Source organism: Saccharopolyspora sp. NPDC049357, assembly GCF_040677225.1.
Lineage (GTDB): Bacteria > Actinomycetota > Actinomycetes > Mycobacteriales > Pseudonocardiaceae > Saccharopolyspora.
Map to the genome: position 1 here is coordinate 229,021 of NZ_JBFAQJ010000002.1, position 103,338 is coordinate 332,358.

88 protein-coding genes and 3 tRNA genes (1 of these 91 only partly in view) are annotated in these 103,338 nt (G+C 69.9%); 34 read left to right on the forward strand and 57 right to left on the reverse strand.

Annotated features, from left to right (window positions below; genetic code table 11):
- The 5 genes from AB0J91_RS02755 to AB0J91_RS02775 all read right to left on the reverse strand — a co-directional run.
- Positions 1-1,858: the 5' portion of a translation initiation factor IF-2 N-terminal domain-containing protein gene (locus tag AB0J91_RS02755; RefSeq protein ID WP_363863436.1), read on the reverse strand. It extends 1,133 nt beyond the left edge of the window; only the first 1,858 of its 2,991 coding nucleotides appear in the window; it begins with the start codon at positions 1,856-1,858; its stop codon lies beyond the left edge, outside the window.
- A 167-nt stretch (positions 1,859-2,025) separates the two neighbouring features.
- On the reverse strand, positions 2,026-2,820 hold the full coding sequence (locus AB0J91_RS02760; RefSeq protein ID WP_363863439.1) for a TIGR03936 family radical SAM-associated protein: 795 nt from the start codon (positions 2,818-2,820) through the stop codon (positions 2,026-2,028).
- A 219-nt stretch (positions 2,821-3,039) separates the two neighbouring features.
- Positions 3,040-5,004 carry a TIGR03960 family B12-binding radical SAM protein gene (locus AB0J91_RS02765; protein WP_363863442.1) on the reverse strand — a complete coding sequence of 655 codons (1,965 nt, stop codon included), beginning with the start codon at positions 5,002-5,004 and terminating at the stop codon, positions 3,040-3,042.
- Positions 5,005-5,298: 294 nt separating this feature from the next.
- Entirely contained in the window at positions 5,299-5,709 is a 411-nt protein-coding gene (ndk, locus tag AB0J91_RS02770; protein WP_363794472.1) for a nucleoside-diphosphate kinase, read from the reverse strand.
- 198 nt (positions 5,710-5,907) lie between these two features.
- The gene (locus AB0J91_RS02775) at positions 5,908-7,440 is read right to left on the reverse strand and encodes an alkaline phosphatase D family protein (protein WP_363863445.1); all 1,533 of its coding nucleotides are present in this window, start codon (positions 7,438-7,440) and stop codon (positions 5,908-5,910) included.
- 165 nt (positions 7,441-7,605) lie between these two features.
- On the opposite strand from AB0J91_RS02775, the gene AB0J91_RS02780 reads away from it, so the two are divergent.
- Positions 7,606-8,706, forward strand: a complete 1,101-nt coding sequence (locus AB0J91_RS02780) for a zinc-binding dehydrogenase (protein WP_363863448.1) — start codon at positions 7,606-7,608, stop codon at positions 8,704-8,706.
- 100 nt (positions 8,707-8,806) lie between these two features.
- Here the strand turns inward: AB0J91_RS02780 and AB0J91_RS02785 are convergent, their stop codons facing one another.
- The 4 genes from AB0J91_RS02785 to AB0J91_RS02800 form a co-directional block, all read right to left on the reverse strand.
- Positions 8,807-9,271, reverse strand: a complete 465-nt coding sequence (locus AB0J91_RS02785; protein ID WP_363863451.1) for a DUF4233 domain-containing protein — start codon at positions 9,269-9,271, stop codon at positions 8,807-8,809.
- A complete protein-coding gene (locus AB0J91_RS02790; RefSeq protein ID WP_363863673.1) occupies positions 9,268-10,626 on the reverse strand; it encodes a folylpolyglutamate synthase/dihydrofolate synthase family protein in 1,359 nt (452 codons plus the stop codon). Before AB0J91_RS02790 ends, AB0J91_RS02785 begins: the two co-directional genes overlap by 4 nt.
- Positions 10,627-10,762: 136 nt before the next feature.
- Positions 10,763-13,411, reverse strand: coding sequence for a valine--tRNA ligase (locus AB0J91_RS02795; protein ID WP_363863454.1), 2,649 nt, complete (start codon positions 13,409-13,411; stop codon positions 10,763-10,765).
- A gap of 255 nt (positions 13,412-13,666) precedes the next feature.
- On the reverse strand, positions 13,667-15,004 hold the full coding sequence (locus AB0J91_RS02800) for an OFA family MFS transporter (protein WP_363863456.1): 1,338 nt from the start codon (positions 15,002-15,004) through the stop codon (positions 13,667-13,669).
- Positions 15,005-15,111: 107 nt separating this feature from the next.
- Between AB0J91_RS02800 and fdhD the strand changes: the two genes are divergently transcribed.
- Both fdhD and AB0J91_RS02810 read left to right on the forward strand, forming a co-directional pair.
- Positions 15,112-15,948 carry a formate dehydrogenase accessory sulfurtransferase FdhD gene (gene fdhD / locus AB0J91_RS02805; RefSeq protein WP_363794484.1) on the forward strand — a complete coding sequence of 279 codons (837 nt, stop codon included), beginning with the start codon at positions 15,112-15,114 and terminating at the stop codon, positions 15,946-15,948.
- Positions 15,949-16,001: 53 nt separating this feature from the next.
- Positions 16,002-16,856 (forward strand): alpha/beta hydrolase-fold protein, encoded by an 855-nt coding sequence (locus tag AB0J91_RS02810; RefSeq protein WP_363863459.1) that lies wholly within the window; start codon positions 16,002-16,004, stop codon positions 16,854-16,856.
- A gap of 90 nt (positions 16,857-16,946) precedes the next feature.
- Here AB0J91_RS02810 and AB0J91_RS02815 read toward each other — a convergent pair whose 3' ends face one another.
- The 7 genes from AB0J91_RS02815 to AB0J91_RS02845 form a co-directional block, all read right to left on the reverse strand.
- Positions 16,947-17,585 carry an alpha/beta hydrolase gene (locus AB0J91_RS02815; RefSeq protein ID WP_363863461.1) on the reverse strand — a complete coding sequence of 213 codons (639 nt, stop codon included), beginning with the start codon at positions 17,583-17,585 and terminating at the stop codon, positions 16,947-16,949.
- Between the two features lie 173 nt (positions 17,586-17,758).
- Positions 17,759-19,039, reverse strand: a complete 1,281-nt coding sequence (gene clpX, locus AB0J91_RS02820; RefSeq protein WP_363794490.1) for an ATP-dependent Clp protease ATP-binding subunit ClpX — start codon at positions 19,037-19,039, stop codon at positions 17,759-17,761.
- Between the two features lie 322 nt (positions 19,040-19,361).
- A complete protein-coding gene (locus AB0J91_RS02825; protein ID WP_363863464.1) occupies positions 19,362-19,994 on the reverse strand; it encodes an ATP-dependent Clp protease proteolytic subunit in 633 nt (210 codons plus the stop codon).
- A gap of 44 nt (positions 19,995-20,038) precedes the next feature.
- Positions 20,039-20,665, reverse strand: coding sequence for an ATP-dependent Clp protease proteolytic subunit (locus AB0J91_RS02830; RefSeq protein WP_363794493.1), 627 nt, complete (start codon positions 20,663-20,665; stop codon positions 20,039-20,041).
- 252 nt (positions 20,666-20,917) lie between these two features.
- Positions 20,918-22,324: a trigger factor gene (tig, locus tag AB0J91_RS02835; protein WP_363863467.1), complete on the reverse strand. Its 1,407-nt coding sequence runs from the start codon at positions 22,322-22,324 to the stop codon at positions 20,918-20,920.
- A gap of 160 nt (positions 22,325-22,484) precedes the next feature.
- Positions 22,485-22,685, reverse strand: coding sequence for a hypothetical protein (locus AB0J91_RS02840; protein ID WP_363863470.1), 201 nt, complete (start codon positions 22,683-22,685; stop codon positions 22,485-22,487).
- A gap of 135 nt (positions 22,686-22,820) precedes the next feature.
- A tRNA-Pro gene (locus AB0J91_RS02845) sits at positions 22,821-22,894 on the reverse strand.
- A gap of 127 nt (positions 22,895-23,021) precedes the next feature.
- On the opposite strand from AB0J91_RS02845, the gene AB0J91_RS02850 reads away from it, so the two are divergent.
- The 5 genes from AB0J91_RS02850 (at position 23,022) to AB0J91_RS02870 (ending at position 27,424) form a co-directional block, all read left to right on the forward strand.
- Positions 23,022-23,092: transfer RNA gene (locus AB0J91_RS02850), tRNA-Gly, on the forward strand.
- A gap of 182 nt (positions 23,093-23,274) precedes the next feature.
- Positions 23,275-24,738: a DHA2 family efflux MFS transporter permease subunit gene (locus AB0J91_RS02855; RefSeq protein ID WP_363863473.1), complete on the forward strand. Its 1,464-nt coding sequence runs from the start codon at positions 23,275-23,277 to the stop codon at positions 24,736-24,738.
- Between the two features lie 60 nt (positions 24,739-24,798).
- Entirely contained in the window at positions 24,799-25,425 is a 627-nt protein-coding gene (locus AB0J91_RS02860) for a 2'-5' RNA ligase family protein (protein WP_363794497.1), read from the forward strand.
- 41 nt (positions 25,426-25,466) lie between these two features.
- Positions 25,467-26,645 (forward strand): GNAT family N-acetyltransferase, encoded by a 1,179-nt coding sequence (locus tag AB0J91_RS02865; protein WP_363863476.1) that lies wholly within the window; start codon positions 25,467-25,469, stop codon positions 26,643-26,645.
- A gap of 53 nt (positions 26,646-26,698) precedes the next feature.
- Positions 26,699-27,424: a hypothetical protein gene (locus tag AB0J91_RS02870; protein WP_363863479.1), complete on the forward strand. Its 726-nt coding sequence runs from the start codon at positions 26,699-26,701 to the stop codon at positions 27,422-27,424.
- Positions 27,425-27,430: 6 nt separating this feature from the next.
- On the opposite strand, the gene AB0J91_RS02875 is transcribed toward AB0J91_RS02870, so the two are convergent.
- From AB0J91_RS02875 to AB0J91_RS02885, 3 genes are all read right to left on the reverse strand, one after another.
- Positions 27,431-28,552, reverse strand: coding sequence for a helix-turn-helix transcriptional regulator (locus tag AB0J91_RS02875; RefSeq protein ID WP_363863482.1), 1,122 nt, complete (start codon positions 28,550-28,552; stop codon positions 27,431-27,433).
- 96 nt (positions 28,553-28,648) lie between these two features.
- Complete coding sequence (locus tag AB0J91_RS02880; protein WP_363863485.1) at positions 28,649-29,458, reverse strand: DNA-formamidopyrimidine glycosylase family protein; 810 nt, start codon at positions 29,456-29,458, stop codon at positions 28,649-28,651.
- Between the two features lie 76 nt (positions 29,459-29,534).
- Positions 29,535-29,840 (reverse strand): hypothetical protein, encoded by a 306-nt coding sequence (locus tag AB0J91_RS02885; RefSeq protein WP_363863488.1) that lies wholly within the window; start codon positions 29,838-29,840, stop codon positions 29,535-29,537.
- A gap of 48 nt (positions 29,841-29,888) precedes the next feature.
- On the opposite strand from AB0J91_RS02885, the gene AB0J91_RS02890 reads away from it, so the two are divergent.
- The 5 genes from AB0J91_RS02890 (at position 29,889) to AB0J91_RS02910 (ending at position 36,595) form a co-directional block, all read left to right on the forward strand.
- On the forward strand, positions 29,889-30,665 hold the full coding sequence (locus AB0J91_RS02890; RefSeq protein ID WP_363863491.1) for an MBL fold metallo-hydrolase: 777 nt from the start codon (positions 29,889-29,891) through the stop codon (positions 30,663-30,665).
- Positions 30,666-30,784: 119 nt separating this feature from the next.
- A complete protein-coding gene (locus AB0J91_RS02895) occupies positions 30,785-31,345 on the forward strand; it encodes a YbaB/EbfC family nucleoid-associated protein (protein ID WP_363863494.1) in 561 nt (186 codons plus the stop codon).
- Complete coding sequence (locus AB0J91_RS02900; protein WP_246537598.1) at positions 31,342-31,671, forward strand: WXG100 family type VII secretion target; 330 nt, start codon at positions 31,342-31,344, stop codon at positions 31,669-31,671. Before AB0J91_RS02895 ends, AB0J91_RS02900 begins: the two co-directional genes overlap by 4 nt.
- Positions 31,672-31,685: 14 nt before the next feature.
- Positions 31,686-35,750, forward strand: coding sequence for a hypothetical protein (locus AB0J91_RS02905; RefSeq protein WP_363863498.1), 4,065 nt, complete (start codon positions 31,686-31,688; stop codon positions 35,748-35,750).
- Positions 35,747-36,595: an immunity 49 family protein gene (locus AB0J91_RS02910; protein WP_363863501.1), complete on the forward strand. Its 849-nt coding sequence runs from the start codon at positions 35,747-35,749 to the stop codon at positions 36,593-36,595. Before AB0J91_RS02905 ends, AB0J91_RS02910 begins: the two co-directional genes overlap by 4 nt.
- Before the next feature lie 315 nt (positions 36,596-36,910).
- On the opposite strand, the gene AB0J91_RS02915 is transcribed toward AB0J91_RS02910, so the two are convergent.
- Genes AB0J91_RS02915 through AB0J91_RS02940 form a run of 6 tightly spaced genes read right to left on the reverse strand, consistent with a single transcriptional unit; the run spans position 36,911 to position 43,798 of the window.
- Positions 36,911-37,573: an endonuclease V gene (locus AB0J91_RS02915; RefSeq protein WP_363863676.1), complete on the reverse strand. Its 663-nt coding sequence runs from the start codon at positions 37,571-37,573 to the stop codon at positions 36,911-36,913.
- The gene (locus AB0J91_RS02920; protein ID WP_363863504.1) at positions 37,573-38,226 is read right to left on the reverse strand and encodes an aspartate/glutamate racemase family protein; all 654 of its coding nucleotides are present in this window, start codon (positions 38,224-38,226) and stop codon (positions 37,573-37,575) included. Before AB0J91_RS02920 ends, AB0J91_RS02915 begins: the two co-directional genes overlap by 1 nt.
- Before the next feature lie 11 nt (positions 38,227-38,237).
- Positions 38,238-39,599 (reverse strand): MmgE/PrpD family protein, encoded by a 1,362-nt coding sequence (locus AB0J91_RS02925; RefSeq protein WP_363863507.1) that lies wholly within the window; start codon positions 39,597-39,599, stop codon positions 38,238-38,240.
- 3 nt (positions 39,600-39,602) lie between these two features.
- Complete coding sequence (locus AB0J91_RS02930; RefSeq protein WP_363863510.1) at positions 39,603-40,883, reverse strand: MFS transporter; 1,281 nt, start codon at positions 40,881-40,883, stop codon at positions 39,603-39,605.
- Positions 40,884-40,943: 60 nt separating this feature from the next.
- Entirely contained in the window at positions 40,944-42,410 is a 1,467-nt protein-coding gene (locus AB0J91_RS02935; RefSeq protein WP_363863513.1) for a dihydroorotase family protein, read from the reverse strand.
- The gene (locus tag AB0J91_RS02940) at positions 42,407-43,798 is read right to left on the reverse strand and encodes an FAD-binding protein (protein WP_363863515.1); all 1,392 of its coding nucleotides are present in this window, start codon (positions 43,796-43,798) and stop codon (positions 42,407-42,409) included. Before AB0J91_RS02940 ends, AB0J91_RS02935 begins: the two co-directional genes overlap by 4 nt.
- Before the next feature lie 193 nt (positions 43,799-43,991).
- Here AB0J91_RS02940 and AB0J91_RS02945 point away from each other — a divergent pair, with 193 nt between their 5' ends.
- From AB0J91_RS02945 to AB0J91_RS02965, 5 genes are read left to right on the forward strand one after another with little or no spacing between them, the layout of a single operon-like run.
- Complete coding sequence (locus AB0J91_RS02945) at positions 43,992-44,795, forward strand: IclR family transcriptional regulator (protein WP_363863518.1); 804 nt, start codon at positions 43,992-43,994, stop codon at positions 44,793-44,795.
- Positions 44,792-45,988 carry a CoA transferase gene (locus AB0J91_RS02950; RefSeq protein ID WP_363863521.1) on the forward strand — a complete coding sequence of 399 codons (1,197 nt, stop codon included), beginning with the start codon at positions 44,792-44,794 and terminating at the stop codon, positions 45,986-45,988. The genes AB0J91_RS02945 and AB0J91_RS02950 overlap by 4 nt, the downstream gene beginning before the upstream one ends.
- On the forward strand, positions 45,985-46,863 hold the full coding sequence (locus AB0J91_RS02955; RefSeq protein WP_363863524.1) for a CoA ester lyase: 879 nt from the start codon (positions 45,985-45,987) through the stop codon (positions 46,861-46,863). Before AB0J91_RS02950 ends, AB0J91_RS02955 begins: the two co-directional genes overlap by 4 nt.
- On the forward strand, positions 46,860-47,687 hold the full coding sequence (locus AB0J91_RS02960) for a cyclase family protein (RefSeq protein ID WP_363863527.1): 828 nt from the start codon (positions 46,860-46,862) through the stop codon (positions 47,685-47,687). Before AB0J91_RS02955 ends, AB0J91_RS02960 begins: the two co-directional genes overlap by 4 nt.
- Entirely contained in the window at positions 47,684-49,087 is a 1,404-nt protein-coding gene (locus AB0J91_RS02965) for an MmgE/PrpD family protein (RefSeq protein ID WP_363863530.1), read from the forward strand. Before AB0J91_RS02960 ends, AB0J91_RS02965 begins: the two co-directional genes overlap by 4 nt.
- A 160-nt stretch (positions 49,088-49,247) precedes the next feature.
- Here the strand turns inward: AB0J91_RS02965 and AB0J91_RS02970 are convergent, their stop codons facing one another.
- Positions 49,248-49,865: a disulfide bond formation protein DsbA gene (locus AB0J91_RS02970; RefSeq protein ID WP_363794537.1), complete on the reverse strand. Its 618-nt coding sequence runs from the start codon at positions 49,863-49,865 to the stop codon at positions 49,248-49,250.
- Between the two features lie 218 nt (positions 49,866-50,083).
- Between AB0J91_RS02970 and pepN the strand changes: the two genes are divergently transcribed.
- Positions 50,084-52,657 carry an aminopeptidase N gene (gene pepN / locus AB0J91_RS02975; RefSeq protein ID WP_363863533.1) on the forward strand — a complete coding sequence of 858 codons (2,574 nt, stop codon included), beginning with the start codon at positions 50,084-50,086 and terminating at the stop codon, positions 52,655-52,657.
- A 142-nt stretch (positions 52,658-52,799) separates the two neighbouring features.
- Here the strand turns inward: pepN and AB0J91_RS02980 are convergent, their stop codons facing one another.
- Both AB0J91_RS02980 and AB0J91_RS02985 read right to left on the reverse strand, forming a co-directional pair.
- A complete protein-coding gene (locus tag AB0J91_RS02980) occupies positions 52,800-53,294 on the reverse strand; it encodes a DUF5130 family protein (protein ID WP_363863536.1) in 495 nt (164 codons plus the stop codon).
- Positions 53,281-53,538 (reverse strand): hypothetical protein, encoded by a 258-nt coding sequence (locus AB0J91_RS02985; protein ID WP_363863539.1) that lies wholly within the window; start codon positions 53,536-53,538, stop codon positions 53,281-53,283. Before AB0J91_RS02985 ends, AB0J91_RS02980 begins: the two co-directional genes overlap by 14 nt.
- A 398-nt stretch (positions 53,539-53,936) precedes the next feature.
- On the opposite strand from AB0J91_RS02985, the gene AB0J91_RS02990 reads away from it, so the two are divergent.
- Positions 53,937-54,410 (forward strand): hypothetical protein, encoded by a 474-nt coding sequence (locus AB0J91_RS02990; RefSeq protein WP_363863542.1) that lies wholly within the window; start codon positions 53,937-53,939, stop codon positions 54,408-54,410.
- A 33-nt stretch (positions 54,411-54,443) separates the two neighbouring features.
- Here the strand turns inward: AB0J91_RS02990 and AB0J91_RS02995 are convergent, their stop codons facing one another.
- Positions 54,444-55,091, reverse strand: a complete 648-nt coding sequence (locus AB0J91_RS02995) for an HNH endonuclease (protein WP_235877590.1) — start codon at positions 55,089-55,091, stop codon at positions 54,444-54,446.
- Between the two features lie 278 nt (positions 55,092-55,369).
- On the opposite strand from AB0J91_RS02995, the gene AB0J91_RS03000 reads away from it, so the two are divergent.
- The 5 genes from AB0J91_RS03000 to AB0J91_RS03020 all read left to right on the forward strand — a co-directional run bounded on the left by AB0J91_RS03000 (position 55,370) and on the right by AB0J91_RS03020 (position 61,612).
- The gene (locus AB0J91_RS03000) at positions 55,370-57,478 is read left to right on the forward strand and encodes a prolyl oligopeptidase family serine peptidase (protein ID WP_363863546.1); all 2,109 of its coding nucleotides are present in this window, start codon (positions 55,370-55,372) and stop codon (positions 57,476-57,478) included.
- Between the two features lie 137 nt (positions 57,479-57,615).
- The gene (locus tag AB0J91_RS03005; protein ID WP_363863549.1) at positions 57,616-58,599 is read left to right on the forward strand and encodes a mechanosensitive ion channel family protein; all 984 of its coding nucleotides are present in this window, start codon (positions 57,616-57,618) and stop codon (positions 58,597-58,599) included.
- A 141-nt stretch (positions 58,600-58,740) separates the two neighbouring features.
- Positions 58,741-59,124, forward strand: coding sequence for a globin (locus AB0J91_RS03010; RefSeq protein WP_145743535.1), 384 nt, complete (start codon positions 58,741-58,743; stop codon positions 59,122-59,124).
- A 35-nt stretch (positions 59,125-59,159) separates the two neighbouring features.
- Positions 59,160-60,221, forward strand: coding sequence for a DUF3459 domain-containing protein (locus AB0J91_RS03015; protein ID WP_363863552.1), 1,062 nt, complete (start codon positions 59,160-59,162; stop codon positions 60,219-60,221).
- An 89-nt stretch (positions 60,222-60,310) separates the two neighbouring features.
- The gene (locus AB0J91_RS03020) at positions 60,311-61,612 is read left to right on the forward strand and encodes a heparan-alpha-glucosaminide N-acetyltransferase domain-containing protein (RefSeq protein ID WP_363863555.1); all 1,302 of its coding nucleotides are present in this window, start codon (positions 60,311-60,313) and stop codon (positions 61,610-61,612) included.
- An 81-nt stretch (positions 61,613-61,693) separates the two neighbouring features.
- Here AB0J91_RS03020 and AB0J91_RS03025 read toward each other — a convergent pair whose 3' ends face one another.
- The 6 genes from AB0J91_RS03025 to AB0J91_RS03050 form a co-directional block, all read right to left on the reverse strand.
- Positions 61,694-62,335, reverse strand: coding sequence for a hypothetical protein (locus tag AB0J91_RS03025; RefSeq protein ID WP_363863557.1), 642 nt, complete (start codon positions 62,333-62,335; stop codon positions 61,694-61,696).
- A complete protein-coding gene (locus AB0J91_RS03030; RefSeq protein ID WP_363794562.1) occupies positions 62,328-62,753 on the reverse strand; it encodes a thioesterase family protein in 426 nt (141 codons plus the stop codon). Before AB0J91_RS03030 ends, AB0J91_RS03025 begins: the two co-directional genes overlap by 8 nt.
- A 62-nt stretch (positions 62,754-62,815) precedes the next feature.
- A complete protein-coding gene (locus tag AB0J91_RS03035) occupies positions 62,816-67,750 on the reverse strand; it encodes an NAD-glutamate dehydrogenase (protein WP_363863679.1) in 4,935 nt (1,644 codons plus the stop codon).
- A 141-nt stretch (positions 67,751-67,891) separates the two neighbouring features.
- Positions 67,892-70,378 carry a hypothetical protein gene (locus AB0J91_RS03040; protein WP_363863560.1) on the reverse strand — a complete coding sequence of 829 codons (2,487 nt, stop codon included), beginning with the start codon at positions 70,376-70,378 and terminating at the stop codon, positions 67,892-67,894.
- Positions 70,379-70,407: 29 nt separating this feature from the next.
- Entirely contained in the window at positions 70,408-72,081 is a 1,674-nt protein-coding gene (gene ettA, locus AB0J91_RS03045; RefSeq protein WP_363863563.1) for an energy-dependent translational throttle protein EttA, read from the reverse strand.
- 77 nt (positions 72,082-72,158) lie between these two features.
- Complete coding sequence (locus tag AB0J91_RS03050) at positions 72,159-74,114, reverse strand: cytochrome c oxidase assembly protein (protein ID WP_363863681.1); 1,956 nt, start codon at positions 74,112-74,114, stop codon at positions 72,159-72,161.
- Positions 74,115-74,267: 153 nt separating this feature from the next.
- Between AB0J91_RS03050 and AB0J91_RS03055 the strand changes: the two genes are divergently transcribed.
- Positions 74,268-74,852 (forward strand): DUF3558 domain-containing protein, encoded by a 585-nt coding sequence (locus tag AB0J91_RS03055; protein ID WP_363863566.1) that lies wholly within the window; start codon positions 74,268-74,270, stop codon positions 74,850-74,852.
- A gap of 132 nt (positions 74,853-74,984) precedes the next feature.
- Positions 74,985-75,058, forward strand: a tRNA-Arg gene (locus tag AB0J91_RS03060).
- 69 nt (positions 75,059-75,127) lie between these two features.
- On the opposite strand, the gene AB0J91_RS03065 is transcribed toward AB0J91_RS03060, so the two are convergent.
- On the reverse strand, positions 75,128-75,334 hold the full coding sequence (locus tag AB0J91_RS03065; protein WP_363863568.1) for a hypothetical protein: 207 nt from the start codon (positions 75,332-75,334) through the stop codon (positions 75,128-75,130).
- 231 nt (positions 75,335-75,565) lie between these two features.
- Between AB0J91_RS03065 and AB0J91_RS03070 the strand changes: the two genes are divergently transcribed.
- On the forward strand, positions 75,566-76,189 hold the full coding sequence (locus AB0J91_RS03070) for a LysE family translocator (RefSeq protein WP_363863571.1): 624 nt from the start codon (positions 75,566-75,568) through the stop codon (positions 76,187-76,189).
- Positions 76,190-76,260: 71 nt separating this feature from the next.
- Here the strand turns inward: AB0J91_RS03070 and AB0J91_RS03075 are convergent, their stop codons facing one another.
- From AB0J91_RS03075 to AB0J91_RS03095, 5 genes are all read right to left on the reverse strand, one after another.
- A complete protein-coding gene (locus tag AB0J91_RS03075) occupies positions 76,261-76,887 on the reverse strand; it encodes an SMI1/KNR4 family protein (protein WP_363863574.1) in 627 nt (208 codons plus the stop codon).
- 14 nt (positions 76,888-76,901) lie between these two features.
- Positions 76,902-77,378 carry a NucA/NucB deoxyribonuclease domain-containing protein gene (locus tag AB0J91_RS03080; RefSeq protein ID WP_363863576.1) on the reverse strand — a complete coding sequence of 159 codons (477 nt, stop codon included), beginning with the start codon at positions 77,376-77,378 and terminating at the stop codon, positions 76,902-76,904.
- Positions 77,371-77,871, reverse strand: coding sequence for a hypothetical protein (locus AB0J91_RS03085; RefSeq protein WP_363863579.1), 501 nt, complete (start codon positions 77,869-77,871; stop codon positions 77,371-77,373). The genes AB0J91_RS03080 and AB0J91_RS03085 overlap by 8 nt, the downstream gene beginning before the upstream one ends.
- Positions 77,868-78,077 (reverse strand): hypothetical protein, encoded by a 210-nt coding sequence (locus AB0J91_RS03090; RefSeq protein ID WP_363863582.1) that lies wholly within the window; start codon positions 78,075-78,077, stop codon positions 77,868-77,870. The genes AB0J91_RS03085 and AB0J91_RS03090 overlap by 4 nt, the downstream gene beginning before the upstream one ends.
- Positions 78,078-78,209: 132 nt before the next feature.
- Entirely contained in the window at positions 78,210-79,034 is an 825-nt protein-coding gene (locus AB0J91_RS03095; protein WP_363863585.1) for a YbaB/EbfC family nucleoid-associated protein, read from the reverse strand.
- A 208-nt stretch (positions 79,035-79,242) separates the two neighbouring features.
- On the opposite strand from AB0J91_RS03095, the gene AB0J91_RS03100 reads away from it, so the two are divergent.
- Complete coding sequence (locus AB0J91_RS03100) at positions 79,243-79,752, forward strand: hypothetical protein (protein WP_363863588.1); 510 nt, start codon at positions 79,243-79,245, stop codon at positions 79,750-79,752.
- 95 nt (positions 79,753-79,847) lie between these two features.
- Here AB0J91_RS03100 and AB0J91_RS03105 read toward each other — a convergent pair whose 3' ends face one another.
- The 9 genes from AB0J91_RS03105 to AB0J91_RS03145 form a co-directional block, all read right to left on the reverse strand.
- A complete protein-coding gene (locus AB0J91_RS03105; protein ID WP_363863591.1) occupies positions 79,848-85,022 on the reverse strand; it encodes an RHS repeat-associated core domain-containing protein in 5,175 nt (1,724 codons plus the stop codon).
- A gap of 36 nt (positions 85,023-85,058) precedes the next feature.
- Positions 85,059-85,646, reverse strand: a complete 588-nt coding sequence (locus tag AB0J91_RS03110; protein WP_363863594.1) for a YbaB/EbfC family nucleoid-associated protein — start codon at positions 85,644-85,646, stop codon at positions 85,059-85,061.
- A 78-nt stretch (positions 85,647-85,724) separates the two neighbouring features.
- On the reverse strand, positions 85,725-86,345 hold the full coding sequence (locus AB0J91_RS03115; RefSeq protein WP_363863597.1) for a type VII secretion target: 621 nt from the start codon (positions 86,343-86,345) through the stop codon (positions 85,725-85,727).
- Positions 86,346-86,368: 23 nt separating this feature from the next.
- Entirely contained in the window at positions 86,369-87,121 is a 753-nt protein-coding gene (locus AB0J91_RS03120) for an ESX secretion-associated protein EspG (RefSeq protein WP_363863600.1), read from the reverse strand.
- Positions 87,118-88,662, reverse strand: coding sequence for a PPE domain-containing protein (locus AB0J91_RS03125; RefSeq protein WP_363863603.1), 1,545 nt, complete (start codon positions 88,660-88,662; stop codon positions 87,118-87,120). Before AB0J91_RS03125 ends, AB0J91_RS03120 begins: the two co-directional genes overlap by 4 nt.
- A 33-nt stretch (positions 88,663-88,695) precedes the next feature.
- Positions 88,696-89,094: a hypothetical protein gene (locus AB0J91_RS03130; RefSeq protein WP_363863606.1), complete on the reverse strand. Its 399-nt coding sequence runs from the start codon at positions 89,092-89,094 to the stop codon at positions 88,696-88,698.
- A 238-nt stretch (positions 89,095-89,332) separates the two neighbouring features.
- The gene (locus AB0J91_RS03135) at positions 89,333-89,917 is read right to left on the reverse strand and encodes a hypothetical protein (RefSeq protein WP_363863609.1); all 585 of its coding nucleotides are present in this window, start codon (positions 89,915-89,917) and stop codon (positions 89,333-89,335) included.
- Between the two features lie 134 nt (positions 89,918-90,051).
- Entirely contained in the window at positions 90,052-90,252 is a 201-nt protein-coding gene (locus AB0J91_RS03140) for a DUF397 domain-containing protein (protein WP_363863612.1), read from the reverse strand.
- Positions 90,253-90,279: 27 nt separating this feature from the next.
- Positions 90,280-91,152 carry a helix-turn-helix transcriptional regulator gene (locus tag AB0J91_RS03145; RefSeq protein ID WP_363863615.1) on the reverse strand — a complete coding sequence of 291 codons (873 nt, stop codon included), beginning with the start codon at positions 91,150-91,152 and terminating at the stop codon, positions 90,280-90,282.
- Positions 91,153-91,334: 182 nt separating this feature from the next.
- On the opposite strand from AB0J91_RS03145, the gene AB0J91_RS03150 reads away from it, so the two are divergent.
- The 3 genes from AB0J91_RS03150 to AB0J91_RS03160 all read left to right on the forward strand — a co-directional run bounded on the left by AB0J91_RS03150 (position 91,335) and on the right by AB0J91_RS03160 (position 93,646).
- Positions 91,335-91,583, forward strand: coding sequence for a zinc finger protein (locus AB0J91_RS03150; RefSeq protein WP_363794593.1), 249 nt, complete (start codon positions 91,335-91,337; stop codon positions 91,581-91,583).
- Positions 91,584-91,759: 176 nt separating this feature from the next.
- A complete protein-coding gene (locus AB0J91_RS03155) occupies positions 91,760-92,506 on the forward strand; it encodes a hypothetical protein (protein WP_363863618.1) in 747 nt (248 codons plus the stop codon).
- Between the two features lie 117 nt (positions 92,507-92,623).
- The gene (locus tag AB0J91_RS03160; RefSeq protein WP_363794597.1) at positions 92,624-93,646 is read left to right on the forward strand and encodes an acyl-CoA dehydrogenase family protein; all 1,023 of its coding nucleotides are present in this window, start codon (positions 92,624-92,626) and stop codon (positions 93,644-93,646) included.
- Here the strand turns inward: AB0J91_RS03160 and AB0J91_RS03165 are convergent.
- The gene (locus tag AB0J91_RS03165; RefSeq protein ID WP_363863623.1) at positions 93,621-95,219 is read right to left on the reverse strand and encodes a FadD3 family acyl-CoA ligase; all 1,599 of its coding nucleotides are present in this window, start codon (positions 95,217-95,219) and stop codon (positions 93,621-93,623) included. The genes AB0J91_RS03160 and AB0J91_RS03165 overlap by 26 nt on opposite strands.
- A 422-nt stretch (positions 95,220-95,641) precedes the next feature.
- Here AB0J91_RS03165 and AB0J91_RS03170 point away from each other — a divergent pair, with 422 nt between their 5' ends.
- On the forward strand, positions 95,642-96,973 hold the full coding sequence (locus tag AB0J91_RS03170) for an MFS transporter (RefSeq protein ID WP_363863626.1): 1,332 nt from the start codon (positions 95,642-95,644) through the stop codon (positions 96,971-96,973).
- A gap of 4 nt (positions 96,974-96,977) precedes the next feature.
- Here the strand turns inward: AB0J91_RS03170 and AB0J91_RS03175 are convergent, their stop codons facing one another.
- The 3 genes from AB0J91_RS03175 to AB0J91_RS03185 form a co-directional block, all read right to left on the reverse strand.
- Positions 96,978-97,148, reverse strand: coding sequence for a hypothetical protein (locus AB0J91_RS03175; protein ID WP_363794603.1), 171 nt, complete (start codon positions 97,146-97,148; stop codon positions 96,978-96,980).
- Between the two features lie 293 nt (positions 97,149-97,441).
- On the reverse strand, positions 97,442-98,050 hold the full coding sequence (locus AB0J91_RS03180) for a hypothetical protein (RefSeq protein WP_363863629.1): 609 nt from the start codon (positions 98,048-98,050) through the stop codon (positions 97,442-97,444).
- A gap of 229 nt (positions 98,051-98,279) precedes the next feature.
- Positions 98,280-99,890: a GTPase-associated protein 1-related protein gene (locus AB0J91_RS03185; protein ID WP_363863632.1), complete on the reverse strand. Its 1,611-nt coding sequence runs from the start codon at positions 99,888-99,890 to the stop codon at positions 98,280-98,282.
- A 131-nt stretch (positions 99,891-100,021) separates the two neighbouring features.
- Between AB0J91_RS03185 and AB0J91_RS03190 the strand changes: the two genes are divergently transcribed.
- Positions 100,022-100,645, forward strand: a complete 624-nt coding sequence (locus AB0J91_RS03190) for a maleylpyruvate isomerase N-terminal domain-containing protein (RefSeq protein WP_363863635.1) — start codon at positions 100,022-100,024, stop codon at positions 100,643-100,645.
- Position 100,646: 1 nt separating this feature from the next.
- On the opposite strand, the gene AB0J91_RS03195 is transcribed toward AB0J91_RS03190, so the two are convergent.
- The 3 genes from AB0J91_RS03195 to AB0J91_RS03205 all read right to left on the reverse strand — a co-directional run bounded on the left by AB0J91_RS03195 (position 100,647) and on the right by AB0J91_RS03205 (position 103,190).
- Positions 100,647-101,588: a heme o synthase gene (locus tag AB0J91_RS03195; protein WP_363863638.1), complete on the reverse strand. Its 942-nt coding sequence runs from the start codon at positions 101,586-101,588 to the stop codon at positions 100,647-100,649.
- On the reverse strand, positions 101,585-101,974 hold the full coding sequence (locus AB0J91_RS03200; protein ID WP_132674917.1) for a DUF3817 domain-containing protein: 390 nt from the start codon (positions 101,972-101,974) through the stop codon (positions 101,585-101,587). Before AB0J91_RS03200 ends, AB0J91_RS03195 begins: the two co-directional genes overlap by 4 nt.
- Before the next feature lie 166 nt (positions 101,975-102,140).
- Positions 102,141-103,190 carry an LLM class flavin-dependent oxidoreductase gene (locus tag AB0J91_RS03205; RefSeq protein WP_363794613.1) on the reverse strand — a complete coding sequence of 350 codons (1,050 nt, stop codon included), beginning with the start codon at positions 103,188-103,190 and terminating at the stop codon, positions 102,141-102,143.
- Positions 103,191-103,338 lie beyond the last annotated feature (148 nt).

Sequence of the window (103,338 nt, forward strand, 5' to 3'; positions counted from 1 at the left end):
GGAACACGTCGTTCTTGCCGACGTGCTTGTCCAGCCGGGAAGCCAGGTCGGGCGCCACGTGCTGGACGTAGGCCTCGATGGTCTCCCACGCGTCGTTGCCCTGGACCGTCATCGACGAGAAGTCCTCGGTGAACAGGTCGCGGACGACCTTGATCAGCAGGTCGGGCTCCTCGTAGAGCAGCTGCGGGGCGTTCGCGCCGGGGGTCTCGGCCTTCTCCTTGATGACCTCCCACTGCGCCTGCAGCCGCCGCACGTCGCGGTCCAGCGCTTCTTCGCTGGTGCCCTCGGAGGCGGTGCGGATGATCACGCCGGCGTTGTCCGGCACGATCCGCTTGAGGATCTCCTTGAGCCGCTTGCGCTCGTTGTCGGGCAGCTTGCGGCTGATGCCGGTGGCGCCGCCGCCCGGCACGTAGACCAGGAACCGGCCCGGCAGGCTGATCTGGGTGGTCAGCCGCGCGCCCTTGTGACCGACCGGGTCCTTGGTGACCTGCACCAGGACGCTGTCACCGGTCTGCAGGGCCTGCTCGATGCGGCGGGCCTTGCCCGCCAGCCCGGCGGCGTCCCAGTCGACCTCACCGGCGTAGAGGACCGCGTTGCGGCCCCGGCCGATGTCGACGAAGGCGGCTTCCATGCTGGGCAGCACGTTCTGCACGCGGCCGAGGTAGACGTTGCCGACCAGCGAGCCGGTGCCCGAGGAGGTCACGAAGTTCTCGACGAGGACGTTGTCCTCCAGAACCGCGATCTGGGTCTGGTCGCCGTTCTGGCGGACCACCATCTTGCGGTCGACCGACTCGCGGCGGGCCAGGAACTCCGACTCCGACAGCACGGGCGCGCGACGCCGTCCGGCTTCGCGGCCGTCCCGGCGGCGCTGGCGCTTGGCCTCCAGGCGGGTCGAGCCCTTGACCGCGCGGACCTCGTCGTCGCTGGAGTCCTGCCGCGAGGATTCGGGGGCGGGCTCGCGCACGTGCACGACGGTGTTCGGCGGGTCGTCCTCGCGATTACCGCTCTCGTCGTCCGACGAGCCCTTGCGGCGACGACGGCGACGACGGCGGCGGGATCCCTCGGACTGGCCCTCGGAGTCACCGGACTGCTCGTCGGAGGACTCCTCGGCGCTCTCACCGGAGGTCTCGGCCTGGGCTGCCTCGGACTGGCTGTCCTCGGAACCGTCCTCGCCACCGGACTCGTTGTCGGAGTCGGCGCCGCGACCCCGGCCGCGACCCCGGCGACCCCGACGGCGACGGCGACGGCTGCCGGAGTCACCCGAGTCGTCATCGCCGTCCGAGGCGGAGTCGGATTCGGACTCCCCCTCGTCGGAGGTCGTCTCGGCGGCGGGCTCAGCGGCCGGCGCGGCGGGTGCGGCCTCGGCGGGCTCCGGCTCGGCGGCGGCCGGGCGCTGCGCCGGCGGCTGCGGGGCCAGGAACATGGCCTCCGGAGCCGCGAACAGCGGCGTCAGGCCGACCGAGGACTCCTCAGACTCCGACGGCGGAGACGCGAAGTCCGCAGCGGGCACCGAAGCGCTCTGCTCGCTCTCATCGGCCTCGCTCGACGCGGCGGCAGGCTCCTCGGAAGCCGGGGCGGCCTCGGCCGCGTCCTCGCCTTCCTCGGCGACCAGCTCCGGGTTGAGCGTCTGCACGACGCGCAGGGCCAGATCCCGGTTGATGTTCGACTGGGCGCTGCGGACGGGCTCGCCGAGCTCGTCCAGCGCCTTGATGATCTCCCGGCTGCTGGCTCCCAGCAGCTTGGCGAGCGCGTGCACCCTGAGCTTCGCCGGCAACTCGATGGTGCCCTGCGCATCCTGGGTGGGTGTGGGCGATTGCCCGCTGGCGTTGTTCCCAGCGGGCGTATCCATGTTCAACATCCAGCTCCTCCGCCCCCGGGCGCGTCCGGGTGGACGCGGCCGCACAGAGGCATGTGCGATCTTTTAGTTTCCGCCGCCCGCGGGCGACGGCAATTCTTCGTGGTCCCTCCGCCCCGGACCTGCAGGCCGGGAAGCCGTACGGCGGGTCGACGACGTCACGCCGTCCGTCACCCGGCCGCGGGCTCTCCCGCCGGAGTCCGGTCGCCGTCTGAGTCCTGGGCCAACGGGTCGGCAATGCCTCCCCCGTCATCGAGCCGACCCTGTTCCAGCCGGGTCGCGCTCGCGGCGGCCGACGGTTCCAGACCGGCGACGACACGCAGGGCGCTCAGTACGTCGTCGGGCCGTACGACGGGTGTTGTCTGCCGCACGACCGTTACGAGTATCCCATACGGTGCGGACGCCTCGGGCCAATCGTCCACCTGGGCGGTCGCGTGGCGTTTTTGATCACGCTGCGCAATCGGCCGAGGACCTTCCCAGACCTCCGCGCTGAGCAGCGCGGCGCGCGCGTCGATGGTGCGACGACCGTCCTTGGTCATCCGCTCGACCAGCGCGCTGTCGGCGGCCATCAGCTGCTCGGCCGCCTGGCGCAGCTCGGCCACTGCGGTGCCGGGCATGTCGATGCGCCACTTGCTGACCACCAGTCGGTCCGCGAGCGGCCCCGGACGCGCCTCCACCGCCGTGAGCAGGTCGATCCCGTCCGGCAGGGCGGCGTCCAGCTCGGCGCGCAGCGACTCGGGCTCGACGCGTTCGACTAACTGCAGCTCGAGGTACTCGGCCTCGCTGGACACACCGGTGGGCACGGCTCCCGCCCACGACACCTTGGGGTGCGGGCTGAAGCCCTGGGAGTAGGCCATCGGTACGCCGGCCCGGCGCAGCGCGCGCTCGAAGGTGCGCGCCACGTCGCGGTGCGAGGTGAACCGCAGCCTGCCCCTCTTGGCATAGCGCAGGCGCAGCTTCTGCACCGGCGGCGCCGAAGGATTGGGGTGATCTCGCCGACTCAGAATGCCTCCCCGACCATGATCGTCACCGCCGGTCCCCCCGGACCGCTGTCGACGACGATGCTTGCTTGCTCAACCGCGGGGTGACAACACCCAGCGGGAAGTTTTCGATCCAGACCGTACCTGGCCGACGGCTGCACGCACGTCCGTGCGCGATCGCACGAACGTGCGAGAACATGCAGGTCAGCCGTTCGTGAACGCCGGATTCCGCACCGGAGAGCCCTGTCCGACCGGCGAGATCGGGAGCAGTTTTCGCCCGGTCGGGCCGACCTCGATGTCGGTGCCCATGGTCGGGCACACACCGCAGTCGAAGCACGGGGTCCACCGGCAGTCGTCCTGCTCGCGGGCCTCCAGGGCGTCCTGCCAGTCCGCCCAGAGCCACTCCTTGTCCAGCCCGGAGTCCAGGTGGTCCCACGGCAGGATCTCGTTCTCGGTACGCTCGCGGGTGGTGAACCAGGCCAGGTCCACGCCCAGCTCGGCGAGCTCGGCCTCGGCGCAGTCCACCCAGCGCTCGTAGGAGAAGTACTCGTTCCAGCCGTCGAACCGACCGCCCTCGCGCCACACCCGCTCGATGACCCGGCCGAGCCTGCGGTCACCGCGCGAGAGGAGTCCTTCGATCAGCGAGGGCTTGCCGTCGTGGTAGCGCATGCCGATGTTGCGGCCCAGCGAGCGGTCGGTGTTGATCGCCTCGCGGAGCTTGCGCAGCCGGTCGTCGACGGTCTCCGGATCGGTCTGGGAGGCCCACTGGAACGGGGTGTGCGGCTTGGGCACGAACCCGCCGATGGAGATCGTGCACCGGATGTCCTTGCGCCCGGACGCCGCGCGACCTGCGCGGATGACCTCCTTGGCCATCTCGGCGATCTGCAGGACGTCGGAGTCCTCCTCGGTGGGAAGACCGCACATGAAGTACAGCTTGACCTGCCGCCAGCCGTTGGCGAAGGCCGCCGAGACGGTGCGGATGAGGTCTTCCTCGGAGACCATCTTGTTGATCACCCGGCGGATCCGCTCGCTGCCGCCTTCAGGCGCGAACGTGAGCCCGGAGCGGCGTCCGTTGCGGGACAGCTCGTTGGCCAGGTCGATGTTGAACGCGTCGACCCGGGTCGACGGCAGCGACAGACCGGTGTTGGTGCCCTCGTAGCGGTCGGCCAGGCCCTTGGTGACCTCGGCGATCTCGGAGTGGTCGGCCGAGGACAGCGACAGCAGGCCGACCTCCTCGAACCCGGTGTTCTCCAGGCCGCGCTGCACCATCTCGCCGATGCCCTCGATCGAGCGCTCGCGCACCGGGCGGGTGATCATCCCGGCCTGGCAGAAGCGGCAGCCCCGGGTGCAGCCGCGAAAGATCTCCACGCTCATCCGCTCGTGCACGCTCTCCGCGAGCGGGACCAGCGGCTGCTTCGGGTACGGCCAGTCGTCGAGCTCCATCGTGGTGCGCTTGAACACCCGGTAGGGGGCGCGCTCCTGGTTGGGCACGACCTCGGCGATCGCGCCGTCCTCGCCGTAGGAGACGTCGTAGAACTTGGGGACGTAGACGCCGCCGGACTCGGCCAGCCGCAGCAGCAGCTCGTCGCGGCCACCCGGACGGCCCTCGCCCTTCCAGCGCCGGACGGCCTCGGTGATCTCCAGGACGGCTTCCTCGCCGTCACCCAGCACCGCCGCGTCGACGAAGTCGGCGATCGGCTCCGGGTTGAACGCGGCGTGACCGCCGGCCAGCACGATCGGGTGGTCATCGGTGCGGTCCACCGCGTGCAGCGGGATTCCGGACAGGTCCAGCGCGCCGAGGAGGTTCGTGTAGCCGAGCTCGGTGGCGAAGCTGACGCCGAAGACGTCGAACTCGCCCACCGGGCGGTGCGCGTCGACGGTGAACTGCGGGATCTCGTGCTCGCGCATGAGCTCTTCGAGGTCCGGCCACACCGCGTAGGTGCGCTCGGCGAGCACGTCCGGCTGCTCGTTGAGGACCTCGTAGAGGATCTGAACACCCTGGTTGGGCAACCCGACCTCGTAGGCGTCGGGATACATCAGGCACCACCGAACGGTGGCGTCCTCCCACGCCTTCACGGTCGAGTTGAGCTCGCCGCCCACGTACTGCACGGGCTTGGAAACCCGCGGCAGCAAGGGTTCCAACCTGTCGAAAACGGACTCCACAGCCACGCGACCAGGGTAGAGGTCCCTCGACCGAGCGCCGAGCGGGGGCGTTTCAGCCGGGCAGGACCCGGCTGAAACCCACCTCACAGTCATCTCAAGTCGTCGGTCGAAGCGCGTGCGAACGGCGAGACCGCGAGGCTGAAAGCACCCTCGCAGCCCGCACCGCCGCGGGTTCTGACACGTCGTCTGGCGAGTACGCCGCGACGCCGTGCATTGGCATGCATCAGGAGTGGCGCACGGAGTCCAGACGGCGTGTCAGGTTCCGCTCCCCGCACCGCAACGCACAACGACCACCGGCGATCAAAGGTCCGGGAACCAGAGCTTGAGCTCGCGGGCCGCGGACTCCGTGGAGTCCGAGCCGTGGACCAGGTTGTACTGGACCTCCAGGCCGAAGTCCCCGCGGATCGAGCCCGGGGCGGCCTTGTCGACCGGGTCGGTGCCACCGGCCAGCTGGCGGAACGCCGCGATGGCCTTCGGGCCCTCGACGCAGGCCGCCACGACCGGGCCACCGGTGATGAACTCGATCAGACTCTCGAAGAACGGCTTGCCGTCGTGCTCGGCGTAGTGCTGCTCGGCGAGCTGGCGGTCGACGTTCTTGAGCTCCAGCGCGACCAGCTTCAGGCCCTTGCGCTCGATCCGGCTGATCACCTCGCCGACGAGGCCCCGCTCGACGCCGTCGGGCTTGACCAGCACCAGAGTGCGCTCGCTCACGTTCTCTCTCCTCACTTCACGGTTGCGCCAGGCGCGAAGACCCAGCGCCCGAATTGATTGCAAGCGTATCGACGCAGGTGAACCCACCTCTCCCGGGGCCCGAATCGATCACGCCCACGCGGCGACCGGCGGATTTCAGTGGAAGTCAGGGTTCCGATTTCCACTGAAACCGGGTTCCCGATTTCCACTGAAATCCGGTCACCCGCGGGAGTCGAGGGTGGTGCTCCAGAGAGCGTTGCCCTGCTGGTCGCGGATGTCGACGGTGAACTGTTCCGTTTCGCCGTCGATGTTGACCTCGCCGAAGTGCTGGAAGCCCTCCATCGGGGACGCGCCCTGGCGGGTGGGGGCGCTGACGAAGGCGACCTCCGGGCCGAAGGTGGGGTCCATCTTGCTGGGGCCGAAGGCGCCCGCGTGCAGCGGTCCCGAGACGAACTCCCAGAACTCGTCGAAGCCGGTGAACGCCGCGCGCTGCGGCGAGTAGTTGATCGCCGCCGAGTAGTGCACGTCGGCGGTCAGCCAGACGACGTTGCGCACCTCGCGGCGGCTGATCTCCTGCAGCACCCGCGCCAGCTCGGACTCGCGGCCGTTGGGAGCTCCCGGCAGTCCGTTGGCGACGCCCTCGATCTTGTCGCCGTCGGGGACGATGATGCCGATCGGCATGTCCGAGGCGATGACCTTCCAGGTCGCGCGGGACTTCGTCAGCTCGCTGACCAGCCAGCGGGCCTGCTCCTCGCCGAGGATGCTCTCCGGCTCGGTTCCCGTGGAATTCGCGTCCCGGTAGGAGCGCATGTCCAGCACGAACACGTCCAGCAGCGGGCCGTGCGAGACCTTCCGGTACACCCGGCCGTCGACCGCGTCCTGCCGGCGGACCGGCTGCCACTCGTGGAACGCCTGGAACGCGCGCTGGGCCAGCACGTCCACGCGCTTCTCGGTGTAGGCGTCGTTCTCCAGGATCTCGCCGGGGTACCAGTTGTTGGTGACCTCGTGGTCGTCCCACTGGATCAGCTGCGGGACGTCGGCGGCGAACGCGCGCACGTTCTCGTCGAGCAGGTTGTAGGCGAACTGGCCGCGGTACTCGGCGAGGGTTTCGGCGACCTTCGACTTCTCCGGGGTGACGACGTTGCGCCAGACCCGGCCGTCGGGCAGCGTCACCGACTCCTTCACCGGCCCGTCCGCGTAGACCGTGTCGCCGCTGTGCAGGAAGAAGTCGGGACGGCGGTCAGCCATCGCGCGGTAGATCGTCATGCCGCCGATGTCGGGGTTGATGCCCCAGCCCTGGCCCACCACGTCACCCGACCACAGGAACCGCACATCGCTGCGGTCCTGCGGCACCGTGCGGAAGGTGCCGGTCAGGCCCTCGCTGGCCACCCGGCCGTCGAGGTCCTCGGCGGTGACCCGGTAGTGCACCTCGCCGCCCGCCGGGATACCGGTGAGCCGCAGCTCACCGGTGCCGTCGGTGTCGGGCGTCAGGTCCGGGCCGGGGATGCGCAGCGCGTCGCGGAAGTCCTCGCGCGCGGAGATCTCGACGAACATGCGGGACGGGCGGTCGGCCCGGGTCCACACCACGGCGCCGTCCGGGCGCGGGTCGCCGAGCTGCACGCCGTGGGTCAGCACGGGGCGGCCGGATCGCGCGAAGGCGGTGCCCGGGAGCAGCGCGCCGGCCGCGAGCAGACCGGCGCCGGTGGCACTGCGGCGCAGGAGCTCGCGGCGAGTCAGGTTCTCGGGGGTCATGTCCCCGGTTCTAATCGGGTCAGGCCGCGCCGCGCTCACCACAAGTGAACGGGCAGGTGAAACTTCGGTGTTCAATCGCCGCACCGCGCGGACCCTGGTGTGAGACCGGTCGGACCGCTAGCTTCACGGCCGAACCGACTGGCCGCTGGAGACGAGGAGGTCCCGATGCGCGCCGCCGTGCACACCGCCGCCAACGAGCCGCTGCGGATCGAGCAGCTGGACGATCCGACGCCGAGGGCCGGTGAGGTCGCCATCGACGTGCGCTCCTGCGGCGCCTGCCACAGCGACCTGCACGTGATCAAGGGCGAGCTGCCGTTCCCCACGCCCGCCGTGCTCGGCCACGAGGTGGCCGGTGTGGTCTCCGAACTCGGTCCCGGCGTCAGCGGGCTGTCGGTGGGCGACCCGGTCGTGACCAGCTTCATCATGCCGTGCGGGCAGTGCGGGCAGTGCTCGCGCGGCAACGAGGAGATCTGCGAGCGGTTCTTCCGCTTCAACCGGGGCCAGGGCAAGCTCTACGACGACGACACCCGACTGCACCGGCCCGGCGGCGAGCCGGTCTGGATGTACTCGCAGGGCGGGATGGCCGAGCGCTGCGTGACCCCGGTGACCTCGGTGTACCGGGTTCCGGACGGGGTCGAGCTGTCGGACGTCGCCTCGGTCGGGTGCTCGACGATGACGGCCTACGGCGCGCTGCGGCACGCGGCGAACGTGCAGGTCGGCGACACCGTGGCGGTGGTCGCGGCGGGCGGGGTCGGCTCGGCGCTGATCCAGCTGGCGTCGATCTTCGGCGCGTCGACGATCATCGCGGTCGACATCAACGAGGACAAGCTCGAAGGCGCCCGCCGGCTGGGCGCCACGCACACGGTGAACTCGTCCGAAGTGGACGCTCCCGCGGTGATCCGCGAGCTGACCGGCGGGCGCGGCGTGGACGTCGCCTTCGAGGCGCTGGGCGCGGTCCCGACGTTCAACGTCGCCCGGGACTCGGTCGTCGAAGGCGGCCAGGTCGTGATCGTCGGCATCGCCGCCCGGGGCACCACCGGCGAGTTCGACCTCGCCACGATCGCCCGGCGCAAGCTCCAGATCAAGGGCTCCTACGGAGCCAAGCCCCGCCGGGACATGCCGGTCCTTCTCGACCTGGTGGCCCGGGGCCAGCTCCGCCCGCAGGACGCCATCAGCCGCCGCTACCCGTTCGAGGAGGTCCAGGAGGCCTTCGACGCCCTCAACCGCGGCGAGATCCTGGGCCGAGCCGTCGTCGACCTCACCTGACCGAGGGAAGAATTCGAATTTCGCGCGAAATTGGAGTGCGAAAGTCCCGACTCGAATTTCGCGCGAAATTCGAATACCCCCGGGTTATCGCAGGTGGGGGCTAGTCGGTGCCCTCGGGGTGGCCCGGCGGGTGGCCGAGCTGGTCGTAGAGCTGGCCCTCGCGCATGCGCTTGGCGATGTCCTTGCGCAGGTGCAGCACGTAGGCCCAGATCAGCGCGAAGATCGCACCCATGATGCCGATCGACGGGTGGATGAAGACGCACAGGATCATCGCGGCCTGAAGCCCCAGCGCGAATCCCAGGCCCCACGGGCGGCGCTGCACGAAGGCCGCCACGAGCATCAGCACCGACAGCACGATGACGATCACGAAGCCGGCGCTGGAGACCCCACCGCCGAACTTCCACACCACCGGCAGCGCCAGCAGGAACGTGATGAACTCCAGCGCCAGCGTGGCCGCCATGATGCCGCGCAGACCCTTCCACGGGTCGCGCACGCCCTCCGGCGGCTCCGGCAGGCCCTTCTCGGGCTGGGACTCCTCGGCCACGACCGCTCCCGTCTCGCTCACGCGGGCTCCTTGCCGAACAGCGCGCGGGCCTCTCCCGCGGTCACCACGGACCCGGTGATCACCACACCGCCGCCGGACACCGACTCACCCGGATCATCGGTCTCCTCGGCCAGCTGGATCGCCTGCTCGACCGCGTTGTCCAGCCGGGGCTCGACCATGATCCGGTCCTGCCCGAAGATGTCCAGCGCGATCCCGGCGAGCTCGTCCGGGTCCAGCGAGCGCGGCGAGGAGTTGCGGGTCAGCACCAGCTCCTCCACCACCGGCTCCAGCTCGGCGAGGATGCCGCGCGCGTCCTTGTCGCCCAGCACGCCCACCACCGCGACCAGCTTGCGGAAGGAGAACTCCGAGCTCAACGCGTCGGCCAGGGCGCGGGTGCCGTGCGGGTTGTGGGCGGCGTCGACCAGCACCGTCGGTGCCGCGCGCACGCGCTCCAGCCTGCCGGGCACGATGACGGAGGCGAACGCCGAGCGGATCCGCTCCACGTCCAGCTGACGTTCCGCGCCCGCGCCGAAGAACGCCTCGACGGCCGCCAGCGCCAGTGCCGCGTTGCGGGCCTGGTGCTCGCCGTGCAGCGGCAGGAAGATCTCGTCGTAGACGCCGCCGAGGCCCTGCAGCTTCAGCAGCTGGCCGCCGACCGCGACGGTCCGCTCCAGCACGCCGAACTCCTGGCCTTCGCGCGCCACGGTCGCGTCCACCTCGGCGATCCGGTTCATGATCTCCGGCTGCACCTCCGAGGGCTGCGCGGCCATGACCACGATGGACTCGGGCTTGATGATCCCGGCCTTCTCGCGGGCGATTCCGGCGAGGTCGGTGCCGAGGTACTCGGCGTGGTCCAGCGCGACGGGGCAGATCACCGCGACCTTGGCGTCGGCGACGTTGGTGGCGTCCCAGCTGCCACCGAGCCCGACCTCGATGACCCCGGCGTCGACCGGGGCGTCGGCGAACGCGGCGAACGCCATGCCGGTGAGCACCTCGAACTTGCTCATCCTGACGTCGCTCTGGGAGTCCACGATGGACACGTACGGCGCCACGTCGCGGTACGCCTCGACGTAGCCGGCCGGGCTGATCGGAGCGCCGTCGACGCCGATGCGCTCGGTGGCCAGCTGCAGGTGCGGGCTGGTGTAGCGGCCGGTGCGCAGTTCGAGCCCGGTCAGCAGGGCGTCGATGATGCGCGTCGTGGACGACTTCCCGTTGGTGCCCGCGATGTGCACGACCGGATAGCTGCGCTGCGGTTCGGCGAGCAGGTCGGTGAGCGCGCGGATGCGGTCCAGCGACGGCTCGATCTTGGTCTCCGGCCAGCGTTCGTTGAGCTCGGCCTCCACCACGCGCAGCTCGTGCAACGCGGCGGGATCCATGCCGGTCAAGTGCCCACTCCCCTACCAACGACGAAAATGCCGAGGTTGAAGTCTACGTCGCCCCTGGTGGACGGCCGCCCAGGCCCGCTCGACGCGAGAAGGGGCCCTCGCCGGGAGGGCCCCTTCTCGATGCGCGTCAGCCCTGCGGGAGGGATTCCAGGCGGGCCGTGATGCGGGCGATGTCGCCTTCGGCGACCTCACGGCGGGCCTTGATCTTGTCGACGACCTCGGCCGGGGCCTTGTCCAGGAACGCCTGGTTGCCGAGCTTCTTGTCGGCTCCGGACAGCTCCTTCTCGGCGGCGGCGAGGTCCTTGGCCAGGCGCTTGCGCTCGGCCTCGACGTCGATCGCACCTGAGAGGTCCAGCTCGACGTCGACGTTGCCGCCGGCCAGGCCGACCTCGATGGACGCCGAGGAGGTGAAGTCCTCGCCCGGCTCGGTCACCTTCGCCAGCGACCGGACCGCGGCCACGTGCTCTGCCAGCCCCAGCTCCTCGACCCCGCTGAGCCGCGCCGCGACCTTCTGACCGGGCTTGAGGCCCTGGTCGGAGCGGAACCGGCGGATCTCGGTGATCAGCTTCTGGGTCGCCGCGATCCGGTCGGCCGCACCGCTGTCGGCCTCGGCGCCGGTGGCCTTCGGCCAGTCGGCGATCACCACGGACTCGCGGCCGGTCAGCGCCGTCCACAGGGTCTCGGTGAGGAACGGGATCGTCGGGTGCAGCAGGCGCAGCAGCACGTCGAGGACGTGGCCGAGGACCTCGCGGGTCCGCTCGGCGCGCTCCTCCGAGCCGTCCATCTGGACCTTGGACAGCTCCAGGTACCAGTCGCAGAACTCGTCCCACGTGAAGTGGTAGAGCGCCTCGGTGGCCTTGGCGAACTGGAAGTCCTCCATCATGTCGTCCACGTAGGACACGAGCGCGTCGGCGCGGTCGAGGATCCAGCGGTCCGCGTCGGTCAGCGACTCCCGCCGCAGCGGCGACTCCGGCACGCGGGCGCCGTTCATCAGCGCGAACTTGGTGGCGTTGAACAGCTTCGTGCCGAAGCTGCGCGACGCCGAGACCCACTCCTCGCTGATCGGCGAGTCGGTGCCCGGGTTCGCGCCGCGCGCCAGGGTGAACCGCAGCGCGTCGGTGCCGTAGGTGTCCATCCACTCCAGCGGATCGACGGTGTTGCCCGCGGACTTCGACATCTTCTTGCCGTGCGCGTCGCGGACCATGCCGTGCAGCGCGATGGTCTTGAAGGGGACGGCCTCGGCCGGGTCCCGGTCCTTCATCGCGTACAGGCCCATCATCATCATCCGGACGACCCAGAAGAAGAGGATGTCGTAGCCGGTGACCAGCACGGACGTCGGGTAGAACTTCTCCAGCTCCGGCGTGGAGTCCGGCCAGCCCATGGTCGAGAACGGCCAGAGGCCGGAGGAGAACCAGGTGTCGAGGACGTCCTCGTCCTGGTGCCAGCCGTCGCCCGACGGCGGCTCCTCGTCCGGTCCGACGCACACGACCTCGCCGTTGGGGCCGTACCAGATCGGGATCCGGTGGCCCCACCACAGCTGCCGCGAGATGGCCCAGTCGTGCAGGTTGTCGACCCAGTCGAAGTAGCGCTTGGCCATCTCCGGCGGGTGCACGGCGACCCGGCCGTCGCGGACGGCGTCGCCCGCGGCCTGCGCCAGCGGACCCACCTTGACGAACCACTGCAGGGACAGCCGGGGCTCGATCGGCTCCTTGGAGCGCGAGCTGTGCCCGACGCTGTGCGCGTACGGGCGCTTCTCGGCGACGATGCGGTCCTGCTCGCGCAGCGCCTCGCGCACCGCCACCCGGGCCTCGAAGCGGTCCATGCCGTCGAAGCGGGTTCCGGTGTGGGCGATGCGGCCCTGCTCGTCCATGATCGTGAGCATCGGCAGGTCGTGCCGCTTGCCGATCTCGAAGTCGTTCGGGTCGTGCGCCGGGGTCACCTTGACCGCACCGGTGCCGAACTCGGGATCGACGTGCTCGTCCGGGACGATCGGGATCTTGCGGCCGGTCAGGGGCAGTTCGACCTCGGTGCCGACCATGTGCTGGTAGCGCTGGTCGTTCGGGTGCACCGCGATGGCGGTGTCGCCGAGCATCGTCTCGACCCGCGTGGTGGCCACCACGATCGCGTCGTCACCGTCGCCGTAGCGCATGGAGACGAGCTCGCCCTCGACCTCCTTGTGCTCCACCTCGATGTCGGAGATCGCGGTGCGCATCTCCGGCGACCAGTTGACCAGCCGCTCGGCGCGGTAGATCAGGCCGTCGTCGTAGAGGTTCTTGAAGATCGTCTGGACGGCGCGCGACAGGCCGTCGTCCATGGTGAAGCGCTCGCGGGACCAGTCAACGCTGTCGCCGAGGCGACGCATCTGCGACAGGATCGCCCCGCCGTGCTTCTCCTTCCAGCCCCAGACGCGCTCCAGGAACTTCTCGCGCCCGAGCTCGCGGTGGTCGATGCCCTCCTCGCGCAGCTGCTTCTCGACCAGCGCCTGCACCGCGATGCTGGCGTGGTCCATGCCCGGCAGCCACAGCGCCTCGTAGCCCTGCATCCGGCGGCGCCGGGTGAGGATGTCCATCAGCGTGTGCTCGAAGGCGTGGCCGATGTGCAGGCTGCCGGTGACGTTCGGCGGCGGGATGACGATCGAGAACGGCGGCTTGTCGCTGCTCGGATCGGCGGTGAAGTACTCGGCGGCTACCCAGCGCTCGTACAGCTCGGCCTCTACGTCGGCCGGATTCCAGGTCGACGGGAGTTCACGGGTTGCGGCTGCATGGGTCTGTGTCACACGTCGAATTCTACGAGTGCCCGAACGGCGGTTTCCCCGGGCATACCACCGGCCACGACCAGCAGGAGCGTGACGCGCGGCACGCGCACGCGAGAGGGGCGCGACTCGTCGAGCCGCGCCCCTCTCGCGATGGCCAACCAGGTCAGCCGGTGAAGAGCTTGGTGACCTTGGTGATGAGTTCGTAGAGGCCGTAGAGGAACGGGACGCCTACCCAGAGCCAGGCGATGACCAGGAGGACTCGGCGGTTCGCGGTCGTCACTTGTCTCCTCCCTTCGCCGGTTCGTGGAACTTCGGGGCGACCGGGCGGATCAGCTCGTTGGCGATGAAGCCGACGACCAGCAGCCCGATCATGATGTAGAGCGAGACCGCGTACAGGTCAGGGCCCTTCGCGCCGCTCGCTTCCTGCGCGTCGGCGACGGCGTTGACGATCAGCGGTCCGAGCACGCCGGCCACCGACCACGCGGTGAGCAACCGGCCGTGGATCGCGCCGACCTGCAGGTTGCCGAAGAGGTCCTTCAAGTACGCGGGCGCGGTGGCGAAACCGCCGCCGTAGAACGACAGGATCAGGATCGCGCACAGCACGAACACCGGGACACCGGTCGCGCCGAACAGCAGGATTCCCAGGTACAGCAGCGTTCCGCCGCCCAGGTAGAGGCGGTAGATGTTCTTGCGCCCCACCACGTCCGATGCCGACGACCACACGAACCGGCCGGCCATGTTGGTCAGCGACAGCAGCGCCACGAAACCGGCCGCCGCTCCGGTGGCCACCGGTGTCGCGCTGCCGGAGAAGAAGCCCACGATCATCGGCGACGCCTTCTCCAGGATCCCGATGCCCGCGGTGACGTTGCAGCACAGGATCACCCACAGCAGCCAGAACTGCGGAGTGCGCAAGGCGTTGTTGGCCGTCACCTCTGCCGTGGTGATCATCGGCTTGACGACCTGCTTCGGCATCGACTTGGGACGCCAGCCCGGCGCGGGAACCCGCACCAGCAGCGCGCCCAGCGACATGAACACCGCGTAGACCACGCCGTGCACCAGGAACGTCTGCGCGATGCCGGAGCGGTCCTCGCCGAAGGTGTCCAGCATCTGCGTCGACCACGGCGAGGCGATCAGCGCACCGCCGCCGAAACCCATGATGGCGATGCCGGTCGCCATGCCCGGCCGGTCCGGGAACCACTTCATCAGCGTCGACACCGGCGAGATGTAGCCGATGCCCAGACCGATGCCGCCCACGAAGCCGTAACCGAGCACCACCAGCCAGTACTGGCCGAGCGCGACGCCCAGCGACGAGATCAGGAATCCGAGCGAGAAGCAGACCGCGGAGACGGTCATGGCCCAGCGCGGACCGCGCTTCTCCACCAGCGTGCCGCCCACCGCGGCCGACAGCCCGAGCATGACGATGCCCAGCTGGAACGGCAGCGCGCTCAAGGTGCCCGACAGCCCCAGGGCCTCCTCCAGCGGCGGCTTGAACACGCTCCACGCGTAGACCTGCCCGATCGACAGGTGCACCGCCAGCGCCGCCGGTGGGATCAGCCAGCGGCTCCAGTCCGGTGGAGCGGCGATTCGACTGGGTGACAGCAGCCCTGAAACCATTGGGCCTCCCGGCTTCGCGACGTTGATCAGCGCGCCGAGCATACTGTTGCCAACGGCCGGAAAGAGTCGTCCAATTTCAAAATGAAACAAAGTTCCGAGGAGGCGCAATGGGACGGGTCACGGTGCGGCGGCCGGTGCTCCGGATCGCCGAGAACGGCAACCGGACCAGGCCGGACACCCTCGCCGCCGAGGAGCCGCTGGAAATCCGGGTCAACGGCAAGCCCCTGTCGGTGACGATGCGCACACCCGGTCACGACGTGGAGCTGGCGCACGGATTCCTCCTGACGGAAGGCGTCATCGCCGACCGCGACGAGCTCGCCACCGCCCGCTACTGCGACAGCCCCGGACCCGACGGGCGCAACACATACAACGTGCTCGACATCGCGCTGGCGCCCGGCGTCCCGATGCCGGACGCCTCCGTGGAGCGCAACTTCTACACCACCTCCTCGTGCGGGGTGTGCGGGAAGGCGGCGCTGGACGCGGTGAAGCTGCGGACCCGCCACTCCCCCGCCACCGACCCGCTGAGCATCGCTCCCGAAACCCTCATCGGACTGCCCGACGCGCTGCGCTCGGCCCAGCGCGTCTTCGACTCCACCGGCGGCCTGCACGCGGCAGGCCTGTTCGACGAGCGGGGCGAGCTGCTCGTGGTGCGCGAAGACGTCGGCAGGCACAACGCGGTCGACAAGGTGATGGGCTGGGCCCTGATGGAACGTCGCGTGCCGCTCACCAGCTGCGTGCTGATGGTGTCGGGCCGAGCGTCGTTCGAGCTGGTGCAGAAGGCGGCGATGGCGGGCGTGCCGATGCTCTCAGCGGTCTCGGCACCGTCCTCGCTGGCCGTGGACCTGGCAGAGGAGCAGGGCATGACGCTGGTCGGCTTCCTCCGCGGGTCTTCGATGAACGTCTACACCGGAGCGGAGCGCGTGGAGATCACCGAATCCGCGTGACGAACACCTGATGCGGTTGGGATGATGTCCGGAGGTGTTCGAGGAGGACTGGTTTGCCCCACCGACGATCGATCGGCGCCCCGCTGGCCCGGCGCACGCTGCTGACCTCGGGCGTCGCCGGTTTGGCGGCAGTCGGGCTCGGGCTGAGCACCGACAGCGCCGGCCATCCGGTCGAGCAGCGCGTGTCGCTCGCCAAGAACGTCTCCGTGGAGCGGCTCTACTCCCACGCCCGCAAGGAGAACGTGAACGTGGTGGCGATCCGCCCCAGGGACGTTCCGGCCGAAGGGCTTCCGGTCTGCCTCATGCTGCACGGGCGGTTCGGCGACGCGATGGACTCGGTCAGCGGTCTGCCGGTGTACCTGTCGAACTCCGTTGCGGCCGGGCGGATTCCGCCTTTCATGCTGCTCGCGGTGGACGGTGGTCCGAACAACTACTGGCACCGCCGTCCCGATGACGACGCGATGAGCATGCTGCTCGACGAGGTCCCGCAGTGGCTGAACGAGCGCGGGCTCAGCGCCCCGGTCGCGGCCGCGGGCATCTCGATGGGCGGGTTCGGCGCGCTGGTGTACGCGCGGCGACGCCGCGAGCTCGGCGACCCGCTGCAGGCGGCGGGCGCGGTCGCCCCGGCGCTGCACACCAACTGGCGCGAGATGCGCAAGCGACGCGCGTTCACCAACGAGGCGGAGTGGAAGGCGATCGACCCGCTGCGCCACATCGACAGCCTCGGTGACCTGCCGGTCGGCGTCTGGTGCGGCAACGGCGACCGCTTCATCGAGGGCACCCGCCGCTTCATCCGCCTCGCCAGGCCCACCTACGCCTCCACGACTCCGGGCCGCCACAACAAGGGCTACTTCCGCAAGGCCCTCCCCGAACTGGTCGACTTCATCGGCGGCCACCTCCGCCCCTGAACCGCACCCCGCCCCGGCGGCGATCAACACCCGGCCAACGCCAACCCGACAACCGCAGTGATCGGGATCGGTGCTGGTGGGGTGGGTGGCTCAGACGAGGCGGAGTTGTTCTTGGGAGCGGCCTGCGGTGTAGGCGTCGGTGTCGAAGCGGTCGTGGAGGGGCGCCGTGCCGTAGAGGGTCCAGCGCAGGATCGCGGGCCAGGGGCCGTAGCCGGCGTCGGTGTTGAGGTGACCGCCGTCGAGGATGACGTCCATCTCGACCTGCAGGTCCTCGGCCAGGGCGTGGGCGCGGTGCATCGGCAGGTAGGTGTCCCCGGTGCCGACCACCAGGCGGGTCATGCCCGCCGCGCGGCGCAGCGACGTCGCATCGGCCGGGTACGGGGTGATGTCGTGGGAGTCCGGGTGGTCCCACTCGGCGTCCGGCGGGGCCACCAGCAGGACCCGGTCCGCGCTGCGCTGCTCGGGGCCCACGCCGGCGGCGTGGTGCAGCCACAGCGCCGCTCCGCACGAGTGCGCGGCCACCACCAGCTCCGCCTCCGGCGGCACCGCCGCGAGCTCGTCCCGAAGCGCGGGCAGCCAACTCCGCAGATCGGGGCGGTCGGGGTCCGGCAGCAGCGGCGCGTGGACCTCGACGTCGTGGTCCCGGAGCTGCCCGGCCAGCCACTGCTGCCAGTGCCACGGACCTGCACCGGTCATCCCGTGGACCAGCAGAACGTGCATCTCGCTCATGGCAGGCACTCCCGGACTCGTCGTCGCCACCCCGTCCAATATCAACTATTCACCGCGCCACCGCAGAACGTGGCACCGGGTGCCCACGACGTGACCGAAATGACCGCGTTGGGTGAAGGCCGCGAAAACGCCCCGTGCCGAGGGCCGACACGGGGCGTTCGCGAAATGACTGCTCAGGCGGACTTGTCGCGGCGCTCCCGGCGCGATGCCTGACGGGCCACGATCGTCGGGTTGACGTTCTCCCGCACGGTCTGCTCGGTGATCACGACCTTCGCCACGTCCGAGCGGCTCGGGATGTCGTACATGACCGGCAGCAGGACCTCCTCCAGGATCGCGCGCAGACCGCGCGCCCCGGTGCCCCGCAGGATCGCCTGGTCGGCGATGGCCTCCAGCGCGGTCTTGGTGAACTCCAGCTCCACGTTGTCCATCTCGAACAACCGCTTGTACTGCTTCACCAGCGCGTTGCGCGGCTCGGTGAGGATCTGCACCAGCGACGGCTTGTCGAGGTTCGTCACGCTGGCCACCGTGGGCAGCCGGCCGATGAACTCCGGGATCAGGCCGTACTTGATCAGGTCCTCGGGCATCACGTCGGAGAAGTGGTCCGCGGTGTCGATCTCGGACTTCGAGCGCAGCTCCGCGCCGAACCCGACGCTGTGCTTGCCGACCCGCTCCTCGACGATCTTCTCCAGCCCGGCGAAGGCACCGGCCACGACGAACAGCACGTTCGTCGTGTCGATCTGGATGAACTCCTGGTGCGGGTGCTTGCGACCGCCCTGCGGCGGCACGCTCGCCGTGGTGCCCTCCAGGATCTTCAGCAGCGCCTGCTGCACGCCCTCACCGGAGACGTCGCGGGTGATCGACGGGTTCTCGCTCTTGCGAGCGATCTTGTCGACCTCGTCGATGTAGATGATGCCGGTCTCGGCGCGCTTGACGTCGTAGTCGGCGGCCTGGATCAGCTTGAGCAGGATGTTCTCGACATCCTCGCCCACGTACCCGGCTTCGGTCAGCGCCGTGGCGTCGGCGATCGCGAAGGGCACGTTGAGCATCTTGGCCAGCGTCTGCGCCAGGTAGGTCTTGCCGCAGCCGGTCGGACCGAGCATCAGAATGTTGGACTTGGCCAGCTCGACGGCCTCTTCACCACGCGCCTCACGCCGCTCACCGGCCTGGATGCGCTTGTAGTGGTTGTAGACCGCGACCGAGAGGTTGCGCTTCGCCGGGTCCTGCCCGATGACGTACTGGTCGAGGAACTCGTGGATCTCCGCCGGCTTGGGCAGCTCGTCGAGCTTGACCTCACCGGCCTCGGCCAGCTCCTCTTCGATGATCTCGTTGCAGAGATCGATGCACTCATCGCAGATGTACACGCCGGGGCCGGCGATGAGCTTCTTCACCTGCTTTTGGCTCTTCCCGCAGAAGGAGCACTTCAGCAGGTCGCCGCCGTCACCGATACGTGCCATGACCGCTGACCCCGTCCCCTCCGGCGCGCCCTCCGAGTAGCGCGCCTGACCGTATGTGCCTCCGACGGTACCTGTCGTTCCCCGAGTTCGGGGAGACTCACAGTGTCCGCCATCGCCGAGCGTGCTGTGACCAGCCTCGCGTTCGGCGTGTCGCGGTCCCGGTGGCCGGGCGTGGCGCCCCGTCCACCTCAGGACCACCGACCGGAACTCACCCAGCCGGAACGTTTCCCGGGGACCCGCGAGCCCCCGGGAAACACTCGAGCTCCTGCTCCTGAAACCGCGCGCGAGCGGCGCAGTCGCGAGGTGTGAGAACCACGAAGCCTCAGGACTGCTGAGCCGAGAGCTTCCGGTACGGCACGACCTCGTCGATGATGCCGTACTCCTTGGCCTGCGCGGCTGTGAGGATCTTGTCGCGGTCGACGTCCTCGTGCACCTGCTCCTGGGAGCGCTTGGTGTGCTTGGCCAGCGAGGACTCCATCAGGTCGCGCATCCGCTGGACCTCGTTGGCCTGGATCTCCAGGTCGGAGACCTGACCGTAGATGCCCTCCACGGACGGCTGGTGGATCAGCACGCGGGAGTTGGGCAGCGCCTGGCGCTTGCCCTCGGTGCCCGCGGCCAGCAGCACCGCGGCCGCCGAGGCGGCCTGGCCCAGGCAGATGGTGCGCACGTCCGGACGCACGTACTGGATGGTGTCGTAGATGGCCATCATCGCGGTGAACGAGCCACCGGGAGAGTTGATGTACATCTGGATCTCGCGGTCCGGGTCGTCGGACTCCAGGAAGAGCAGCTGCGCCATCACGTCGTTGGCCGACGCGTCGTCGACCTGGACGCCGAGGAACACGATGCGCTCCTCGAACAGCTTGTTGTACGGGTTCGACTCCTTGACCCCGTACGCGGTGCGCTCGACGAACGACGGCAGCACGTACCGGGACTGAAGAGACTGGTAAGGGTTCACTACTGGTGACTCCTCGTAACTAGGTCCGGGTGCGGGAGGGGTGATCAGCTGGTCGGCAGGTTCGCCGCGCTCGCCACGTAGTCCACGAGCCCGTAGTCGCGAGCCTCCTCGGCGGTGAACCACCGGTCCCGGTCGAAGTCGGTCATGATCGTCTCGACGGACTTGCCCGTCTGCCCGGCGATCAGGCCCGCCATCTCTTCCTTGTGCTTGGTGAACATCTTCGCCTGAATGGCGATGTCCGCCGCGGTACCACCGAGGCCCGCCGAGGGCTGGTGCATCATGATCCGCGCGTGCGGCAGCGCGAAGCGCTTGCCCTTGGCACCTGCGGACAGCAGGAACTGCCCCATCGAGGCCGCCATGCCCATCGCGACCGTGGCCACGTCCGGCTTGACCAGTTCCATCGTGTCGTAGATCGCCATGCCGGCGGTGACCGAACCGCCCGGCGAGTTGATGTACAGCGAAATGTCGCGGTCCGGGTCCTCGGCCGCCAGCAGCAGCAGCTGCGAGCAGATCTGGTTCGAGATGTTCTCCTCGACCTGGGAGCCGAGGACGATGATCCGCTCCCGCAGCAGCCGCTCGTAAACCGAGTCGTTGAGCGAGAGTCCGTTCGTGCCCGTCCGCATGGACGGCGCCTGCGCGTCGGACGCCGGAACAGTCAGGTGCTGCGTCACGTCTCCCCTGCCTTCTCCCACAATGGGCCCTTGTCCACCCTGGTCAGTCGGGTCTTGCCGGAGCTCGTCGCAGTCCTTCCAAAGTGGACCCGACGAACCACCGGGTGTCCTCGGTGACCGCAGGTGATGTCCTGCTTCCCTACTCGGGTGATCCGCTACAACCGACCCTAACGAACGTGGACGGCACCAGCTTCCCAGTACCGCCCACGTTCGCTTAGAGCATGCGTATCAAGTTGTTCGGCGAGAGCCGGGTCACTCCTTGGCGGACTCCGCCTTCGCGTCGGGGGCCTCGGCCTCAGCGGCCTCGCCCTCGACGACCTCGGGGGTCTCCTCGCCCTCCTGCGGACCGAACAGCTCGTCCATGTCCAGCTCGTTGCCGGCCGAGTCGGTCACGGTGGCCTGGCGGACCACCGAGAACAGCGCCTTGCTGCGGCGGACGTCGGCGAACAGCGCGCCGATCTGGCCGGACTCCTGGGCCTGCTGGACGAACTGGTCCGGGCTCATGCCGAAGCGCTGCGCCTGGTAGATGATCCGCTGGGTCAGCTCCTCGTCGGAAACCGACACGCCCTCTTCATCGGCGATGGTGTCCAGCACCAGCTGGGTGCGGACGGCCTTCTCAGCCTCTTCGCGGGTCTCGGTGTCGAACTGCTCGCGGTTCTTGTCCTGCGTCTCGAGCCAAGCCTCGAAGGCCTTCTCGTCGTGGTCGAACGGGTGCACCGCGTCGTGCTGGCGCACCTCGATCTCCTGCTCGACGACCTTCTCCGGCAGCGGGACCTCGATGGTCTCCAGCAGCACGTCCAGGACCTTGTCCCGGGCCTGCATGCCCTGCTCCATCTTCTTGACCCGACCCAGGCGCTCGCGCAGGTCGGCGATCAGCTCGTCGATCGTGTCGAACTCGCTGGCCATCTGCGCGAACTCGTCGTCGGCCTCCGGCAGCTGGCGCTCCTTGATGGAGTTCACCTTCACCGAGACATCGGCGTCCTTGCCCGCGTACTCGCCCGCCACCAGCTTCGTGGTGAAGGTCTTGGTCTCGCCCTCGGTCGCGCCGATCACCGCGTCGTCGATGCCCTCGACGAGCTGACCCGAGCCGATCTCGTAGGACAAGCCGGAGGTCTGAGCGTCCTCGACCTCTTCACCGTCGACGGTCGCCGACAGGTCGATGCTGAGGAAGTCGCCCTCCTGCGCCGGGCGCTCGACGCCGGCCAGGGTGCCGAAACGAGCGCGCAGGGAGTCCAGCTGCTCGTTGACGTCCTCTTCCGCGACCTCGACGTCGTCAACGCTCACCGACAGCTCGCCGAAAGCGGGCACGGTGATCTCGGGGCGGACGTCGACCTCGGCGGTGAACGCGATCTCCGCGCCGTCCTCGATCTTGGTCACCTCGATGTCCGGGCGACCGAGGGTGCGCAGCTCGTCGCTGTTGACAGCCTCCAGGTACTTGGCCGGAACCGCCTCGTTGACGACCTCGTCGAGCACGGGCCCACGACCGATGCGGCTCTCCAGCACCCGCGCCGGGACCTTGCCCGGCCGGAAGCCGGGGATGCGGACCTGCTGGGCGAGTGCCTTGTACGCGCGGTCGAAGTTCGGCTTGAGCTCGTCGAACGGCACCTCGACGTTGATCCGGACGCGCGTCGGGCTCAGGTGCTCGACGGTGCTCTTCACGTGGTCTCCTAGTGCGAACGTGCTTGATTCCCCGGCGCTGGCTTCAGGGCGCGGCCAAACACCACGTCCAATGCCGGGCTGACCACCGAGTCTATTGCTTCCCACCCGGGGACACGGTCCGGGGTTGCGAGAAAGGGGTCGGCATGGGTCGCCGAGCCGCTCAGCGAACCGGCGGACCACCGAGATCCGACGGCGTCGACGCCGTCACTATGCCCGCCGCCGGAGACGACGCGGGAGCGGAGGGCGGGCCGGGGACCCACAGGGAGATGGCGATCAGCGCCACCACGGCGGCGCACAGCACCGCGCACACCACGGCTGCCGACCGCTGAACGCCGGGACCGGCCAGAATCGCATCACGCACGCAGGGGAAATCGGCCCGGTTCACCAGGTCGTTACCGAACCCGGTCATCCGTTGCGGTGCGCATCACTCCCGCGCGGGCTCTGCTGAGAAGCGAAACCGGCCACTCGCGAAACCTGCGAGCGGCCGGCCGACACGTCGGGGTGGCGGGATTTGAACCCACGACCCCTCGCACCCAAAGCGAGTGCGCTACCAACCTGCGCCACACCCCGTCCGACGTGCGACGCACCCGGGACGACCGGGTGCGTTGCGAAGAGCCTATCGCGACCGGTTAAGCTAGGGCACGCAAGGTCACCAACGGATCGCGGCAACCCCGCGAGGACCAGGTGAAACCGGCACGCGGGCGTAGCTCAATGGTAGAGCCCCAGTCTTCCAAACTGGCTACGCGGGTTCGATTCCCGTCGCCCGCTCCGAGCAGGGCGGAGATCCCGGTGGGCCCACCGGGATCTCCGCCCTTCGTCTTGTCCGGGCCCGGACGCCTGAGGCGGTTGTGGGCCCCGAGACCCCTGTGACCAGGAGGAGAATCCCTTTGGGGGTTGGCCGCCGGGTGGGGGATGCTGGAAGCGATTCCGGATTTCGAACAGGGGGCTACGTGCGGCGGCTTGAGTACAAGTGGCTGGTCGGCATCACGTTCGTGCTGGCGCTGATCATGCAGATCCTGGACGTCACGATCCTCAACGTGGCGCTGGCCACGCTGGGGCGCGAGTTCCAGGCCGAGCCCGCCCAGCTCCAGTGGGTGCTGACCGGTTACATGATCAGCCTCGCGGTCTTCATCCCCTCGTCCGGCTGGATCGCCGACCGCTTCGGCAGCAAGAAGACCTTCCAGGCCGCGGTGATCATCTTCACCCTCGCCTCGATGCTGTGCGGGATGGCGATGTCGATGGAGATGCTGGTGGGCTCCCGCATCCTCCAGGGCGTCGGCGGCGGCATGCTCGTCCCGGTCGGGCAGGCGATGATGTTCCGAGCCTTCCCGGCCAACGAGCGCGCGAAGGCCGGAGCGGTGCTGGCCATCCCGATCACCGTCGCGCCGATGCTCGGGCCGCTGCTCGGCGGCGTTCTCGTCGAGTACGCGAGCTGGCGGTGGATCTTCTTCATCAACCTGCCGGTCGGGGCGCTCGCACTGCTGTTCACGATCCTGTTCCTCAAGGAGGAGTCGACCCGCGATCCGGGCCGCTTCGACGTTCCCGGTTTCGTGCTCGCCGGCGCGGGCCTGGCCACCCTGCTCGTCGGGCTGGACCAGGGTGCGCAGATCGGCTGGACCTCGCCTGCGGTGTGGCTGAGCCTCGTCGCGTCGGTGCTGCTCATCGGCGGTCTCGTGTGGCGCGAGCTCACCGTCCGGTCGCCGATGCTGGACCTGCGGCTGCTCGCCGACCGCCTGTTCGGCACCGGCAACCTGCTGCTGCTGTGCATGACCGGCGCGATGTTCGGCGTGCTGTTCCTCGTCCCGCTCTACCTGCAGACGCTGCGCGGCGTGTCGCCGATGTTCACGGGGTTGACGATGATGCCCCAGGCCATCGCGATGCTGGCCACGACGCAGGTGGTCAGCCGGGCTTACGGGCGCATCGGCCCGAAGCGGCTGGTCATCGCCGGATTCGTCGTCCAGCTGATCATCGGCGGCCTGCTGCAGCTGCAGAACCTGAGCACCCCGCTGTGGGTCCTCGCCTTGATGCTGGCCACCCAGGGCGTGGCGATGGGCCTGCTGATGACGCCGGTGCAGACGGCCACGTTCGCCGCCATCTCCGGCCCGGCGATGGGCATGGCCAGCTCGATGTTCAACGTCACCCGTCAGGTCGCCACGGCGCTGGGCACCGCGGTCGTGGCGACCGTGCTCACCGTGCTCATGCAGCACGGCGAATCCACTGTGGACCCCACCTTGCCTGCAATGGTGGCCGACGCTCAGATGAGCGCCTTCCACGGCGCGTTCCTGGTCTCGGTGGTCTTCGCGGTGCTGGGTATTGTGCTGGCATTGCGGGTGCGCGACGCCGATGCCGCGGCCACTCTCGACCGCCCGAAAGCCGCAGCACGGCAGGGTGAACCCGAGCCGTCGGAACCGTGAGATAGGTCAAGCGCGCCCCACTTCCGGACACGTCCGGGCACTATGTGAGGGGTGACCGACATGCCACATGCCGATCAGGTTCGCAATCACACGCGCTGGCGCACCGACTGGCACGCGGGCCGCACCGGATACGCCTGGGTGCTGCCGCTGGCCGACCAAGCCGGCCTGCGCAAACTGGTCAACGACTACCAGTACGCGCTGCGCGATCTGCCCGGTTTCGACCTGGTCCCGCTGGAATGGATGCACATCCTCGTGCAGGAGATCGGCTTCACCGACGAGGTGGACCCCTCCCGCATCGAACCGCTGCTGGAGGCCACTCGCCCGAAGCTCGCCGGGGTGCTGCCGCTGACGCTGGCGTTCCACCACGCCGTCGTGCTGCCCGAGTCGCTGTCGCTGCCCGCCGAGCCGCAGTCCAGCGTGCTCGACCTGCGCGCGGCCGTCCGCGAGGCCACCTCCGAGGTGCTGGGCGCGGACGCGGTCCCGTCGGAGCCCGAGGACATCGACAAGCACGTGAGCCTCGCCCACTCCACCACCGACGGCCCGGCGATCTTCGCCATCGCGACCCTGCAGGCCACGATCGTCGAGTCGGCCACCGCGAAGGTCTCGGCGTTGTCGCTGGTCAAGATGAGCCGCGACCACTCCAGCACCGAGTGGGAGACGATCGCCGAGGTCCCGCTCGGCGGCTGAAACCGGTCGCTTCCCGATCACCCGCGCTGTACCAATGCTTCATGGGGAATCTTGAAGCGAGGAAGCCGGAGGTCGGCGAGCTGGACGAGTTCGTGGCGGTGTTCGCGTCCGCGTTCCTGGAGGACGCGGAGGAGGACCTGGCCAGGTTCCGGCCGGCGATCCCGTTCGTCACGGCTCTGGGAGCCTTCGACGGCGCGGAGATGATCGGTTCCGCCGGTCACTACAGCACCGCGATCACGCTTCCCGGCGGGCGCACGTCGCCGCTGGCCGGGGTCACGCTCGTCGGCGTCAAGCCGGGGCACCGCCGCCGCGGCGTGCTGACCTCGCTGATGCGCGAGCAGCTCGACGGCCTGCGCGAATCGGGTGTCGCGCTGGCCGCGCTGTACGCCTCCGAGGGCGGCATCTACGGCCGCTACGGCTACGGCACGGCGACCTTCGAGAACCACCTCACCCTGCCCTCCCACGCCCGGTTCCGCCCCGGCGTCGAGGTCGACGAGCGGCCGGTGCGCGAGGTCGACCGGGACAGCGCGCTGCCGGTCATCCACGATCAGCACGCGCGCCTCGCCGCGGGCAGGCCCGGGTGGATCGAGCGCGGCGACGGGGCCTGGGAGGCGCTGGAGCTGATGCGCCAGTCCCGCAACGGAGGCACCCCGTCCCGCTACGCGCTGCACCCCGACGGTCACGTCATCTACCGGCCGACGCGGAAGTGGACCGAGCGCGGCCCGGACTTCCAGCTGGAGATCACCCACCTGATGGCCGAGACCCCGCAGTCCTACGCCGCGCTGTGGCGGTACCTGATGGAGTTCGCCCTGGTCCGCGAGGTGCGGTGGCGCAAGGCCGCCCTGGACGAGCCGATCGTCGACCTGCTGGCCGATCCGCGCGCCGCCGAGCAGAGCATCGTCGACGGGCTGTGGCTCCGGCTGGTCGACGTGCCCGCGGCGCTGGCCGCCCGCGAAACGGGCTCCGACGTCGTCGTGGAGGTCAACGACGCGTTCTGCGAGTGGAACAACGGCCGCTGGCGGCTCGACGGCGGATCCACCACGGCCCCGGCGCAGCTGGCGCTGGACGTCGCCGACCTGGCCGCCGCGTACCTGGGCGGCAGCACGCTGCGCCGGCTCGCCGCCGCCGGGCGGGTCCGCGAGCTGGAGCCGGGTGCGCTGAGCGCCGCGTCGCGGGCTCTGGCGACCGACCAGGCGCCGAGCTGCCCGGACGCCTTCTAGCGTTCCCCTCACGCGGGTACCGTCGGAGGTATCGGTGCCCCGGGGAGGCAGGGATGACCAGTGCACTCGTAGTCCTGCTGATCGTGCTCGTCGTGCTGGGCACCGCCGTGTGGTGGTCCCGGCAGAAGATCCTGTCCCACCAGCGCAAGCAGCTGGAGGACGACAAGGCCGAGGCCCGGCGCTGGGTGGAGCGGCTGGGCGGTCAGGTCCTCAACCTGATCGGCACCAACGAGGCCGCCAAGCAGGCCATCGCCGACGCGTCCGAGCGGCACGGCGCCGCGCTCTCCCAGCTCGACCAGGCCACGACCTCCACGCAGGCCCGGCTGACCTCGGAGTCGGCGATGGAAGGGCTGTACTACGTGCGCGCCGCGCGCGTGGCGATGGACATGGACCCGGGGCCCGAGCTGCCCGCGCTGTCCGGTCAGCGCTACGCGGGCCGCGTCAGCGAGAACCGCGAGGTCGAGGTCGACGGCCAGCTGCAGATGGCTTCACCGGAGCCGAGCGAACGCACCCCGCACTACTACCCGGGCGGCAGGGTGGCCGGGAAACCCGTCCCGCAGGGCTGGTACAGCGACCCGTGGTGGAAGCCGGCGATGGCCGCGGGCATGTGGACCGCGGGCTCGTACGTGATGATGTCCGCGATGTTCGTGGGCATGACCAGCGTCCCGGCCGAGGCCGCCTACGCGGACGGTTTCGCCGACGGATCCGCAGGCGACGCCCCAGGGGCGGGCGACAGCGGAGGCATGGACGGGTTCGACTTCGGCGGCTTCGGCTTCTGAGTCAGCTCAGCGGGCGGCGAGCGTGGTGAGCAGGCCTTCGAGGCTGTGGGGCGCGCGGAGCCTTCTCGCCGTGGTGGCGGCGGCGCTCAATCGCTTGCTCGCTCGGGCTGAGGTGACTTCCGCTGCCAGCTTCGCGACCTGTTCCGCGGCGCGTTCCGCTTCCGACCACGAGCGGACCTCGACCAGCGCGGAGACCAGACTCGCCGCGCCCAGGTAGGACGCCCACCGGTACTCCGCGGGAATCCCTTCGAGCGCAGCGGCATAGCGGTCCACGGCCCGTTCCGGGAGGCCGATCGCGCGCCACATGCCGCCCTCGTGAACGGTGAGTTCGCGCAGGTCCACCCACCAAGCCCATTCCGGGTCCGTGCTCTGGGCGCTGGAATCGACCTCCGCTTGAGCCCGGTGGATGAGCGTGATCGCGCGGTCGTCGCCCAGATCCGCGGCGGCGCGGGCTCGGCGGAGCGCCGTCATGACTCGCACCCGCGGGCTGAGCGGGAACCGTTCCATGAGCTCGACCGTGCGCAGGGCTTCCCGCGCTTGCCCGGTCTCCTGCGCCAGCAAGGCCATGTTGCCCAGCAAGAACAGTTCCATGCCGGTGTCCCCGGCGAGCCTGGCCAGGTGGAGCGCCTCCAGGTTGAGCGTTCGGGCCTTTTCGTGCTGCATGGCGTCGAAGGCGAGCCATCCGGCGACTTCCCCGAGTTCCGCGACGGTGGCGGTGAAGTCGGTTTCGAGCGCGGCCGGGTACTTCCCGGCTGCCAGCCGCGCGGAAGCGGTTCGGAACATGCGGGTCGCCATCGGGACGAGTTCCGCACCCCCGTACCGCCCGTCGAGCTGCACCAGGTGCACGATGCTCGCACGCAGTTGATCAACGTAATCACTGGTCACAAGCTCGTCACTGGGCGGAAGCAGCGCGGGTCCAGCGGGGAAGGCACTGCGGACGAGATCTCCGCCGACGTCCAACATCTCATCCAGTCGCTCGACCAGATCCCGAGCAGGGACTGCGCGGTCGTTCTCCCAACGGGACACGGCCGATTGGTCGACGTGGACGCGCTCGGCCAGTTGCGGCTGCGTCAGCCCCGACGCCAGGCGGTGCCGCCGCAGAATCCGCCCGAACGACTCGTCGGTCATGGGGACCGCACCTCCCGCCGGAGAGAACTCGCCCGGTGCGGGCGCGTGATCCAGATTACCGACCGCGTGGGGCCGACGTTTCGGTCGAGCCGCTGGTCACTCGGGTTGGCAGGTGGGGCACCAGTAGAGCTTGCGGGCGGCGAGGTCGGTGGTGAGGACTCCGTCTCCGCAGATCAGGCAGGGCATTCCCGCGCGGCGGTAGACGTAGACCTCGCCGCCGTGGCGGTCCTGGCGCGGGGCCCGACCGGTGGCTTCGGGGAGGTGCTCCGGGCGGACGGTGTCGATGCGGCCGACCTTGACGCCGTCGGCCATCAGCTCCACCAGGTCGGCCCAGATGAGGTCCCAGCGCTGCCTGCCGAGGTCGCGACCGGGGGTCATCGGCGGGATGCCGTGCCGGAACAGGACTTCGGCGCGGTAGACGTTGCCGACGCCGGCGAGGATCTTCTGATCCATCAGCAGGGCGGCGATGCTGGTGCGCGACTTCGAGATCCGCGCCCACGCCCGCTCGGGTTCCGCGTCGGTGCGCAGCGGGTCGGGTCCCAGCCGGTCGCGCACGGCGGCGACCTCGTCGGGGGTGAGCAGTTCGCACTTGGTGGGTCCGCGCAGATCGGTGAAGTGCGTGTGACCGACGATGCGCATCCGCACCTGGCCGCGCGGTTCGGCGACCGGCAGCTCGGTCTCGGTGAACGTCCCGTAGAGCCCGAGGTGGACGTGCACGACGAGGTCGCCGTCGTAGGAGTGGAACAGGTGCTTGCCGTGCGCCTCGGCCCGCTCGAACACGGCCCCGTCCAGCACCGACGCGCTGGAGGCGAAACGTCCCTGGGGACTGCTGACCCGAACCGCGGCGCCCGCGAACAGCTCGTGGTGCACCCCGGCGAGCCGGTGCAGCGTGTGGCCTTCCGGCAAAACCCGTCCTCCCGAACTCGTCGTGCGCGGGAGAAAAGTCAAGCACACGTCGCCGGAAGACCCTGCCAGGGGAGCCTCAGATCAGCACCCAGACCACGATCGATTCCAGCAGGTAGATCACCGTGCACCACAGGGCGATCCACAGGCCCCGCCGGATCGGGCGCTCGACGTGCCGGAGGAATCCGGCGAGGAACGCGACCAGGACCACCGCGACCGCGCCCGCGATGAGCCACAGCCCTGCGCCCAGCCCGCAGTCCGGCTCGGGACAGGTCGAACCCGGACCGCCGATCAGCACCGGGGACAGGACGCTGTTGGCGAAGAACAGCACGCCGACTCCGACGGCGGTCGCGAGCAGTGCGGTGAGGGCGACGTAGAGACGCATCGCCGAAGTCTCCCAGAGCTCATCCGGTGGCCGCACTACGATCCACCCGTGAGCAACGGGTGGATCGAGGTGGCCGAACGGGTTTTCGCCCGCCGCCACGCCGAACTCGACCTGACCACGGGTCTCGTCGTCGGTGACGAAGCCGCGCTGCTGATCGACACCCGGGGCGATCACCGCCAGGGCGCCGAACTGGCCGAGGCGGTCCGCCAGATCACTCGCGCGCCTCTGCGAGTCGTCCTCACCCACGGGCACTTCGACCACTGCTTCGGCACCTCGGCGTTCCTGCCCGCACCGGTCTGGGCCCACCACCGATGCCCGGGATTCCTCGACCGAACCGCCTCCGCCCAGCGCGAACGCTGGGTCGAGCACTACCGGGAGCAGGGCGACCGCGACACGGCCGACGCCCTCGCCGCCTCCAGCGCGGCACCCCCGGACCACCTCGTGACGGACGCGGCGGAGCTGGATCTGGGCGGACGCGCGGTGCGCCTGCACCACCCCGGCCTCGGGCACACCGATCACGACCTGGTCATCGAGGTCCCCGACGCCGCGGTCGTCTTCGCCGGAGACCTCGTCGAGCAGGGCGCTCCCCCGGACTTCGAAGACGCCCACCCCCAGCACTGGCCCGCCGCGGTGGAAGCCTTGCTCGCCCTGAACCCCACCGCCGTCGTCCCGGGCCACGGCACCCCGGTCACCCCGGACTTCGTGCGGGGCCAGCAGGCCGACCTGGCCCTCCTCGCCGAGGTGTGCCGAGGGCGGCTTCCGGCCGCGAGATCGCCCTTCCCGGACGACACCACTCGCATCGCGCTGGGCCGTTCGGTCGAGTGAAATGCATCGTTCGGCCGCATTGTGCTGCACGGTGGCACCGAGGCGGCGAGGCACACGTCAAACTGACCGGAGCCATAAGATCCGCAATGCACGTGCTGTGAGCCGGGGGAAGGCTGGACATGTCTGGACGGGACTTCGACGCGTCGAGCGAGGAGAAGGCCGCGCGGAACTCCGCGTTGCGCAACCAGATCGACGACATGCTCGCCGACCTGCGCAAGCGCACCGCCGATCTCCAGGAGAAGCAGGCCGCTGCCGCTCAGCAGACCTTCGAGGCTTCGTCCGACGACGGCATGGTCAACGTCCGGGTGGATGCGACCGGGACCGTGCAGGAAGTTCGCCTGTCGGACAAGGCCTTCGAGCGCACCAACCCGGAGAAGCTGGCGCGCAGCATCACCAGCGTGATCCGCGAGGCCTCCGGGACGGCGCAGCGGCAGCTGCAGAGCACCTTCGCGGCGGAAGCCGACGTGTCGAACGTGCCGGAGGTTCCCGGGGTTCCGTCGTTGCAGGGCCTGCTCAAAACCGGGCCGCTGGTCGAACCGCCGGATCCCGAGACCGAACGGGCCCGGCGCCGCAGCGAGGAGTCCCAGCCCGGCCGTGCCGCGGCCGCGCCGCAGGTGCAGGCCGCACCCGATGACTGGGACGACGACTGGGAGAGCAACCGCAGAGGGGGCCGCCGATGAGCGGGAAGATGCGGATGCAGCCCGAGGAGATCCGCTCGGGCGGCAAGAAGATCGGCGACTCCGGTGACGACCTGGATCAGGTCCTGAGCACCCTGAAGTCCTCTTTGGACGGTGAGGGTGAGTGCTGGGGCAACGATGAGGCCGGCCAGAAGTTCGGCGGGGACTACACCAAGGGCCGCGACAGCGTGCTGGACAGCCTGAAGAAGGTCGTCAAAGCGCTCGGCGACATCGACGACAACCTCAAAGCCACCGCCGACGACACCGAGTCCGGCGACGCCCAGTCCGCAGGCGGCATCGGCAAAGCCGGCTCGGACATGCCCCGGTAGGGAGTTGACTTCACTTGAGCATCGAGATGCCCGACGAGGTCAAATGGCTGCTGCCGATCGTCGTCGGACAATCCTGGCCCGAAGGTGACGAGGACGCCATGCGACGGATGGCCGACGCGTGGCGCACCGCCGCCGACGGCATCGACGGGGTCAAGAACTCCGCCAACGGTGGCGCGCAGCAGGTCAAGTCCGCGATGGAGGGCAAGACCGGCGAGGCGTTCACCAAGCTGTGGAAGGACATCGGCGACGGCGGCGAATCAGCGCTGCCGAAGCTCAAGGAGGCGTGCGAGAAGCTCGCCAAGTCGTGCGATGACGCGGCGCTGGACGTCGAGCACACCAAGCTGACCATCATCGCCTCGCTGATCGCGCTGGCGATCCAGATCGCCGCGATGCTCGCCGCCGCGCCTGCCACCTTCGGCGCCTCCACGGCCGGCATCGCCGCAGCTCAGGGCATCACCCGCGCGGTGGTGCTGCAGATCTTCAAGCAGCTGGTCTTCAGCATCCTGAAGAACGTCGCCATCGAGGTCGCCACCTCGGTCGCCATCGAGTTCGCGGTGCAGGGCACGCAGGTCGCCATGGGCAACCGCGACGGGCTCGACGGAGGCAAGTTCAAGGAAGCCGCCATCAGCGGCGCCATCGGCGGTGCCGTGGGCGGCGTCTTCGAGGGCGTCGGCAAGTCCGTCGGCAGGGGTGCCGGAGACGCCGTCGGCGACGCGGCCGGTGACGCTGCGGGCAACGCGGGCACTGCCGCCGGACGCGCGGCGGGCGACGCCGCAGGGGACGCGGCCGGCGAGGCCGCCGAGAGCGCCGCTAAGTCCATCGGCAAGGAAGCCGTGAAGGAAGGCGCCCTCGGCGCCGCCCAAGGAGCCGTGAGCAGCGTCGCCGAGCAGGCGATCATGGAAGGCAAGATCGACTGGGGCGACGTCGGCACCGGTGCGATGTCCGGCGGCGCCACCGGCGCGGGCATGGGCGGCCTCGGCGCGGGCAAGGAGCACTTCGGCGGCGACGTCAACGTGCCCGACACCGACGGGGGTTCGTCGGGCACGGGTTCCTCGTCGGACTCCGGAGGCTCGTCTTCTTCCGACTCCAGCAGCTCCGGCTCGGACTCGGGGGATTCGTCCTCGGACTCCGGCGGGTCTTCGTCCGATTCCAGCAGCTCTTCCTCCTCGGATTCGGGGAGCTCGTCCTCGGACTCCGGCACGTCCGCGTCGTCCTCGGACAGCGGATCGTCGGGTTCGGGCGGTTCCTCTTCCGACTCCGGCGGCTCGTCGGAGTCGGGTTCGCGCAGTTCGTCGTCGGATTCGGGTTCTGACGGCACGTCGGACTCCGGCGGGTCGTCCTCGGGTTCCGGCGCCTCGACCGCGGGCACGTCGGATTCCTCGGACGGATCCGGTGGCTCCGGCTCCTCGGACCGCTCGTCCGGTGGCGCCGACTCGTCGTCCAGCGGTTCCAGCGCGGCGGACAGCAGTTCGTCGTCCGGTGGCTCTTCAGCGCCCGAGGCGCGTTCCGCTTCGTCCGATTCGCCCTCGCCCACGTCCGACAGCGGTTCTTCGAGCTCCGATGCCCGTTCCACGTCGAGCGCGGACTCCCCGTCGTCCGGCGGCGATTCAAGCCGCCCCTCCACTTCGGATTCGAGCGGCTCGCCATCCGGTGGCGACGGCGGCGGTCCCAGCCGTGGTGATTCGACGTCCTCGGCCGGGAGCAGCGACTCGGGTTCGCGCGAATCCTCCAGCAGCGGGGGCACTTCCGGCGCGGGCATGGCGCATTCCGGTGGCGGTGGGTCGTCGCCGAGCTCGCCTTCAGGTGGTTCCGGCGGCGGTTCTTTCAGCGGCACGCTGAACGGTGATTCGGACCGCTCGCCGAGCAGCCCGGCGAGCACGACCGCATCGTCCAACGTGGACGCTCCCCCGGCGCCGGCGGCCTCGGGCGCCCCGGCCGCGGCAGGTCCCGCACCTCGCGCCGACCAGCCTTCGTCGGGTGGCCCGATGGGCGGCATGGCCGGTGGCGCTCCCGGCGCCACCGGTGGCGGCCCCACGCCTTCCGGCGGCGGTGGTCGTCCCGGTGGTAGCGGTGGCTGGACCGGCACCGCGGGCTCGCCGGGAGCCGCAGCACGACCGGCGGGCGGCGACGCGGGTCCGCGCCCGGACACCTCCCGCCCGGGCCCCGCGTCCCGGGGCCCGGCAACCCCGGACGCCCCGTCGCGCCCGAACACCAGGCCGGACGGCGGTGTCCCGCAGCAGCGCACCCAGCAGGGCCCGAGCACGACGCCTCCACGCCCGGACGCACCGAGCCAGCGTCCCGACGGAACGGCACCACGACCGGAAGGACCAGGTCAGCGGCCCAACGGGTCAACCCCGCAAGAGGCCGGCCGCCCCGACGGGACGAGCCCGGAGACCCAGCGCACCGACGGCTCGGACCCGAACAGCCCCCGACCCGACGACTCCCACGGCAATCAGGACGGCCCGGACCGCCACGACGACTCCGACCAGCCGCAGGACGCCGAACCGGGCACGCCGGAGCGCCAGGAGCAGATCGACGCCGCCGAGGCCAACCGGCAGGAAACCCCGGCAGGCTCGTCGTTCCACGACGACCCGAACATGCGGGACCTGGCCAGCCGAGTCCCGGACGACGGCGTCCACCACACCGTCGACGTCCACGCCTTACCCGACGGCCGCGTCCGCATCGGCGACAACACCTTCTCCGCGAAGGAGTTCGCCGACATGCTCCGCCGCGACCCCAACTTCGACGGCAGCAAACCGGTCCGCCTCCTCTCCTGCGACGCGGGAACCAGCGGCCTGGCCCGAGACCTCGCCAACGAACTCGGCACCCCGGTCACCGCTCCCCGCGGCCTCGCCTGGACCGACGGCAACGGCCGGGTCTTCGCCTCCGACATGGGCCCCGACGGCCGCCCAGGCTGGCCCCCGAACGGAGGCTGGGACACCCACAACCCCGACGGCACCACCACGCCGGCCAGCAACGACGGCTTCCACCCGACCAGGGACGGCGAAGACCCAGGCCAACGCCCGGAGGATGCCGAGTCGCGGGGGAAGCGGTCCAGGGAAGACGACGGGGATGGCGAGTCCCGCAACCCTCGACATCGCCCACGCGGCGAACCCGTCGATTCAGAGACACCGGGTACTGAGGCCAACAAGCGGTGGCCAACGGCCCGGGAACGCGCGGACAACGACCCCGACTACCGCCATCGCTACTACGACCGGCCCGGTCCCGATGGTGTCTGCCACCTGCGGCAGACAGGTGTCACCGACAACGCTGGCGAACCGGTACCCGCGCTGTACCAGCATTCGGATGGTCACTACTCCGCGCCGCCGACCGGTATCGACAACTACGCGACGTGGGACAACCTGTCTTCACCCACCCCCTCTCGAGACCAGTTGGCCACGTACGACCAGCTCGTCGAAGAGCGACGTACAAAGCTGGATCAGCTCGCCAACGCGAAACGAGACGACGCCCAGTACGCGGAACAGAAGGATCAGAACGGCACCGTCACCAAACCGCGCGACGACTCGGATGCCGCAAATGCAAGCGCGGAACGACTGAGCGCAGCTCATGCCGCAGTCGGCGAGGTGGGTGAACGCTTCGGCGAGACCGCCGCACGCGACTCCTTGATCAATGATTACGGCGTAAGCCCGGACAAGATCACCGTGTTGCACCATTCAGGTGTCTTCGACCTGATCGGTGAACTGCCGGACGGGCGCTTCGTGGTGGTCGAGGCCAAGGGGCCGAATGCCGGCCTCGGCAGTCGAATGGACCTCAACGGTGAACGGTCCCAGCAAGGGACCAAGCCGTACTTCGATTCCATCGCCCAAAACATGGCGCAGAGCCCGGATCCACAGCAGAAGCTTCTCGCGGCACGGCTGAAGATCGCGATGGCCGACGACATCAGCACTCAGAACGACACTCCACTTCCTCCGCGAAAGATCCGGTACGACGAAGTCAAGCCCGTCGTCGAAACAACGCGCGACGACAACGGCACCAGCGAGAGGTCTGGCGGATACACTCGGAAGCGCTTCAACCTGGGAACCGGCCACGATGCGGATTTGAGGGCGGATCAGTCATGAGCTCGACAGGTAGGCATGCGGCCGCGGACGCGCAAACGCAGCTGATGGCCGACACCTTCGGCACGATGATCGATGAATACCGATCGAATGTTGAGAAGCTGTCCACCCTCGCCATCGACATCACGAAGGAATCGATCTCCCGCACCGGGCACCTGTTGCTCCTCGACCCCGCAGCTGAGCAGGAAGCTACGTTCCAAAACGTCCTCATCGCCGCACAGGCGGGCACGGCCTACTTCAAAGCGGCAGACACCGATGAGGACACGATCGATGCCACGGTGGGCACGCCGGTCGCGATGGCCCGGTTCGCTCCCCAAGCAGCAGGCGTCAAGATCGCCGACTGGCTCGACTCCCTGTGGGCAGCAGTGATCTGTCGTGGGCTGACGTTGGTCAGCGACCTCATCCGCGTGCCCAACGAGACGATCCGCGCAGGTGGCGCGACCTTCGATGATTACATGTACGCCTGGGCAGATGCGCTGCGTGCGTTCTTCTACCGCGACGATGATGTCTTCGAGCGGATCAACAGGAGCATCGAACTCACCGACCCCGACACATTGCAGAACGCCTCGCCCGAAATCGCACTTCAACGGCATTACCCTGCGATGAAACTGCTGTTCAACATCGCGGCCAACCGTCCAGAACAGTTCAATTCCGACTTGCAGGAAGCGGTGGATCTTCACCGCGTGTTCTGGACGGCTAATGCTGAACGGGCGTCCGACCCGACCGGGTTCTTCGCGCTGGCCCCAACCGCACTCGCGGCACTGGCGCACGACCGCGGCTTCCCGATCGAAGTCCAGTCGGACTACCTGCCGCGAAACTTCATCGAGCCGACCTGGCTCTCCCGCTAGCCAGCCGAAGTGGCCCCGAACCCGCGCTGGGTTCGGGGCCACTGTTGTCGGCGTCAGTTGGTGAACCGGTTGGACTACCGCGTGAGGAAGGTCCGACTGGTGCGCTCCCCTCCCGCACGACAAGCGCCGTCCCACCTTGACCCCATTTCACCTGAGGAAACGTCGTGGTCACCGGATTTCAGTGGAAATCGGGTACCCGGTTTCAGTGGAAATCGGGACCCTGAATTCCATTGAAATCCGGTCACCGCGTGCGCGGGGACAGGGCCGTGCAGGGGCTTTGGGGGTTGGCTTTCTCGGCCGGAGGTGGGGCTCGGGTCAGCCGGATTGGCGGCCGAGGTGGTCTGCGGTTCGGGTGGTTTCGGGGAGGCGGTGGTTCGGGGTCAGGCGGAGCACGAGGTCGCAGGCCGACTGGAGCGTGTAGCGGTTGCCGACTGAGACGAAGACCGGCTTCACTCCTGTTCGGGTTCGGAGGGCTCTGCCGACCTCGTCGTCGTCCATGGTCACCGGTGACCAGGAGCCTCGCTGCTCTCCCGGTGGGTCGTAGTGGCCCATGGAGGTCTTGCCGACGCCGATCGCGGGCAGGTCGGTGAGGACGCCGAGGTGGCAGGCGAGGCCGAACCGGCGAGGGTGGGCCAGGCCTTGGCCGTCGCAGACCAGGACGTCCGGGACGACCGTGAGCTCCTGCAGCGCCCGGATCAGCGCGGGGGCCTCGCGGAAGGCGAACAAGCCTGGCACGTAGGGGAAATCGGCGCGGCCCCGGACCACCGCGCTGTCCACAACGGACGCTGTGGACACGTCCAGGACCGTGACCGCGGCGACGAGTTCGTCCGAGGACTCGCGGTAGTCCACGTCCAGTCCTGCGGCGGTGCGCACCTCGGCGGGCTCGCCGTCCGTGCGGACCAGCGGCCGCAGTCGTTCCTGGATGGCCACGGCTTCGGCCTCGGTCGTCGGCCAGTCGTGGAGGTCGCGCACCTCGATCACAGCCGCGATCGTAGTCCTGAGCCGAGGGCGGCGAGGACTCCGAGGCCGGTGCGGATCGGGTCGAGGACCAGCGGGAGGTCGGGGTCCTGGTCGGCGGTCTCGACCGCTGAGCAGCCGTTGACCACTGCGGTGACCCCGGCGTCGCGGGCCGCGATCAGGGCGGGGCGCATCGCGGCGGCCCAGCGGTCCGGGTCGGTGATGTCCTCCACGCCGAGGTCCAGGACGCTGACCTCGTGGAACGAGGAGTCCCAGCCGTAGGCGGTGACGCGGTCGCGGAGTTCGGCCGCGATCGCCTCGTTGCGGGTGATCGCGCCGATCCGATGCCCGGCGGCGACCGCCGCGCCGATGGTCAGCCGCAGCAGGCCGAGGGCGGGCCTGCCGCCGATCGTGCCGCCGTCAGCCGGAACCGCGGGATCGAGCACGCAGTCCGGGAGCACGGCGTCGCAGTCCGGTGCTTCGGAAAGGGCCGCGGCGACCAGGGCTTCCGAGCGGCGCACGTCGTCGGCGGTGTTGAGGGCGCGAGGGCCGTCGGGGTGCAGGTCGGTCAGCACGACCTCGATCCCCGCCGGGGAGAGCGCGTCGTACCTGGCCTGGCGGCGGGCCACCTCGGTCGGTCCGACGGTGATCGGGGTGACGGCGTGGACGAGCATGCGGTTCCTCCTCATCGGAAGCGGATCGCCGAACCGAGCGAGCGCAGCAGTTCCCCCGCGTCGGCCGCGCCCGGCAGTTCTGCGACGTGGTCCCGGATGGCCGCGACCACCTTGGGGGCGCCGAGCAGGTCGCCCAGGACGCGGACCCTGTCGTCGGCGGTGAAGGGATGGAAATCCGCGTCGCCGACCGGGTTCGGGCGTTCCTCCACGAACCGGCCACGAGCCGAGTCCACGGTGACCCGGACGGGGCGCTCAGCCGGCATCCGGGCGTCCAGGTCGGGCGCCGAGCGCACCACGACGCGCCGGGCGAGCTCCGCCGTGACCGGATCGGCCAGCGCCTCCTGGGACAGGTCCGCCGGGCCGACGCGCCCTCGGCGCAGCGCGGTCGCGACCACGAACGGCAGCGAGAACATCGCGGCCAGCGGCGTCGGCCACCTCGTGCGATCCAGTTGCGCGCCGAGCGAGTGGATCTCGACCAGGACCTCCGCCGGGTCCTCGTCGACGTGGTCGCGCAGCGACAGCGCCGCGTCGATGGCGGCGTGGGTGAACGAGCACGACGAGTGCTGCTTGAAGTAGCCGCCGACGACCTCCCAGCGCTCCCCCAGGCCGTCGTCGAGCGCGGCCGGGGCGAGGACGCCGAGCAGGTCCCCGAGCGAATCCGCCGCGATGCCCGTCAGGTGCCCGGTCCTGGACGCGGCCAGTCGTGCCGCGGCCAGACCGGACTGGTTGGCCGCGCCGACCCAGGCGTCGCGCACCGGATTCCCGTCCAGCGCGGCCGAGAACGGCCCGGCGACGGGCAGACCGCCGGCGGCGTCGATCGCCACCGCCGCGTCTTCAGGACGCAGTCCCAGGACTCGGGCGCAGCCCGCTCCGGCACCGGCGACGCCCCAGTTCCCGTGCGGGTGCGTGCCGGGCCGGAGCCGCGTCGCGCGGCCGAACCTGGCGGCGACCTCGTAGGCGGCGAGCAGCGAGCTGCACAGGTCCGCGCCCGTCGTCGTCGCGCGCGACGCCAGCGCCAGCACCGCGGGGAATCCGTGCGCCGCCGGATGACCGCCCGCGAGCCGGTGCCCGTCGTCGAGTTCGAGCCGCACCGATGCGGTGGCGTTCAACCACGCGGCGGCGTCCACCGCCACAGCGCGGCCCGTCCCGAACAGCGGTGCCGTGCCGTCCGGCGCGTCCCACTGCTCGACCAGCGCCCGCTGCGCGGGTTCGCGCGAGCCGAGCGCGGTGACCGCGACCGCGTCGACGAGCACCGTCAGCACCCGTTCCCGGACCACGTCTGGGACGTCGGACCAGCGCAGCTCGGCCACCCACTCGCCCAGCCGGCCGACCGCGTCCCGGACCGCGTCCTGCCGGGCTTCCCGCTCCGCCATTCCTCAAGCGCCCGCGACGGCGGTCGTGGCCTCCGGCGCGACCGCGCGTTCGCGCGGCACCAGCAGCATGAGCAGCGCACCGAGCACGGCCAGCCCTGCCATGACGACGAAACCGCTGGTGAAGCTGCCCGTGCTGGACACGATGAAGCCCATCACCGAAGGCGCCACGATCCCGGACGCCGCGAAGGCCGCGTCGGCGAAACCCGCCGCGCTGCCCGGCTGGTCCGGAGCCGCGTCGATGGACGCGACCCACCAGATGCCGCCGGTGATGAACCCGAAGCCCACGCCGAGCGAGATCGAGATCAGGGCGACGGTCAGGGTCGGCGCGATCGCCAGCGGCACCAGCGAGCACCCGGCCAGCAGCAGCGCCACGCCCATCACCGCGAACCGGCTGCGGATCTTCGGGCTGCGCCGGTAGACGCGGTCGACGACGACACCACCGACCAGCGCTCCGACGATGCCGCACGCCCACGGGGCGATCGAGAACGCGCCCGCCTGCTTGACGCTGAGCCCGTACGCGCCGGACAGGAACGACGGCAGCCAGTACATGAAGCCCCAGAACATGAAGCCCCACGCGAAGTAGCCGCCCGCGACCACCCACAGGTTCCGGTTGGTCAGCAGCGGACGCCACCGCACCGACGCCCGGCCCGAACCGGCCTCCGCCTCCTGGTCCGAGGCGATCAGCGCCCGCTCGGCGTCGTTGACCCGCGGCGACTCCTCCGGCAGGTCGCGCAGCAGCGCCATCGCCACGACCGCCCACACCACACCGAGGATCGCCAGCGTCCAGAACATGCCCTGCCAGCCGACGAGGTCCATCAGCCGGGTCAGCAGCGGCCCGGAGATCAGCAGGCTGCCCGAGACCGCAACACCACCGCACAGAGCCAGGGCGACACCGCGTTCGCGGATCGGCAGCCAGCGGCTGACCGTCCTGGTCGCGGCCGGGAACGCCGGAGATTCACCGACACCCAGCAGCAGGCGGATCACCAGCAGACCCGCGAACGATCCGGCGACCGGGATCAGCGCCGTGGTCACCGAGAACAGCGCGACCGCGACCAGCAGCACCCGCTGGCAGCCGAAGCGGTCCACCAGAGGCCCCGACAGGAACGCCGCGACCATGTAGCCGACGGAGAAGACAGAACTGATGATCCCGTACTGCGCGGTGGTGATCCCGAAGGCTTCCTCCAGCGGTTCGACCGCGTAGGACACCGCGCTCCGGTCGATGTAGTTGATGACGATGAGGCTGACGATCAGCCCCAGCGTCACGAAGCGGAACCGTGTTCTCATGTTGGTTTCCCTTGAATCGGCACTGCTTTCACGCGGGAGTTGGTCGTGGCGACGGGCACGTCAGCGGCCCGTCGGGCGGTGCAGGTAGCTGCCCCGCGGCTCGCCGAGGACCTCGCCGCCGTCGAAGATCCGCTGTCCCCGCAGGAACGTGGTCTCGACGGTCGAGCCGATCTCCAGTCCGCGGAAGGGCGTGTACTCCTGGGTGGATTCGGAGTCCGCCGGGTCCACCACGAAGGAGCGGTCCGGGTTCACCAGCGCGATGTCGGCGTCGAAGCCCGGGGCGATGTCGCCCTTGGTGGGCAGGCCGAGCCGCCGGGCGGGGTTGGTCGACACGAGCTCGGCGACGGTCGACATCGACAGCCCGCGCTTGCGGCCCTCGCCGACGAGACCGGGCAGCAGGTACTCGGTTCCGCCGAAGCCGGACTTCGCCGCGAACACGTCGTCGTGGTCCTCGCCGAACTTCTTCTCCTCGCGGCAGCAGGCGTGGTCGGACACGACCCAGCTGACGTCACCGGCGAGGAGGTGCTCCCACAGCTTCTCGACGTCGGCCCTCGGGCGCAGCGGCGGGTTGACCTTGCCGCCGACCCCGTCGGCAGTGGTCACGTCGGCGAGCAGGTGCCCGATGGTGACCTCGCGCCGGAAGTCGACGTGGGGGAAGGTCTTGGCCATCAGCATCGCGGCTTCCATCGCCTTGCCCGACGACAGGTGCAGCAGGTTGATGGTCGGCAGACCCGTCTCGTGCGCGAGGTAGGAGGCGATGGTCACCGCCAGGCCCTCCGAGTGCGGCGGGCGCGAGGCGCTGTAGGCCTCCAGCCCGGACAGCTCCCCCTCCTCCTCGACCAGCCGCGTGTAGGCGGTCATGATCTCGGCGGTCTCGCAGTGCAGGGACAGCGAGATCTGGTCGGCGATGTCCGGGTTCGCCTCGCGAGCGGCCTGGATGCCGCGCATGACGAACTCGAAGTGGGCGATGTCGTAGCGCTCGCCCTCGGGGATCATCAGGAAGTCGCTCTGGTCGGTGGAGCGGCCGTGCAGCCCGTGGCTCCCGTAGAACATGAAGATCTTGAACGAGGTCACGCCGTGGTCGCGGACCAGCGCGGGGATCTCGTCGATGTGCGAGGCCTGCATGGGCGCGAGGTGGAAGGCGTAGTCCACGTAGGACCGTCCCTCGGCGGCGGCGAGCACCTCGGGGAACACCTCCGAGTACGGGCCGCCGCGGTTGAGGTAGTACTGCCCGGTGCGCATGTAGGTCAGCGAGGTCGTCACACCGCCCTGCGCGCACGCGCGGCTCTCGGTGGCCGTGTCGTCGGACAGCGGGTTGTAGATGCCCCAGTGCTGGTGGGCGTCCACGACGCCGGGGAACGCGAGCCGGCCGCGCCCCTCGTGCACCTCGGTGCCTTCCGGAACGGCCAGCCCGGGGCCGACCTCGGAGACGACGCCGCCGGTGATCGCGATGTCGGCGGCGACGGGCTCCCCGCCGCCGGGACGGACGACGCGCACGTCGCGGATGATCAGGTCGGGCTGGGTCATCTGGCACCTTCCGCAGTGAGGGATCGAGTGGTGGAGACCGACCGGGCGAGGTGCCCGGCGGCGAGGTAGGCGAGGCCCAGCGCGGGCAGCAGGCCGTTGCCGGCCAGGTAGCCGGCCGCGCCGTGGCCGGAGATGCCGGCGGCGGCACCGCCGGATGCGTAGAGCCCGGGGATTGGCTCCCCGGCGGTGTCGAGAACGCGCGCGTGCTCGTCGACGAGCACACCGCCCTGCGTGTGGAACAGGGCCGGGATGATCTCCACGGCTCGCAGCGGCGCTCGCAGCGGCGTGGCGGTGGTGCGGCCGAACCGGTCGGCCTGCTCCCCCGCCGCGACCCGGGCCAGGGCGTCGAGCTCGGATTCCAGCGGCTCCGCCGGGACCCCGATCAGCGCCGCCAGCTCGGGCACCGAGTCCGCGCTGCGCACCGCGCCCGCGGCGAGGACGTCCTGGTAGTCGCCGAAGGACCGGCACAGCCCGTCGATGCGCTCGTCGAACACCAGCCACCCGCGCCCGCCAGGACGGGCTGCGAGCGCGGCGGCGTATTCCGAGTATCCGGTGGTCTCGTCGCCGAAGCGCCGTCCGCCGGTGTCGACGACGGCACCGCCGTGCATCACCGCGGTCCAGGTCACGAGGGTCTGCGCGGACGCCGAAAGAGCGGCGTGACCCTGGTAGGCGTCCAGGAATCCGGTGGCCGCGCCGAGCTCACCGCCGATCCGCAGCGCGTCACCGCGCGAGTGCTCGCCGCCGTGGTAGTGCGCACCGGCGATCTCGGGCAGGTGCGTCGCGACGAGCGCGGAGTCGGCGCCGTAGCCGTTGGTGGCCAGCAGCACCGCGCGGGTGCTGATCTCCTCGCGCCCGCCGTCCGGGGTTTCGACGACGGCGATCCTGCCGCCGTCGCCTCCCTCGACCGCGGTCAGCCGGGCGGGAACCATCAGGTCGATCCGCTCGCTGCGGTCGACGGCATCCAGCAGGTGGCGCAGCAGGGACGAGCCGTGCCTGCCGGGCAGGCTGTGCACCCTGCGCGCGGAGTGCCCGGGGTAAGCGAAGTCGGTGGGCAGCTCGATCGGCATCCCGACGTGGTCGGCGAGCCATTCGACGAGTTCGGCGCCGACGTGGGCCAGCGCCGAGGCGATCCGCGCGTCGGCGGTCCCGCCGGTCTTGCGCTCGACGTCGGCGACGAAGCGCTCCGGCGAGTCGTCGATCCCCGCCGCGGCCTGGAAGCGCGATCCGGGCCCGGGAATCATCGCGGTGGACATCGACGTGTTGTTGCCGCGCCGGAAGTTCGGGTCGGAGTCCACCACGAGCACGTCGAGACCGAGTTCGGCGGCCCGGATCGCGGCGGTCAGTCCGCCACCTGCACCCGCGACCACCAGGTCCACGTCGAACGTCATCGTTCCTCCTCATCCCAGCCGGACAGGCTTGTTTCGCTAAGCGGAACACCGTGCCCGACCGTTCGGTGAGGTCGATAACACCAGGTGGCCTGGATAAGTGCAATACTTGCGATGTAAATTCCTTGACACTCGCAGCAGCGACCCACAATCTTGTTCCGTCTAGCGGTACATGCATCAGCACGAGGAGGATCGCGTGTCGGAGTCGAGCGGCGGGACCGGAGCCACCGAGCGGGTGGCGGACGTCCTGCTGTTGTTCACCTACGGGCCTCCCACCCTCGGCGTGAGCCGGGTGTCCCGGGAGCTGGGCCTGTCCAAGGCGGTCGTGCACCGCATCCTGCAGTCCCTGACCAGCCGGAACCTCATCGCCTACGACCCCGAGAGCCGCGAGTACCGGCTCGGGCCCGCGGCGGCGGCGCTGGGCAGCCGGGCGCTGCGCGACTCCGACCTGCGAGCGGCGGCCCTGCCGTTCCTGGCCGAGCTGCGCGACCGCCTGCACGAGACCGTCACGATCAGCGCGAAGGTGCACGGGGGCCGCGTCTACCTCGACCAGGTCGTGGGCAACCACGAGATCACCATGTCGGTGGAGCTCGGCAGGCGATTCCCGCTGCACGCGGGCTCGTCCGGCAAGTGCATGCTCGCCCACTCCGACCCCGACGAGGTCGACCGGCTGCTGGCCGGCGAGCTCACCGCGCTCACCCCCGCCACCCCGACCGACCCGGACGCGCTGCGGGCCGAGCTCGACCGGATCCGCGAGCGCGGCTACGCGGCTTCCGCCGGTGAGCGCCAGGGCGACGCCGGTTCGGTCGCCGTGCCCGTGTTCGGGCCCGGTGGGCTGGTCGGCGCGGTCTCGGTGTGCGGACCGCGATTCCGGGTCACCGAGGAGTTCGTCGCCGCCACCGCGCCCGAACTGATCGAGACCGCCGACCGGATCACCGCTCGCCTCGGCGGCACCGCACCCGCGCGCGCCGTCCCCACCCCCACCGGAAGGACACGATGAGCCACGACCACCCGGCTGCGCTGGGGGGCCTGAAGGTCCTCGACGCCTCCACCCTGTTCGCGGGCCCGCTGGCCGCCACCCTGCTCGGCGACCACGGCGCCGAGGTGATCAAGATCGAGCACCCGCGCGGCGACCCGGCCCGCACCCACGGCGCGCAGAAGGACGGCGTCGGGCTCTGGTGGAAGATGCTGGCCCGCAACAAGCGAGCGATCACGCTGGTGCTGTCCACCCCGCGCGGGCGGGAGCTGTTCCTCGACCTCGCCGCCGACGCCGACGTGGTGATCGAGAACTTCCGGCCCGGAACGCTGGAGCGCTGGGGGCTCGGCTGGGAGGAGCTGTCCGCCCGCAACCCGCGGCTGGTGCTGGCGCGGGTGACCGGCTTCGGGCAGACCGGGCCGTACTCGAGCCGCCCCGGCTTCGGGACGCTCGCCGAGGCGATGAGCGGGTTCGCCGCCATGACCGGCGATCCCGACGGCCCGCCCACCCTGCCGCCGTTCGGGCTCGCCGACGGCGTCGCCGCGTTGACCACGGCGTTCGGCATCATGACCGCGCTGCACGCCCGCGAGACCACCGGCCGCGGGCAGGTCCTCGACACCGCGATCATCGAACCGCTGCTGCACCTGCTCGGACCGGGGCTGATCGCCTACGACCAGCTCGGGATCCTGCAGCCGCGCACCGGCAACCGCTCCACCAACAACGCCCCGCGCAACACCTACCAGTGCGCCGACGGCCAGTGGGTGGCCGTGTCCACCAGCGCCCACTCCATCGCCGAACGCGTGATGCGGCTGGTCGGAGCTCCCGAGCTGATCGACGAACCGTGGTTCGCCAGCGGCGCGAGCCGGGCGGAGCACGTCGAAGAGCTCGACGCGGCCGTCGGGTCCTGGATCGCCGCCCGGAACCGGGACGAGGTCGTCGAGGCCTTCGAGAAGGCCGAAGCGGCGGTGGCGCCGATCTACACCGCCGCCGACGTGCTCGCCGACCCGCACTTCAACGCCCTGGGCAGCATCGTGACCATCGACGACGACGAGCTCGGCCCGGTCCGCTTCCAGAACACCCCGTTCCGGCTGTCGGACACCCCCGGGTCGGTCCGCACCACGGGCCCGAAGCTGGGTGCGCACACCGCCGAGGTCCTGGCCGGGCTCGGCGTCGACGCCGAGGAACTGGAACAGCTGCGCGCCCAGGGGGTGCTGTGACCACCATCGGCTTGGCAAGGAGCTGGCTCTACGTCCCCGGGCACCGCCCGGAGCTCGTCGCCAAGGCGCTCGCGGGACCGGCCGACGCGGTCGTCGTGGACCTGGAGGACTCGGTCCCACCCGCGCAGAAGCAGCGGGCGAGGGACACGGCCGTGGAGACCTGCGGTGCACGGCCGGAGGCGGTCTGGGTCCGCGTCAACGGCGCGGGCACCGACTGGTCCGACGACGACGCCTCGGCGCTGACCGGCAGCGGCGTCGCGGGTCTGCGGGTTCCCAAGGCCGAGGACCCCGCGGCCGTCGCGGCGCTGGCCGAGCGGACCGGCCTCCCGCTGCACCTGCTGATCGAGAGCGCGCGGGGGCTGCGCGAGGCGTTCGACCTCGCCGAATGCCACCCGCTGGTCGCCGGTGTCTCCCCCGGTGAGACGGATCTGGCCGCCGACCTGCGGATCCGCGACCGCCGCGAGCTGTCGTGGGCCCGCGCTCGCATCGTCGCCGCGAACCGCGCGGTCGGGCTGCCCAGCCCGATCGCCAGCGTCTGGACCGACCTGTCCGACCGCACCGGGCTCGCCGAGGACAGCACCGCGATGCGCGACGCGGGGTTCTTCGGCCGCTCGGTGATCCACCCGGGGCAGATCGACCCGGTGCACCACGCCTTCACCCCGGACCGCGACGAGGTCGAGCGGGCCCGCGCTCTGCTCGACGCGCTCGACGTCGCGGGCGACTCCGCGGCGTGGGTCGACGACCGCGGTCGCTTCGTCGACCCGGCTGTCGTCGCCGGTGCCCGCTGGGTGACCGAGCTCGCCGACGCGCTCGACGACTCCCCGCACGATCACGACGAACCGGCCGGTGCACGGCCGGGAAGGAGCAACTCGTGACCACCACCTCCGCAGGCCCCGACCTGCTCGACGCCGTCCGCGCCGGGACCCGGGTGATCGAGCTCGGACACCCCCTCTACACCGGGATGGCGGGCTCGCCGAACCACCCCGGGTTCCGGATGACGCTGGAACGGCGCCACGGCGACGCGGTCCGCCCGGACGGCGGCTCGGCATCCAACGAGGTCATCGTCACCGGCGGGCACACCGGCACCCACGTCGACGCGCTGGCCCACGTCAGCCACGACGGGCTGCTGCACGGCGGGGTTGACGCCGCCGAGGCCCAGCGCGGGGGCAAGCACACCGCGCACGGCGCGGAGACCATCCCGCCGATGGTCACCCGGGGCGTGTTCCTCGACGTCGCCGCCGCGCACGGGGTGGACGTGCTCGAACCCGGTTACGGCGTGACCGCCGACGACCTGGAGCGGGCCGCGGAACGAGCCGGAGCGGAGCCCGGTCCCGGCGACATCGCCGTGGTGCGCACCGGGTGGGGCCGCCTGTTCGGCGACCCGCAGGCCTACGTCGGCAAGGAGACCGGCGTTCCCGGCATGACCGTGGACGGCGCGAACTGGCTGGCCGAGCGGCGGATCGTCGCGACCGGCTCGGACACCACCGCCTACGAGCAGATCCCGGCCGGCGCCGGGCACCGGGTGCTCCCGGTGCACCGCGTGCTGCTGGTCGACAGCGGCATCCACATCGTCGAGCACATGGCGTGCGAAGACGCCTCCGAAGCCGGTCTCGGCGAGTTCCTCGCCGTGTTCGCGCCGCTGCGGATCGTCGGCGCCACCGGAGCCCCGGTCCGCCCGCTGGCGGTGGTTCCGGCATGAGCACCCCCGCGCAGCGGATCGGCGAGGTCGGCGCGAAGTTGGTCGCCGACGGCGTCGACGACCGGCTGGCCGACGACCTGGTCCGCCGGATCGTGGACGTCGTCGGCAACTCCCTCGCCGCCACTCGCGAGGAACCGGCTCGCATCGCGGGCGCGGTCGCCACCGAGTGGGGCGGCGCGCCGCAGGCGACCGGGATCGGCCTGGCGCAACGACTTCCAGCACCCTCGGCGGCACTGGTCAACGGCACGCTGGCGCACAGCCTGGACTTCGACGACACGCACCTGCCCTCGGTGCTGCACCCCTCGGCGGCCGTCGTCCCGGCGGCGCTGGCCACCGCCGAACGCACCGGCGCAGGCGGGAAGGCACTGCTGGCAGCGGCGGCGATGGGCATCGAGGTGACCTGCCGGCTGGGCATGGCCGGCTACGACGAGGAGCTGGGCAACTCGGTGTTCTTCGAGCACGGCCAGCACGCGACCGCGATCTGCGGCGCCGTGGGCGCGGCCGTCGCCTCGGGGATGCTGCAGGGACTCGACGCCGACCAGCTGACCTCGGTCATCGGCATCGCCGCGAGCATGGGCGCCGGGGTCATCGAGGCCAACCGCACCGGCGGCACGATCAAGCGGGTGCACTGCGGCTGGGCCGCGCACGCGGGCGTGGCCGCCGCCGACCTGGCGCGGCACGGCCTGACCGGGCCACCGACGGTCGTGGAGGGCCGCTTCGGCTTCCTGCGCGCGTTCTGCGGTGAGCGGACGCACCCCGAGCGGGTCACCAACGGTCTCGGCGAGCGGTGGGAGACGCCCGGTGTGTTCTTCAAGCCCTACCCGTGCAACCACTTCACGCACGCGGGCGTGGACGCGGCGCTGCGGCTGCGCGAGCGCGGGGTGACCGCCGACAAGGTCCGCGAGCTGGTGCTCGGAGTGCCCGCCCCCGTGCTGCGCACGATCGCCGAGCCCGCCGAGGAGAAGCGGCGGCCCCGTTCCGGGTACCACGCGGCGTTCTCCGGGCCCTACACCGTGGCGGCGGCGCTGCTCGGTGGCGGCGGACTGGGGGTGTTCCACGAGGACTTCACCGACGCCGCCGCAGCCGATCCCGCGCGGCTGGACCTCGCCGGGCGGGTGCGGGTCGTCGCCGACGAGGAGGCGACCGCCGGCTTCCCGCGCCAGTTCCCGGCGGTGCTCACCGCCGAGCTCACCGACGGCACCGAGGTGACCGAGCGCGTCCGGGAGAACCGGGGCGGGCCGCAACGACCGCTGTCGGCCGACGAGCTCGCCGCCAAGTTCACCCGCAACGCCGAGCGGGCGGTGGGAGCGGACCGCGCCGCCGAGATCGTCGCGTCGTTGTGGGACCTGCGCGACGACCGCCCGGTCGCCGAGGTCATGTCCGGCTTGCAGCGGACCTGAGCCGACCCGGGGCCGAAGCCGTCTCCCGGCGGCTTCGGCCTCTGTGGACGGTCATGAACCGTGATGATCGGGAAAAACTGACCGCGAGGCATCACCGCAGGTCAAGGCACCCTTTCGGGAAAATTCTGGGAACAGTCGGAATTTTCCCGAAAGTGGAGGATCAGTAGTCGAACTGCGGGTTTTCGGTGCGGCTGCGCTTGAGCTCGAAGAAGTACGGGTAGCTGGCCATCGCGACCGCGCCGTCGAAGATCTTCGCGGCTTCCTCGCCCTTGGGAACGCGGGTGATCACCGGCCCGAAGAAGGCGACGCCGTCGACGTGCAGGGTGGGCGTGCCCACCTCGTCACCGACCGGGTCCATGCCCGCGTGGTGGCTGGCGCGCAGCTCGTCGTCGTACTCGGTGCTGGTGGCGGCCTCGGCGAGCTCGGCGGGCAGGCCGACCTCGGCCAGGGCGCCCTCGATGGCCTCGGTGAAGTCCTTGATCCCCTGGTCGTGGATCCGGGTGCCCAGGGCCGTGTACAGCGGCGCGAGGACCTCGTCGCCGTGGTGCTTGGCCGCGGCGATGCAGACGCGCACCGGTCCCCAGCCCCGCTCCATCAGGTCGAGGTACTGCTCGGGCAGGTCACGCCCCTCGTTGAGCACCGACAGGCTCATGACCCGGAAGTTCAGGTCGATGTCGCGAACCTTGTCGACCTCCAGGATCCAGCGCGAGGAAACCCAGGCGAACGGGCACAGCGGGTCGAAGTAGAAGTCCACCCGTGGGCGGGCAGCGGTGGTCATCCGTGCCTCCATCAGTCGAAATCGTCCAGGTGCCTGCGCGCGGCACCACGTCTAGGAGTAGTAACCCCGGTACGGCCGTTTGTCTTCCCGATCAGGCCGACACGCCGATGATCGCGGAGGTGCCTGCCCGGCAGCGCGCGTCCGCCCGGACGTGATTTGATGCCTGCGCCGGGCATCAACCGGCCATGATCCATCCCCTACGAACTACGAGGTGATCCGTGGCACCGCCGAACCTCACCCGCGAACAGGCCGAGCAGCGCGCCGCGCTGCTGGAGGTCCAGTCCTATGTGATCGAACTGGACCTCTCCGCCGGCGCGGGCGGTGTGGAAGTGGAGACCTTCGGCTCCACGACCACGGTTCGCTTCCGCAGCAACCAGACCGGCGCCGACACCTGGATCGACCTGGTGGCCGACAAGGTGCACGGCGCGGTGCTCAACGGTGTCGAGCTCGACGTCTCCGACTACGACGAGTCCACCGGAATCCGCCTGCCCGGCCTGGCCGCCGAGAACGAACTCGTGGTGCGCGCCGACTGCGCCTACACCAACACCGGCGAAGGTCTGCACCGCTTCATCGACCCGGTCGACGGCGCGGTCTACCTCTACAGCCAGTTCGAAACCGCCGACGCGAAGCGGATGTTCACCTGCTTCGACCAGCCCGACCTGAAGGCGACCTACCAGATCACGGTGGACGCCCCGGGCGACTGGAAGGTCATCTCCAACGCCGCCGGCCAGGTCACCGAGACCGGTGCGGGCAAGCGCCACACCTTCGACACCACCCGGCCGATGTCCACCTACCTGGTGGCGCTGGTGGCCGGTCCCTACGCCGAGTGGCGCGACACCTTCCCCGGCGAGGACGGGCAGGAGGCGATCCCGCTGGGGATCTACTGCCGCGCCTCGCTGGCCGAGCACCTCGACGCCGAGCGCCTGTTCACCGAGACCAAGCAGGGATTCGGCTTCTACCACAAGGCTTTCGGAGTTCCCTACCCGTTCGGCAAGTACGACCAGTGCTTCGTGCCGGAGTTCAACGCGGGCGCGATGGAGAACGCCGGCTGCGTGACCTTCCTCGAGGACTACGTGTTCCGGTCGAAGGTCACCGGCTACCTCTACGAGCGCCGCGCCGAGACCGTGCTGCACGAGATGGCGCACATGTGGTTCGGCGACCTGGTCACCATGCGCTGGTGGAACGACCTGTGGCTCAACGAGTCCTTCGCTACCTGGGCCAGCGTCCTCGCGCAGGTCGGCGCGACCGAGTACGACGCCGCCTGGACGACCTTCGCCAGCGTCGAGAAGTCCTGGGCCTACCGCCAGGACCAGCTTCCCTCCACCCACCCGGTGGCCGCCGACATCCCGGACCTGCAGGCCGTGGAGGTCAACTTCGACGGCATCACCTACGCCAAGGGCGCCTCGGTGCTCAAGCAGCTGGTGGCCTACGTCGGTCTGGACAACTTCCTGGCCGGGCTGCGGGTCTACTTCGACCGGCACGCCTGGGGCAACGCCACCCTCGACGACCTGCTCAAGGCGCTGGAAGGGGCGTCCGGCCGGGACCTGTCCTGGTGGAGCGCGCAGTGGCTGGAGACCACCGGCCTGAACATGCTGCGCCCGCGCTTCAGCACCGACGACGAGGGCCGGTTCACCCAGTTCTCGGTGGTGCAGAACGGCGCCCGCCCCGGTGCCGGTGAGATGCGCACGCACCGCCTGGCGATCGGCGTCTACGACGACGAGGGCGGCAAGCTGGTGCGCAAGCACCGCGTCGAGCTCGACGTCACCGGCGAGGTCACCGAGGTCCCGGACCTGGTCGGCGTGCACCGCGGGAAGCTCGTGCTGGTCAACGACGACGACCTGACCTACTGCTCGCTGCGCTTCGACCCCGAGTCGCTGGCCACCCTGGTGGACCGGATCGGCGACATCGACGAGTCGCTGCCGCGCGCGCTGTGCTGGTCGACGGCGTGGGAGATGACCCGCGAGGCCGAGCTGAAGGCCCGCGACTTCGTGACCCTGGTGCTGGGCGCCTCGGCGGAGGGCGGCATCGGCGCGGAGAGCCAGATCGGCGTGGTCCAGCGGGTCCTGCTGCAGACGCAGACCGCGCTGAACTCCTACGTCGACCCGTCGTGGCAGGCCGAGGGATGGCGGCGGTTCAGCTCGCGGCTGTTCGAGCTGGCCCGCGCGGCCGAGCCGGGCTCGGACCACCAGCTGGCGTTCGTCAACTCGCTGGCCGGTTCGGTGCTGTCCGACGAGCAGGTCGCCGAGCTGCGCGGCTGGCTCGACGGTTCCGCTCCGCTGCAGGGCCTGACGGTCGACACCGACCTGCGCTGGGGCCTGCTGCAGGCCCTGGTCGCGCACGGCGCGGCCGGCGAGGCGGAGATCGACGCGGAGCTGGAGTCCGACCAGACCGCGACCGGCCGCCGCCGCGCCGAGCGGGCCCGCGCCTTGATCCCCACCGCGGGTTCGAAGGAGAAGGCGTGGCAGCGCGCGGTGCACGACGACCAGCTGCCGAACGCGGTCAGCGACTCGATCATCGCCGGCTTCCAGCACCCCGCCCAGCGCGAGCTGCTGGCGCCGTACGTGCAGCGGTACTTCGAGTCGATCGACGAGGTCTGGCAGCGCCGCTCCAGCGAGCGGGCTCAGCCGACTGTGATCGGGCTGTTCCCGTCCTGGGCGGTCACCGACGAGACCGTCACCGCCGCCGACCAGTGGTTGGCCGGTGAGCGCCCGGCCGCGCTGCGCCGGCTGGTCTCCGAGGGTCGCGCGGGCATCGTCCGCGCCCTCGCGGCCCGGGAGTTCGACCGCTCGTAACTCCTGATCTCACGACGAAGCCGCCCCGGTCGAGATGGACCGGGGCGGCTTCGTCGTGAGATCCGCGAGGAGGCGTGGCCACGAGCTGTGCGGCCACCCTCGCAACCCGCACCGCCAGGCGGAGCGGGCGCAGGAGCTGTGATCAGTGGTCGGGCTTCTTGAAGGAGGTGCCCGCCGCGTCGGAGAGCATGCGGACGGCGCTGACGAGTCCGTCGATGAGCTCGTCCTCCTTGAAGGAGGCGACCATGCTCATCGCTGCCAGCTGGCAGGTGCGGTCCGGGATGCGGCGGTGGGCCTCTTCCCCGGTCACGATCTCGAACTTGCGCTGCCCCGGCGACACCGCGATCAGCACGCCCTCGGACGCCTGCGCGCCGAGGTTGGCGTGCAGCTCCTCGGCCTGCTTGCGGGTGTCCTCACCGAGGTCACCGAGGTAGACGGCGAACTCCAGCCCGGTGCTGCGACTGGCCACCGCCATCGCCTCGTCGAGCCGGGCGAGCTCACCGGCGCTGAAGGGAAGTCGAGGACGCTCGGGCTCGACGCGTCGCGCCACGGACACGCGGCCGGTCGACATGCGCGCCTCACCTGTGCCGAGTTCGTCGGCATCCGCGGTTCGACCCGCGATCTCACCAGTTGCCACGTGCGCCTCCCCGAGCCGTGACGGGCCGTGCGTCGTCCGGCACGACCTCTCCTTCGCCGTCCGCCGACACCGCGGTGTTCACGCCCTGCGGGTTGGCGGACCAGAACACCGGGGCGAAGTCCCAGTCCTGCCCGGCGCCGTAGCGCGCGCGGGACAGCTTGGGCCACATCGCGATGAGCACGATCACGCCATAGATGGCCGCTGGGACCACCGCCAGGTACAGCACACTCTCCACGACAGTCACGCCCAGTACGGTAGCCGATGACCAAGGTTTCGTGCGCGCGTCCTCGCGGGCGCCTCGGCCTTGAGCCGCGCCCGGCGCGGTGATCACTAGGCATTTCGCCCGAAGCGGCGGGCTCGCTCGCGTCGCCCGCGAAGCCGGTTTTCACGATCATCGAGGCGCTCAGCGCCCCGGATTTTCACCTGGTGCCCGATATCGGGGCTATCCTGTGACCCAAATCACCCCCTATAACTCGTTCGGGGCAATATTTGCGGCCGAACGGAGTCGGACCGGAAGGGGGCAATGCGGGGCAGGTTGGCGGCTTGTTCTGAGCGGTTTCTGATCATAGCTTTTCACCTGTATGGGTCTTGCATATTTGATCACATGCGCTCAAACCACCCTATGTATGCGGGAGGCACACAATGTCGATCATCGAAGCCGCCACTCAGACCAACGAACTCACCCTTCCGATGAGCGGCCGGCCACTCGCTGATCACGGAGTGCGCATCAGCAACAACCGCCGCGACGGAGTCCGCATCAGCGGCAAGCGCGACGGCGTCCGCATCAGCGGGCTCAACGACGGCGTCCGCATCAGCGGCCGCAGGGACGGTGTCCGCATCAGCGGCAAGCGCGACGGCGTCCGCATCAGCGGGCTCGACGACGGTGTGCGGATCAGCGGCAAGCGCGACGGAGTCCGCATCAGCGGCCTCGACGACGGTGTCCGCATCAGCGGCCGCAGGGACGGCGTGCGCATCAGCGGGCAGCGTGACGGCGTGCGCATCAGTGGGCGGCGCGATGGTGTCCGCATCAGCGGGCTCGACGACGGTGTGCGGATCAGCGGGCGGCGCGACGGAGTGCGCATCAGCGGTCGCGCCCGCGGAGTTCGGATCAGCTGATCCTCGTCGCCGCGGACGCGCCCGGTGCGAGGATCACGCCGCCGACTCACCCAGGTACGGCAACCACAGCGGGTCGGTCTCGGACAGGCCCGCCAGCAACCGCCAGTGGCGGCCTCGCGGAGCCTGCGGGGCCACTGGCAGCCGCCAGCCCAGCTCGCTCAGCGTCTTGTCGGCCTTGCGGTGGTTGCACTTGGTGCAGCAGGCGACGCAGTTCTCCCACGTGTGCGGCCCCCCGCGACTGCGCGGGAGAACATGATCTATCGTTTCGGCTCGTGCGCCGCAGTAGACGCACCGGTGGCTGTCCCGGAGCATCAACGCGGCACGGGTCAGCGGAACCCGGCCGCGGTACGGCACGCGCACGAAGTTGCTCAACCTGATCACGGACGGGATCTCGACCTCGGCGCTCGCCGAGTGCAGGGTCATCCCGGCCGAGTCGCCGTGGACCACCTCGGCCTTGCCGCAGACGACCATCACGATGGCTCGGCGCAGCGGGAGCGCGGTGAGTGGTTCGAAGGTCGTGTTGAGCAGCAGGACCCGACGCTTGCGCCACGAGGTGGCGTGACCAGGGGGTCGATCCGCCTGCGGCGGCCCGGAGCCTCGGCTCATCGGGCACAACGGGGCCCGCGACGCGAGGCCGGTTGCCTTCAGCGCCGGTTGTCGGATCGGTTGTCGGTCTGGCACGCGACCACCTCCACCGGTGTCGGGCAAAGTTCAGCACAGAACCCGGCCCGAACGCACGTGTGATTCGACACGCCACGCCGGTGAGCAAGATCCGCCGACCGTTTTCGCAGGTGAACGCCCCGTGGAGCGATCACCGTCGGCTCGTCCTCCGTCTCCGGCGCTTCGTCCACCATTGTCGATCAGCCGAGCGGAAAACGGTTGATCATCTCGGGTGAATCGGCTCCGCACCGCCGCCGGACCCCCTTCCACGCCCCTCCGCGGCACGTATTGTCGCGATCGTGACCGACGTTCGAACCCCCTTGAGCTATCCCGCCACCGCTCGCGAGGACATCGCGGAAACACTGCACGGCCGTGAGGTCGCCGACCCGTACCGGTGGCTGGAGGACGCCTCCTCACCGAGCACCGAGGCGTGGTCGGCGGCTCAGAACGAGCTCGCCCGCACCTGGCTGGACGCGCTGCCCGGCCGGGAGTCGGTCGCCGAGCGGATGCGGTCGCTGCTGGCGGCGGGCGCGGTGGGCGCTCCGCTGTGGCGCGCGGGACGTGCGTTCTTCACCCGCCGCGAGCCGGGCCAGGAGTTCGGCGTGCTGCACGTGCGCGAGCCCGACGGCACCGAGCGGGTGCTGCTGGACGTCACCGAGCTCGACCCGTCGGGGCTGACGACGCTGGACAGCTGGGTGCCGAGCCTGGAGGGCGACCGGCTGGCCTACCAGATCTCGGTGGGTGGCGATGAGGAGTCGTTGCTGCACGTCATGGACGTGGCCACCGGCGAGCTGGTCGAGGGTCCGATCGACCGCTGCCGCTACTCGACGATCTCCTGGATGCCCGGCGGCGAGGAGTTCTTCTACGTCCGCCGGCTGTCGCCGGAGCTGGTGCCCGAGGGCGAGGAGCAGTTCCACCGCCGCGTGTGGCGGCACCGCGTGGGGGCCGATCCCGAGCAGGACGTGCTGGTGCACGGCACGGGCCTGGACCACACCTTCTACTACAGCACGCACGTCTCCCGCGACGGCCGCTGGCTGATCATCGAGGGCAGCATGGGCACCGCCCGCCGCGACTCGGTGTGGATCGCGGACCTCTCCGACGAGGCCGAGGCCCCGAGCCTGCGCCAGATCGTGGACACCACCGACGGCTACCGGGTCGGCGCCTGGGTGGAGCGCGACGGCCGGCTGTACGTGATGACCACGAAGGACGCCCCGCGCTGGCGGCTGTGCGTGGCCGACCCCGCAGCCCCGGAGCCGGAGAACTGGACCGAGCTGATCGGCGAGGAGCCCGATTCGGTGCTCGACGCGGTCCGCTACTTCGACGGCGACCAGCCGCGCCTGGTCGTGCTGCGCACCCGGCACGCGGTCTCCGAGCTGACCTTGCACGACCCGGCCACGGGTGAGCGCACCGGTGAGATCGCGCTGCCCGGAACGGGCCAGGTCACCGCCCTGACCACGGTCGACTCGGCCACCGAGCAGCACCGCGACCGGTTGTGGATCGGCTGGACCGACTTCGCGACCCCGCCGTGCGTGCACGCCTACGACCGCAGCACCGGCGACGTGGCCCTGGAGACGAGCGCTCCCGGAGCGGTCGAGCTGCCCGAGGTGCACACCCGGCAGGTCACCTACCGGTCGGCCGACGGCACCGAGGTGCGGATGTTCGTGCTGGCCCCGGTCGCCGAGCCGGACCGCCCGCGCCCGGTGTTCCTGACCGGCTACGGCGGGTTCTCGCTGTCCCGCGAGCCCGGCTACATGCCCTCGGCGCTGACCTGGGTGGCGGCCGGTGGCGTGTGGGCGCTGCCGTCGCTGCGCGGTGGCGGCGAGGAGGGCGAGGAGTGGCACGTCGCCGGGATGCGCGAGCAGAAGCAGCACACCTTCGACGACTTCCACGCCGCCGCCGAGCACCTCATCGACGAGGGCTGGACGACCTCGGACCAGGTGGCGATCTCGGGCGGTTCCAACGGCGGCCTGCTGGTCGGCGCGGCGCTGACGCAGCGGCCGGAGCTGTACCGGGCCGTGGTGTGCTCGGCTCCGCTGCTGGACATGGTGCGCTACGAGCGGTTCCTGCTCGGCCGGACCTGGAACGACGAGTACGGCACGGCCGATGATCCGGAGGAGCTGGGCTGGCTGCTGTCCTACTCGCCGTACCACAACGTGACCGAGCACACGGCCTACCCGTCGGTGCTGTTCACGGTCTTCGAGTCCGACTCGCGCGTGGACCCCAACCACGCCCGCAAGATGTGCGCGGCGCTGCAGCGCGCGACCAGCTCGGATCCGGGCAAAAGGCCCATTCTGATCCGCCGGGAGACCGAGGTGGGGCACGCCGCCCGTTCGGTGTCACGTACCGTGGGGCTGACGACCGACCAGCTCACCTTCCTCGCGGAGGCAACCGGTCTCGTGTTGGACTGAGCCCCGAACTCGGTTCTGCCCGACCGGTTTTCGATCATCGTGCGCGGCGGGGCGTGCACGACGCTCGGGCCGGTCGGTACCCGACGCCTCACGGCGCGACCCCATGAACGACAGCCCATGGAGAAACCCCCGTACCCATGAATCTGCCGCTTTTATCCCAGCCGCCGACGTGCGACCCGAATGAACGCTGGTGCCAGGCGGTCTTCGACTGGACCCAGAACGCGTGGCTGGCGTCCTACGCAGACCTGCTCATCGCCAAGCCCCTGCAGATCGTGCTGGTGCTGCTCATAGCCTTCGTCGCGCGTTGGCTGCTGCACCGGACGATCAACCGCCTCACCCGCGGCAACGGCAAGCCCCCGAAGCTGCTCTCGCCGCTGCGCGAGCGCCGCGGTGACAGCCTCACCTACGAGCTGCTCTCGGAGCGGCGCAGGCAGCGCGCCAAGACCATCGGATCGGTGCTGAAGTCGCTGACCTCGTTCCTGATCTTCGGCCTGGCCATCATCTACGTCCTGCAGGTGCTGGGCGTGCAGATCGCCCCGGTGCTGGCCTCGGCCGGTGTGCTGGGCGTGGCCGTCGCCTTCGGCGCGCAGAACCTCGTGCGGGACTTCCTGTCCGGCATGTTCATGATGGTCGAGGACCAGTACGGCGTCGGCGACGTCGTCGACCTGGGCGAGGCCAGCGGTTCGGTCGAGGCGGTGGGCCTGCGGGTCACCACGCTGCGCGACATCAACGGCACCGTCTGGTACGTCCGCAACGGCGAGGTCCTCCGCGTGGGCAACTCGTCGCAGGGCTTCGCGGTCGCGGTCGTGGACTTCCCGATCTCGCACAACTCCGACGTGCAGAAGGCCATCGAGGTCGCGGGCAAGGTCGCCACGGAGGCGACGTCCAAGGAGCCGCTGTCCAGCGACGTCCTGGAGCCGCCGGAGATGCTGGGCGTCGACCAGATCACCTCGGACACCGTCACCTTGCGGCTGACGGTGAAGGTCCGCCCCGGCCGCCAGTGGGCGGTCCAGCGCAGGCTCCGGGTGGAGGTCAAGCGGGCCTACGACGACTCGGCCATCGAGCCGCCGTACCCCAACGGCCGTCCGCTGCCCCCCGACACCATCTCCACGACGAGCTGACCAGCAGGATCCCCCGCGCCGAACCGATCGGCCGGGGGATCCGCATCTGTTCGAGGCCAGCGGTTCCCGCCGCGCAGCAGCGACGGATCGCGTCCGACCGACCACTGAAACCGGCGAAACACCACCTGAGAGGATGGAAGTGTGACTTCCGTGGAGAGTTTCTACGAGCAGGTCGGCGGCGAAGCCACCTTCCACCAGATCGTCGCCCGCTTCTACGAAGAGGTGGCCAAGGACGAGCTGCTGCGCCCGCTCTACCCCGAGGAAGACCTCGGGCCCGCCGAGGAGCGGCTGCGACTGTTCCTGATGCAGTACTGGGGCGGCCCCCACACCTACTCCGACCAGCGCGGACACCCCCGCCTGCGGATGAGGCACGCACCGTTCAAGATCGGTCCGGCCGAGCGCGACGCCTGGCTGCGCTGCATGCGCATCGCCGTGGACGAGGCCAAGTTGAAGCCCGAACACCGCGACCAGCTCTGGCAGTACCTGGAGATGGCCGCCAACAGCATGATCAACTCGTGGTTCTGACCGGCGGACCCGATCGAGGAGCGAAGGACCTGGTGATGCAGCAGGTGGGCACGCAGGATTACCTCGGTGAGCGACCGTGGTGGTTCGACGCGGTGTGCTACCAGATCGACGTCGGCGCGTTCGCCGACGCCGACGGTGACGGGGTCGGCGACCTCGACGGGCTTCGCGGCAGGCTCGGTTACCTGGAGCTGCTGGGCGTGGACGCGATCGTGCTGGCGGGCATGGCCGGTTCGGATCCGGCCTCCCCCGCCCTGGCCCGCTTGCTGGGCGAGGCGCGCGGCAACGGGCTGCGGGTGCTGCTGGCGATCGACGTCGACCCCTCGCGCACCGACCCCGGTCCGGTGCTGCGCCCGTGGCTGGACAACGGGATCGACGGCTTCCACCTGGCGCCGCGCAACGACCCGGCGGACGCGGTCGGCGCGGTGCTCGCCGACTACCCGGACCGGATCGTGATCGGCAGCGGCACCGGCAACTGGCAGCTGCTGTTCGGCCTGGGCCTGGCGGTGGCGGGGTTCTCCGCGGCTCCGGTGCGCGAGGCGATCACGTCGGTGCTGGACTCCCGCGGCCCGCGTCCCGCGTGGGCGATGGCCAGCCGGGACAGCACGCGCATCCGCGACCACGCGGCGTTGACGCCGGTGCGCGCGATGGCGCTGGTGCAGCTGGCGCTGCCGGGAGCGGTGTGCCTGCGGCACGGCGAGGAGCTGGGTCTGCCGGGAACCGAGCGGATCCGGATGCCTTGGGAGGGCCTGATGCGGCCCTTCGGGTTCTCGGAGGCGCGGGCCGACTGGTCGTCCATCCCGCACGACTGGGTCCACTTCACCGTCGAGGCGCAGTTGGAGGACGAGGAGTCCACGCTGTCGCTGTACCGGCACGCCTTGGAGATGCGGGCGACGCACCCGGCGTTCACCGGGGACGACGTGGAGTGGTTCGGCGCCCCGGAGGACTGCTTCGCGTTCCGCCGCGTCGGCAGCAGCCTGATCTGCGCGCTGAACACCTCGGCCGAACCCGTACCGCTGCCGCCCGGGGAGGTGCTGCTGAGCTCTCGGCCGTTGGTCGCGGGCGAGTTGCCGCCGGGCAGCGCGGCCTGGCTGGTGTGAGCGGGACCTCGCCAACGCGGGCAGGTTCCAGGGGACGTCGAAGCGGTCGGTAGATTTCCGCTCAACGTCCCCGACCTCACCCGGATGTCATGACTGCTGTTGCGCCCGAACGGACTTCACCTCGGGCGCCGCGAGCTACCGGAAAACCGGGACGCCTCGTCGGCTTGGACGTCGCCCGCTTCGTGGCGGTGTTCGGCATGTTCTGCATCCACTTCGGCGTGCCGTTCGCGGGCGGCTGGCCCGAGGTGTGGCTGGCGCAGTTCTTCTCCGGCCGGTCGACCGCGCTGTTCACGTTCCTGGCCGGGGTTTCGCTGGCTCTGATGACCGGGCGGTCGACGCCGCCGACGGGCCGGGCACTGCACGACGCGAGCCGGCGGGTGGCGGTGCGCGCGGGCGTGCTGCTGGTGCTCGGCCTGGCGCTGGCCAAGGCGACCGAGGCGACCGGTTTCCTGCTGACCGTGATCATCCCGTTCTACGGCTTGTACTTCCTGCTGGCCGTGCCGTTCCTGCGGCTGCGGGCGCGCGGGTTGATCATCGCGGCGTCGGTGAGCGCGGCGCTGGGGCCGCAGCTGTCGTTCGTGCTGCGCGGCTGGAACGCCGCCGACACGCCCATGTCGGGTCTGGTGGCGCTGGTCAACAGCGTCGATCCCGGGCACCTGATCGCCGAAGAGGGCATCTTCGACCTGCTGCTGTTCGGGTTCTACCCCGCCGCGTCCTACCTGCCGCTGGTGCTGGCGGGACTGGCTGTCGGGCGGATGGACCTGACCTCGGCGAGGATCCGGCTGCGGGTCGGCCTGATCGGACTCGTGATGTCGCTGATCGGCTACCAGGTGTCGTTCCAGCTGGTGCCGGTCGGCCCGCCGAGCCCGGTGGAGGGCACGATCCCGGTCGGGCACCCGGAGTGGCTGCTGGCCGCCAACGCGCACAGCGGAACGACTTTCGAGCTGCTGGGGTCGGGCGGGATCGCGCTGGTCATCCTGGCCGTCTGCCTGGAGCTGGCGGACCGGACCGGGCGAGCGCTGACGCCACTGGCCAAGGCCGGTTCGATGGCGCTGACGCTGTACGCGGCGCACGCGCTGGCGCTGGCCTGGCAGATCGTCACCGGTGGCTGGCCGCTGAGCGGCGTCCCGGAGAACCTGGCTCACCTGGCCAGCATGGGTCCGGCGCTGCCGCTGGACGACCCGAACATGCCGTGGTTCCCGCGCGACGGTCAGCAGCCGACGGGGCTCGTGGCGTTCGTGAACACCTTCATGCCGGAGGTGTTCCTGGTATTCACGTTCACCTTCACCTACACCTGGCGCCACTTCTTCCGCCGAGGCCCGCTGGAAGCCCTGGTCAGCGACATCGTCCGCTGGTTCACCACACCCCACCCCACCCGAAAACCGCAGTAACCAGACCCCCGGAACCGGCGGTGGTCGCTGCATCCCCCGGAATACCGCAGTTTTCGGGGTGACGGACGTCGTGGGGTGGGGTCAGAGGAGGAGGGGCAGGAGGGCGTGGCGGCGGCGGACTACCGCGCCGAAGCGGGAGTCGAGGCGGAGCCAGGAGTCGGTGGCGCTGACGCGGACGATCTCCTCCTCCGCCGGGGCGTTGACGAGGAACCCCATGCCGGAGAGGACGAACAGGCAGCGCAGCGGGACCTTCACGTCGAGGCCGGAGCCCTGCACGGAGAAGACCTCCTGGTCCAGCAGCGACGCCGGGGGCGTGCCCTTCGGGCCCACGTTCTCCTTGGCGACGTCGATGCCGCGCTCCGCGACCTCGCCGACCAGGCGGGCCGGGAGGTCGTCGACCAGCTTCCAGCCGGTGGCCGGGGGCAGCTCCGAGCGCCACAGGAGGTCCTTGGGCGCACCGGGATCCATCACGTCGCCGCCGGCGACGGTCAGCGTGGCCAGCAGCTCGTTCCCGGAGATCGTCAGGTCGGCCGGGTCGACCGAGCCCTCCACCGAGCGGGTGGACAGCGCGTCGAACGGGGTGGCCGCCCAGACGTCCATGCGGTCGGTTCCGGGGCGGTTGCGCATCCGGACCATGGACTGGCTGTCCAGCCGGACGGCGCGGGCGACGAAAGCACCCAGGTCGTCGCGCTCGACGCGGTCGGGCATGCGGAGCTCAGGCACGGCCTGCCTCCAACTGCTCGGCCCGCCACTCGGACAGGAAACCCCGCTCGGCGGTGGTCAGCCGGCGCGGCCGTCCGGCGCGGAGGTCGTAGGGCACCATCAGGGTCTCGGCGGTGCACACGGCTTCCTGCGCGACCGCGGTGTAGTCGATGACGAACGAGGCCGCCTTGAGCTCCCGCACCGACATCCGGACCTGCAACGACTTGGCCGCGTACATCAGCGGCGCGTGGTAGTCGATGACGACGCGGGCGACCACCATGCCCTCCGCCATGCCCAGCAGGCCCTGCTTCTCCGCTTCGGTGAACAGCAGATCGGCTCGTGCCTCCTCCAGCAACGTGATCGTCCTGGCGTGGTTGACGTGGCCGAACGCGTCCATGTCGGACCAGCGCAGGGCTACCTCGGCTACGTACGCGCCCACTGGGCCTTTCCTCTCTGCCGTGTTCGTGGTGGGTGGAGTGCGACCTCCACCCACCACGATGGTCACCGGACCATGCTGCGGAGCTGACGCGCCGCCACCGACAGCGTGGCCAGGTCAAGCCGCCCGGAGCTCACGATCTGCTCCAGCGACGAGTTGGCCCGCGCCAGTCGTGCGGCGTTCGTCGACTCCCACCTGGCGATCTTCTCCTCCGAGCTCTCCTCCGGCTCCGAGGTCCGCAGGACGTCCACGGTGATCGCCCGCAGCGATGCGTAGAAATCATCCCGCAGCGCCAGCCTAGCCAGCGCGTGCCACCTGTTGCCGCGTTCCAGCTCGTTGACCGCGATCAGCATGCGCTCGACGTCCAGGTGCGCCCACAGCGCGTAGTACAGCTCGGCGCTCTCACCCGGGCTGCGCTCCGCGGAGATCCCGGCGTCGCGTTCGGCGAGCTCGGCGACCTCCCGGATGTCCAGCAGCGCGTAGGCGTCGAGCAGCACCGCGACCCGCTCGGCCAGCGCGTCCGGCACACCGGCGGCCACCCAGCGCTCGATCTGCGCGGTCACTCCTTCGGCCGCGCGGCCGCGCAGCAGTGCCCGCACGCTCGGCGTCAGCTCGGCGACGACCGGCCGGAACCGGGCGATCTCGGCGCCGATGGCCAGCGGCTGCGGTCGGTTGGTGAGGATCCACCGCGCCGCCCGATCGAGCAGTCGCCGGCTCTCCAGCACCATCTCGTCGGCGATCGCGCTGGGCACCGAACCGCCCAGGGCGTCGATGTCGACCCACAGCTGCCGCAGGTCGTAGACGTTGGTGACGACCGCGAACGCCCGCACCACGTCGGTGGTCGACGCGCTGAGCTCCTCGGTGAGCCGGTAGGCGTAGGAGATGCCCGCACCGTCGACCATCTCGTTGACCAGCAAGGTCGTGATGATCTCGCGGCGCAGCGGGTGCGCGGAGATCGCGTCGCCGTAGCGCTCCCGCAGCGGCCGGGGGAAGTACTCCGGCAGCCGCTCGGCGAACGACTCGGTGTCGGGCAGACCGCTGGCGAGCACGTCCCGCTTGAGCTGGAGCTTGACGTGCGCCATCAACGTCGCCAGCTCCGGCGAGGTCAGGCCCTCGCCCACCTTCTCCATGTCGCGGAACGCCTTCTTGGTCGGCAGCGCCTCCAGCTCGCGGTCCAGGCCCGCGGACTGCTCCAGCGCGGTGACCTGCCGGGCGTGCACCGGCAGCATCGAGCCCGCGTGGGCGCGGGAGATGCCCAGCACCGCGTTCTGCCGGTGGTTGTCGGTGAGCACCAGCTCGCCGACCTCGTCGGTCATCTCGCCGAGCAGCTCGTTGCGCTGCTGACCGGTGAGCCTGCCTTCGGTGACCAGCTGGTCCAGCAGGATCTTGATGTTGACCTCGTGGTCGGAGCAGTCCACACCGGCGGAGTTGTCCAGCGCGTCGGTGTTGACCTTGCCGTCGTTGCGGGCGAACTCGATGCGCCCCAGCGAGGTCAGACCGAGGTTGCCGCCCTCGCCGACGACCTTGACCCGCAGGTCGCCGCCGTTGACGCGCACGGCGTCGTTGGCCTTGTCGCCGACCTCGGCGTGCGTCTCGGTTGCCGACTTGACGTAGGTGCCGATGCCGCCGTTCCACAGCAGGTCGGCCGGTGCCAGCAGGATTCGCTTGATCAGCTCGGCCGGTGCCAGCTTGCTCACCGACTCGTCGATTCCCAGCGCCGCCCGGATCTGCGGGTTCAGCGGGATCGACTTCAGCGACCGCGACCACACGCCGCCGCCCTCGCTGATCTTGCCGCGGTCGTAGTCGTCCCAGGTCGAGCGCGGCAGTTCGAACAGCCTGCGCCGCTCGGCGAAGGAAACGGCGGCGTCGGGCTCCGGGTCGATGAAGACGTGCATGTGGTTGAACGCGGCCACCAGCCGGATGTGCTCGGACAGCAGCATCCCGTTGCCGAACACGTCCCCGGCCATGTCGCCGACGCCGACGACTGTGAACTCCTCGCGCTGGGTGTCGAGGTCGAGCTCGCGGAAGTGCCGCTTCACGCTCTCCCACGCGCCCTTGGCGGTGATGCCCATGGCCTTGTGGTCGTAGCCGACCGAGCCGCCGGAGGCGAAGGCGTCGCCGAGCCAGAAGCCGTAGGACTGGGCCACGTCGTTGGCGATGTCGGAGAACGTCGCCGTTCCCTTGTCGGCCGCGACGACCAGGTAGGTGTCGTCGGCGTCGTGGCGCACCACGCCCCGCGCCGGGGCCACTTCCCCGCCGACCAGGTTGTCGGTGAGGTCGAGCAGGCCGGAGATGAACATCCGGTAGCAGGCCACGCCCTCGTCCAGCGATGCCTTGCGGTCCACCGCCGGGTCGCCGGTGGCCAGCGGGGGGCGCTTGACGACGAAACCGCCCTTGGCGCCGACTGGCACGATCACCGCGTTCTTCACCGCCTGCGCCTTGACCAGGCCCAGGATCTCGGTGCGGAAGTCCTGCGGGCGGTCCGACCAGCGCAGACCACCGCGCGCCACGGAACCGAACCGCAGGTGCACGCCTTCGACCCACGGCGAGTACACGAAGATCTCGAACTGCGGCCGGGGCTCGGGCAGGCCGGGGATCTCGCGCGGTTCCAGCTTGAACGCCAGGAACGGGCGCTCCCGCTCGCTGGCGTCGACGAAGTAGTTGGTGCGCAGGGTGGCCCGGATCAGGCTCAGGTAGTTGCGCAGGATCCGGTCCACGTCGAGGCTGGTGACCTCGTCGATCAGCGCGGTGACCGACTCGGTGAGCTCGGTCTCGCGCGCCTTGCGGTCGGCTTCGCCGAGCTCGGGGTCGAAGCGGGCCTCGAACAACCGCACCAGCGCGGTCGTGGTGGTGCGGTGCGCGAGGATCGAGTCCTCGATGTAGTCCTGCGTGTAGGCGATGCCGACCTGGCGGAGGTACTTGGCGTAGGCGCGCAGGACGGCGGCCTGCCGCCAGTTCAGCCCGGCCCGCAGCACCAGCGCGTTGAACCGGTCGACCTCGGCGTCGCCGAGCCAGACCGCGCGGAAGGCGTCCTCGAAGCGCTGCCGCAGCGAGTCCAGCAGCTGCGGATCGGCGCTGTCGAGCAGGCCGGGGTCCAGCCGCAGCCCGAAGTCGTAGATGTAGAACCGGTCGCCGGAGTTCTCCCGCGTCAGCTCGTAGGGGCGCTCGTCGACGACCTCCACGCCCATGCTCTGCAGCACCGGCAGCACCCGGGACAGCGTGACCCGGCCGCCGACGTAGAGCTTGAAGCGGCGTTGACCGGCGCTGGCGTCGCGCGGCACGTAGAACGACATGCGCAGGTCGTCGGGGCCGCTCAGCGACTCCAGGCGGCGCAGGTCCTGCAAGCCCTCGGCGGCGCTGAAGTCCTCCTTGTAGGCCTCCGGGAACCCGGACGCGTAGTCCTGACCGGCCTGGCTGATGGCCTCCGACAGCGCGCGGGCCGGCCCACCGCCCGCTCCTCGTCCGGAGCGCTCGGCGTCGACCTCGGCGACCATCTGGTCGTCCCAGGTGTGGATGGCCTCGTCGAGCCGCTGCTGGATGCGCGCGAGGTTCGGCTCGACCTGGTCCTCGGGGTCGGTGTGGACCACGAAGTGCACTCGCGCCAGCGTGGATTCGCCCACGCGCGTGCTGTACTCCAGCCCGGTGCCGCTGAGCTCGTCGAGCAGCACTTCCTGCATGGCCAGCCGCGAGCTGGTGGTGTAGCGGTCCCGCGGCAGGTAGACCAGGCAGGAGAAGAACCGGCCGTAGGGGTCGCGCCGCAGGAACGGCTTGAGCTTGCGGCGCTCGGCGAGCGCCAGCACACCGGTGAGGGTCTCCTGCAGCGTCTCGAAGTCCGTGGAGAACAGCTCGGTGCGCGGGTAGCTCTGGATCTCCTCCAGCATGCGCTGGCCCGAGTAGGACTCCAGCGGGAAACCGGCGCGGTGGATCACTTCGCGCACGCGGCGTTCCACGAACGGAATGTCGAGGACGTCCTCGTGCAGCGCGGTCGTGGTGAACAGCCCGAGGAAGCGGTGCTCGCCGTTGACCCGGCCGGAGTCGTCGAAGGTCTTGACGCCCACGTAGAACGGGTGGACCGGACGGTGCACTGTGGACGGTGCGCCGGCCTGGGTGAGCACCAGCAGCTCCTTGGACAGCGCCTTGGAGTCCGGACCGGTGGTCAGGCTTCGCGAGGCGATGCTGTCGCTGCGCAGCACGCCCAGCCCGGAGGCCAGCACTGCCTGCAGCGCCTCGCCGTCGTCCTCGACCAGCTCGTAGTGCCGGTACCCGAGGAACGTGAAGTGCCCGTCGGCGAGCCACCGCAGCAGGCCGGCGCCGTCGGCGACCTCCTCGGTCGGCAGCGGCGGCGGGTTCTTCTCCAGCTCGTCGGCCAGCGCGCGGACGCAGGAGTGCATCCGCTCGGTGTCCTCGACGACCTCGCGCACGTCGTTGAGGACGCCGTCGAGGTTCTGCTTGAGCGCCGCGAGGCGTTCGCTGTCGACGACCTGCCCGACCTCGACGAACATCCAGCTCTCCGCCATGGCACCGGCGGGCGGATCGGACGGGTCGGCCTCCGGGAGCACCTCCAGGAGCTCACCGGCGAGGTCGCGCCTGACCACGACGATGGGGTGGATGACGCGCAGCACGTCGGCGTTGTCGCGGCCGAGCTCGGCGATCAGCGAGTCCACCAGGTACGGCATGTCGTCGGTGACCGTCTGCACGACAGTGGCCTGGCTCTGCCAGCCGTGATCGGCGAGGGTCGGGTTGAAGATCTGCACCAGGGGACGCCCGGCGGCGCGGTTCGCAGCCAGCCGGTGGTGCGATCTGAGCGCTCCGACCAGGTCGTTCGGGTCGTCGTCGACGAGCTCTTCGGCCGGGACGTGGCGGTAGTAGGTGCGCAGCAGCTCGCCGAGTTCGGGAGCGAACTCGACGGCTCGGTCCAGCAACCGCCGCTTGGCCATTTCGGGGTTCTCGGACTGCTCGCCGGTCGTTCCGGTCTGCACGTGTCCGGGATTCGAGGTCATGTCAGGCAGCTCCACGCTTAACGGCACCTCGTTGTGCCAACAGGTTCCACTCTAAGACTGCCAGTTCCCGCTCACGGGGCCGGGATCTGACTGCGGACCGCGAGTGAAAACAGACGCAACGATCGATGTCCACGAGGTTTCTCAGAGCAACGGATCCGCTGCCGCACTACCGAATCCGGGTGCGCGGTGGCGGGCTCCGAAGCCCGTTCGTTGATCATCCTCTGTGGACTGATGACGCTTGCGCCCGGCTTCACCGCCGATGTCGTGATCGGTGTGTTTCGAATCGCTGTCGCTGTAGCTGTCGCCGTAGCCCGGCTCACCGTAACCGGAATTGTGATCGCTGCCATATCCTACGGCAGCGATGCCCTCGCTGACCTGCTGCTTCGCTTCGTCGGTGCGGCCGGCGTTGTAGGCCATGAGCGCGTCGGCGAGCAGGTCCGCCAGGCTCGCGTCCGCGCTCGGCTCCGGCGGCACGGGGCCGGGCTCCGGGGCGCTGAACCGGAAGCCGGGGTCGGTGTCCTCCGCCGTCGTCGTCGCCGACGGCGGAGGAGCCGGAGGCTCGGGCTCCGGAACCGCCTGCTCCGGCTGGAACGCGGCGAGCGGATCGGGATCGGCGTGCCGGGCGCGGCGCCGGGAGGGCTGGTGATCGGCGGGCAGCTGGAGCTCGGCGCGGATCTCGGCCAGCGACTTGCCCCGGGACCGCCGACCGCCCTGCGGCTCCTCGTGAGCGGCCTGCTCCGGGACCTCCTCGGGCGGCTCCTGGACCGGGAAGCCGTGCGGCGGGGTCGCGGGCTCCGGCTCGGGCTCCGGCTCGGGCCCGCGGCGGCCGTGGGCCTCGGTGATGCGCCGCAGGCTGTCGGCCGCCGCCGCCAACGGATCGCCGTTCCACCGCTGCGCCGGGTCGTCGTCGCCGTAGTCGTCCTCGTAGCCACCGGACTCGTGGTCGGCACCGAACTCGGGGTCCTCGGCGGCGGGACGGGTCTGCTCGGACTCGCTGGAAGGCCACCAGGCGCCGGTGGAGCGCTGCGGCTCCTCCGCGGCCGGTTCCTCCGGGCCGGAGCCGAACATCTCGCTCGGCGACACCGCGCCGAACGCCACCCGCGGCTCGGGCATCGACCGCTGCTCGGCGGCGGTCTCGTCCTCGGCGGGGGCGGCGGTCTCGGTCTCCTCCGCCGCGCGGCTGGTCAGCGCCTCCATCAGCAGCCGAGCCGCGTCGTGGGCCTCGGCGTAACCGCCGCGCCTGGGCGCAGCCGGCTCGGGAACGACGGGCTCGGGCTGGGCCGGCTCGGGCGCGGCCATCTCGGGCCGGACCGGTTCGGGCGCGGCCGGTTCAGGCTGGATCGGTGCGTGCTGGACCGGCTCGTACGCGGCCGGTTCGGGCGCAGCCGGTTCGGCAGCCGCGACCTCGTCATGGCCGGTCACGACGGGTTCAGCAGGAGCAGGTTCGGGCTCAGGGACGACGGGCTCGACGGGCTCGGGAGCGACGGGGTCGACCGGTGCGGCCTCGACGGGCTCAGCGGCCACGGGCGCGGCAGCGACGGGCTCGGGCACCGCCGCCACGGCGGCCGCCCGCCGACCGCGCGGCGCGTCGGTCTCCGCCGGGTACGCGCTGAGCAGGCTGACCCGCGCGTTGTGCACGGCCGCCCGCCACCGCCGGTCGGCGGAGTAGGCACCGCGCAGCGCCTGCAACGCGTCGGAGATCTCCTCCACGCGCTCGTGCGCGCGGGAGAGCGCGTTGAGCGCCTCGGCGAGCAGCCCGTCCAGCTTGTGCCGCTCGGAGATCGCAGCGGTCTCGGCCAGCACCCGCAGGGCGGCCCCGTGGTCCCCGGCCGGCAGGTGCACGCGGGTGGCCAGAGCCAGCCCGAGCCACCCGGTGGGTCCGGCGGCGGCCGCGCGCACGGGTTCGGCGAGCACGGCCTGGCTGGTCTCGACGGCTTCGACGCGATGCCCCTGGTCGAGCAGGGCGTGCACGCGTTCCAGCAGCAACCGGGTCTGGATCTCGCCGGCTTCGGCCTCCGGGTCGCTGAGCCGCCGCAGCAGCTCCAGCCCCGCGTCGGTGGCGGCGACGGCCTCGCCGAACTCGCCGAGCCTGCGGCAGTGCGCGGCCCGGACCACCCACACGCGAGCCTTGAGCACGCGGGCGAGGTCCTGGTCGGCGTCGCAGTCGGCGTAGAGGCGCTCGGCCTCGTCGAGGGCCTGGCTGCGCTCGTCGACGTCCTGATGGGCGGGCAGCGCCGAGGCCAGCGCCAGCAGGGCGTGCGCGCGGACGGTGGGTTCGACCCGCTCCTGCGCCAGTTCGCGGCGCAGGATGCGGACGGCCACCTCGTGGCTGCCCGCGCTGACCGCGCACCAGCCGAGCTCGATGCGCAGCAGGGTCAGGACGTCACCGCCCGACGCCTCGGCCTCGCGGACGGCGGCGAGCGCCCGGCCGGTGGCCGAGACGCCGCGTCCCAGCCGGTTGGCGGCGAACAGGGCCAGCGCCTCGGCGCGCAACCGCGCGCCTCGGTCGCCGGTGCGCCTGGCGAACGCGACCGCTCTGTCGCTGAGCACCAATGCCAGTTCCGGGACTCTCCACCGCATCTGCCACGCGGTGTCGAGCAACCCGTCCACCGAGCTGGGCTCTGCCACAGCGGCCACGCTCGCCAAGGCGCCTCCGTTCAGCCGCGGGTCAACTTGCGATGGGTAACCCGGTGCGGGCGGGCTGCGTCGGCGCCCAACCGCTCGATCTTGTTCTGCTCGTACCCCTCGAAGTTACCTTCGAACCAGAACCACTTGGCCGGGTTCTCGTCATCTCCCTCCCACGCGAGGATGTGCGTGGCGACGCGGTCCAGGAACCAGCGGTCGTGGGAGATGACCACAGCGCAGCCGGGGAACTGCTCGAGCGCGTTCTCCAGCGAGCCCAGGGTCTCGACGTCCAGGTCGTTCGTCGGCTCGTCCAGCAGGATCAGGTTGCCGCCGGACTTGAGCGTCAGGGCCAGGTTCAGCCGGTTGCGCTCACCACCGGAGAGCACGCCCGCGGGCTTCTGCTGGTCCGGGCCCTTGAAGCCGAACGCGCTGACGTAGGCGCGCGAGGGCATCTCGACCTGGCCGACCTGGATGAAGTCCAGCCCGTCGGACACGACCTCCCACACGTTCTTGTCGGGGTCGATGTTCGCGCGGTTCTGGTCCACGTAGGACAGCTTGACGGTGTCGCCGACCTTGACCGTGCCGCTGTCGGGCTCTTCGAGTCCGACGATGGTCTTGAACAGCGTGGTCTTGCCGACGCCGTTCGGGCCGATGACGCCGACGATGCCGTTGCGCGGCAGGCTGAACGACAGGTCGTCGATCAGCAGCTCGTCGAAGCCCTTCTTGAGGTGTTCGACCTCGACCACCGTGTTGCCCAGGCGCGGGCCCGGCGGGATCTGGATCTCCTCGAAGTCGAGCTTGCGGGTCTTCTCCGCCTCGTTGGCCATCTCCTCGTAGCGCGACAGACGGGCGCGCGACTTGGTCTGCTTGGCCTTGGCGTTGGAGCGGACCCACTCCAGCTCGTCCTTGAGGCGCTTCTGCAGCTTGGCGTCCCGCTTGCCCTGGACCGCGAGGCGCTCCTGCTTCTTCTCCAGGTAGGTGGAGTAGTTGCCCTCGTAGGGGTAGGTGCGACCGCGGTCGAGCTCCAGGATCCAGCCGGCGACGTTGTCCAGGAAGTACCTGTCGTGCGTCACGGCGAGGACGGCGCCCGGGTAGTTGGCCAGGAACTGCTCCAGCCAGAGCACGCTCTCGGCGTCGAGGTGGTTGGTGGGCTCGTCGAGCAGCAACAGGTCGGGCTTGCTCAGCAGCAGCTTGCACAGGGCGACTCGCCGTCGCTCACCACCGGAGAGGTGCGTCACCTCGGCGTCCGGCGGCGGGCAGCGCAGGGCGTCCATCGCCTGCTCCAGCTGGGAGTCCAGTTCCCACGCGTCGGCGTGGTCCAGGTCCTCCTGGAGCTTGCCCATCTCCTCCATCAACTCGTCGGAGTAGTCGGTCGCGAGCTGTTCGGCGATCTCGTTGAAGCGGTTGAGCTTCACCTTGATCTCGCCGACGCCCTCCTCGACGTTGCCGAGGACCGTCTTCTCCTCGTTCAACGGGGGTTCCTGCTGCATGATGCCCACGGTGTAACCCGGCGACAGGAACGCTTCACCGTTGTTCGGCTGGTCGAGTCCCGCCATGATGCGCAGCACGGTCGACTTGCCAGCCCCGTTCGGCCCGACGACGCCGATCTTGGCGCCCGGGTAGAACTGGATGGTCGCGTTGTCGAGGATGACCTTGTCACCATGCGTCTTGCGCACGTTTTTCATGGTGTAAATGAACTCGGCCATGCGACGAATCGTAGTTGCGTCCCACACGGCGCCGCGCATGCGGGCCCCCGGAACCCGAACGGGCGATGGCCGGGTGTTCAGCCGCGCGGCGAGTCCTGATCAGCCAGGCGTTTGAGCATCTCGTTGTAGGCGGTGAGATCGGCGTCACCGTCCTTGTCGGCTTTGCGATCGATCCGCCGCGCCTGCCGGTCGTCCGCCCGGGACCACTGGATCAGCAGCGCCAGCATCACCACGACCAGCGGCACCTCACCGGACGCCCACGCCAGACCGCCGCCGAGCCGCTGGTCGGCGAGCAGGTCGGTCAGCCACGGCAGGTCGAGGCTGCGGTAGAAGTCCCCGCCGATGGGCTTGGCGGACATCATCAGCGCGATGCCGAAGAAGGCGTGGAAGGGCATCGAGGCGAAGACCATGCCGACCTTGCCGATGGGAGGCAGCTGGCGCGGCGACGGGTCGATGCCGATGACCGGCCAGTAGAAGACGTAGCCGACCAGCAGGAAGTGCGCGTTCATCGCCAGGTGCGCCCAGTGCTGGCTCAGCGCCAGGTCGAACAGGCCGGTGAAGTACAGCGCGTAGAACGAGCCCACGAACAGCACGAGCGCGACGATCGGGTGGGTGAGCGCGCGGGTCAGCGGCGAGTTGACGAACGCCACCAGCCACTCGCGGGGCCCGGCGGGCGTCCCCTTCCCGGCGGGCTTGAGCACGCGCAGCGCCAGCGAGGTCGGTCCGCCCAGCACCAGGAAGACCGGGGCGAGCATGGACAGCAGCATGTGCTGCCCCATGTGCACGCTGAACACAGCGGGCGCGTAGCGGCCGACACCGGCGGAGGTGGCGACGAGGATCGTCAGGCAGCCGCACAACCAGGCGAGGGTTCGGCCGACCGGCCACTCGTCGCCCCGGGACCTGAGCCGCAGCACTCCCCACAGGTAGAGGCCGGCCAGGACCAGCGCCAACGTGCCGTAGACGAGGTCGAAGCGGAAGTCGAACAGCAGCCGCAGGGTGTCCGGCGGCGCGTCGAGCGTGTAGCCGATGATCAGCTCGGTGCGGCTGGGCACGGTGGTGTAGCCGCCGGGTGGCGGGGTGCGGCCGAGCGCGACCGCGACGCCGAGCGTGGCGAACATGATCAGCACCTCGACGGCGCCGAGCCGCAGCAAGCCGGAGGATCCCGCTTCCAGCCGGGCGACGACCTTGTTGCGCTGCACGTATCCGAACGCGCCGAGCACCAGCAGACCGGCGACCTTGAGCAGCACCAGGAGTCCGTAGGTGGAGCCGAACAGCTGCTCCGGCGTGACCCGCACCAGCGCGTTGATCACCCCGGACACGGCCATGGCGATCCAGCTGACCAGAGCGATCACCGAGAACCGGCGGGCGACCAGCGGGAGGTGCGCTCCGCCGCGGGCGGCGTGGGCGATCAGGGCGATCAGCCCGCCCACCCACAGCACGGCTCCGACCAGGTGGAACAGCAAGCTGTTGGTGGCGATGTCGTGGGCGCCGCCGCTGGCGGAGTGACCGGTGGCGATGACCGGCAGCAGCCCGGCCAGGCCGAGCGCGAAGGTCACCACGGTCCAGCCCCACGACAGCACGATCCGGCACGCCAGCGCGACGAGGAACGCGATCACCGCGGTCAGCGCCCAGGCCTTGGCCTCCTCGAGCGCGTCGATCAGGCCGAACAGGACGTCGGCGCTGAGCACCTCGTTCACCGGGCGCCCGGTGGCGTCCGCGCAGATGAAAGGCACCATCAGGGCGGCACCGACGAACCAGGCCGAAGCGGCCCAGCCGGCCGTGCGCACCGCCGCGTAGCCGTCGGCGAGCAGCGCGCCGGAGCGGTGGGCGGGGATGCCGAAGGACGCCAGCAGCAGCGAACCGATGGCCACGACGGACCCGGTCTCGGCGATGACCCGCACCACCGGCAGCCCGTACTGGGTCACGGGACCCGGGTCGGGCAGTCCGAGCAGGGCGTAGTTGGCTCCGGCGGACAGCGTGGTCAGGGCGGCGGCGATCAGCGCCGCGAGCACCCCTGCGGTGAAGACCAGCACGCCGACCGTGCCGGAAGCACTGCGCCTGGAATTCGGTTCGGCGACGGACTCTGATGGCACACACCGAGCGTAACGGCCCACGTGTCGGCTTCACCGGTCAGGATGGCGCACCTGGGCGTGGTCTCGCGCACTCCGCGCCGCTACGGTTATCCCGTGCCGAATGTCCGTCATCGCCTACCGCGGGTGCTCGCGCTGTGCGTCCTGATCGGCGGATCGGCGCTGAGCGGCTGCTCGACCACGGTGGTGGGCAGCCCCATCCCCGCGGCGGGGTTCCAGGAGCATCCCGAGACACCGCAGACGCGCTCGGCGATCGCGCAACCACCCCGCATCCCGTCCCCGCGCGGCGATGTCGACCCGTGCACCCTGCTCTCCCCCGAGGACCTGGTCCCCGTCGGTGGCGTGGCGGGGCCACCGCACCCGGGCAACCCGGTGCCGGGCGCGTGCGCGCACCTGCTCGGCGGCCACCCGGACAACACGGCCGCCGCCGGCTTCCACGAGCCGTTCCCGTCGATCGCCCAGCGCCAGCCGCGCGGCGTCGAAGTGGACGTGCGGGGTTACTCCAGCTGGCTGTACTGCGAACCGGTGACGGATTACCAGACGTGCACGGCCGCGACGGCGATCCGATCGGACAGATCGTTGCTGACGATGTTGTCGCTCAAGGACGCCTCAGCAGCGGACACCGCCGACCGGCTCTTCGGGCTGACCACCGCGGCGCTGCAAAAACTGCCCCCGGCGTAGCCCGCTTGCCGGTTGTCGAAAAGCTTGCCGTTAGGTACCGGCTCGGCAACGTTGCCGCCTAGATCCCACAAGCGATGCGGCCGACCGCTACCCTGCTTGCTGCACAACGTCGGGCATACCGCCCACCAAACGGCCCCCATAGCTCAGCCGGATAGAGCAAAGGACTTCTAATCCTTAGGTCGCAGGTTCGAGTCCTGCTGGGGGCGCAAACCCCCTGGTGGAGCAAGCGGGGGTTGATCCCCTCGAAGATCAACCCCCGCGCTTCGGGCTCCCGGCTACTCCGCCAGCTTGGCGATCGACTGGGCCCACAGGAAGTACTTGTTCGTGCCGAGGTCGCGCACGGTCTTGACGCCGAAGGCCGATTTGAGGTGTTCGGCATCGGAGTCGCTGACACCTTGCAACGCGGCCACCGGCGCGTCGGCCAGCTCCGCAACGCTCTTGCCCTCGTAAGCCTTGTCCAGCTTGCTAGCGAGATCACCCATGAGAGAGAAATCCTCCACAATCTCGATCCAGCGGTCCGCGTACGAGCGTAAGAGCAGTCGAGAACGGGGCAACCTGAGCTTGGTCCGAACCGACCCGACAAAAAGACATCGATCATGGACGGTTCGGGCCAATACCGCCCAGGGCTCGGGTGGTCGAAATCTCCCTCGCCGCACACCGCCGACGTGATGCACTCTCCGAGGACACCGTCGGGACGACCTGCGGAAGAGGGCATGACGAGCGCAGCGCTGTGGGGGTTCACCGTCGTCGCGGTCCTCGCCGTGATCACACCGGGCTTGGACACGATGCTCGCCCTGCGCCACGCCCTCCTCGGAGGCCGCAAGGCGGGCCTGACCGCCGTCCTCGGGATCACGACGGGCTGCCTCGTCTGGGGAACGGCCGGCATCGTCGGCCTGACGGCACTGCTCACGGCGTCCGAGTTGGCCTACAACGCGGTCCGCGTCCTCGGCGCCGCCTACCTCATCTGGCTCGGTGCGACCGCGCTGTGGAAGACGTTGCCCCGCAACAGGAAACCGGAAACCGGAGATGTTCAGGTCCCGGCCGGGCGTTCCGCCCTCCGCGCAGGACTGATGACCAACCTCCTCAACCCCAAGGTCGGCGTCTTCTACATGAGCCTGCTGCCCCAGTTCCTCCCCACGGGCCCGACCGCCTCCGCCTGGGGCGCCCTCCTCGTCACCATCCACCTCACCGTCGGCCTGCTCTGGCTCCCCGGCCTGGTCTGGATGGCCGGCCGAGCCAGGGCCTTCCTGCAGAAGGAACGAGTCCGCCGCTGGATGGACCGCGTCACAGCGACCGTCCTGGTCGGCCTCGGAGTGAAGCTGGCGACCGAGGTCTGACCTCAGCGACTAACGCGACGGCGAAGAGGCGGCAGAACCCCCTGACCTCGGGGGCTGACCGCCTCTTCAGCTCAATCGTTGAGTTCGAAACTGACCTCGGCACCGTCAGGAAGATCGTGGATCTGTGCTGCGATCGGTCCGCGGATCCGCATGGCCTCCGCCGCGTTCTTGACCAACAGGTTGTCCATCGCGTACTCGCCGCCAAGCGCGAAGAACCGCTGCGGAATCAACCGCTGATCGAGATTGAGCGGCCCGTGCAAGTCTTCCCATTCCGCGATCAGACCGCTGGTGCCGTTCTCCTGCGGGTCCTCCAGCAACCAGGCGGCCCAGTCGTTGAGGCTGTCTCCGAAGACTTCCTGGTCACAGGTCTCCGGATCGAAGAGGACGACTCGTTCTTCCACGATGCCGAACTGCGTTCCGAGCACGTCCTGACCGAAGCAGAAGACGTTGTCGGCGAGGCCGGCGTAGCTGTCCTTCCACGGGTCTCCGGTGTTCCACTCCAGCAGTTCGGGTCCGTACCCGTCTGTGCCGGCGCGGAAGACCTGGACACCCCCGCCGAAGACGACGAAGCCGTTCATCTCGGTCAACATGGTGGCGAGTTCGCCGAACGGACCCTCGGAAAGACCGAAGTCCACATTCGCAGGGTCCCCGAGGGGGCCCTGCGCCTGCGCCATGAGTTGTTGCAGTGGCGAAGCCATCAGTCTCCCACCCTCTACTTCGGAACGATCAAAACACGTGCGCCGTTGGGCAAACCTCTGCATTGGCCGCCGATGGAGGCACCCGCAGCCTGGTTGTCCGAGGAATCGATGTGCCGGACGCTAGCACCTTTGCCGCCTTCCTTGAACATTGCAGGCGGGTACTCGTCGCGGTCCTTGCCCGACCTCGTCGGAATCCCCTTCAACGATGCCTTGCGGTTGCTCTTCGCGCCCGGCCGGTTGATGGTCAGTGCCTTCGGGTGGCCTGCGGCCTGCGCATCGCGGATGTGTTTCGCGGACTCCGGGTACTTCTTGCCATCCACGATCACCACCTTTTGGATCTTGCCGTTGCCGGCCCCGGTGGCGGGCGGCTTGGTTGCCGGATTGCCTGCGTTGTTAAGGCGCCGCCGCTTGCGGAGCTTCGCGGTCGCCGGCTTCAGAATGCCCGCTGCGGCCTTTCCGGCAGCCCCTCCCTTTCCCTTTGAACTAGCCATTGAGCACCGAATTGATCGCCAGGTCGAGGGCCTGGTCCAGCAGCACGTCGGTGATCTGGCGGAAGACCGGGATCTCCAGCAGCGAGGCGCCGAAGGTCGGTACCGCTGTGGCGATCGCTTGCGCGATCTGCACCGCGAGCACCGCCAGCTGGACCACCACCGCGGTCTTCAGGGCCACCACGACGCCGCCGGCGACGTGCATGCCCGTGCCCATCAAGGTAGCGGCGGTGGCGCCGTCCTCGAGGTTCTGCTTGGGAGCTTCGCCGTCGGACCAGAACGTCCCGAACGCGTCCACGGCCTGGCCGGTGTTCTGGCCGAGGACCTGCTGCGCGTGCCCATCGGCGTCGGCCGCGGCCGGCGAGAGCTTGTCGGCGAACCCCGACCACTGGCCACCGAGGTCGAAGAGCTTGCCCTCGTCGCTGAGCGGCCAGTTGAAGCCGAGCGTGTTCAGCAGTCCCGAGAGCTCGGGAGGAAGCATCATCCCGCTGCTCATGGCATCCCTCCCATTAACTTGTGCAGCGTTTCCTGGTTGGCGACGTCGATCTGGCTGTAGTGCTCGGCCATTCCCTGCAGCTCTTGGCCGATCTCGTTGATCCCCTGCGCGTTGTCCTGGAAGCTCTCGAACGCCGCTTCCGAAGCGACCTGGTAGATCGTCGCGAGTGCCGACCCGAGGTCGTCGTCACCGAACGCACTGGTCAACGCCTCGGTTTCGGCACGGAATGATTCAACGTCTCCTTCCAGCGACCGCCCGGTCTCGAGCAGCTTCTTCGCTGAGGCACCCATGTCATCCGGGAAGACCTGGAATCCCGCTCCCATAGTGCGAACTCCCCATCAATCCGCGTTGCGCATGATCGAAGTCATGCTGTCGGTGTAGTTGCGGAAGTGCTGCATGCTCTGCGATCGGACCGTCTCGGCCCGTTCCCCCAGCTTCTGCAACGCCTCGACGTCCACGTCCTCCTGCGCGCCGGCGGCACGCTCCTCCCACTCCTCGAAGGCGTCGTTCACCGCTTCGCAGACGGCATCGCTCAGTTCACCCGGCATCATCTGCAGGGCGTAACCGGTCAAGGTCAGCTCGGTGAGCTCGCCTCCGCTCACAACGGCTTCGACCTCGTCCGACTCGTCGCGTCCCTCACCGGTGATCGGCTCGGTGGCGTTCCCCGCGAGCGCGGACTGCATCGACCGCACGAGCTCCAGCGCATCGTCGAACAAGAAGTCCACGTGCTGGGGTGAGGCGTCCCCCCTGATCTGCCCACCGAGCTTGTCCATGTTCTGCTCGACGGCGCCCTGGATTCGGCGCAGTTGCTCACCGGATTGCCGGGCGAAGTCGGCCAGTTGGTCGCCGATGGCGCCGAGGTTCGGTGCCGGGTCGCCCGCTTGCGGGGATTCGGCGCGCGCACGCGCCATGGCCTGGTTGATCGCCTCGCGCACCGTTTTCGAGACCTCGCCGCGTGGTTGGCCCATCAGTCCCGACGCGATGTCAACCCTGGCGAGGCGACGGGCCCGGACGTCGACGCGCACGGCACCATCACCCGCGGTCGCGGTGAATTCCTGGTTTCCGTTCCCCGGCGAGGAATTCGGACTTCCGCCCTGCCGTATCTGCGCCAACCTGGATCGCAGCTCCGCGAGACGGGCCTCGTGTTCTTCACCAGATGTCACTTATCCCCCAATAGAGTGATCTCTCTGACGAGGCTACCGGTTCGGCAATCAGGCTCAAGACTCCAAATGAACGTTGGAATTGGTAGTTTTCGTTACACAAGCCGATGGGCCACCCCGGAAAGGAACGAAATGTCCGTGGGACGTCTGGCAGCACCATCGGTTGTCCCGCATCGAGAACATCTGCCGAGAACCGAACGGAGACCGCACCGTGGCGGACTGGATCCCCGCAACACCTGACCAGGCCGGTGCCCGTACGACCCGGCTCGGCGGGCAACCGTCCTGGATCGGAATTCCGCGCTGGCCCCACCGCAACGGTGAGGCCATCCCGTTCCTCGGGCAGTTCGCCCTGGGCGAGCGGATGGTGCTGATCTTCTGCTCCGCCGACCCCGATGCAGAAGCGTGGAAGGCCGAGAACGGCGGAAACGCAGCACTAGTCGAGCCGAACGGGCCAACGCCACCATGGGTCACCGCGCTGCCGCGAGTCGAAGGCCCTGCGATGCTGCCAGATCTCGTGCTCGTGCCCGCCGAACCGCTGGAACTCGGCGGCGAGCCGGACTGGCTGCAGAACGAGGACACGCCCGCATCCGCACCCAGCTTCGTCCTCGAACTGGACAGCTTCCCCGACCCGAACGGATGGGTCACCTTCGGCGATGGCGGGACGGCATACCTGTTCACTTCGCAGGACGGCGAACTCGCCCGATTCCTCTGGCAGACCTAGCGAGACCCGGCGCGGTCCGGCACGCGGCGTGCTAGTCGAAGACGCAGGCATCGCTGAGAAGGCCGAAAGTCGGCCTTCTCAGCGATCGCAGGCGGTCAGTCCTGCCCGCGCCGGAACTTCGGCAGATCGAGTTCACCGCGCTCGTGCGCTGCCCATTGTTCCGGTGTCAGGTCGAGGTCACCACGTTCGAGCGCCTGCCAGTCGGCCTCCGTCGGGTTCTTGTAGAAGCCCCCGTAACCAGGCCATTCACCGGATCGCGCGCCATCGCGCGCCCCGTGCATCTCGGCCGCGTCCCACTTGTCCACCGGCTTGGTGGTGACGTGCGAGCTGCCGTCCACCTTGTGGCCGCCGTCCGGAACGGCTTCACCCGTCTTCGGCTCGTACCGCATTCCCTCACCGCTGTTGCGCATGTCCTCGACCATCTTGTGGTACGAGTCGTCGGCTACGCGCATCCGCTGCCGCTCGTCCTCGAGAGCCTGGCTTTTCGGGTCGGCGTCCCGCCGTTCTTGCTCGGCCTTGGCCGCGTTCGCCTGCTTCTCGTCGTGCAACGGGTGATCCTTGTTGTGCACGTGGTTGGGATCGTCCCCGTGGTAGGCCTTGTCGGAGAAGCTGTGCGACTGACCGGGGAACGCAGCCTCGGTTTCCGAGTTCTTGAAACCCTGCTGGTGCGCGTAGCCGAGCTGGTTGAGCTGCACCGCGCTGCTCGGATCGTTGTCTTCGATGCGTGCGCGCTGTTCGTGCCGGTAGGAACCGAGACGTTCCTCGTAGCGGCCCTTCGTGGTTTCGTGGAGCTTGCCTTCCTCCTTGAGCTCGGCGTCGCTCTTCGTGTTGGGTGCGTCCCGGACGTCCCCCTTGGTGAACCCGGATTCGTGGGCGGCGGGACTGTTGCTCCCCGTTCCCGGGTGGTACCGGTGGTTGTTGCGGTCCTCGTAGTACGCGTTGGCGTTGTTCTCCAGCGGCTTGTTCTCCGGGTCCGTCCGCTTCCCCTTGTCCCCGCCGTTGTCCTTCAAAACGTCGTAGCCGGCGACGTGTTCGCTCTGGTGGGTCCTGTCGCCGTCGATCTTGTAGTTGTGCGCGGTGTTGAGACGATTCCGTTCGGCGTTCCGGTCACCGTAGGTGCCGTCCCGGTAGACCCGCCCATTCGGAGCCTTGGGCTTCGACGTGCCAGAATTCCTGGACTTGGTCACCCTTCCGCTCCTCACCTTGTTGAGGCTCGCAGCGTTCTGACCTCCCTTGCCCGCTCTGGGCACGTGGCCGGTGGCGGCGTGCTTGCGAGTGGGCTTGGTCGGTGCCAGGCCGAGGGCGTCGGTCTCCTCGTGCGGGTTGCCGACGTAGGTCACTGGGTTGGCCGCCGGGGCGAGGCCGAGCGGGTCCTGGCTGAGGTAGCGGCCGGTGGCCGGGTCGTAGTAGCGGTAGACGTTGTAGTTCAGGCCGGTCTCCGCATCGGCGTACTGACCGGGGAAGCGCAGCGGGGTCGCCGCCGACCGCTGGCCGGGCAGCGCGCTGCCCCACAGGCTGGTGCGGTCGTGCCAGGTGAGCTGCCCGTCGGCGGCCACCAGATCGGTCGGCTTGCCCACCGCATCGGTGAGGATCGAGTGGAACCGCTCACCGGATCCGTCGCGTTCGAGCTGCGCCACGACCACGTCGTCATCGGGGCGGTGCTCCCAGGTCGTGACCTCACGCCGACCGTGTGCGTCGATGTGGATCTGCTCGATCAGCGTGGCGCCGTCCCAGACGAAGTCGACCTGCTCGGCCACGACCGCGCCGCCGTCCGGCCCTGGCGCGAGCCGCTGCTTGGCGATCCGGCGGCCGACCGGGTCGTACCGGTAGCGCCAGTGGACGCCCTGCGGTGTAATCACCGCGACCAGGCGGTCGTGGGAATCCCATGAGTAGTGCCAGTTCCCGGCGGCCTGGACGGCGCGCAGCACCAATCGCCCCTGCGCGTCGTACTGGTAGCCGACGCCGCCAGAGGCGACCAGCGTGTTGCCCGAATAGCGGCGAGGCCCGTCCTCGGCGTTCGCCACCCCTTCGGAGCCCAACACGTTGCCCAGGGCGTCGTAGCGGTAGCGCTCGTGCCGATCCGGCGCGATCACCTCGACGACCCGGCCGACCTGGTCGAGCTCGAAACCGGCCTGACCGAAGGCGCTGTCCTGCACACCGGTCAATCGGTTGTCGGCCCGGTAGGAGAACCGGCGGCGCACCACGTCCTGCCCGGAACTTCCGGTGACCGCCTGGGAAGCGAGCAGTTCGTCCTCATAGGACTGCGACAGCCTGACCGCGTCGTTCAGAGACCGCGCGGTCTCGCGACCCGCCGCGTCGTACTCGAAACGCATCGCGTGCGCGGCGAAGGACAGGTCGTGCGCGGCGCCGTTCTCGTCGAAGGACCACGTGCTGTCGACACCGGACGGCGTGGTGCGCCGGATCGTGTTGTTCTCGTCGTCGTAGGCGAAGGTGACCGTGCGCCCGTTCGTCGTCTCCGCGAGGATCCGGCCCTCGACGTCCCACTCGAATTCGAGGACCGCATCGGCGTTGGCCGCGCGGACCAGGAAGCCGATCGGCGAGTAGGCGTAGCTGGTGACACCCGACGGCGCGCGCCACTCGATCATGTTTCCGAGCACGTCGTAGACGTACTCGGTCACCTCTCCCATGCCGTTGACCGACCGCACCAGCTGGCCCGCGTCGTCGTAGGCGTAGCGCAGGACCCGGCCGTCGAAGTCGCACTCCTCGACCACGCGGCCCGCGAGGTCGTAGGTGTACCGCCAGGTCTGCCCCTGCGGGTTGGTGACCGACAGCAGGTTCCGCTCGGTGTCGAATTCGCGCACCGTGCGCGCTCCAGTCGCGTCGACCTCGCCGGTCACCACCTCGAACGGCCCGTACTCGCTGGCCGAGACTTCGCCGAGCTCATCGATTCGGGCGAGCTCGTTGCCTTCGGGGTCGTAGCGCCACTGCTGCTTACCGCCCCGAGCGTCCAGCTGCCAGGAGGGAAGGCCCTCGACGGTCCAGCCGTGCTGGGTGCGCCCTCCGCTGGGCGTGGTCCGTTCCGCCAACCGCCCGAACAGGTCGCGGGACTGCTCAGGGGCGGCACCGGCTTCGCCGCCTCCACCGGTCGCCCTGCGTCCGGATTCCAGCAGGTCGAGACTGAACTCCGGTGCCGAACCGACCTTTCCACCGAACGGATCCGGTCGCTCGCCCTCCGGGTAGGTGCGGGTCCAGGTCCGTTCGCCGTCGTGCACCCCGATCGACTCGATCGAGCCGCCGTCCCAGTGCAGCTCGACGACGCTGCCGTCCGACCGGGTGATCGCGGCGGGACGCTCGTGTTCGACGTACTCGTAGCTGGTGGTTCGGCCGAGCGGGTCGGTGCGGGACAGCAGCCGGTCGTAGCGGTCCCACTCCGAAACCGTGGCGCCGCCCAGCTGATCGACCTCCCGGACGAGCTGCTTGGCTTCGTTGAAGTGGTATTCGGCGACGCCGCCGAGCGAGTTGGTGTGCCTGGTGACCAGCCCGTCGTAGGAGATCGTGGCGTCGAAGTAGCCCTTGTCACCGACGGTTTGCACGCATCGGCCGTGCTCGTCGTAGACGTAGCGGAACCAGGACCCGACGCGGTCCTGCCAACCGGTCAATCGGTCCGCGTCGTCGTAGTCGAACCGCAGCGGGATTCCGGAGGAGTTGATGACCTCGCTCAACCGCCCCCGAGCGTCGTAGCCGTAGCGCACGACCACCACGTCGAGGCCGCGCCGCTCGTCCAGCACCCTGACGGCGGTGGGCTTGCCCTCATCGCTGTCGATCACCACGTGGTAGCCATCGGAGTGCCGCAGTTCCTTCGGCGGGCCGTACGGGGTGTGCTCGATGTCGATGCGACGACCGTCGTCGTCCTCGATCCGCAGCAGCGGCAGAACACCGCGCGACCGGCCGAAGTGCAGCTCCCTGCCCTGCTCGGTGATGACGTAGCCGTCTTCGCGCAGGGACAGCGGCCACCGCGGTCCGTCGATCGGCAGCACCGGAGCGTCCCCGGCCGGCAACGGGTAAAACAGGATCATCCCGTCCGGCGAGAAGTAGCGGACGTGCTCGTGATCGATCTCCAGGCGCTGGTCCAACGTGGAGGCCCAGGTCGCGCCGAACCATCGGCCGGCCCGGTACGAGGAGACGTGCATCCGCTCCAGCACCAGGTGAAGCGGGCCGAGGATCTCCAGGTCCACCTCGCTCATCACCACAGAACCGGTTGCCAGGTCGACCGGTTCCGTGGTGCCGCAGTTCCTCTTCTCCGCCGGGACTGCGTCGTCCCGGGTCTTGGTCGACTGGGCACCGGCCGTGTTCGTCGACGCCGGCGTGGTGGGCGAAGGCCCGCTTCCCGGGTTGTCGTACGCGGACCCGTTGTAGTTCGACGGGCTGTTCGGGCTCCCCGGCCCCGCGTTGGACGGGTGGGTCGGTGCGGAGTTGTCGGCGCCCGCCGCTCTGGTCGAAGCGGGGGTGTCAGAAACCGGCTTCGTCGACGCCGGGCCGTCGTTCTTGGTGTTGTCGGCCTTGATCTTGTCGAGGGCCTTCTTGGTGTCTCCGAAGGAGTCGCCGAGCTTCTTGAGCAGGGGCGAGAGCTTCTTCATGGCCTGGATGAGCTTGGTGGTGATGTCAGCGATCTTGGCCGCGACCTTGGCGACCTCGGCGACCACCTGCGGCACCACCCAGGCCAGGGCGATGCCCAGCGTGCACACCACCTGCAACGCCCAACTGATCAGGTGACCGACGAGTTCGGCGATGATGTCGCGCACCAGCGTGCGCACCGCCGCGACGACCTCGCCCGCGGTGCCGATGCCGTCGGCTGCGCCGTCGGCGGCGGACTTGGCCGCGGCGATCAGGTTCGCGGTGTCCTCGCTGCGCTTGCGGTAGGCGTCGCCGGCTTCGCCCAGCCAGCTGGCCGTGTCGGCCTTGACCAGGTCTTTCATCTCGGTGTTGATGGCTTCGAGTTCGGCGGAGACGTTCTTCCACGTCTCCGAGTGAGCCTTGATCTCATCCGGATCGCCGGTCAGCGAGTCCAGGGCGTCCGAGACCGGCCCGACGTGCTCGATCAACCAGCCGACGCCTGCCGAGAAGATCGCACCGAACGGGTCCAGCGCCATGCCCAGCGCGTCCAGTCCGGTCCCGACCGCGCCCAGCACGCCCCCGGCCCAATCACCGGACTCGATCGCCTTCTGCGTGTCGGCGACCGACTCGGCGATCTGGATACCGCTGTACGACTGCGTCGAGTCCTCGCGCTGAGCCACCAACGGATTCGTCACTACAACCCCCCAGAACAAGAAATCAGGTAGGAGAACTCAGTCGCGCAGCGGATCGAAGTCCGGGCCGAACTCGTCGTCGTCCTCGTCTTCGAAGCGCGGTCGCTTCGGCGGCGCCGGAGGCGCCGTCGGTGCTGCCGGAGCGGCGGGCGGGGCTGGGGTTTCGTCCTCCTCAGCGGGGCCGTCCCACTTCGAGGAGGTCTCCGGCTCGGACTCCTCCTCCGGCTGCTCCGGGAACCGCTCGCGCAGGTTGTCCAGCATCATCGAGCGGGTCTGCTGGTCCTCGTCGCCGAGGGTCGCGGCCATCGTCTCGCCGACCTTGCCCGCGATGTCGGCCTGCGCGCGGTGCATCGTCGACAGGATCTGCGCGGCGAGCTCGTTCGGCGGCATCGAGCGAACCTTGTCGGTGAACTCCAGGTCGGTCACGCTGCCGTCGGCGCGCACCGTCACCTTGATGCGACCGTCAGGACTGCTGGCCGACAGCCGCAGCTGCTCGGTCTGCGCCTGAACCTCCTGGTACCGCTGGGCTTTTTCGGCGAAACCCTGCGCCCACTGCTGGATACGGCGCTCCGCCTCGTCCGGGTCGGCCCCGGCGACAGCGAATCCTCCCGAGCTCTGGCCCGTCATCGCACAACCTCCGTCGAAATCTCAAAGTCCGTGGTGTTCGGCGTGAACCGATCCCAAATCCGAAACAGCTGCGACCTGTCAGGCCGGTGTGCCGGGCTCGGTCGGCCGGAGGAGTTCCTCCCGCGGTTCGCTCCGCATCACCGGCGAGACGGCCTGCTGCTGCGGGGAGACGCCCTGCTGCATCGGCTCCGCCAGCGGCGTTCCCCGCTCCGCCGCCCGCACCGCCTCCTGCTGCGGCTCCATCACGGGCGTCCCCTGCTGCTGCGGCTCCCTCATCGCGGATCCCTGCTGCATCGGCTCCATCACCGGGGTCCCCAGCTGCTGCGGCGAACCGCCGCCGCTGTCGACGGCCGGGACTCCGCGCAGCGCCACGGCCGACTGCTTCACCTTGACGGCCTCGTCGAACTTCTTCAGCTCGTCGGAGTTGGCGTCGTCGGTCTCCTGGTAGTCCTTGGCGGAGGAGCGCACGTTGTCGGCCGTGACGGTGATGCCCTCCTTGGCCGCCTTCAGCGCGTTGATCCCCTCCTCCTCCATCGGGTTGACGATGGGCGGGAGGAAGGAGCACAGCAGCCCGTAGGCCTCGTCGGACATGCTCACGGTCTGAGCCGCCGAGAGCGCGGTGTCCACCCGGTCGGTCAGCGCTTCCAGGTGGCTGGCGTGCGCGGTCAGATCCTCGGCCTGGACCTTGAACGACGTCATGGTTTCCCCATTTCTCCGGTTCGTCAGGCGACTGAGGCCACGACGTCGGCGAGGCGGTGCTCGATCTTCTTGTTGTCGGCCGGGGTGATGCTGAGCCAGGAGCCCTGGCTGACCATCAGGTAGCGGCCTTGGTGGGTGTCGAACCAGGTCACGAGGGTTGTGGAGCGGCGTGTTCCGCGTGAAACGCCGAACTGCCCGCCTGCTCGGCGGTTGTTGGCGAGTTCGAGCACGGTCGCCGCGTCCTGCGGTGACAGGCCTGCCTTGACCAGGGCGACGTCTTCTTCCACGTCACCGCCGAAGGGGTCGTCGTCGTCCTCTTCGAGGGCTTTCGACAGCGCTTCGGCCGGAACCGAGATCGCCCGCTGCAGGCCCGCTTCGCCCGGCGGCAGCACGCCGACGGCGGACAGGGCCAACGCGGTGGGGCGGATCTCGGTCAGCCGCAGTTCGTCGCCCACCAGCTGCGCGAGGACTCCGCTGCGTCGTGCGACGGCGGCGAGAGCGCGAATGGGCTGGTCGCGGTGTCCGATGACGTCCACCGATGTGTCGTGGTCGACCATCAGCCGCAGCAGGTCCGCGAGCCTCGGGTCGAGATCGCGCTCGTTGGCGAGTCCGCGACGTGCCAGCGAGCGGAAGGCCTCTGCGGTGAGTTCCGCCCGTTCCCTCGTGGTGGCACCGAGGCTCGGAACCTCGAGCGGGTACGGGATCTTCCCGAGTCCGAGTTCGGCCCAGACCAGGTCGAATTCGGCCGCGGAGAGCACGAAGTCCGGGTTCGTCATTCCTCGCTCTTTTTCTTCTTCTTGCCCTCGCCGATCACCGGCGGCGGGAGGTCCTTGCCCGGAACCTCGACGACGGGGCCGCCTTCGACGTACTTGGCCTTGCGCGCCTCGTCCTCGCTGCCCTGACCGCCGCGGTTGCCCATCGCACCGCCGCCCATCATGCCGCCGGCACCGCCGGCCGAGGTCTGTCCCGGAGCGCCACCGCCGCCCTGGACCGGGCCGGCTCCGCCGTGGTCACCGGCGGGCGACCCACCGATGCCGGACGTGCCACCGGGAGTGATGCTGCTGCCGGGTGCACCTCCGGACGGCATCGGCGGAGGTGTCGCGCCCAGACCACCCGCGCCGCCGGAGGACCCGCCGGCGGCCTTCGTCTGGCTGATCGGCGGGGTATCGCCGTCCGGGCCGTTGGTGTTGGGGATCGGGGGGATCTGCCCGCCCCACTTCCGGTTGCCGTCGCGGTCGTTCGGCTTGCCGGGACGTCGCCCGCCCGGACCGAAGGCCTGCCCGTCCGGTCCCTGGTGCGGCCGCAGCTTCTGGGTCTTCTCGGTCTGGCCGTCGCCGCCCTGGAACGGGGTCGCGTTCTGCGCGGTGGTGTTCTTGGGCTTGTGGTCCTCCAGCGACGGCGGTTTCGCAGGATTGACCGGATTCGCCCGGATCGTCGGCGGATCCATCGAGTTCGGGCCGCCGATCTTCGGGATCTGCATCTTCTTCGTCGGCGCGTTGGCTCCGGCGGGACCGGTCTGCGCCGCCAACGGCATTCCGTCCGGTCCGACCCCAGCGGGTCCGGTCTGCGCGGCCAGCGGCGGAGCCGCCGGTTGCTGAGCGGCCGGTGCCGATGCGGGCCTGGTCATCTTCTGAGTCGCCTCGGCGCCCCCACCCGCGGACTGCTGCTGGGTCGGCGCTTCGCCCGGCCCGTTGGCCTCCGTCGCGGCGAGCGACTGGACCGTCTTGCGGGGTTTCAGCTCCTCGATGGGGTCCGGCGGGGGTGTGAAGCGCGGCGTGTCACCGTCGATGACGCGGGAGGACTCCTCCATGCGCGTCATCACCCGCACCGCCTGCTCGTGCGCGCTGGAGGAACGCTCCTGGTGGGCGCGCAGGTCTCCCATCGCCTTGGTGAAGGACTCCAGGTCACCGGTGGCGAAGGTCAGCGCTGCGATGGTGTGGATCTCCTCGCCGCCCTTGACCGGCTCGGGCATCTCGGCCTTCGCGGTCTCCATGACGCGGCCCTGCTCCGAGACGCGATCTGCCAGCGCACCGGCGGATTCCCCGGCGTCGCGGCTCCAGTTCGCCAGCTTCTCGATCGCCGATCGGGCGGCGTCCGCGGCCTCCCCCTGCCAGCCCGATTCGGTGGCGCGGAGCTGCTCGGACATCCGGTCGGCGGACTCGGCCATCGCGCGGCTCAGCTTGGTCCACTCGTCGGCGAGCTGACCGACGCGACCGGGATCGTTCTCGATGTGCACGGCGTCGTAGAGCTCGCGGTGGCTGCGCGATGCCCAGTTCTGCGTCTCCACCAACGCGAGGTCGGGTGCTTCCTGCGGCATGTTCTCTTCTCCTCGGCCTGGATGCCAGGCGGATCAGATGAGCTTCTGGAAGGAGTCCGCGACGCGCTGGTCGGTCTCCCGGTAGGTGCGCATGGCGCTCTCGATCGCGTCGCGCGCGTCCACGAGGACGTCCCGGTAGCGCGTCAGAACGGCGACCAACGAGTGCTCGCCACCCTCGGCTCTGCCGGCGAACTTCTCCGCCATCGCCGTGCCCACCGGGTTCTGCCCCAGCGGTGCCTGGCGGGCGAGGTCGCGCGCTTGCGACAACCAGGAGTCGACCGAGTTCAAGCGCTCGTCCAGGGCGGAGCGGATCGACTCACCCGCCTCCGGATCCAGCTTCAGGTCCAACGACTCGACCGCATCGCGCATGGCCGCCACCGAAGCCGACGATTCGGCGAGCGACTGAGACGCCTGCTCGTCAGGCTTGTTCATCTCTCCCCCGAAAAACATGGACAACGGCCCCTATCGGATGGCCGATCACCAACATCCCCCACAGCACAACACTTACCAGATGACGTGAGCGGCGGGTCGTGCTGGACGCATCGTGATCACTTGTTTACCTCAGCGCCGAAAAGTGTGACGAGAAAGACGACTCGCGGAAGCAACCATGCCGCAACGGCACGATTCCTCCGGCGCTCCGGCAGAATTCAATTCCACAATGGATGAGGGTTCAGTTCGGGGCCTTCGGGATGAACCGCAGGCGCTGGCTCATGTCGGCCACGTCGGCCTGGAGCTTGCCGAGATCGCGCTGCACCGACCCGACCTGACCTTCCATGTCGCCGACGTTCCCGCTGGTCCCGGCCACGTTTCGGTTCATCTCGTCCATGCGCCCGGAGATGCTGCGGAGTTCGGCGCTCATCTGCTGGATGCTCGCCGACACCGAGGGAAGCCCGGCGGTGTCGCCCTGCAACATCGCGATGGTTCGCCCCAGGCTTTCGATCTGGCCGTTGAGGGCGCTGACGCTGCGCGCCATGTCCGGAAACGGTCCCATCAAACCGCGCATCGCGACGATGTTCTCGTCGAGCTTCACCATCTCGGATTCGAGCGATTCGAGACTCCCCAACGCGGCCAACTGCTGATTGGTGCGCGTGAGATTCGAGGTGACCGAATCCAACTGCTCGTGCATCCGGGAGAAGTTGTACTGCAGCAGCCCCATCGTGACCAGGTAGACGACCGCGCCACCGGCCAGCAGGCCCTTGGAGATCCGCAGTCCGCCGGAATCGCTCTTCCGGCCCGAACCCGCCAGGTCACTCATGGTCACGCTCTCCCTCGCAGGCGCACTCCAGATCGCCTGCCAGGCTAGCCACGAACCCGATCGGCGTGACCTCGACGAAGTCACATCTGGCGAACGACTCGGCCCCCGCCGCGCAGGGCAGGGGCCGAGCGAACTCAACCGTCCAGTTCGCCGGCCTTCACCGCGACGAGGAAGTCCGCGAACCGCTCCTTGGAGAACGCTAAAGCGGCGTGCTCAGGAGCTTTCGAGTCACGAACACCGCTGACGTGCGGCAGGTTCTGCGCCAGCTCGACGCACTGCCCCTGATCGGTGCTCCGACTCGACTTCCGCCACACGGCGCCCGCCAGCTCGTTCATGTTCGCGTCCTCCCCTTCGCAGGTGTGTCACAGGGACGACGCAAGGCTATCCATGAACTCCACGGATTCGGCAGGCGTGAGCGCTTCAGCACGCATCTGCTCGAAGACCTCGGTGTAGTGCTTGATGTCGTTCGGGCGCTCCAACCAAACACCACCTCTGAGGTTTTCGACGTACACGGCGTCCATGTCGTCGAACCCCTCCGGGAACCGGAGCATCGAGAACGGCGTCTGCAATCCGAGATGCGCTCCTGCCGCGAAGGGCATGACCTGGATCGTCATGTTCGGCTTCGCGGCCGTCGTGACGAGGTAGCGCAGCTGGTTCCGGAGAACCTCCTCGCCGCCAACGGCTCTCCTCAGCGCGGCCTCGTCGAGCACGACGTGCAGCCGAGTGGGGTTCTTCTCGCAGTTGACCCGGTCTTGCCTGGCCTTGCGGAGGCCGATCGAGCGCTGAAGCGTCTGCTCGTCGACCGCCGACGCCCTGACCCCGAACATCGCCTGCGCGTACTCGGGTGTCTGCAGAAGTCCGTCCACCACGATCGGCGAGTAGTTCCACAGCTCGTCGGCGTCGGATTCCAGGCCGACGAACTTCTCGAACCACTCCGGCATGGTGTCGGAGTACATCGCCCACCAGCCGCGTTCGTTGGACTCCTCGGCCTGGCGGACGAGGTTGTCCGACAGCGGAGCCTCCACGCCGTAGAACTGGCAGAGCAGGCGCACGTTGCGCGGCAGGATGACCTGCTTGCCGCCTTCGATCCTGTTGATCGTGGTGACGGTCAGGCCCGCGTACTTGGAGGTGTCGGCGACCTTCTTGCCCGCCTGCTCGCGCAGTTGGCGGAGCTCGCGCCCGAGCTCGCGGCGTCGGAGGTTGGGTCCCGGCCCGTCCTCGTTCTCTTCGACCATCTCTCGCACTCCCTGGCTGCGCATCTGACTGTCGATCATCCTGCAACAGGAGTGCTCACATTGCGTTCACCCAGTTCGGTAATTGGCGCATGTGCACACATGCAATACCTTCGCTCATGTGGAGCTGATCTTGTGGCCCACGTCGCAACCAGCAGAGATCACCGCAGATGGAGGCGCCGCACATGGGCGAACCGCGATACCGGCCGCACCCGTTCAGCTGGGTCCCCGGGGACGGCCGACGACACGCGATAGGTGAAGCGCGGCCTCCCGGCGGCTGGCCGGACGACGCCGAGATCACCGCCCTCTGCGGCGACGACATCCACGCTGACGACTCGACCTTCGCCTGGTTCTGGCCGACCTGCGCCGACTGCAACGTCGCGGCCCACCGCCTCGCCGACGTTCCCATGCCGACGAACCCGAAATCCTCCTGACCTCCGAAGACCAGGCTCGGCGTCGACGCGCCCCCGACACGACGCCGAGCCCGCCGGGCCGGGCGGTGCGCCACCTCCCCGCGCCCCGCCCGGCCCCCATTACCTCGTCGTTGTCGGGGTCCGGGGTCACACTGGGTTCGATCGGACAACAGGAGCTGGATCGAGGGGGAACAGCGATGCCGACGGAGACCACCGAGATCGCGGACGGTGTGCACCGGATTTCGACCTACGTGGAGCCGCCTGGCCTCGTGTTCAACCAGTTCCTGCTGACCGCGGACGAACCGCTGCTGTTCCACACCGGGATGCGCGGCTTGTTCCCGGAGGTGTCGGCCGCGGTGCAGCGAATCGTGCCGTTGTCCCGGCTGCGATGGGTGGCCTTCGGACATCTGGAGGCCGACGAGTGCGGGTCGATGAACGAGTGGCTGCACGCCGCGCCGTCCTCGCAGATCGCGCACGGGACCCTCGGCTGCCGACTGTCGATCAACGACATGGCCGACCGACCGCCGCGGCAGCTCTCGCACGACGAGGTGGTGGACCTCGGCGGCAAGCGCGTCCGGCGCATCGAAACACCGCACGTACCGCACGGATGGGACGCTGGTCTGCTGTTCGAGGAGGTGACCGGGACCCTGTTCTGCGGGGATCTGTTCACCGCGCTCGGCCGCACCACCGCGCTCACCGAAGCCGACATCGTCGGACCGGCGCTGAGCGCCGAGGACAACTTCGGCGCCACCTGCCTGACTCCCTCCACGGCACCGACCATCCGCTCCCTCGCGAACCTGCAGCCCACCACGCTCGGCCTGATGCACGGCCCCGCCCACACGGGCGACTGCGAACGAGCGCTCAACGACCTCGCCGACTCCTTCGACGAACGCCTGAGAACCGCAGGGGTGCGCATGGCCGAACCACGCCTCCCCGGCGAGTGATGCCGGCTTCAGCTGGTTGAGGCCGCGCGAACACCGAGCACCAGCGCCAGCTCGGCGTGACCGCCAGGTGGTCACGCCCCGTCGTGCCGGTCGTGGGGACTCGGGGAAACTGGGGTGATGACTCAGGAGTCGCCCGCGTTGCAGGATGCTCGGCAGATCGCCGAGGACGTGCTCTTCCCCGCCGCGCTGGAGGTCGACGCCGCCGAGCGGGTCCCCGGCAGCCACCTGGACCTGCTCGCCGAGCGCGGCTTCTACGGACTCGCGGCGTCGCAGGACCTGGCCACCCTCGACGTCGGCGATTTCCCGTCGGTGCTGCGGCTCATCGAGGTCCTCGCGAGCGGCTGCCTGACCACGACGTTCGTCTGGATCCAGCACCACGGCGTGCTCAGCGCCGCCGAGAACACCAAGAACCGCAACCTGCGCGAGAACTACCTGTCCGACCTGCTCGCGGGCAAGCGCCGGGGTGGGATCGCGCTGGCCTCGGCGCTGCGGACGGGTCCGGCGCCGCTGCGCGCCTCGCCGGTCGTCGGCGGATACCTGCTGGAAGGCACCGCGCCCTGGTTCACCGGCTGGGGCATGGTCGACTCGCTGCTGGTCGCCGGCCGCAACTCCGAGGACACGCTGATCTTCGCGATGCTCGACGTCGCGGAGACCGACACGCTGCACGCCGAACCGCTCGACCTGATGGCGGTGCGGGCCAGCGGCACGGTGACGCTGCGGTTCAACAGGCACTTCGTGCCGCGCGACCGGATCGCCTCGACCGTGCCGCAAGCCGAGTTCCTCAAGGGCGATTCCAGTTCCGTGCGGTTCAACGGCGCCCTCGCGCTCGGCGTGGCCGGGCGGGCGATCTCGCTGCTCGGCGACGACGCCGGCGGGCTTCCCGATGACCTCGACGCGACGCGGTCGAAGCTGGTCACGGCCTCCGACGAGGAGCTCTCCGAGGTGCGGGCGCAGGCGTCGGAGCTCGCGATGCGGGCGGCCTCGGCCGCTGCGGTCCACCACGGCAGCCGATCGGTGCTGCCGGGCAGTCACGCGCAGCGGCTGGTCCGGGAGGCCACGTTCCTGCTGCTGTTCGGCTCGCGGCCGTCGATCAGGTCAGCCCTGCTGAACCGGCTCACCGCTCCGCGAGAACCCGCTTGAGGATCTTGCCGGAGGCGTTGCGCGGGAGCTCACCGACGAACTCCACCGAGCGCGGCAGCTTGAAGTTCGCCAGCCGCTGCTTGCAGAAGGCCAGCACCGACTCCTCGGTCAGCGAATCGTCACCGACCACGTACGCCTTGCCGACCTCGCCGAGGCGTTCGTGCGGCACCCCGATCACCGCCACGTCCCGCACCCCGTCCAGGTAGGCGAGGGCCTGCTCCACCTCGGCCGGGTAGACGTTGAAACCGCCGCAGACGTACATGTCCTTGAGGCGATCGGTGATCCGCAGGTAGCCGCGTTCGTCCAGGACACCGATGTCACCGGTGTGCAGCCTGCCGTCGTGGTCGATGGCGTGCGCCGTGGAGTTCGGGTCGTCGAGGTAGCCGCGCATCACGTTCGGGCCGCGCAGCACCACCTCGCCCGCCTGACCCGGGGCCATGTCGTCGCCGTCGGCGTCGACCACCGCCACCTCGAAATCGGCGGCGGCGCGACCGCAGGTGTGGGCGACGGTTTCGGCGTCGTCCCCGGGACGGCACATGGTGGCCACGACCGCCTCGGTCAGCCCGTAGGCGGTGAGCACCGTGTCGAATCCCAGGTCGGAGCGCATGCGCTCGACCAGCGCGACCGGGACCGTCGCGGCACCGGTGACCGCCAGGCGCAGTCCCGGCAGCTCCCGGCCGCCGCGTTCCGGCGCGTGCAGCAAGGTCTGGAAGATCGTGGGCGCGGCGGCCAGGATCGAGATCCGCTCGGTGTCGATGACGTCGAGCATCGAGGCCGCGTCGAAGATCGCCTGCGGGACCATCGTCGTGCCCGTCAGCAGGCACACCAGGATTCCGGCCTTGTAGCCGAAGCTGTGGGAGAACGGGTTGACCAGCAGGTACCGATCGCCCTTGCGGACGTTGCCGCACTCGGCCCACGCCCTGGCCACGCCGAGGGTCTGGCGGTGCAGCGACATCACGCCCTTGGCGCGACCGGTGGTTCCGGAGGTGAACAGCACGTCGGCGAGATCGTCCGCGGTGACCGCGTCGGCGCGGCGGTCGACCTCGGACATCGGCACCTTCGCGGCCAGTTCGCCGATCTCGTCCCACTCGTGCACACCGGGTCCCGCCGGGGACGCGGTGCCGACCGGGACGCGCAGGACCGCGCGCAGCTCCGGCAATCCGGCGACCACCTCGCCGGGACCCTCTCCGGCGGCCTCGTGGAGGCCCGCGAGCCGGTCCACTCCCAGGAACTCGTCGGCCACCACCAGCGCGCGAGCCTTGCTGCGGTGCAGCAGGTCCGCCGATTCCACGCCCGTGAAGCGGGTGTTGACCGGGACGAGCGTCGCTCCCGCGCAGGAGGCGCCGAGGGCGGCCAGCACCCAGTGGTGGGTGTTCGGCGAGTTCAGGGCCACCCGGTCACCGGGTCGGACGCCGACGGCGGCGAACATCCGCGCCAGTTCCCGGACGCGCTCGGCGAGCTGACCGAAGGTCAGCCGGACCGGGCCGTCCACCAGCGCTTCGACCTCGCCGAAGCGTTCCGCCGCGTTCCGGACCGCAGCCGGAATCGACTCCACGCCCTGCGCACGAGCCATCTCGTCCTCCCGGGTCAGACACCGACGTCGCGAACCCGGGAGGGAGCCTACCCAAGCAAGCACCCGCTTGGTAGCCCCTCGGCGCCCGGCGGTCTTGGTCCGAACCGACCGCGCAAGAGGGATGTCGACCACGGGCGGTTCGGACGAAAACCACCCACGGGCAACGGACCTCGACAACGCGACCACTCCGCCGACGCCAACGCTCGGCCCAGCGGGCGTCCGCCGTTCGGAGCAGGGCGGGCACGGGGTGGTCACGAAGGAGCCACGGGACAAGCGGAGGGTTTGCCTTCCGCATACGCCGTGGCACGATTGCCGCCAATGACCCGGACAGGGCGGTTGCGGGCATACCTCACCAACTGGGTTCAACGCGGAACCCGTTGCTCGCAGGGGTTTTTCACGCCCTGGTGCATCGAGGAGTGACGATGAGCAGCGCCGCCATCGGTTCCGAGCAGATCCCGCCCACGCAGCCGCGAGAACTCCGCCGCGTGGTCACCTCCTCCGTCGTCGGCACCGCCCTGGAGTGGTACGACTTCTTCATCTACGGCTTCGCCGTCACGCTGGTGTTCAACAAGCTGTTCTTCCCCACCAGCGACCCCGCGGTCGGCACCATCGCCGGCTTCGCGACCTTCGGCGTCGGCTTCGCCATCCGGCCGCTCGGCGGCTTCCTGTTCGGACACCTCGGCGACCGCGTCGGCCGCCGGGCGACGCTGGTGCTCACCACGCTGGTCATGGGCGTGTCGACCGGGCTCATCGGCCTGCTGCCGACCTACGAGACGATCGGCGTGTGGGCCCCGGTCCTGCTCACGCTGCTGCGAGTCCTCCAGGGCCTGGGCGCGGGCGCGGAGTTCGGCGGCGCCTCGACGCTGCTGTGCGAGCACGCCCCGCCGCATCGGCGCGGCTACCTCAGCTCCTACGCCCAGACCGGCGTGCAGATCGGACTCCTGCTGGGAACCGTGTCGTTCCTGCTGGTGGAGAGCCTCGGCGACGAGGCCGTGCAGGCGTGGGCGTGGCGGGTGCCGTTCCTGCTCAGCTTCGTGATGATCGCGCTCTCGCTGTACGTGCGGCTGCGGGTCGCCGAATCACCGGTCTTCGAACGCATGTCGGCCGATCGCCGCACCATCAAGCTGCCGGTGTTCGAGGCTATGCGCCGCTACCCGCGCAACTTCCTGATCGGCATCGGCGCGCACATCTGCGACACCGCCGTGGTCTACATCTACGCCACCTTCAGCCTCGCCTACGTCCAGGAGACGCTGGACCTGCCGCGCTGGGTCGGGCTCACCGGCGTGATCTCCTCGACGTTCGTGGTGATCGTGCTGCAACCGCTCTACGGCGCGCTGTCGGACCGGGTGGGCCGCAAACCGCTGAACCTGTTCAGCGTGATCTTCACCGGGTTGTTCGCGTTCCCGTTCTTCGCCCTGCTCGACACCCAGCAGCCCGCGTTGATCTGGCTCGCGCTGGTGGTCGCCGCCGGACTGGGCCTGGCTCCGATGATCGCGGTGCAGCCTGCGTTCTACTCCGAGCTGTTCGGCGCCCGCGTGCGCTACACCGGGTTCGCCTCGTCCCGCGAGATCGGCGCGGCGCTCGGCGGCTTCTCGCCGCTGGTCGCCTCCGCGCTGGTCATCCAGGGCGGAGGCACGGGCTGGCTGGTGGCCGTGTGGATGATCGTCACCGCGCTCATCTCGCTGGTGGCGTTCGCGTACTCCCGTGAGACCAAGAACCTGGACATCACGGCGCCGGAGACCGTCCAGCGGTGAGCGGTCAGCTCGCCACCGCGGTCTCGTCGTTCTCGAGCGCTTCGGCCAGTTCCTCCGCGAAGGACGGCGCGGGCGAGAACTGCCACGTGGTGCCGGCCGGATCGCACAGCTCGCTGGCCAGCTCCTCGTAGATCGGCACGCTCTCCGCCGCCTCGGTCGACTGCTGCTCCCCCATTGCCGCATCCCCTCATGATCGTCAGCGGGCGAGTGTCCTCGTCCCTACGATGACGTGCCGGTCTCGGCACCAACCGGCTCGTCAAAGGTGCTGCTCCGTTGTGGAGATCCACGCGGGTACCCAAACACAGCGCCGGGTCCCACTGACAAGTTCGGCGGCCACATTTAACCCGACCGGGTGACGGCAGCCAACGCTGGCGTCGCTCATCGATAACGCAACCGCCACGAGGCCTCAAGTTCTCGGCGACGACGGGTGACCGAACCGCGGCTCCGCGCGTCGGCGGAGACGGACGGTCAGCGCTGCGACCAGGTCCCGCCGCGCTGGACGTGATCCCACTCGCGGGCCCAGGCGTTCATCGCGATCCGGCGGGCACCGGCCTGCACCGCACCGATCAGGGCGAAGCTCCCGATCTCCAGGACCACCAGCAGCAGGAGGGCGGCGAACACCGCCGAAGCCGTGATCGAGCCCTCGTCGGGCGGCGGCGGGACGCGGTAGCCCTCCTCGTCGACCCACACCTCGACGTTGTCGCCGACCTTCGCCGACGACGGCACCTGCACGCGGGAGCGCTGGTCGTGCAGACCCGCCTGCCAGGCCACCTCCGCCGTGGAGCTGACCGCGTCCTGGCTGTAGACCTCGGAGACCGGGATGCTCAGCGAGGGCGGGGCGACGACCACCGCGCTCACCGGACGACTGGTGCGAGCCGCCTGCTCGGCGCGTTCGGAGAGGTCCCGATGCGTGGAATCGGCGACCATGCCCGACACCGGAACCGCGATCATCGCGACCATCAGCAGCATTAACGTGAGCCCGGCGGCGAGCCGGTCGATCGGCCGGCGCAACGGGTTCCGCCCGATGCCCAGCGCGTTGACCAGCCATGCCGCGTGCGCCTTGAGCGCCGCCCCCATGAGCGAACCTCCCGTGGAATCCCTTCGGCGCGGGCACCGGTGGTGATGCGGCGGTGGCCCTGCGCTATGACTACCCACGAGCAGTATCCCGCTCCGAACGTCGATCGTTATCGCACCGTGACCGGTCATACACTATCGATGCGATGAATGTCCGTTATTGACCCTCGGTGTCACGCTTTCGGCCGTACGGCAATCCTTCCCAGTGAGACTGCTGAACAGCTCCAGACACTCAACGACGTCGCTGCCACCACTTGCGAGGGGCGCGCTCGGGTTCGGCCGGGGTCCTGACGATCTCCTGCAACCACTCGTGCCAACCGGCGGCGTGCTCCGCGGCCGAGACGCGCAGCAGCTTGCTGATCCGCCGGTGATCGGCGCGCCTGCCACCGCGCGCCCAGCGCTCCAGCTCGCGGTCGTAGGCCGCGCGCACGTCGGCGCTCGCGGTGTCCGACCAGGCCAGCACGAACGCCAGCGCGACGGCGCGGTCCCGCCGGGACTCCTCGGCCCGCTCGTCGTTCCACACCGCGGGCAGCTCGCGCATCAACAGCCGCTGCAGGACCTGACCGGCCGACACGATCGCGCGCACCGCCGCGCGGGGTTCGGCGGCCAGCAGCGCCGTCACCACCTCGGGCAACCGCGCGCGCAGCACCCGCTCGGAGGCGTCCTCCAACGAACCGGCCTCAGCGCCCCGGGAGAACCCGGCCACCCAGGAGCGCACCCGGCCGTCCTCGGACCACAGTTCGCGCTGGTCAGCGCACAGGTGGTGGCTCAGCACGCGCAGCAGGTCTAGGTGGCGGCCGGTCACCTTGGCCTTGCTCAGCACCGAGAACGCGCGCTGCGCGATCGACTCGGTGACGGCCGTGGCCGGCAGCGCGCCGATCAGCCGGTGCAGTTCGTCCACAGTGGGCGGTGCGGCGCTGAACAGCGCGGCCAGCACCGCCTCCGGGGTGTCGGGGAGATCGGGGTCGCGCAGCCGGTCGGCGAACAGGTCGACGATCTCGCGGCGGGCCTCGCCCTTGGCGCGCACCGCCGCCGAGATGACCGCGGCGTCCAGCGGCTCGAACGGGTCGGTGGCGATGTGCCGCAGCAGCGGCCACCAGTGCTCGTTCACGGCGGTGAGAACGACGTCGGAGTGCTTGAGCCGCTCGCCGAGGGTCTGCCGCAGCAACGCGACGAGCTCGTCGCCGCAGGGCCACGGCGCCGGGTCCAGCGAGGCTTCGGGGTGCGAGGCCCACCAGTCCACGAACCGCTCGGCGGCGAAGCGGTCCGGCGGCAGGTCGACGCCGAACCGGGTGGCCGTGCGTAACAGCAGGTCGACGCGGTCCGGCGCGACTTCGGCGGCGGCCTCCGCCAGCAGGGACCGGGCTTCCTCGGCCTCGTCCGCGCCCCACGGGTGCGAGGTCAGCGGCACCGGTTCGGACACCTGCGCTCCGCTGACCAGGCCGGCGATCTCGCAGCGCAGCAGGGCTATCCGGGCGCGACCGGCGTGCTCGGCGGCCAGATCGGTGAGCACCTCGCGCGGCGGCTCGGCGGCCAGCACCGCCGACAGCACCGGCCCGCGCACGTCGGCGGGCGCCGAGTGCAACCAGGCCGCGACCAGCGCGCAGTCCTCGGTCGCCAGCGCCTCGCCGAGCACGATGACGCCCGCGGCCAGCCGGTCGGCAGGGCCGGCGTGCGGCTCTCCCCGGGTGCGGGCGAACTCGTCGGCCAGCTCGACGACGTTGACCGCCTCGACCGAATCCGGCGTCAGGACGCGCGGCACCCAGCGCCTGGCCGGGGCCTGAGGCGGTTCACCGGTACTCGGTGGCTCCGGCGAGTGCTCCGCCGGACTACCTCCGCTCATCGCACGCTCCTGCGTTTCGTCGTCGATCAACACCGGAACACCCGGAAAGATTATCCGCGTCAGCCGACATCTCGTGAGTGAATGGGTACCTGAGGCCGAAGAGAAGAGTCCTTCCAGCCGAACGGAGAAGCATGATCATCGACGCCCTGGACCAGACCTGGCAAGTGTGGGCGCGACTGGGCGAGGAGCTGACCGACGACGAGTGGACCCGCCCCACGCGGCTGCCGAGCTGGACGGTCAAGGACGTCTACACCCATTGCAGCCCGTTCCCGTCGGCGACCCTGGCGGGCATCGAGGCCCCCTCCCCCGACGCCCCGGTCAGCCACGACGACGCCGCCGACCTGCTGTCGTTCATGCAGCGCCCGGGAGGAGTGGCCGAGCAGACCGCGGAGCTGCTCAAGGAGTCGGCGACCACCCGCTCGCGAACGATGTCCAGCGACGAGCTGGTCGCCCAGTTCGCGACCGTCGCCCCGCAGGCCATCGACCGGCTCCGGGAGACCGATCTGGAGAGGACCGTGCACTACGGCGGCTTCGCGGTGGTGCCCGCGCGCGAGGCGCTGCGGATCTTCGTGATGGAGGGCGTCGTGCACTACCTCGACATCGCCGCCGCCCTGGACCGCGAGCTGCCCGGCCCGATGGCCGGTGAGGCGCTGAAGGTGACGATCCGGCTGCTGGCCGAGACCGCCGATCCGGTCGCCCTCATCGACGCGGCGACCGGACGCAGCGACGCCCCGGTGTTCCCCGTGATGCGCTGAGTCAGCCGATCACGGGCGTCAGCGCCGCGTCCACCGCGATCGCCACGAACACCAGCGTCAGGTACGAGTTCGACAGGTGGAACAGCTTCATCGGGTTCAGCGCCAGGCCCTTGCGGGCGTTGTTGTGCAGGCGCTGCGCGACGACCAGGAAGATCACGCCCGAGATCCCGGCCAGCGCGATGTAGACCCAGCTGGTGATCGGGAACAGCAGCAGCGTGCAGCCGACCGTGGCCCAGCTGTAGGCGAGGATGCGCGCCGAGACCTGCTTGGTGGTGGCCACCACCGGCAGCATCGGCACGCCCGCGCGGGCGTAGTCGTCCTTGTACTTCATCGCCAGCGACCAGAAGTGCGGCGGCGTCCACAGGAACACCACGCCGAACATCACGATCGCCGGCCACTCGACCTTGCCGGTCACCGCGGCCCAGCCGACCACGACGGGCATGCATCCCGCCGCACCGCCCCACACGATGTTCTGCGAGGTGCGGCGCTTGAGCACCAGCGTGTAGACGAAGACGTAGAACAGGATCGCGGCCGTCGACAGCGAGGCCGCCAGCAGGTTCGCCCCGAGCCACAGCACCAGGAACGACACGACGCCCAGCACGATGCCGAAGATCAGCGCGCTGCGGCGCGGCACCTCGTAGCGCACCAGCGGTCGCTTCTTGGTGCGGTCCATGACGGCGTCGATGTCGGAGTCCGCGACGCAGTTGAGCGCGTTGGCGCTCCCGGCGGACATGGCGCCGCCGATCAGCGTGACGACGACCAGCCACGGCGACGGGATGCCGCGCTGGGCGAGGAACATCGCGGGGATGGTCGTGACCAGCAGCAGCTCGATGACGCGCGGCTTGGTCAGCGCGAAGTACGCGCCGAGCACCGTGCGGCGGCGCACCGGCTTCTCCGGTGCGGGCTGCTCGGACCGGTTCACTGACTCGGGGATGGCTGTCATGAGGCGGTTGTTTCCTCCGCGGTCTGCGGCTGCACGATCGGCTTGCCCGCCAACCGCAGCTCGTGCCAGCGCACGACCTTGCGCTCGGCGAAGAACGCGCCGAACGGGATGGTCCCGGCCAGCAGCACCAGCAGCATCCGGCCCATCGGGACCCGCAGCTGCGTCGTGGCCACGACCGCGACCAGCAGGTAGACCATGTAGAGCCAGCCGTGCGCGATGCCGATCGTGGTGACCCACGTCGTTCCGGTCTGCTGCGTCGCCGAACCTTCGGGCCACAGGCCGAGGAAGTGCCCGTACTTGAGCACCATGGCGGCGCACAAGAGGATCAGCAGCACGGCAGTGACGTACGCCATGATCCGGTAGAAGATCAGCACACCAGGCTTCACGCCAATCCCTCAATCCCGCGTCGTGCCCACACACCGGGCACCTAGCAACACCGGTGTCAATAGACCGTACGACACGCGCAACACGCGCCCGCTCGCGACCTCGGCCTAGAGTGGCCAGGCACACTCCATCCCGACCGGAACCACCTCCGACCTGGGAAGACCCGGATCAGATCATCCGGTAGGACTTCGCGATCAGCTCGAACGAGCGCAGCTTGGTCTCCGCGTCCGGGAGGTTGGCCGTGAGCATGAGCTCGTCCGCGCCGGTGCGCTCGCGCAACTCCTCCAGCCCCGCCCGAACCGCGTCCGGGGTGCCGTGGACTGCGTCGGCCAGCCAGTGGTCGACGAACGCCCGGTCGAGCTCGGTGTAGGGGTAGTCGCGCGCCTGCTGCCGGGTGGGCTGCTTGCCGGGCACGCCCTGGCGCAGCTTGAGCATGCTCAGCGCGATCGGCCGGACGATGTCCAGCGCCTCCTCCTCGGTGTCGGCGGCGACGGCCTGCACGCCGATCATCGAGTACGGCTCGGCGAGGACCTCGGAGGGCTGGAAGGACTCGCGGTAGAGCTCCAGGGCGGGCAGCGTGTTCTGCGCGCTGAAGTGGTGGGCGAAGGCGAACGGCAGCCCCAGCGCCCCGGCCAGCTGCGCGCTGAAGCCGCTGGAGCCCAGCAGCCACACCGGCGGCAGCGGGCCGTGCGGCACCGACTGCACCTCGGCGTAGGGGTGGTCCAGCGGGAAGTCGTCGTCGAGGAAGGCGATCAGCTCGCCGAGCTGCTGCGGGAAGTCCTCCGCCGACAGCGGCCCCTCGGTGCGCCGCAGCGCCCGCGCCGTGGCCTGGTCGGTGCCGGGCGCCCGGCCGACCCCGAGGTCGATCCGGCCGGGGTGCAGCGCCTGCAGGGTCCCGAACTGCTCGGCGACCACCAGCGGCGCGTGGTTGGGCAGCATCACACCCCCGGAGCCGAGCCGCAGGGTCCGCGTGTGCGCGGCCAGGTGCGCGATCACCACCGCGGGCGAGGAGCTGGCGATCCCGGGCATCCCGTGGTGCTCCGCCACCCACATCCGGTGGTAGCCGAGCTCCTCGACCCGCTTGGCCAGCTCCGTGGTCCCCGCCAGTGCGTCCGACGGCGAGTCCTCGACCCCCACGGTCGCCAGATCCAACACCGACAACGGCACCGAGGCCTCACCCTTGGCCGAACCCCGAATCTGATCTTCACTCGCACTCATCACGCCGTACAACCGCCGCACCCGCGACCTTGTTCCCACGCCGTGACCAGGGCCATTCGAATTTCGCGCGAAATTCGAGTCCGAAAGCCGTGGGCTTGCCGAACAGGCCGGTGATCGCCGGGATCGGCGGTTTGGAGCGCACCATGCC

What these genes read in the sequence shown, in the direction of transcription:
- AB0J91_RS02775 (WP_363863445.1), bottom strand. Translation starts at nt 7,440, where the DNA reads ATGACCCCCGAGAACCTGACTCGCCGCGAGCTCCTGCGCCGCAGTGCC.
- AB0J91_RS02780 (WP_363863448.1), top strand. Translation starts at nt 7,606, where the DNA reads ATGCGCGCCGCCGTGCACACCGCCGCCAACGAGCCGCTGCGGATCGAG.
- AB0J91_RS02790 (WP_363863673.1), bottom strand. Translation starts at nt 10,626, where the DNA reads ATGGATCCCGCCGCGTTGCACGAGCTGCGCGTGGTGGAGGCCGAGCTC.
- AB0J91_RS02800 (WP_363863456.1), bottom strand. Translation starts at nt 15,004, where the DNA reads ATGGTTTCAGGGCTGCTGTCACCCAGTCGAATCGCCGCTCCACCGGAC.
- fdhD (WP_363794484.1), top strand. Translation starts at nt 15,112, where the DNA reads ATGGGACGGGTCACGGTGCGGCGGCCGGTGCTCCGGATCGCCGAGAAC.
- AB0J91_RS02815 (WP_363863461.1), bottom strand. Translation starts at nt 17,585, where the DNA reads ATGAGCGAGATGCACGTTCTGCTGGTCCACGGGATGACCGGTGCAGGT.
- clpX (WP_363794490.1), bottom strand. Translation starts at nt 19,039, where the DNA reads ATGGCACGTATCGGTGACGGCGGCGACCTGCTGAAGTGCTCCTTCTGC.
- AB0J91_RS02860 (WP_363794497.1), top strand. Translation starts at nt 24,799, where the DNA reads ATGCCACATGCCGATCAGGTTCGCAATCACACGCGCTGGCGCACCGAC.
- AB0J91_RS02865 (WP_363863476.1), top strand. Translation starts at nt 25,467, where the DNA reads ATGGGGAATCTTGAAGCGAGGAAGCCGGAGGTCGGCGAGCTGGACGAG.
- AB0J91_RS02870 (WP_363863479.1), top strand. Translation starts at nt 26,699, where the DNA reads ATGACCAGTGCACTCGTAGTCCTGCTGATCGTGCTCGTCGTGCTGGGC.
- AB0J91_RS02875 (WP_363863482.1), bottom strand. Translation starts at nt 28,552, where the DNA reads ATGACCGACGAGTCGTTCGGGCGGATTCTGCGGCGGCACCGCCTGGCG.
- AB0J91_RS02885 (WP_363863488.1), bottom strand. Translation starts at nt 29,840, where the DNA reads ATGCGTCTCTACGTCGCCCTCACCGCACTGCTCGCGACCGCCGTCGGA.
- AB0J91_RS02895 (WP_363863494.1), top strand. Translation starts at nt 30,785, where the DNA reads ATGTCTGGACGGGACTTCGACGCGTCGAGCGAGGAGAAGGCCGCGCGG.
- AB0J91_RS02900 (WP_246537598.1), top strand. Translation starts at nt 31,342, where the DNA reads ATGAGCGGGAAGATGCGGATGCAGCCCGAGGAGATCCGCTCGGGCGGC.
- AB0J91_RS02910 (WP_363863501.1), top strand. Translation starts at nt 35,747, where the DNA reads ATGAGCTCGACAGGTAGGCATGCGGCCGCGGACGCGCAAACGCAGCTG.
- AB0J91_RS02920 (WP_363863504.1), bottom strand. Translation starts at nt 38,226, where the DNA reads ATGCTCGTCCACGCCGTCACCCCGATCACCGTCGGACCGACCGAGGTG.
- AB0J91_RS02925 (WP_363863507.1), bottom strand. Translation starts at nt 39,599, where the DNA reads ATGGCGGAGCGGGAAGCCCGGCAGGACGCGGTCCGGGACGCGGTCGGC.
- AB0J91_RS02930 (WP_363863510.1), bottom strand. Translation starts at nt 40,883, where the DNA reads ATGAGAACACGGTTCCGCTTCGTGACGCTGGGGCTGATCGTCAGCCTC.
- AB0J91_RS02935 (WP_363863513.1), bottom strand. Translation starts at nt 42,410, where the DNA reads ATGACCCAGCCCGACCTGATCATCCGCGACGTGCGCGTCGTCCGTCCC.
- AB0J91_RS02940 (WP_363863515.1), bottom strand. Translation starts at nt 43,798, where the DNA reads ATGACGTTCGACGTGGACCTGGTGGTCGCGGGTGCAGGTGGCGGACTG.
- AB0J91_RS02950 (WP_363863521.1), top strand. Translation starts at nt 44,792, where the DNA reads ATGAGCCACGACCACCCGGCTGCGCTGGGGGGCCTGAAGGTCCTCGAC.
- AB0J91_RS02965 (WP_363863530.1), top strand. Translation starts at nt 47,684, where the DNA reads ATGAGCACCCCCGCGCAGCGGATCGGCGAGGTCGGCGCGAAGTTGGTC.
- AB0J91_RS02970 (WP_363794537.1), bottom strand. Translation starts at nt 49,865, where the DNA reads ATGACCACCGCTGCCCGCCCACGGGTGGACTTCTACTTCGACCCGCTG.
- AB0J91_RS02990 (WP_363863542.1), top strand. Translation starts at nt 53,937, where the DNA reads ATGTCGATCATCGAAGCCGCCACTCAGACCAACGAACTCACCCTTCCG.
- AB0J91_RS03005 (WP_363863549.1), top strand. Translation starts at nt 57,616, where the DNA reads ATGAATCTGCCGCTTTTATCCCAGCCGCCGACGTGCGACCCGAATGAA.
- AB0J91_RS03015 (WP_363863552.1), top strand. Translation starts at nt 59,160, where the DNA reads ATGCAGCAGGTGGGCACGCAGGATTACCTCGGTGAGCGACCGTGGTGG.
- AB0J91_RS03020 (WP_363863555.1), top strand. Translation starts at nt 60,311, where the DNA reads ATGACTGCTGTTGCGCCCGAACGGACTTCACCTCGGGCGCCGCGAGCT.
- AB0J91_RS03035 (WP_363863679.1), bottom strand. Translation starts at nt 67,750, where the DNA reads ATGACCTCGAATCCCGGACACGTGCAGACCGGAACGACCGGCGAGCAG.
- ettA (WP_363863563.1), bottom strand. Translation starts at nt 72,081, where the DNA reads ATGGCCGAGTTCATTTACACCATGAAAAACGTGCGCAAGACGCATGGT.
- AB0J91_RS03065 (WP_363863568.1), bottom strand. Translation starts at nt 75,334, where the DNA reads ATGGGTGATCTCGCTAGCAAGCTGGACAAGGCTTACGAGGGCAAGAGC.
- AB0J91_RS03070 (WP_363863571.1), top strand. Translation starts at nt 75,566, where the DNA reads ATGACGAGCGCAGCGCTGTGGGGGTTCACCGTCGTCGCGGTCCTCGCC.
- AB0J91_RS03075 (WP_363863574.1), bottom strand. Translation starts at nt 76,887, where the DNA reads ATGGCTTCGCCACTGCAACAACTCATGGCGCAGGCGCAGGGCCCCCTC.
- AB0J91_RS03080 (WP_363863576.1), bottom strand. Translation starts at nt 77,378, where the DNA reads ATGGCTAGTTCAAAGGGAAAGGGAGGGGCTGCCGGAAAGGCCGCAGCG.
- AB0J91_RS03085 (WP_363863579.1), bottom strand. Translation starts at nt 77,871, where the DNA reads ATGAGCAGCGGGATGATGCTTCCTCCCGAGCTCTCGGGACTGCTGAAC.
- AB0J91_RS03110 (WP_363863594.1), bottom strand. Translation starts at nt 85,646, where the DNA reads ATGACGGGCCAGAGCTCGGGAGGATTCGCTGTCGCCGGGGCCGACCCG.
- AB0J91_RS03115 (WP_363863597.1), bottom strand. Translation starts at nt 86,345, where the DNA reads ATGACGTCGTTCAAGGTCCAGGCCGAGGATCTGACCGCGCACGCCAGC.
- AB0J91_RS03120 (WP_363863600.1), bottom strand. Translation starts at nt 87,121, where the DNA reads ATGACGAACCCGGACTTCGTGCTCTCCGCGGCCGAATTCGACCTGGTC.
- AB0J91_RS03125 (WP_363863603.1), bottom strand. Translation starts at nt 88,662, where the DNA reads ATGCCGCAGGAAGCACCCGACCTCGCGTTGGTGGAGACGCAGAACTGG.
- AB0J91_RS03130 (WP_363863606.1), bottom strand. Translation starts at nt 89,094, where the DNA reads ATGAACAAGCCTGACGAGCAGGCGTCTCAGTCGCTCGCCGAATCGTCG.
- AB0J91_RS03135 (WP_363863609.1), bottom strand. Translation starts at nt 89,917, where the DNA reads ATGAGTGACCTGGCGGGTTCGGGCCGGAAGAGCGATTCCGGCGGACTG.
- AB0J91_RS03140 (WP_363863612.1), bottom strand. Translation starts at nt 90,252, where the DNA reads ATGAACGAGCTGGCGGGCGCCGTGTGGCGGAAGTCGAGTCGGAGCACC.
- AB0J91_RS03145 (WP_363863615.1), bottom strand. Translation starts at nt 91,152, where the DNA reads ATGGTCGAAGAGAACGAGGACGGGCCGGGACCCAACCTCCGACGCCGC.
- AB0J91_RS03150 (WP_363794593.1), top strand. Translation starts at nt 91,335, where the DNA reads ATGGGCGAACCGCGATACCGGCCGCACCCGTTCAGCTGGGTCCCCGGG.
- AB0J91_RS03155 (WP_363863618.1), top strand. Translation starts at nt 91,760, where the DNA reads ATGCCGACGGAGACCACCGAGATCGCGGACGGTGTGCACCGGATTTCG.
- AB0J91_RS03160 (WP_363794597.1), top strand. Translation starts at nt 92,624, where the DNA reads ATGACTCAGGAGTCGCCCGCGTTGCAGGATGCTCGGCAGATCGCCGAG.
- AB0J91_RS03165 (WP_363863623.1), bottom strand. Translation starts at nt 95,219, where the DNA reads ATGGCTCGTGCGCAGGGCGTGGAGTCGATTCCGGCTGCGGTCCGGAAC.
- AB0J91_RS03170 (WP_363863626.1), top strand. Translation starts at nt 95,642, where the DNA reads ATGAGCAGCGCCGCCATCGGTTCCGAGCAGATCCCGCCCACGCAGCCG.
- AB0J91_RS03175 (WP_363794603.1), bottom strand. Translation starts at nt 97,148, where the DNA reads ATGGGGGAGCAGCAGTCGACCGAGGCGGCGGAGAGCGTGCCGATCTAC.
- AB0J91_RS03180 (WP_363863629.1), bottom strand. Translation starts at nt 98,050, where the DNA reads ATGGGGGCGGCGCTCAAGGCGCACGCGGCATGGCTGGTCAACGCGCTG.
- AB0J91_RS03185 (WP_363863632.1), bottom strand. Translation starts at nt 99,890, where the DNA reads ATGAGCGGAGGTAGTCCGGCGGAGCACTCGCCGGAGCCACCGAGTACC.
- AB0J91_RS03190 (WP_363863635.1), top strand. Translation starts at nt 100,022, where the DNA reads ATGATCATCGACGCCCTGGACCAGACCTGGCAAGTGTGGGCGCGACTG.
- AB0J91_RS03195 (WP_363863638.1), bottom strand. Translation starts at nt 101,588, where the DNA reads ATGACAGCCATCCCCGAGTCAGTGAACCGGTCCGAGCAGCCCGCACCG.
- AB0J91_RS03205 (WP_363794613.1), bottom strand. Translation starts at nt 103,190, where the DNA reads ATGAGTGCGAGTGAAGATCAGATTCGGGGTTCGGCCAAGGGTGAGGCC.